General features: G+C 64.3%; 108 protein-coding genes, 1 tRNA gene and 2 pseudogenes (1 of these 111 cut by a window edge). 47 read left to right on the plus strand and 64 right to left on the minus strand.

The annotated features are described in order from the left end of the window. Positions 1 to 416: 416 nt before the first annotated feature. The 4 genes from QCE48_RS09205 (at position 417) to QCE48_RS09220 (ending at position 4091) form a co-directional block, all read left to right on the plus strand. A complete protein-coding gene (locus QCE48_RS09205) occupies positions 417 to 1631 on the plus strand; it encodes a DUF2863 family protein (protein ID WP_309788122.1) in 1215 nt (404 codons plus the stop codon). Positions 1632 to 1842: 211 nt separating this feature from the next. Continuing rightward, the gene (locus tag QCE48_RS09210; protein ID WP_309788121.1) at positions 1843 to 2655 is read left to right on the plus strand and encodes a response regulator transcription factor; all 813 of its coding nucleotides are present in this window, start codon (positions 1843 to 1845) and stop codon (positions 2653 to 2655) included. Positions 2656 to 2733: 78 nt separating this feature from the next. Beyond that, the gene (locus tag QCE48_RS09215; protein ID WP_309788365.1) at positions 2734 to 3408 is read left to right on the plus strand and encodes an energy-coupling factor ABC transporter permease; all 675 of its coding nucleotides are present in this window, start codon (positions 2734 to 2736) and stop codon (positions 3406 to 3408) included. A gap of 125 nt (positions 3409 to 3533) precedes the next feature. Then, positions 3534 to 4091 carry a BspC domain-containing protein gene (locus tag QCE48_RS09220; protein WP_309788120.1) on the plus strand — a complete coding sequence of 186 codons (558 nt, stop codon included), beginning with the start codon at positions 3534 to 3536 and terminating at the stop codon, positions 4089 to 4091. A 91-nt stretch (positions 4092 to 4182) separates the two neighbouring features. Here QCE48_RS09220 and QCE48_RS09225 read toward each other — a convergent pair whose 3' ends face one another. Together QCE48_RS09225 and yaaA are read right to left on the minus strand one after the other, a co-directional pair. After that, a complete protein-coding gene (locus tag QCE48_RS09225) occupies positions 4183 to 5337 on the minus strand; it encodes a M14-type cytosolic carboxypeptidase (protein WP_309788119.1) in 1155 nt (384 codons plus the stop codon). Positions 5338 to 5401: 64 nt separating this feature from the next. Next, on the minus strand, positions 5402 to 6181 hold the full coding sequence (gene yaaA, locus QCE48_RS09230; protein WP_309788118.1) for a peroxide stress protein YaaA: 780 nt from the start codon (positions 6179 to 6181) through the stop codon (positions 5402 to 5404). 57 nt (positions 6182 to 6238) lie between these two features. Between yaaA and QCE48_RS09235 the strand changes: the two genes are divergently transcribed. Together QCE48_RS09235 and QCE48_RS09240 are read left to right on the plus strand one after the other, a co-directional pair. Further along, positions 6239 to 6745 carry a putative toxin-antitoxin system toxin component, PIN family gene (locus QCE48_RS09235; protein WP_309788117.1) on the plus strand — a complete coding sequence of 169 codons (507 nt, stop codon included), beginning with the start codon at positions 6239 to 6241 and terminating at the stop codon, positions 6743 to 6745. A 43-nt stretch (positions 6746 to 6788) separates the two neighbouring features. Continuing rightward, positions 6789 to 7970 carry a pyridoxal phosphate-dependent aminotransferase gene (locus QCE48_RS09240; RefSeq protein ID WP_309788116.1) on the plus strand — a complete coding sequence of 394 codons (1182 nt, stop codon included), beginning with the start codon at positions 6789 to 6791 and terminating at the stop codon, positions 7968 to 7970. 33 nt (positions 7971 to 8003) lie between these two features. On the opposite strand, the gene QCE48_RS09245 is transcribed toward QCE48_RS09240, so the two are convergent. Then, positions 8004 to 8651, minus strand: coding sequence for a glutathione S-transferase (locus tag QCE48_RS09245; RefSeq protein WP_309788115.1), 648 nt, complete (start codon positions 8649 to 8651; stop codon positions 8004 to 8006). A gap of 108 nt (positions 8652 to 8759) precedes the next feature. Here QCE48_RS09245 and QCE48_RS09250 point away from each other — a divergent pair, with 108 nt between their 5' ends. The 6 genes from QCE48_RS09250 (at position 8760) to QCE48_RS09275 (ending at position 15047) form a co-directional block, all read left to right on the plus strand. Continuing rightward, complete coding sequence (locus QCE48_RS09250; RefSeq protein WP_309788114.1) at positions 8760 to 10295, plus strand: 3-hydroxyacyl-CoA dehydrogenase; 1536 nt, start codon at positions 8760 to 8762, stop codon at positions 10293 to 10295. 3 nt (positions 10296 to 10298) lie between these two features. After that, positions 10299 to 11087, plus strand: a complete 789-nt coding sequence (locus QCE48_RS09255; RefSeq protein ID WP_309788113.1) for an oxepin-CoA hydrolase, alternative type — start codon at positions 10299 to 10301, stop codon at positions 11085 to 11087. Beyond that, on the plus strand, positions 11084 to 11809 hold the full coding sequence (locus QCE48_RS09260) for a histidine phosphatase family protein (protein ID WP_309788112.1): 726 nt from the start codon (positions 11084 to 11086) through the stop codon (positions 11807 to 11809). The genes QCE48_RS09255 and QCE48_RS09260 overlap by 4 nt, the downstream gene beginning before the upstream one ends. 70 nt (positions 11810 to 11879) lie before the next feature. Continuing rightward, on the plus strand, positions 11880 to 12986 hold the full coding sequence (locus QCE48_RS09265; protein ID WP_309788111.1) for a phosphotransferase: 1107 nt from the start codon (positions 11880 to 11882) through the stop codon (positions 12984 to 12986). 24 nt (positions 12987 to 13010) lie between these two features. Beyond that, on the plus strand, positions 13011 to 14237 hold the full coding sequence (locus QCE48_RS09270; RefSeq protein ID WP_309788110.1) for an acyl-CoA dehydrogenase family protein: 1227 nt from the start codon (positions 13011 to 13013) through the stop codon (positions 14235 to 14237). 120 nt (positions 14238 to 14357) lie between these two features. Beyond that, positions 14358 to 15047 carry a glutathione binding-like protein gene (locus QCE48_RS09275; protein WP_309788109.1) on the plus strand — a complete coding sequence of 230 codons (690 nt, stop codon included), beginning with the start codon at positions 14358 to 14360 and terminating at the stop codon, positions 15045 to 15047. Positions 15048 to 15074: 27 nt separating this feature from the next. Here the strand turns inward: QCE48_RS09275 and QCE48_RS09280 are convergent, their stop codons facing one another. From QCE48_RS09280 to QCE48_RS09415, 28 genes are all read right to left on the minus strand, one after another. Then, positions 15075 to 15536, minus strand: coding sequence for a MaoC family dehydratase (locus QCE48_RS09280; protein WP_309788108.1), 462 nt, complete (start codon positions 15534 to 15536; stop codon positions 15075 to 15077). Further along, a complete protein-coding gene (locus QCE48_RS09285) occupies positions 15533 to 15991 on the minus strand; it encodes a MaoC family dehydratase (protein ID WP_309788107.1) in 459 nt (152 codons plus the stop codon). Before QCE48_RS09285 ends, QCE48_RS09280 begins: the two co-directional genes overlap by 4 nt. A 25-nt stretch (positions 15992 to 16016) precedes the next feature. Then, positions 16017 to 17147 (minus strand): acyl-CoA dehydrogenase, encoded by a 1131-nt coding sequence (locus QCE48_RS09290; protein ID WP_309788106.1) that lies wholly within the window; start codon positions 17145 to 17147, stop codon positions 16017 to 16019. A 10-nt stretch (positions 17148 to 17157) separates the two neighbouring features. Further along, positions 17158 to 18354 (minus strand): acyl-CoA dehydrogenase family protein, encoded by a 1197-nt coding sequence (locus QCE48_RS09295; RefSeq protein ID WP_309788105.1) that lies wholly within the window; start codon positions 18352 to 18354, stop codon positions 17158 to 17160. Positions 18355 to 18408: 54 nt separating this feature from the next. Next, entirely contained in the window at positions 18409 to 18861 is a 453-nt protein-coding gene (locus tag QCE48_RS09300) for a DUF1178 family protein (RefSeq protein ID WP_309788104.1), read from the minus strand. Between the two features lie 212 nt (positions 18862 to 19073). Next, positions 19074 to 19673: an NUDIX hydrolase gene (locus QCE48_RS09305; protein ID WP_309788103.1), complete on the minus strand. Its 600-nt coding sequence runs from the start codon at positions 19671 to 19673 to the stop codon at positions 19074 to 19076. Between the two features lie 39 nt (positions 19674 to 19712). After that, positions 19713 to 20051, minus strand: coding sequence for a DUF2818 family protein (locus tag QCE48_RS09310; protein ID WP_309788102.1), 339 nt, complete (start codon positions 20049 to 20051; stop codon positions 19713 to 19715). Continuing rightward, positions 20051 to 21523: an NADH-quinone oxidoreductase subunit NuoN gene (gene nuoN, locus QCE48_RS09315; RefSeq protein WP_309788101.1), complete on the minus strand. Its 1473-nt coding sequence runs from the start codon at positions 21521 to 21523 to the stop codon at positions 20051 to 20053. Before nuoN ends, QCE48_RS09310 begins: the two co-directional genes overlap by 1 nt. A gap of 25 nt (positions 21524 to 21548) precedes the next feature. After that, a complete protein-coding gene (locus QCE48_RS09320; protein WP_116567486.1) occupies positions 21549 to 23039 on the minus strand; it encodes an NADH-quinone oxidoreductase subunit M in 1491 nt (496 codons plus the stop codon). 13 nt (positions 23040 to 23052) lie between these two features. Beyond that, on the minus strand, positions 23053 to 25125 hold the full coding sequence (gene nuoL, locus QCE48_RS09325) for an NADH-quinone oxidoreductase subunit L (RefSeq protein ID WP_309788100.1): 2073 nt from the start codon (positions 25123 to 25125) through the stop codon (positions 23053 to 23055). A 17-nt stretch (positions 25126 to 25142) separates the two neighbouring features. Then, on the minus strand, positions 25143 to 25448 hold the full coding sequence (gene nuoK / locus QCE48_RS09330; protein ID WP_007588140.1) for an NADH-quinone oxidoreductase subunit NuoK: 306 nt from the start codon (positions 25446 to 25448) through the stop codon (positions 25143 to 25145). Between the two features lie 20 nt (positions 25449 to 25468). Further along, positions 25469 to 26158 carry an NADH-quinone oxidoreductase subunit J gene (locus tag QCE48_RS09335; RefSeq protein WP_309788099.1) on the minus strand — a complete coding sequence of 230 codons (690 nt, stop codon included), beginning with the start codon at positions 26156 to 26158 and terminating at the stop codon, positions 25469 to 25471. Positions 26159 to 26336: 178 nt separating this feature from the next. Further along, positions 26337 to 26825: an NADH-quinone oxidoreductase subunit NuoI gene (gene nuoI, locus QCE48_RS09340; RefSeq protein ID WP_062637266.1), complete on the minus strand. Its 489-nt coding sequence runs from the start codon at positions 26823 to 26825 to the stop codon at positions 26337 to 26339. An 18-nt stretch (positions 26826 to 26843) separates the two neighbouring features. After that, positions 26844 to 27908 (minus strand): NADH-quinone oxidoreductase subunit NuoH, encoded by a 1065-nt coding sequence (gene nuoH / locus QCE48_RS09345; protein ID WP_309788098.1) that lies wholly within the window; start codon positions 27906 to 27908, stop codon positions 26844 to 26846. Continuing rightward, on the minus strand, positions 27909 to 30245 hold the full coding sequence (gene nuoG, locus QCE48_RS09350) for an NADH-quinone oxidoreductase subunit NuoG (protein WP_309788097.1): 2337 nt from the start codon (positions 30243 to 30245) through the stop codon (positions 27909 to 27911). It abuts the gene before it with no gap. Between the two features lie 33 nt (positions 30246 to 30278). Continuing rightward, positions 30279 to 31601, minus strand: coding sequence for an NADH-quinone oxidoreductase subunit NuoF (nuoF, locus tag QCE48_RS09355; protein ID WP_309788096.1), 1323 nt, complete (start codon positions 31599 to 31601; stop codon positions 30279 to 30281). Then, the gene (gene nuoE, locus QCE48_RS09360; RefSeq protein ID WP_062637273.1) at positions 31598 to 32083 is read right to left on the minus strand and encodes an NADH-quinone oxidoreductase subunit NuoE; all 486 of its coding nucleotides are present in this window, start codon (positions 32081 to 32083) and stop codon (positions 31598 to 31600) included. Before nuoE ends, nuoF begins: the two co-directional genes overlap by 4 nt. Before the next feature lie 148 nt (positions 32084 to 32231). Then, positions 32232 to 33485 carry an NADH-quinone oxidoreductase subunit D gene (locus QCE48_RS09365; protein WP_309788095.1) on the minus strand — a complete coding sequence of 418 codons (1254 nt, stop codon included), beginning with the start codon at positions 33483 to 33485 and terminating at the stop codon, positions 32232 to 32234. A gap of 9 nt (positions 33486 to 33494) precedes the next feature. Next, entirely contained in the window at positions 33495 to 34097 is a 603-nt protein-coding gene (locus tag QCE48_RS09370) for an NADH-quinone oxidoreductase subunit C (protein WP_309788094.1), read from the minus strand. Positions 34098 to 34116: 19 nt separating this feature from the next. Continuing rightward, positions 34117 to 34596 (minus strand): NADH-quinone oxidoreductase subunit B family protein, encoded by a 480-nt coding sequence (locus tag QCE48_RS09375; RefSeq protein WP_006052903.1) that lies wholly within the window; start codon positions 34594 to 34596, stop codon positions 34117 to 34119. Between the two features lie 61 nt (positions 34597 to 34657). Next, positions 34658 to 35017: an NADH-quinone oxidoreductase subunit A gene (locus QCE48_RS09380; RefSeq protein WP_062637281.1), complete on the minus strand. Its 360-nt coding sequence runs from the start codon at positions 35015 to 35017 to the stop codon at positions 34658 to 34660. A gap of 173 nt (positions 35018 to 35190) precedes the next feature. Continuing rightward, positions 35191 to 35275: transfer RNA gene (locus QCE48_RS09385), tRNA-Leu, on the minus strand. 126 nt (positions 35276 to 35401) lie between these two features. Beyond that, positions 35402 to 35767, minus strand: a complete 366-nt coding sequence (gene secG / locus QCE48_RS09390) for a preprotein translocase subunit SecG (RefSeq protein WP_309788093.1) — start codon at positions 35765 to 35767, stop codon at positions 35402 to 35404. 83 nt (positions 35768 to 35850) lie between these two features. After that, entirely contained in the window at positions 35851 to 36624 is a 774-nt protein-coding gene (gene tpiA, locus QCE48_RS09395; RefSeq protein ID WP_309788092.1) for a triose-phosphate isomerase, read from the minus strand. Between the two features lie 163 nt (positions 36625 to 36787). Next, on the minus strand, positions 36788 to 37813 hold the full coding sequence (locus QCE48_RS09400) for an NAD(P)H-quinone oxidoreductase (protein WP_309788091.1): 1026 nt from the start codon (positions 37811 to 37813) through the stop codon (positions 36788 to 36790). Between the two features lie 159 nt (positions 37814 to 37972). After that, positions 37973 to 40111 carry a polyribonucleotide nucleotidyltransferase gene (gene pnp, locus QCE48_RS09405; protein ID WP_309788090.1) on the minus strand — a complete coding sequence of 713 codons (2139 nt, stop codon included), beginning with the start codon at positions 40109 to 40111 and terminating at the stop codon, positions 37973 to 37975. Between the two features lie 322 nt (positions 40112 to 40433). After that, complete coding sequence (gene rpsO / locus QCE48_RS09410; protein ID WP_309788089.1) at positions 40434 to 40703, minus strand: 30S ribosomal protein S15; 270 nt, start codon at positions 40701 to 40703, stop codon at positions 40434 to 40436. Between the two features lie 196 nt (positions 40704 to 40899). After that, positions 40900 to 42120 (minus strand): branched-chain amino acid ABC transporter substrate-binding protein, encoded by a 1221-nt coding sequence (locus QCE48_RS09415; RefSeq protein WP_309788364.1) that lies wholly within the window; start codon positions 42118 to 42120, stop codon positions 40900 to 40902. 335 nt (positions 42121 to 42455) lie between these two features. Here QCE48_RS09415 and QCE48_RS09420 point away from each other — a divergent pair, with 335 nt between their 5' ends. Next, positions 42456 to 42977 (plus strand): hypothetical protein, encoded by a 522-nt coding sequence (locus QCE48_RS09420; protein ID WP_309788088.1) that lies wholly within the window; start codon positions 42456 to 42458, stop codon positions 42975 to 42977. A gap of 272 nt (positions 42978 to 43249) precedes the next feature. On the opposite strand, the gene QCE48_RS09425 is transcribed toward QCE48_RS09420, so the two are convergent. The 6 genes from QCE48_RS09425 to QCE48_RS09450 all read right to left on the minus strand — a co-directional run bounded on the left by QCE48_RS09425 (position 43250) and on the right by QCE48_RS09450 (position 50238). Further along, positions 43250 to 44791 (minus strand): 2-isopropylmalate synthase, encoded by a 1542-nt coding sequence (locus QCE48_RS09425; RefSeq protein WP_309788087.1) that lies wholly within the window; start codon positions 44789 to 44791, stop codon positions 43250 to 43252. Between the two features lie 338 nt (positions 44792 to 45129). Beyond that, positions 45130 to 45996 carry a CDP-diacylglycerol--serine O-phosphatidyltransferase gene (gene pssA / locus QCE48_RS09430; RefSeq protein ID WP_309788086.1) on the minus strand — a complete coding sequence of 289 codons (867 nt, stop codon included), beginning with the start codon at positions 45994 to 45996 and terminating at the stop codon, positions 45130 to 45132. Positions 45997 to 46041: 45 nt separating this feature from the next. Next, positions 46042 to 46686 (minus strand): phosphatidylserine decarboxylase, encoded by a 645-nt coding sequence (locus QCE48_RS09435; RefSeq protein ID WP_087630542.1) that lies wholly within the window; start codon positions 46684 to 46686, stop codon positions 46042 to 46044. 104 nt (positions 46687 to 46790) lie between these two features. After that, complete coding sequence (gene ilvC / locus QCE48_RS09440; RefSeq protein WP_116567521.1) at positions 46791 to 47807, minus strand: ketol-acid reductoisomerase; 1017 nt, start codon at positions 47805 to 47807, stop codon at positions 46791 to 46793. Positions 47808 to 47868: 61 nt separating this feature from the next. Further along, on the minus strand, positions 47869 to 48360 hold the full coding sequence (gene ilvN, locus QCE48_RS09445; protein ID WP_309788085.1) for an acetolactate synthase small subunit: 492 nt from the start codon (positions 48358 to 48360) through the stop codon (positions 47869 to 47871). A gap of 114 nt (positions 48361 to 48474) precedes the next feature. Beyond that, positions 48475 to 50238 carry an acetolactate synthase 3 catalytic subunit gene (locus QCE48_RS09450; protein WP_309788084.1) on the minus strand — a complete coding sequence of 588 codons (1764 nt, stop codon included), beginning with the start codon at positions 50236 to 50238 and terminating at the stop codon, positions 48475 to 48477. Between the two features lie 386 nt (positions 50239 to 50624). Here QCE48_RS09450 and QCE48_RS09455 point away from each other — a divergent pair, with 386 nt between their 5' ends. From QCE48_RS09455 to QCE48_RS31850, 11 genes and pseudogenes are all read left to right on the plus strand, one after another. Then, on the plus strand, positions 50625 to 51188 hold the full coding sequence (locus QCE48_RS09455) for an RNA polymerase sigma factor (RefSeq protein WP_309788083.1): 564 nt from the start codon (positions 50625 to 50627) through the stop codon (positions 51186 to 51188). Next, on the plus strand, positions 51185 to 51625 hold the full coding sequence (locus tag QCE48_RS09460; RefSeq protein WP_309788082.1) for a DUF3619 family protein: 441 nt from the start codon (positions 51185 to 51187) through the stop codon (positions 51623 to 51625). Before QCE48_RS09455 ends, QCE48_RS09460 begins: the two co-directional genes overlap by 4 nt. A gap of 18 nt (positions 51626 to 51643) precedes the next feature. Further along, positions 51644 to 52408 carry a DUF3106 domain-containing protein gene (locus QCE48_RS09465; protein ID WP_309788081.1) on the plus strand — a complete coding sequence of 255 codons (765 nt, stop codon included), beginning with the start codon at positions 51644 to 51646 and terminating at the stop codon, positions 52406 to 52408. A gap of 5 nt (positions 52409 to 52413) precedes the next feature. Next, entirely contained in the window at positions 52414 to 52929 is a 516-nt protein-coding gene (locus tag QCE48_RS09470; protein ID WP_309788080.1) for an RDD family protein, read from the plus strand. A 102-nt stretch (positions 52930 to 53031) separates the two neighbouring features. Then, positions 53032 to 53988, plus strand: a complete 957-nt coding sequence (locus tag QCE48_RS09475) for a UDP-2,3-diacylglucosamine diphosphatase (protein WP_309788079.1) — start codon at positions 53032 to 53034, stop codon at positions 53986 to 53988. A 60-nt stretch (positions 53989 to 54048) separates the two neighbouring features. Then, positions 54049 to 55080: a glycosyltransferase family 1 protein gene (locus tag QCE48_RS09480; RefSeq protein WP_309788078.1), complete on the plus strand. Its 1032-nt coding sequence runs from the start codon at positions 54049 to 54051 to the stop codon at positions 55078 to 55080. Then, on the plus strand, positions 55077 to 55739 hold the full coding sequence (locus tag QCE48_RS09485; protein ID WP_309788077.1) for a diacylglycerol kinase: 663 nt from the start codon (positions 55077 to 55079) through the stop codon (positions 55737 to 55739). The genes QCE48_RS09480 and QCE48_RS09485 overlap by 4 nt, the downstream gene beginning before the upstream one ends. 145 nt (positions 55740 to 55884) lie before the next feature. Then, positions 55885 to 56616, plus strand: coding sequence for a TetR/AcrR family transcriptional regulator (locus QCE48_RS09490; RefSeq protein ID WP_309788076.1), 732 nt, complete (start codon positions 55885 to 55887; stop codon positions 56614 to 56616). Then, a complete protein-coding gene (locus QCE48_RS09495) occupies positions 56616 to 57200 on the plus strand; it encodes a TIGR00730 family Rossman fold protein (RefSeq protein WP_309788363.1) in 585 nt (194 codons plus the stop codon). Before QCE48_RS09490 ends, QCE48_RS09495 begins: the two co-directional genes overlap by 1 nt. Before the next feature lie 226 nt (positions 57201 to 57426). After that, positions 57427 to 57546: pseudogene (locus tag QCE48_RS31845) on the plus strand (IS5/IS1182 family transposase); the annotation flags it as partial. Beyond that, positions 57539 to 57695: pseudogene (locus QCE48_RS31850) on the plus strand (IS5/IS1182 family transposase); the annotation flags it as partial. The pseudogenes QCE48_RS31845 and QCE48_RS31850, both read left to right, overlap by 8 nt. Before the next feature lie 97 nt (positions 57696 to 57792). On the opposite strand, the gene QCE48_RS09505 reads toward QCE48_RS31850, so the two are convergent. Next, positions 57793 to 59265 (minus strand): HDOD domain-containing protein, encoded by a 1473-nt coding sequence (locus tag QCE48_RS09505; RefSeq protein ID WP_309788075.1) that lies wholly within the window; start codon positions 59263 to 59265, stop codon positions 57793 to 57795. Between the two features lie 195 nt (positions 59266 to 59460). Further along, complete coding sequence (locus QCE48_RS09510) at positions 59461 to 61389, minus strand: GGDEF domain-containing protein (protein WP_309788074.1); 1929 nt, start codon at positions 61387 to 61389, stop codon at positions 59461 to 59463. A gap of 463 nt (positions 61390 to 61852) precedes the next feature. Here QCE48_RS09510 and QCE48_RS09515 point away from each other — a divergent pair, with 463 nt between their 5' ends. From QCE48_RS09515 to QCE48_RS09525, 3 genes are all read left to right on the plus strand, one after another. Then, positions 61853 to 63133 (plus strand): EAL domain-containing protein, encoded by a 1281-nt coding sequence (locus tag QCE48_RS09515; RefSeq protein WP_309788073.1) that lies wholly within the window; start codon positions 61853 to 61855, stop codon positions 63131 to 63133. 71 nt (positions 63134 to 63204) lie between these two features. Beyond that, positions 63205 to 63768, plus strand: coding sequence for a peroxiredoxin (locus QCE48_RS09520; protein ID WP_309788072.1), 564 nt, complete (start codon positions 63205 to 63207; stop codon positions 63766 to 63768). 38 nt (positions 63769 to 63806) lie between these two features. Further along, positions 63807 to 64289 carry a hypothetical protein gene (locus QCE48_RS09525; RefSeq protein ID WP_309788071.1) on the plus strand — a complete coding sequence of 161 codons (483 nt, stop codon included), beginning with the start codon at positions 63807 to 63809 and terminating at the stop codon, positions 64287 to 64289. 24 nt (positions 64290 to 64313) lie between these two features. On the opposite strand, the gene cydB is transcribed toward QCE48_RS09525, so the two are convergent. Continuing rightward, on the minus strand, positions 64314 to 65318 hold the full coding sequence (gene cydB / locus QCE48_RS09530) for a cytochrome d ubiquinol oxidase subunit II (protein ID WP_309788070.1): 1005 nt from the start codon (positions 65316 to 65318) through the stop codon (positions 64314 to 64316). A gap of 31 nt (positions 65319 to 65349) precedes the next feature. After that, positions 65350 to 66792, minus strand: coding sequence for a cytochrome ubiquinol oxidase subunit I (locus QCE48_RS09535; protein WP_309788069.1), 1443 nt, complete (start codon positions 66790 to 66792; stop codon positions 65350 to 65352). A gap of 391 nt (positions 66793 to 67183) precedes the next feature. Between QCE48_RS09535 and sugE the strand changes: the two genes are divergently transcribed. The 6 genes from sugE to QCE48_RS09565 all read left to right on the plus strand — a co-directional run bounded on the left by sugE (position 67184) and on the right by QCE48_RS09565 (position 72813). Further along, positions 67184 to 67504 carry a quaternary ammonium compound efflux SMR transporter SugE gene (gene sugE / locus QCE48_RS09540; RefSeq protein ID WP_309788068.1) on the plus strand — a complete coding sequence of 107 codons (321 nt, stop codon included), beginning with the start codon at positions 67184 to 67186 and terminating at the stop codon, positions 67502 to 67504. Positions 67505 to 67747: 243 nt separating this feature from the next. Beyond that, positions 67748 to 68383, plus strand: a complete 636-nt coding sequence (locus QCE48_RS09545) for a DUF4126 domain-containing protein (RefSeq protein ID WP_087630556.1) — start codon at positions 67748 to 67750, stop codon at positions 68381 to 68383. Between the two features lie 71 nt (positions 68384 to 68454). After that, on the plus strand, positions 68455 to 70950 hold the full coding sequence (locus QCE48_RS09550; protein ID WP_309788067.1) for an FtsX-like permease family protein: 2496 nt from the start codon (positions 68455 to 68457) through the stop codon (positions 70948 to 70950). 22 nt (positions 70951 to 70972) lie between these two features. Next, a complete protein-coding gene (locus tag QCE48_RS09555; protein WP_309788066.1) occupies positions 70973 to 71392 on the plus strand; it encodes a group II truncated hemoglobin in 420 nt (139 codons plus the stop codon). Positions 71393 to 71473: 81 nt separating this feature from the next. Further along, on the plus strand, positions 71474 to 72205 hold the full coding sequence (locus QCE48_RS09560) for an alanyl-tRNA editing protein (protein ID WP_309788065.1): 732 nt from the start codon (positions 71474 to 71476) through the stop codon (positions 72203 to 72205). 14 nt (positions 72206 to 72219) lie between these two features. Continuing rightward, complete coding sequence (locus tag QCE48_RS09565) at positions 72220 to 72813, plus strand: DUF924 family protein (protein ID WP_309788362.1); 594 nt, start codon at positions 72220 to 72222, stop codon at positions 72811 to 72813. 9 nt (positions 72814 to 72822) lie between these two features. Here the strand turns inward: QCE48_RS09565 and QCE48_RS09570 are convergent, their stop codons facing one another. Beyond that, positions 72823 to 73569, minus strand: a complete 747-nt coding sequence (locus tag QCE48_RS09570; RefSeq protein ID WP_309788064.1) for an SDR family oxidoreductase — start codon at positions 73567 to 73569, stop codon at positions 72823 to 72825. A 455-nt stretch (positions 73570 to 74024) separates the two neighbouring features. Then, positions 74025 to 75686 carry a methyl-accepting chemotaxis protein gene (locus QCE48_RS09575; RefSeq protein WP_309788063.1) on the minus strand — a complete coding sequence of 554 codons (1662 nt, stop codon included), beginning with the start codon at positions 75684 to 75686 and terminating at the stop codon, positions 74025 to 74027. A gap of 363 nt (positions 75687 to 76049) precedes the next feature. Between QCE48_RS09575 and QCE48_RS09580 the strand changes: the two genes are divergently transcribed. Then, a complete protein-coding gene (locus QCE48_RS09580; protein WP_309788062.1) occupies positions 76050 to 77291 on the plus strand; it encodes an MFS transporter in 1242 nt (413 codons plus the stop codon). 83 nt (positions 77292 to 77374) lie between these two features. On the opposite strand, the gene QCE48_RS09585 is transcribed toward QCE48_RS09580, so the two are convergent. From QCE48_RS09585 to QCE48_RS09605, 5 genes are all read right to left on the minus strand, one after another. Then, positions 77375 to 79273: a propionate--CoA ligase gene (locus tag QCE48_RS09585; protein ID WP_309788061.1), complete on the minus strand. Its 1899-nt coding sequence runs from the start codon at positions 79271 to 79273 to the stop codon at positions 77375 to 77377. Between the two features lie 62 nt (positions 79274 to 79335). After that, positions 79336 to 79836 carry a hypothetical protein gene (locus tag QCE48_RS09590; RefSeq protein WP_309788060.1) on the minus strand — a complete coding sequence of 167 codons (501 nt, stop codon included), beginning with the start codon at positions 79834 to 79836 and terminating at the stop codon, positions 79336 to 79338. After that, entirely contained in the window at positions 79833 to 80084 is a 252-nt protein-coding gene (locus QCE48_RS09595) for a hypothetical protein (RefSeq protein ID WP_309788059.1), read from the minus strand. The genes QCE48_RS09590 and QCE48_RS09595 overlap by 4 nt, the downstream gene beginning before the upstream one ends. A gap of 88 nt (positions 80085 to 80172) precedes the next feature. Further along, a complete protein-coding gene (locus QCE48_RS09600; protein ID WP_309788058.1) occupies positions 80173 to 80937 on the minus strand; it encodes a 5'-methylthioadenosine/adenosylhomocysteine nucleosidase in 765 nt (254 codons plus the stop codon). After that, positions 80934 to 83303, minus strand: coding sequence for a UvrD-helicase domain-containing protein (locus QCE48_RS09605; RefSeq protein WP_309788057.1), 2370 nt, complete (start codon positions 83301 to 83303; stop codon positions 80934 to 80936). Before QCE48_RS09605 ends, QCE48_RS09600 begins: the two co-directional genes overlap by 4 nt. Positions 83304 to 83467: 164 nt before the next feature. On the opposite strand from QCE48_RS09605, the gene QCE48_RS09610 reads away from it, so the two are divergent. Both QCE48_RS09610 and galU read left to right on the plus strand, forming a co-directional pair. Continuing rightward, positions 83468 to 86335, plus strand: a complete 2868-nt coding sequence (locus QCE48_RS09610; RefSeq protein WP_309788056.1) for a valine--tRNA ligase — start codon at positions 83468 to 83470, stop codon at positions 86333 to 86335. Positions 86336 to 86400: 65 nt separating this feature from the next. Next, positions 86401 to 87282, plus strand: a complete 882-nt coding sequence (gene galU / locus QCE48_RS09615; RefSeq protein ID WP_116567663.1) for a UTP--glucose-1-phosphate uridylyltransferase GalU — start codon at positions 86401 to 86403, stop codon at positions 87280 to 87282. A 78-nt stretch (positions 87283 to 87360) separates the two neighbouring features. Here the strand turns inward: galU and QCE48_RS09620 are convergent, their stop codons facing one another. Genes QCE48_RS09620 through QCE48_RS09635 form a run of 4 tightly spaced genes read right to left on the minus strand, consistent with a single transcriptional unit; the run spans position 87361 to position 90531 of the window. Continuing rightward, positions 87361 to 87588, minus strand: coding sequence for a sulfurtransferase TusA family protein (locus QCE48_RS09620; protein WP_309788055.1), 228 nt, complete (start codon positions 87586 to 87588; stop codon positions 87361 to 87363). 42 nt (positions 87589 to 87630) lie between these two features. Continuing rightward, entirely contained in the window at positions 87631 to 88662 is a 1032-nt protein-coding gene (locus tag QCE48_RS09625; RefSeq protein WP_309788054.1) for a Gfo/Idh/MocA family oxidoreductase, read from the minus strand. Beyond that, a complete protein-coding gene (gene iolG, locus QCE48_RS09630; protein WP_309788053.1) occupies positions 88659 to 89663 on the minus strand; it encodes an inositol 2-dehydrogenase in 1005 nt (334 codons plus the stop codon). The genes QCE48_RS09625 and iolG overlap by 4 nt, the downstream gene beginning before the upstream one ends. Next, positions 89653 to 90531: a MurR/RpiR family transcriptional regulator gene (locus QCE48_RS09635; protein WP_309788052.1), complete on the minus strand. Its 879-nt coding sequence runs from the start codon at positions 90529 to 90531 to the stop codon at positions 89653 to 89655. The genes iolG and QCE48_RS09635 overlap by 11 nt, the downstream gene beginning before the upstream one ends. Positions 90532 to 90818: 287 nt before the next feature. Between QCE48_RS09635 and QCE48_RS09640 the strand changes: the two genes are divergently transcribed. From QCE48_RS09640 to iolB, 7 genes are all read left to right on the plus strand, one after another. After that, positions 90819 to 91796: a sugar ABC transporter substrate-binding protein gene (locus QCE48_RS09640; RefSeq protein ID WP_404983354.1), complete on the plus strand. Its 978-nt coding sequence runs from the start codon at positions 90819 to 90821 to the stop codon at positions 91794 to 91796. A gap of 160 nt (positions 91797 to 91956) precedes the next feature. Further along, complete coding sequence (locus QCE48_RS09645; RefSeq protein ID WP_309788050.1) at positions 91957 to 93120, plus strand: ABC transporter permease; 1164 nt, start codon at positions 91957 to 91959, stop codon at positions 93118 to 93120. Between the two features lie 16 nt (positions 93121 to 93136). After that, the gene (locus tag QCE48_RS09650) at positions 93137 to 93925 is read left to right on the plus strand and encodes an ATP-binding cassette domain-containing protein (RefSeq protein ID WP_087630576.1); all 789 of its coding nucleotides are present in this window, start codon (positions 93137 to 93139) and stop codon (positions 93923 to 93925) included. Positions 93926 to 93935: 10 nt separating this feature from the next. Beyond that, positions 93936 to 95915, plus strand: a complete 1980-nt coding sequence (gene iolC, locus QCE48_RS09655) for a bifunctional 5-dehydro-2-deoxygluconokinase/5-dehydro-2-deoxyphosphogluconate aldolase (RefSeq protein ID WP_309788049.1) — start codon at positions 93936 to 93938, stop codon at positions 95913 to 95915. After that, complete coding sequence (iolD, locus tag QCE48_RS09660; RefSeq protein WP_309788048.1) at positions 95912 to 97816, plus strand: 3D-(3,5/4)-trihydroxycyclohexane-1,2-dione acylhydrolase (decyclizing); 1905 nt, start codon at positions 95912 to 95914, stop codon at positions 97814 to 97816. Before iolC ends, iolD begins: the two co-directional genes overlap by 4 nt. Positions 97817 to 97826: 10 nt before the next feature. After that, a complete protein-coding gene (gene iolE, locus QCE48_RS09665) occupies positions 97827 to 98732 on the plus strand; it encodes a myo-inosose-2 dehydratase (protein ID WP_309788047.1) in 906 nt (301 codons plus the stop codon). After that, positions 98729 to 99535, plus strand: coding sequence for a 5-deoxy-glucuronate isomerase (gene iolB, locus QCE48_RS09670; protein WP_309788046.1), 807 nt, complete (start codon positions 98729 to 98731; stop codon positions 99533 to 99535). Before iolE ends, iolB begins: the two co-directional genes overlap by 4 nt. 342 nt (positions 99536 to 99877) lie before the next feature. Here the strand turns inward: iolB and QCE48_RS09675 are convergent, their stop codons facing one another. Continuing rightward, entirely contained in the window at positions 99878 to 100123 is a 246-nt protein-coding gene (locus QCE48_RS09675) for a hypothetical protein (RefSeq protein WP_309788045.1), read from the minus strand. On the opposite strand from QCE48_RS09675, the gene QCE48_RS09680 reads away from it, so the two are divergent. Then, complete coding sequence (locus QCE48_RS09680; protein WP_309788044.1) at positions 100113 to 100238, plus strand: hypothetical protein; 126 nt, start codon at positions 100113 to 100115, stop codon at positions 100236 to 100238. The two genes, QCE48_RS09675 and QCE48_RS09680, sit on opposite strands and share 11 nt — an antisense overlap. Positions 100239 to 100409: 171 nt before the next feature. Here QCE48_RS09680 and QCE48_RS09685 read toward each other — a convergent pair whose 3' ends face one another. Further along, the gene (locus tag QCE48_RS09685) at positions 100410 to 100886 is read right to left on the minus strand and encodes a hypothetical protein (RefSeq protein WP_309794122.1); all 477 of its coding nucleotides are present in this window, start codon (positions 100884 to 100886) and stop codon (positions 100410 to 100412) included. A 27-nt stretch (positions 100887 to 100913) separates the two neighbouring features. Between QCE48_RS09685 and QCE48_RS09690 the strand changes: the two genes are divergently transcribed. Both QCE48_RS09690 and QCE48_RS09695 read left to right on the plus strand, forming a co-directional pair. Then, the gene (locus tag QCE48_RS09690; RefSeq protein WP_309788042.1) at positions 100914 to 101375 is read left to right on the plus strand and encodes a hypothetical protein; all 462 of its coding nucleotides are present in this window, start codon (positions 100914 to 100916) and stop codon (positions 101373 to 101375) included. A gap of 12 nt (positions 101376 to 101387) precedes the next feature. Next, complete coding sequence (locus tag QCE48_RS09695; RefSeq protein WP_309788041.1) at positions 101388 to 101744, plus strand: hypothetical protein; 357 nt, start codon at positions 101388 to 101390, stop codon at positions 101742 to 101744. A 208-nt stretch (positions 101745 to 101952) separates the two neighbouring features. Here QCE48_RS09695 and QCE48_RS09700 read toward each other — a convergent pair whose 3' ends face one another. The 8 genes from QCE48_RS09700 to QCE48_RS09735 form a co-directional block, all read right to left on the minus strand. Continuing rightward, entirely contained in the window at positions 101953 to 102657 is a 705-nt protein-coding gene (locus QCE48_RS09700) for an ABC transporter ATP-binding protein (protein ID WP_309788040.1), read from the minus strand. After that, the gene (locus tag QCE48_RS09705; protein ID WP_309788039.1) at positions 102654 to 103403 is read right to left on the minus strand and encodes an ABC transporter ATP-binding protein; all 750 of its coding nucleotides are present in this window, start codon (positions 103401 to 103403) and stop codon (positions 102654 to 102656) included. Before QCE48_RS09705 ends, QCE48_RS09700 begins: the two co-directional genes overlap by 4 nt. Then, on the minus strand, positions 103400 to 104521 hold the full coding sequence (locus QCE48_RS09710) for a branched-chain amino acid ABC transporter permease (RefSeq protein ID WP_309788361.1): 1122 nt from the start codon (positions 104519 to 104521) through the stop codon (positions 103400 to 103402). Before QCE48_RS09710 ends, QCE48_RS09705 begins: the two co-directional genes overlap by 4 nt. Further along, the gene (locus QCE48_RS09715; RefSeq protein ID WP_404983265.1) at positions 104514 to 105464 is read right to left on the minus strand and encodes a branched-chain amino acid ABC transporter permease; all 951 of its coding nucleotides are present in this window, start codon (positions 105462 to 105464) and stop codon (positions 104514 to 104516) included. Before QCE48_RS09715 ends, QCE48_RS09710 begins: the two co-directional genes overlap by 8 nt. 2 nt (positions 105465 to 105466) lie before the next feature. Next, the gene (locus tag QCE48_RS09720) at positions 105467 to 105904 is read right to left on the minus strand and encodes a thioesterase family protein (protein ID WP_309788038.1); all 438 of its coding nucleotides are present in this window, start codon (positions 105902 to 105904) and stop codon (positions 105467 to 105469) included. A gap of 3 nt (positions 105905 to 105907) precedes the next feature. Then, a complete protein-coding gene (locus tag QCE48_RS09725) occupies positions 105908 to 107056 on the minus strand; it encodes an iron-containing alcohol dehydrogenase (RefSeq protein WP_309788037.1) in 1149 nt (382 codons plus the stop codon). 100 nt (positions 107057 to 107156) lie between these two features. Further along, positions 107157 to 108188, minus strand: coding sequence for a low specificity L-threonine aldolase (locus QCE48_RS09730; RefSeq protein WP_309788036.1), 1032 nt, complete (start codon positions 108186 to 108188; stop codon positions 107157 to 107159). A 59-nt stretch (positions 108189 to 108247) separates the two neighbouring features. Next, a complete protein-coding gene (locus QCE48_RS09735; RefSeq protein ID WP_309788035.1) occupies positions 108248 to 109177 on the minus strand; it encodes a LysR substrate-binding domain-containing protein in 930 nt (309 codons plus the stop codon). 111 nt (positions 109178 to 109288) lie between these two features. Here QCE48_RS09735 and QCE48_RS09740 point away from each other — a divergent pair, with 111 nt between their 5' ends. Next, positions 109289 to 110455 carry a YbfB/YjiJ family MFS transporter gene (locus QCE48_RS09740; RefSeq protein ID WP_309788034.1) on the plus strand — a complete coding sequence of 389 codons (1167 nt, stop codon included), beginning with the start codon at positions 109289 to 109291 and terminating at the stop codon, positions 110453 to 110455. A 17-nt stretch (positions 110456 to 110472) separates the two neighbouring features. On the opposite strand, the gene QCE48_RS09745 is transcribed toward QCE48_RS09740, so the two are convergent. Beyond that, entirely contained in the window at positions 110473 to 110667 is a 195-nt protein-coding gene (locus QCE48_RS09745; protein ID WP_087630722.1) for a hypothetical protein, read from the minus strand. A gap of 196 nt (positions 110668 to 110863) precedes the next feature. After that, positions 110864 to 112299 carry the 3' portion of an alanine--tRNA ligase gene (gene alaS / locus QCE48_RS09750; protein WP_309788033.1) on the minus strand. It continues 1189 nt past the right edge of the window, so only the last 1436 of its 2625 coding nucleotides appear in the window; the start codon falls outside the window, past its right edge; the stop codon is at positions 110864 to 110866.

Consider the following 112299-nt stretch of genomic DNA (forward strand, 5'->3'; position numbering starts at 1 on the left):
ACCCTCAGTCGCCTTTGAAGTTCAGCCGCTTAACTACCGCCGCCACCCCTTCCGTTCTGCGTCGCTGCATCAGCAGCAGAGAAACGAGATTATGAAGAACGTTTCGCTTTTCGTCAACAGATTTTTTTAACTACCGAATCCGCCAACCTCGCCGCATCGCCCGTCCCACAAGGCTTTGCGGCTCGCGCACCGCACTCACTTCCCGCTTCCTCGCCACTCATCGAGCAGCGAAGGAACGGAATTCTAGTGCCCACCCGCGCGTTGCGCAAGCGCTTTTTTAAAGAATTTTTACTAGCGCCCTCGCCCCTATAAAACGGGCCACACAATGGCCTGCCGTGGCAGTCGTCGAAGAGCGGTAAAAGCAGCCGCATAGCGACTACAATTAAAGGTTCTCCGCCTCTGATCATTCCAAACATATGCGCTCGCGAATCGCCAAACGCCTTCCCCCGGACGCCGACAAGCTCGTCGGCCTCGCACTCGCATTGTTCGCGTCGGGCAGTCGCATCGAAGATCGTTTCTGGGAGACGCGTCTCGACGCGCTTCTCGCGAAGATCGTGCGCAACGGCAATCAGACGACGCTCGACGCCGCACTCGACCATCTCCAGCAAAATCATCCCGATGCATACGGCGCGCTGGCCGACATGGCCGAGACGCACAGCGAGTCGTTCGCGCTCGACCTCGACGGCGTGCCGCACGAGGCGCTCTTGATCGCGGCTCCGGTGCTCGCCTGGACGCGTTATGCAATTCCGTCGGGGCCGCTCAAAAGCGATGTCGCCGACGCGCTGCGCACGCAGATGCAGGCACACGTGCTCGCCGCCAGCGCACGCGTCGCAGTCGCGCCGTATCTGTACAGCATCGATCAATTGCCGCGTCATCACGTCGATACGGCGCGGCTCGCGCAGCAACTCGTGCAAACCGCGCTGGGCGGTCCCACCGCACGCCTGAATCTGTCGGATTTGCCCGAAACCTCGCCGATTCTCGCGGATCCGCGCTTCCTGCTCGCCGTCGCCGTCGTGCCGACGGGCGCGCCGCTCTTTCGCTGGCAGGAAGACGAAAACGGCGGACGCATCGAGCGCGGCCAGTGCCTGGAACAATGGACAGCGCAAGGCGGCCCGAGCTTCGCCGCCATCCTCCCCGGCTGCGAATTCGAATGCCTGCTGCCGGACGCCTATTACTCCGCCTGCCGCGATGCCGACGAGCAAGTCCGCCCGCACACCGTGCGCACGGCCGTCCGCTACCTCTTCGACACGCTCGGCGCAGCGCCTCAGGAATTGCGCGCGGTGATCGCCGGCTTCGGCGAACGGCGCGTCGACGAATATCGCGTCGGCTTTACGCGCCGCGGCAGCAATGACGTGATCTACGGCGTGGTCTGGCCGCTCTATGGCCGCGAAAACGGCGAGATCGGCATGGAAGACGAGGCGGTCGACCTGGAAGGCGCCGACGGCCCGGTCGAGGAAATCGTCGCGTTGCTGAAGAAGGCGGGCGTCTCCGACGTGCGTCGTCACGCCGGCCGCTTCGAACCGGAATATTGCGACGACTGCGGCGTGCCGCTCTACGCCGATCCCCTCGGCGAGATCGTTCACGCCGAAATGCCCGAGGACGCCGAGCCCGCGCAACCGCACTTTCATTGACCTTCGAGCACGGCCATGGCCGACTCGCTGCACGAAAAGCCCCGCCTCCGCGGGGTTTTTCTTTTGCCGCAGCGGATGTGCGTTTGGCCTATTCCTTCTGGACAGGGCGCCAAAACGGCCGCTTTTTGTCACCATTGATCCTGCGATGCACTGATCGTCGCGGAAGGCCGTCTGAGAGTAGGCCGCGAATCCATAACCATAAGGGGCGAACATGAAAGTCACATTGATCAATTCCGACGCGGAGCGACGCGCAGGGCTCAAGACCCTTCTGCGTCACATCGACCGTCAAGGGCACTTCAACGAAGCAAAGGACTGGCGACAGGCGCGGCACGCCGTGCAGCGCCTCGACCCCGATCTCATCGTGATCGACTGGCAGGAGAACATGAACCCCGCCGATCTACACGACCTGCTGCGCGCTTGCCCGGGCATTCCGGCCGCCGTCGTGGTCGACGACGTCTCGGGCAGCCACGCGCGGCGGCTCTTCATGGCGGGGGCGATCGGCGTGGTGCCGAGGAGTCTCGATCCGCATCTGCTGGTCCGCGCACTGGAGATGGTGTTGCTCGGCGGTCACTATGTCCCGGTGGGCGCGCTCGATCCAGATCTCGCCGTCGACACCGCTCCGCGGCGCTATCCCGAACCCGTGAAGCTGATGCGAAACGCCGGGCGTTGCGCCACGCTCTCGCCGCGTCAGCAGCAGATCATGCGCTGCGTTCACATGGGCAATACGAACAAGGTCATCGCGAAGACACTCGGCATCAGCGAAGGCACGGTCAAGATCCATCTGGCGAGCATCTTCCAGCAGCTCGGTGCCGTGAACCGCGCCGCCGCCGTCGCAATCTACAACGGCTGGCAGAACAATTGCCTCGAAGTCCTGCGTCCCGAACAGGAGACCCGGGTCCGGCCCGCGCTCGGCGAATCCGGCCCGGTGCCGCTGCGCACCGCGAACGCGCGGTACCCCGAGCCGGCCCAGAACGATTCGCAATTCCTGCTCGCGGCGGAGCCCGAGAAGCCCTTCGGGCGCTGACGCAGCGTATCGCGGATCCGTCGCGACGAGCCCGTCGACGGCGCACACGTTTCGCGCGCAGCGAGTAATATGCGGTTCATGGGGTTCTTCTATACACCGCTCCCGCTGTGGCTTGCATCCGGTGGCTGGATCGTCACCGCGATGCTGCTCGCGCTCGCGTTCATGCAGCGGCCCTTCCGCCGCCTGCAGGACGCCACGCTCCAGCATGTGTGGCTCGGCATCATTGTGGCCGTGACCGTGCTGTGGGCGTGCAACGCGTGGTTCGATGACGGCCCCGTCATTCATCTGCTCGGCGCCACGCTGATGGTCACGCTGTTCGACTGGCAGCTCGCGCTCATCGGCATGGCTGCGACGACTGCGCTCGCCGCGGCCGTACTCGACGCTTCCTGGCTCACCGCGCCCATCACGTATCTGTTGTTCGGCGCGTTGCCGGTCGGCATCTCGACCGTGCTGGAGCGCGCGAGCAACGCGTGGCTCCCGCGCAATCTCCTCACCTTCATCATCGGCCACGGCTTCATCGCCGCCGCGATTGCGGTGGCCGCCGCCTGCGGGGCGATGGTGCTCTTCGAGATGGGACTCGCGGGCAAGTCGATCCCGATCCCGCCCGCCTTCATCCGCGGGTCACTGTTGCTCTGCGCCGGCGAGGCCCTCTTCACCGGGCTGCTCACAATCCTGATCTCGGTGTACAAGCCCGCCTGGATCACGACCTACGATCTCCGGCGCTATCGTCTAGACCGCGGACCTCGTGTCTGAACGGCGCCGTTGCGGCCTTTGCCCACGCGCTTCGCAGGCAAGGCGCCGCGCAAATTGCGATAAGATGGAACTCCTTCCCCTCGTCAGGCATCTTATGTGCCTGTGTCTCTCTTGCGCCTAACTTGATGGAAAGTAATCACGCACCGCGCCGACTGCTTCGGCTCGTCGGCCGGTTGGCGGTATGCGCATCGATCGCATGCACCGTCACCGCCTTTGCCGACACGCTCGACGAACGCAACGAACTCGTCCACCATTTCGTCACCGATTTCCAGGCCAACCCGCTGATCGCCGACTGCGCCGCGCACGGCAGCTTTGTCGCGAGCACGTCGACGGCGTTCGACCATGTCGAGTTCCCGGCCACTTCCTTCGATGCCTCGCATTCCACGCTCGTTCCATGGAACGATTCCTTCGACAACCACAAGCAGCGCGTCAAGGTCGACAACGTGGTGACGGTCGAAGGCCTCGGCGTGAGCAAGAGCGGCGACCGCGATCCGGCCTCGCTGAAGTTCCGCTGCGGCTATGTCGGCAGCCAGATGCTCGCGTTCGGCTGGAACGATCCGGTGCCGCCGGCCAAGGCGCGCGCGGAGCCGCGCTCGTCGAAGAGCAAGCACGGCACGAAGGGCAAGTCGAAATCGAAGGCGACGGGTTCGTCGAAGAAAACCACCGCCAAGAAGAAGCACTGAAGCCGTCGCGGCGCAGAAAGCACAAGGGCGTGATCACCATCCGGCGATCACGCCCTTTTCGCTGGCACTGCGGTGCGCTGCGCCCGGAAAATCAGAACGCCTCGACGTGCCGCAGGATCGCGTGCAACATCGACGCGCCCAGCGCCGCGCTGCGCTCGCCGTTCCAGCCGACGCGCTCGTCGGGCAGATTAGCGTTGTCCTTGAACGGCATTTCGAGTGTCAGCGACAGGCATCCGTACTCGTTGCCGATGTACTTCGACGCAAGCTTCAGCGCATCCGTCTGGTACTTGCTCGACTCGTAGCCGTGCACGTCCTGGAAGTCCGGGCTCGCCTGCTTGAAGAATTCGAGGAACGCGGCCTGCTCCTTCGCCTGCCTGTCGGTAAAGCCCGGCAGCATCTCCGATCCCGCCACGAACACGTAGGGAATGGCTTCGTCGCCGTGGATGTCGAAGAAGAGATCGCAGCCGGTCGCCGCGATCGCCTCGCGCACGCACAGCACTTCCGGGCTGCGCGCGGCGTCCGGCTCCATCCATTCGCGATTCAGGTTCGCGCCTGCCGCGTTGGTGCGCAGGTTGCCGAGCACGCTGCCGTCCGGATTCATGTTCGGCACGATATGAAACACCGCCTGATCGAACAGCTTGCGCGCGACCGGGTCGCCCGCCCAGTCGCCCCAGCCCGCGAGCCGCTTGACCAGCCCTTCGACGAACCATTCCGCCATCGTCTCGCCCGGATGCTGGCGCGCGATGATCCAGATGTTCTTCTTCGGCGCCGCGGCGTCCACAGCCGGCACGCCGAGCGTGAGCAGCGACATCGGCCGGCCCTGCACGGTCTGGCCGATCTCAGTGAGCGTCGCGTGTGGCATCTGCTGGACGGCGCCGAGAAACTCCGAGTGGCGCTCCTCGCTGTACGGCTCGAAATACGCGTAGTAGATGCGATCGAAATCCGGCGTGTGATCGATCGTCATCACGCGGCCGTCGTAGGTCGTCGGCACGCGGAACCAGTTCACGCGATCGTAGCTCGCCACCGCCTCGTAGTCCCGCCAGCCCTCCGCGAACGCGCAGTCCGCGGCATTCTCGAAGGTCATCACGAGGCGCTCGCCGCGCGCCCCCGACACGCGAAAGTAGAACCATTGCGCGAATTCGGCATGGCTGTCGGGGCGCACGCGCAGACGGATGTCCGCGGGACGCTCGGCTGACACGACGACGATCGCGCCCGCGTCGAAGTTGCTCGTAATCGAAATGCTCATGACGTTTTCCTTAACCCTGGTCTCATGCAGTTTGCGGTTCGATGAACCACCCATCACTCGGCGCTCATTCGGCGATACGCCGGCGAAACACATACGTCTCATCGTTCGATGCCTTCGGGTCGAACGCGTAGCCTTCGCTGTCGAAGGCCTTCAGCGCTTCCGGCTCGTCGATGCGATTTTCCACCGCATAACGCGCCATCATCCCGCGCGCGCGTTTCGCGTGGAAGCTGATGATCTTGTAACGGCCGCCTTTCCAGTCTTCGAAGACGGGCGAAATCACGGGCGCGTCCAGCAGCTTCGGCTTCACCGACTTGAAGTATTCCTCCGACGCGCAGTTGATCAGCACGCGCGCGCCGCGCTGCTTCTTCAGCTGCGCGTTGAGCGCCGTCGTGATCCGCTCGCCCCAGAACGCGTATAGATCGCGCCCGCGCGCGTTCGCGAACTTCGTGCCCATCTCCAGCCGATACGGCTGCAGCAAATCGAGCGGCCTCAGCACGCCGTATAGCCCGGACAGCACCCGGACGTGATGCTGCGCATAATCGAGATCGCTCGCCGACAGCGTTTTCGCGGCGAACCCTTCGTACACGTCGCCGTTGAAGGCGAGCATCGCCTGCTTGGCGTTGTCCGCGGTGAAGCGCGTCGACCAGTCCGCGTAACGCTGAAAGTTCAGATGCGCGAGCGGGTCGGAAATGTGCATCATGGTGCCGATCTGCTGCGGCGAGAGCTTCCTCAAACCGTCGATGAGTTCGGCTGCATCGTCGATGAATTCGGGGAGCGTGTGCTTCCTGACATGCGGCGGGGTCTCGTAGTCGAGCGATTTGGCTGGCGAAAGAACGATTATCATGGAGGCTCGCCGGCGCGCCGCCGACGATCAAGGACACAAAACCCCAGATTGTATCGAATGGAAAATGCCTCCGCGCTGCCCGCGCTTTGCGAGACCGCGCCCGTCCCGGTCGTGCTGGATTCGAATGTGTGGATCGACATCCTCGTCTTCGACGATCCCGCCGCGCGGCCGATCCGCGCCGCGCTCGAAGCGCGCACCGTCGAAGCGCTGATCGACGCGCGCTGTCTGAAAGAACTCACGCGCGTGCTCGACTACCCGCAGTTCGTGCGCATGGGCGTCGACAAGGCGGCGGCGCTCGAAACCGTCGCGCGGCTCTCGCAGTTGATCGCGCCCGCGCCGCCCGCGGACGAACGGCCGCTGCCGAAGTGCCGCGACCGCGACGACCAGAAGTTCCTCGAACTCGCGCATGCATCGAGGGCGCAATGGCTCGTCTCGAAGGATCGCGCGGTGTTGAAGCTCGCGCGTCGTACCGCGCGCGACTTCGGGTTTCAGATCGCGCAGCCAGCGCCGTTCGTCGCGGCGCTTGGCCTTACGCCGGAAATCGAACGGGCGGCTGCTGTTTAGAATAGAACGCTGATCGCTCAAACAACGCACACGCCAAGCCACCATGAACGCCACGCACGAACTTCCGCAAACGCCCGCCGAACTGAGCTTTCCTTCGCGCCTGCCGCAGGTCGGCACGACCATCTTCACCGTGATGAGCGCGCTCGCCGCGCAAAAAGGCGCGGTCAATCTCGGCCAGGGCTTCCCCGATTTCGATTGCGATCCGCGCATCGTCGACGCCGTCGCCACCGCGATGCGCGACGGCCACAACCAGTATCCGCCGATGGCCGGCACCGCGTCCTTGCGCCAGGCTATCGCCGCGAAGATCGACCGGCTCTATGGCCGCCAGTACGACGCCGACCGCGAGATCACCGTGACCGCCGGCGCGACGCAGGCGCTGCTCACCGCGATCCTCTGCTGCGTGCATCCGGGCGACGAAGTCATCGTGATCGAGCCGATGTACGACAGCTACGTGCCGTCGATCGAACTCGCGGGCGGCAAGCCGGTGTTCGTCTCGCTGGAAGCGCCGGACTACGCGCTGCCCTTCGACAAGATCGCCGCCGCGATCACGCCGAAGACGCGCCTTCTGATGATCAACACGCCGCACAATCCGACCGGCCGCGTCTGGCGCGAAGCGGACATGCGCAAGCTCGAGGAAATCGTGAGCGGCACGAACGTGCTGATCCTCTCCGACGAAGTCTACGAACACATGGTCTACGACGGCGCGCCGCACGAGAGCGTCTCGCGCTATCCCGAACTGGCGAAGCGCAGCTTCGTCGTGTCGAGCTTCGGCAAGACGTTTCATGTGACGGGCTGGAAGATCGGTTACGTGGCCGCGCCGACGGCGCTCACCGCCGAGTTCCGCAAGGTGCACCAGTTCAACGTGTTCACCGTGAACACGCCGATGCAGGTCGGCCTCGCGCACTATCTCGAAGACCCGGCGCCCTACATGACCCTGCCCGCGTTCTATCAGCGAAAGCGCGACTTCTTCCGCGCAGGCCTGGCAAACACGCGCTTCAAGATGCTGCCCTGCGACGGCACCTACTTCCAGTGCGTCGATTATTCGGCGATCAGCGACCTGCCCGAAGCCGAATTCGCGCAATGGCTCACGAGCGAGATCGGCGTCGCGGCCATTCCGGTGTCGGCGTTCTATCACGAGCGCCATGAATCCGGCGTCGTGCGCTTTTGCTTCGCGAAGAAGGAAGAGACGCTGCAACTCGCGCTCGACCGCCTCGCGAAGCTCTGAACCGGGTCGCGGCTGATGCAGCTCCGCGCTTCGTCATCCGCGCTTTTGCGCCTCCATATACGCGAGCCGGTCCGCCGTCACCTTTTGCGCGGCCGGCCGCTCGCCGATCATCTTGCCGTGCGTCTTCCAGTCGATGCCGGCGTCGAGCACGAAATCCCTTCCATACACGGCCTTTGTCGCCAGACCGACGAGCGGCAGGCTCACGAACGCGCACACATCGGCGATACTGAAGGCCGGTCCCGCGACGTAAGGCGCGAACTTCGCGATCCGCGCGAATCCCGCGATGTGCCGCGTCAGCAGTTTCTCGACGCGCGATTTCGTGTAGTCGGTCACGGCGCCGCCGAAGAACGCCTGCTTGTACAGATCGCGCGCGACGAGTTCCAAATGCAGGTCGATGAACGTCGCAAGCTCGCGTTCCTTCGCGGCGTGGTAAGGGTCGGCGGCGAAGATGGGCTTGTCGGGATGCGCGCTCGCCAGATATTCGACGATCACCTGCGATTCGCAAAGCGGTCCCGCGTCGGTTTCGATATAGGGCACCTTGCCAAGCGGCGAGCGCGCGAGCGTCGCTTCATCCTGGTTGAAACCGGCGCGCACTTCCTCGAACGGAATGTCGTGTTCCAGCAAGACGAACTTCACCTTGTTGAAGTAATTGGACAACGGAAACCCGTACAGCTTGATCATGCGATATCTCCTTTGTTTGTCGCTCGCATTGTGCATTGCCGGACCTGAAACATCTCATAAAAATGCACGACCGTGCTAATCTAATTGCATCAGGAGTCGACCTACACCATGAGCTTTCGTGATTTTAAGGTTGAGACAATCGGCATCGTCGGCAGCGGCGCGATGGGGCGCGGCATCGCGCAGATCGCGGCACTCGGTGGGCTGACCGTGCGTCTCTTCGATACCAACCCGCAAGCCGTCGCCGCTGCCCGCGACTATCTCTCCGACACCCTGAACAAACTCGCCGCAAAAGGCAAGCTGAAGGAAGCGGACGCGCACGCCGCCCTCGCCCGCGTCCACGCCGCCGCGCAAACCAGCGACCTCGCGGACTGCGACGTCGTGATCGAGGCGATCGTCGAAAAGCTCGACATCAAGCGCGAACTCTTTCGCGAACTCGAACGCGTGGTCGGCGAGCGCTGCATTCTCGCGTCGAACACGTCCTCGCTTTCGATCACCGCGATCGCCGCGGGCTGCGCGCGTCCGGAGCGCGTCGCGGGCTTTCACTTCTTCAACCCGGTACCGCTGATGAAGGTCGTCGAGGTGATCGACGGCCTGCGCGGCGACCCGGGCGCCGGCGACGCGCTGATGGACCTCGCGCGCCGCATGGGCCACACGCCGGTGCGCGCGAAGGACATGCCCGGCTTCATCGTCAATCACGCCGGACGCGGGATGAATACCGAAGGCTTGCGCATCGCGGGCGAAGGCGTGGCGAGTTTCGTCGACGTCGACCGCATCATGCGCGAGCAAGCGGGATTCAGGCTCGGACCGTTCGAACTGCTCGACCTGACCGCGCTCGATGTCTCGCATCCGGTGATGGAGTCGATCTATCACCAGTTCTATGAAGAGCCGCGCTTCACGCCCTCGCCGATCACCGGCACGCGGCTCGCGGGCGGCCTCATCGGACGCAAGGCGGGCGAAGGCTTCTACAAGTACGTCGACGGCAACAAGCAGATGCCGGAAGAAGCGCCCGCGCCGACTGCCCTGCCGCACCGCGTCTGGATCAGCCGCGTGTCGCACGGCGCGCGCGAACAGGTGCTGAAGCTGATCGCGACATCCGATGCCGCCGTTCACATCGACACCGGCAACACACCCGCGCCGGATTCGCTGATCGTCGTGACGCCGCTCGGCTTCGATGCGACCACGGCGGCCGTCGCCGAGAATCTGGACGCGACGCGCGTCGTCGCCATCGACACACTGTTCCCGCTCGACACCGTCGCGCGCCGCACGATCATGACGACGCCCGCGACCACGCCCGCCATGCGCGATGCCGCGCACGCGCTCTTCGCCGCCGACGGCGTGCCCGTCACCGTGATCCGAGATTCGACCGGCTTCGTCGCGCAACGCGTGGTGGCGACGATCGTCAACATCGGCTGCGACATCGCGCAGCAGCGGATCGCGTCGCCGGAAGACATTGATCTCGCCGTGACGCTCGGCCTCGGTTATCCGAAAGGACCGCTCGCGCTCGGCGATGCGCTCGGCGCGAAGACGATCCTCGCGATTCTGCGCAATATCCATAGCGTGCTCGGCGATCCGCGCTACCGGCCGTCGCCCTGGCTCGCGCGCCGCGCGCAACTCGGCCTTTCTCTCACCCACAGCGAGGATTAAGCGATGAGCGCCGAACTCCTGACCGATCGTCCCGCAGGCAGCGACACCACGCTCGTTCTCAAGCTCTCGAACCCCGGCGCGAAGAACGCGCTGCATCCGGACATGTACGCCGCCGGCATCGAGGCGCTCAACACCGCCGAGCGCGACACCTCGGTGCGCGCGATCGTGCTGACGGGCGCCGACAACTTCTTCTGCGCGGGCGGCAACCTGAACCGGCTGCTGGAGAACCGCGCGAAGGACCCGTCCGTGCAGGCTGAGAGCATCGACCTGCTCGGCGAATGGATCAGCGCGATCCGCGCCTCGTCGAAGCCGGTGATCGCGGCCGTCGAGGGCGCGGCGGCGGGCGCGGGCTTTTCGCTCGCGCTCGCGTGCGACCTGATCGTGTCCGCCGACGACGCCAAGTTCGTGATGTCCTACGCGCGCGTCGGCTTGACGCCGGACGGCGGCGGCTCGTGGTTTCTCACGCGCGCGCTGCCGCGCGCGCTCGCAAGCGAGATCCTGCTGGAAGCGAAGCCGATCGGCGCGGTGCGGCTGCACGACGTCGGCGTCGTCAACCGGCTGACGCGACGCGGCACCGCGCTCGATTCGGCTGTCGCCTGGGCCGACGATCTCGGCAGCATGTCGCCGAAAGCGCTTGCGCGCATCAAGTCGCTGATCGCCGCCGCCGACGTGCAGCCGCTCGCCGCGCATCTCGACGCCGAGCGCGACAGCTTCGTCGATGCGCTGCATCACGGCGACGCGCTCGAAGGCATCAGCGCATTCCTCGAAAAACGCCAGCCGAACTACAAATGAGCGCCTACCAATTGCCGGAACGCCGCCGCATCTTTCTGATGCGTCACGGCGACGTCACCTATTTCGACGACACCGGCCGCGCGATCGATCCCGTCAGCGTGCCCTTGAACGAACGCGGCCGCGAGGAAGCGAGCGCGGCCGGCCGCGCGTTCGCGGCAGAGGGCGTGCGCTTCGATCGCGTGATCGCGAGCGGCTTGCCGCGCACGGTCGAAACCGCGCGGCGCGTGCTGGATGCAAGCGGCCAGGCCGTCGAAATCGAAATCTGGCCGGAATGGGAAGAGATTCGCGGCGGTCATCTGAAGAACCTCTCGACCGACGATATCGAGCGCGCATTTCTCTCGGTCTTCGACGGCGTCGTGCCGGAAGAGACGCAGTTTCTCGGCGGCGAGACGATCGGGCAACTGCTCGACCGCGCGTTGCCCGCGATGACGCGTCTGCGCGAAGACACGCGTTGGGACACCGTCTTGCTCGTGCTGCATGGCGGCGTGAATCGCGCGCTGCTTTCGCATGCGATCACGGCGGGCGGTCGCGCGTTCTTCGGACATCTGTCGCAGGCGACGGGTTGCATCAACGCGCTCGACGTCGGCGAGAAACCGGGCGACTTCGTCATCCACGCGATCAACCATTCGCCGCCCTCGCCGCTTCAGACCGGCGTGCGCAACACGACGATGGAACTGCTGTACGCGCAGTTCCTCAAGTTCAAGACGAATCTCATGAAGTGACATCGAAAATTCGGTCCGCTCGCAGAGCATCGTCAGAAGATGCGGAGCGGATCGTCACATGGAGGAGACAATGTCAGACAGCGCCGGCCACGAGCCGCAGGATTACTCCGCGTTCGAGGGAACGCGACCAGTCAACGAGCAAGCGGGCTTCGACCAGCATGCGCTCGCCGCGTGGCTCGCCGTGCACGTCGCAGGCTTCGAGGGACCGCTCGCGATCGAGCAATTCGCAGGCGGCCAGTCCAATCCCACGTTCAAGCTGAATACGCCCGCGCGCAGTTACGTGATGCGCTCCAAACCAGGGCCCATCGCCAGGCTGCTGCCGTCTGCGCACGCGATTGAGCGCGAATATCGCGTGATGGACGCGCTCGCGCAAACCGATGTTCCCGTCGCGAAGATGGTCGCGCTCTGCGACGACGAAAGCGTGATCGGCCGCGCGTTCTACGTGATGGAATTCGTCGAGGGCCGCGTGCTGTGGGACCAGTCGCTGCCCGGCATGACGCCTTCGCAGCGCGGCGCGATCTACGACGAGATGAATCGCGTGATCGCGGCGCTGCATTCGGTCGATCCGGCCGCAGTGGGTCTCGCCGATTACGGCAAGCCGGGAAACTACTTCGAACGTCAAATCGGGCGCTGGAGCAAACAGTACGTCGCCTCCGAAACGGAGCCGATCGAAGCGATGAACCGGCTCATCGACTGGTTGCCGAAGCACATTCCGCGCGGCTCGTCGGCGGCGAGCGAACGCGTCTCGATCGTGCACGGCGACTATCGCCTCGACAACCTCATCTTCCATCCAGCCGAGCCGCGCGTGCTCGCCGTGCTCGACTGGGAACTGTCGACGCTCGGCGATCCCCTCGCCGATTTCGCCTATCACTGCATGGCGTGGCACGTCGATCCGTCGCAGTTTCGCGGCATCGCGGGGCTCGACTGGGCCGCGCTCGGCATTCCCGACGAAAAGGCGTATGTCGCGCGATATTGCGAGCGCACCGGCTTGACGATCGAAGGCGACTGGAACTTCTATCTCGCCTACAACATGTTCCGCATCGCCGCGATCCTGCAGGGGATCATGAAGCGCGTCACCGAAGGCACCGCATCGAGCGCGCAGGCCGTGGACGCCGGCCGGCGCGCGAAGCCGATGGCCGAGCTGGCCTGGCTTTATGCGCAGAAAGTCGGCGTCTGAGTGGAATCAAAGACAAGGAATCGCATGAATTTCGACTACACACCGAAGGTTCAGGAACTCCGCGAAAAACTGCTCGAATTCTTCGATGCGCACATTTATCCGAACGAGCGCGCATTCATCGACGAGATCGCGGCCAATCGCGCGAACGGCAATGCCTGGATTCCGACGCAACTCATCGAAATGCTGAAGGAAAAGGCGCGCGAGGCCGGCTTGTGGAACCTGTTCCTGCCCGCATCCGGACGCGGCGCGGGACTGACAAACCTGGAATACGCGCCGCTGTGCGAGATCATGGGCCGCGTGCCGTGGGCGCCCGAAGTGTTCAACTGCAACGCGCCCGATACGGGCAACATGGAAACCATCGAGCGCTACGGCAGCGACGAGCAAAAGCTGCAATGGCTCGAACCGCTCCTGCGCGGCGAGATCCGCTCGGCGTTTTTGATGACGGAGCCGGACGTGGCGTCGTCGGATGCGACGAACATCCAGTGCAGCATCACGCGCGATGGCGACGGCTACGTGATCAACGGCCACAAATGGTGGTCGTCGGGCGCGGGCGATCCGCGCTGCAAGGTCTACATCGTGATGGGCAAGACCGACCCCGATGCGCCGAAACACCAGCAACAGTCGATGATCCTCGTGCCCGCCGATGCGAGCGGCATCACCGTGCATCGGCCGCTCAACGTCTTCGGCTATGACGACGCACCGCACGGCCACATGGAGATCACGCTCGACAACGTGCGCGTGCCGGCTTCGAACATGCTGCTCGGCGAGGGCCGCGGCTTCGAGATCGCACAAGGCCGGCTCGGCCCCGGCCGCATTCATCATTGCATGCGGCTGATCGGACTTGCCGAGCGCGCGCTGGAACTGATGGCGAAGCGCACGCTCGCGCGCGTCGCGTTCAGCAAGCCGATTGCGCAACACGGCGTCACGCGGGAGCGCATCGCCGAGGCGCGCATCTTGATCGAGCAGGCGCGTCTGCTCACGCTGAAGGCGGCTTACATGATGGACACCGCCGGCAACAAGGGCGCGCGCGGCGAGATCGCGATGATCAAGGTGGTCGCGCCGAACGTCGCGTGCCAGGTGATCGACTGGGCGATTCAGGCGCATGGCGCGGCCGGCGTCTGCGACGACTTTCCGCTCGCGTATGCGTATGCGTCGGCGCGCACGCTGCGTCTCGCGGACGGCCCGGACGAAGTGCATCGCAATGCCATCGCGAAGCTCGAACTCTCGCGGTACATGGAGCCGCATGGCTGAACGCGTTGACCGCCGGTTCTGCACGTCGCATCGAAACATGCTCTAATTTTTCGCGCGTGAGCGGCGGCCGCGCGTATCGGGCGGCCGCCGGAATCGTCCAACGGGATTCAAGGAGCGGAAATGATCGACGTCTATAGCTGGGCCACGCCCAACGGTCACAAGATCCACATCATGCTCGAGGAGACAGGCCTCGACTACAAGGCGCACGCCGTCGACATCGGCGCGGGCGACCAGTTCGCGCCCGACTTTCTCGCGATCAGCCCGAACAACAAGATCCCGGCGATCATCGATAACGACGGCCCCGAAGGCAAGCCGCTCGCGCTGTTCGAATCGGGCGCGATCCTCGTTTATCTCGCCGAGAAGACCGGCCAGTTCCTGCCCGCCGATCCCGTCGGCCGGTACACGACGCTGCAATGGCTGATGTTCCAGATGGGCAGCATCGGACCGATGCTCGGGCAGACGCATCACTTTCGCAATTACGCGCCGCAGCAGATCGATTACGCGGTGAACCGCTATACGAACGAGGCGAAGCGGCTGTACGGCGTGATGGACAAGCAGTTGGGCGTCACCCGCTATCTCGCGGGCAACGAATACACGATCGCCGATATCGCCACGTTTCCGTGGACGCGCTCCTGGCAGAATCAGGGCATCGTGCTCGACGAATATCCGAACGTGAAGCGCTGGTTCGATTCGATCGCGCAACGGCCGGCGGTGCAACGCGGCGTCGAAGTGCTGGCGTCCCAGCGCAAGCCGTTCACGGACAAGGAAAAGGAAGTGCTGTTCGGCGCGACGCAATACGCGAAGCATTGAACCCGGCCGGACCGCGCGCTCCCACGTTCAGAAGTAGTGGCGCGTGATGAACTCCGCCACGCAGACAGGTCGCTCCGCGCCCTGCCGCTCCACCGTTACGAGCCAGATCGCCTGCACGCCGCCTTCATCGACATCGACCGTCTTCTCGATGGCGAACGTCGCGCGCAGCATCGATCCCACCGGCACCGGCGCCATGAATCGCACGCGGTTCAGGCCGTAGTTCACGCTCATTCGCGCATCGAGCGGCACAGAGCGCTGGAGCCACATCGGCACGAGCGCAAGCGTCAAAAAACCATGCGCGATGGCGCCGCCGAATGGCGATTCGCGCGCCGCGCGTTGCGGATCGACGTGAATCCACTGGTGATCGCCGGTTGCATCGGCGAACAGGTTCACGCGCGTCTGGTCGATCTCCGTCCATTCGCTCTCGTAGCTTGCGCTGCCGGTTGCCGCGTGAAAATCTGCCGCGCTGCAAAGGCGCGCGGGACTCATCGGCTCGCCGCCGGATTGCGCAGACCGAAGAGCGCTGCCGAATCGACGGTCAGCACGAGCTCGCCGTTCTGGTTGTGCGCTTCCCAGCGCGTCGCGACGATGCCGCGATCCGGCTTGCTCGCGGAGACGCGTTTGTCGAGCACGCGCACGGTGAGCCGCACCGTGTCGCCGACGCGCACCGGCTTGAGCCAGCGAATGTTGTCGAGGCCGGGCGAACCCATCGACGTGGAATCGCGCAGCATGTCGCGCACGAGAATGCCCATCATCGCGGAACAGGTGTTCCAGCCGCTCGCGACAAGCCCGCCGAAGTGCGACGCCTTGCCCGCCTCGTCGGACACATGAAACGGCTGCGGATCGTAACGCTCGGCAAACCCGACGATTTCCTCGCGCGTGAACGCATGCGCGGAAAGCGTCACCGCCGAGCCGACTTCGAAATCTTCATAGCTGTAGGTCATTCCTGGCTCCTTTTTGTTCGATGCGTCAGATGTCAGTGTCCGCGAAAGCCGGCAGCGAGGCAAAACGCGCGAGATGGTGATCGACGTCGCCGAGCGTCGTTTCGATGATCGACAGACGCTTGAACCAGTGCGCCGCCGCGACTTCGTTCGTCACGCCCATGCCGCCATGAAGCTGCACCGCCTGCTGCCCGACAAAGCGCGCGGCCTGTCCGACGCGCGCCTTCGCCGCGGAAATCGCCTGCCGATGCACATCGGGGTCGGGGCTCGCGTAGCGCGCGGCCGCGAGATAAGTGATCGAGCGCGCCTGCTCGGCGTGGATCAACATGTCGACCATGCGATGCTGCAGCGCCTGAAAGCGCGCGATCGGCGTGCCGAACTGCTGGCGGTCCTTCGTGTAGTCGACGGTTGCCGCGTTCAGCGCATCCAGTGCGCCGAGCGCTTCCGCGCAGAGCAGATAAGTCGCGTAGTCGGCGATCTGCTCGAAGGTCGCCGCGCCCGTGTGCTCATCGCCCAGGCGCGCGGCCGGGGTATCGGCGAACTTGAGCGTCGCGGCGCGCTGGCCGTCGATCGTCCGGTATTCGGTCACGTCCGCGTTCGCGGCGTCGCGTGCGATGACGAAGAGCGCGACTTCGCCGTCGAGCCGCGCCGGCACGATCCAGAAGTCGGCCTGCGCGCCGTGCTGCACGATCGATTTTTCGCCCGTCAGCACGAAGGCGTCGCCCGCGGGACGCGCCGTCGCACGGATATCGAACAGGTCGTAGCGGGCGCGCGATTCGTGGAACGCCACGGCCAGCTTGATTTCGCCTTGCGCCGCGCGTTCGAGCAGCGTGTTCCCGTGCGGCACATTCTCGCGCGCCACAAGCCGCAATGCCTCGATGCCCACGGCCGTCGCCCAATAAGGCCCGACGACGAGCGAACGCCCCAGTTCCTGCATGACGACGAGCATGTCGAAGGCGCCGCCGTCGAAACCGCCCTGCGCCTCGGGCACCGGCAGCGCGGTCAAGCCTAGCTCGGCGAACGCGCGCCAGTGCCGCTCATCGACGCCCGCCTCGGAGGCGACGATCTTCTGGCGCGCATCAAAGCCGTATTCGTTATCGAGATAGCGACGCAGCGCATCGCGAAGCTGCTGCTGTTCGTCCGTGAAATTGAAGTCCATGCGCCGCTCCTCACAGTCCCAGCATCATCTGCGCGATGATGTTCTTTTGGATTTCGTTCGAGCCGCCGTAGATCGACGTCTTGCGGAAGTTGAAGTAATACGCGGCGAGCGGCGCGGCGGCGTCGTCGCCGGCTGCGCTGTGCTCGCGCTCGCCTTCGAGATACGCCGGATCGAATGCGGCGGCCTGCGGCCCGACCGCTTCGACCATCAGTTCGGTCAGCGCCTGCTGGACTTCGGTGCCCTTGATCTTGAGCATCGACGCTTCCGGTCCCGGTCCGCGCCCTTCAGCCTCGCTCGCGACGACGCGTTGCACCGTCACTTCCAGCGCCATCAGTTCGATCTCCAGCGCGGCGATCTTCGCGGCAAACAGGGGATCGTGCAGCAGGGGCTTGCCGTTTTTCGTCTGATCGAGCGCGACGCTTTTGAGAAACACGAGTTCGCGCTTTGACTGCCCGACGCGCGCGATGCCCGTGCGCTCGTGGCCGAGCAGATATTTTGCGTAGGTCCAGCCGCGGTTCTCATCGCCGACCCGGTTTTCGACCGGCACCTTCACGTCTTCGAAGAAGACTTCGTTGACTTCGTGGTCCTCGTCGAGCGTGATAATCGGGCGCACGGTGATGCCCGGCGTCTTCATGTCGATCAGCAGGAACGAGATGCCTTCCTGCTTTTTCGCGGACGAATCGGTGCGCACGAGGCAGAACATCATGTCGGCGTGCTGGCCGAGCGTCGTCCAGGTCTTTTGGCCGTTGACGATGTAGTGATCGCCCGCGCGCTCGGCCCGCGTTCTCAGCGAGGCAAGATCGGAGCCGGAACCGGGCTCCGAGTAACCCTGACACCACCAGTCGGAGCCGTCGAGGATGCGCGGCAGATAGCGGGCCTTTTGCGCATCGGTGCCATATTTCATCAGGACCGGCGCGACCATCGACACCCCGAACGGCAATACGCCCGGCGCGCCGGCGCGGGCGCATTCCTCGTCCCAGATGTGGCGCCGCGTCGCGTCCCAGCCGGGTCCGCCGTATTTGACCGGCCACGCGATGACCGACCACCCGCGCACGCCGAGCAGTTTATGCCAGCTCGCGTAGTCGTCGCGATTGAGTCGTTTGTGATGGAGTACCTTGTCGCGCAGCTCGCGCGACAGGTTGGCTTCGAGCCAGGTGCGGATCTCGGCGCGAAAGGCGTCGTCCGCGGGGGAGTAGTTCAGGTCCATGCGCGTCTCCTGTCATGGCCGGTTCCGGCCGACCGAGAGACACCGCGACGAACGCTACTGCAGCGGTTCTTTCAATGCAGCCGGAATAGGCAGCGGCATCACGTCGATGCCTTCTTCGAGCAACGCGTGCGCGTCTTCGGGCGTGGCGACACCCCGAATATTGCGCGCCGGCGCTTCGTTGTAATGCATGCGCCGCGCTTCCTCGGCGAAACGCTCACCGACGTTCTCAGACTTTTCAAGGACCTCGCGCAAAAACCGCAGCGCACGCGCCTGGATGACGTTTGCATCGGGCTCGGCGCCCTTCGCTTGCGGCTGCGAAGGCGCGCTGTCATTCCGGCTCGACGACAAATTCAGGCGCGGCGCCGACGGCATGCGGCTTACCTCGACTGTCGAGCAGACCGGACACGCGACCAGTCCACGCGACAACTGCGATTCGAACGCTTCGGTTGAAGCAAACCAGCCTTCAAAACGATGTTCGTGGGAGCACTTTAAATCGAGGACCTTCATGCTGATCGGGAGCTTTGCTCGAGTTTATCGTAAAAACGCGTTTTGTGAACGATCGTTCGTAAAACGCGGATCGAAGACGCTGCCCGTCATAACCGGCAGGTTGGAGGGTCGATTTTAGCCCTTTGGCCTTCTCCCTGCCGGGGCGCGGCCGAAAGACAAAAAAAACGGCCAGGAAAATCGCCTGGCCGCTTCTCGTCATGCGCTCAACGGATTCATTCGCCGATCGGATCGCCCAGTTGCCACTCGCCCGACAGGACCTTCTCCACCCAGAACGCGCCGATGATCGTCTTCACGTCGCTGATACGGCCGCTCTTCACCCACTCCGCGAGTTGCGTCTGGTCGGCGATGAAGGTTTCGAGGAACTCGCCGTCGTCGAGCTTGCGCTCGCCCTCGATCAGGCCGCGCGCGAGGTAGAGATCGATGAATTCGGTCGAATACGAAATGACCGGATGGATGCGCGTCAGAAAAAACCATTCACGCGCGTCGTATCCGGTCTCTTCCCGCAGTTCGCGCTTGGCGCAAGCCAGCTCGTCCTCGTGCGGATCGATCTTGCCCGCCGGAAATTCGACCAGCACCTTGCCGATCGGATAGCGGAACTGGCGTTCGAGCAGCACGCGACCGTCGTCGAAGAGCGGGAGGATCATCACGGCGCCCGGATGCTCGACGAATTCGCGCGTCGCGTGCTTGCCGTCGGGAAGTTCGACCGTATCGCACTTCACGGTGAGGAATTTGCCTTCGTGCAGCGTGACGCTTCCGACCGTCTTTTCGATCAAGCCGTCGTCGCTGTCGGGAAAGGAGGAGTGATCAGCCATCGTGCGCCCTATGCGTAAGAGCCGCGACAGCGTGCGCTGTCAGCGGCGTTTGACGAGGTATTGAAACGTGAAGCCGGGAAACGCGAGCACGACGAACAGACTGAAGGTGATGGCGTAAAACTGCCAGCCCTGTTCGAAGCGATTGCCCGCGCGCGCTTCAAGCATAAAGCCGAGCGCGCCCACGACAAAATAGAGGACGATCAACTCGGCGATGCGGATCCAGGCGTTCTTCTTCGCCGCTCTTCGCCGTGTCGTGCCGACAGACTGATTCGCGATCCGATGCGGAATCGGCACGACGGCGAACAGACGCTGGTTCAGGAACGGAAGGTTGGCGCCCACGAGCGCCAACAACACGATAAACCAGCCCGCTGCCGACATCAGAACGAGAGCGTGTGCGTGATGGCCGTCAGACACGCCGACATCAGCGGACCCGGGACCAGGCCGAGCACGAGCACGGCGAGGCCGTTGAACGCGAGGAGGCCGCGATTCAATCCGCCGGCGACGATCGGCGATGCGTCCTGCGGTGCGTCGAAATACATCAGCTTGACGATGCGCAGGTAGTAGAACGCGCCGACCAGCGACGTCATCACGGCCAGCACGGCGAGCCATGTGAGGCCGGCGTTCATCGTCGCTTCGAGCACGGCGAGCTTCGCGTAGAAACCGACCGTCGGCGGAATGCCCGCGAGCGAGAACATCATGACCATCATCACGAATGCGAACACCGGGCTGCGCTGATTGAGGCCCTTGAAGTCGTCGAGCGTTTCCGCTTCGAAATCGCGGCGTGCCAGCAGCATCACCACGCCGAACGTGCCGAGCGTCGTCACGAGATAGATGATGCTGTAGAACATCGCCGAGCTGTACGCACCGGCCGCGCCCGTCAGCTTGCCGTCGACGACGCCCGCGAGCAGGCCAAGCAGCACGAAGCCCATGTTCGAGATCGCCGAATAGGCCAGCATCCGCTTGATGTTCTTCTGCACGATACCCGTGACGTTACCGACGATCAGCGACAGCGCCGCAAGGATCACCAGCATCTCCTGCCAGTCGACGGCGAGCGGCAACAGGCCCATCACCAGGAAGCGCAGGCCCCACGCGAACGCCGCGACCTTCGGGCCGCCGCCGGTGAGCAGGGTCATCGCGGTCGGCGCGCCCTGATAGACGTCCGGCACCCACATGTGGAACGGCACCGCGCCCATCTTGAACGCCACGCCGGCGACGACGAAGATCACGCCGAAGAGCAGCACTGCATCGTTGATATGGCCCGACGCGATCGCCTTCAGCACTTCGTTCAGTTCGAGCGAACCGGTCGCGCCGTACAGCATCGAGATGCCGTAGAGCAGGAAGCCCGATGCGAGCGCGCCGAGCACGTAATACTTCATCGCCGATTCGTTCGACTGCGGCGCATCCTTGCGCAGCGCGATCACCGCATACAGCGACAGCGACATCAGTTCGAGGCCGAGATACAGCATCAGGAAGTTGTTGCCCGAAATCATCACGCACTGGCCGAGCAGCGAAAAGAGGCCAAGCAGGAAGAAATCGCCGCGAAATAGATCGCGGTCTTCCAGATACTTCTTCGAATAGATGATCGACACCGCGTAGCCCAGGCACACCACCGCCTTCATCGCGCTCGCGAACGAATCCACGACGTACATGCGCGAGAAGAAGTAATGCGGCACCGGATCGAGGGCGACGAACGCGAACCACACGCCGACGACGAGCGTCGACACCACGGAAATCAGGTAGGTGACGCGACGGCTCGGCACGCCGAAGATCGTGTCGTTCAACCAGGCCACGACGATCGCCAGCATCAGGATCGTGTCGGGCAACAAGGCACTCATAGGGGCGTTTTGCATGATCTTTTAATTCCTCCGCACGACGTTACTGGGTGAGCGGCAGCTTCGACTGCGCGACGTGGGAGAGCAGGTTTGCCACGGATTCGTGCATCACATCGGTGAAGGGCTTCGGATACAGGCCCATGTACAGCGTAAAGATGGCGAGCACGGCAAGCATCAGGATTTCACGCTTGTTGATGTCCGTCAGCTTGGCGACGTGATCGTTCGCGATCGCGCCGAAGTGCACGCGCTTGTACATCCACAGCGTGTACGCCGCGCCGAGGATCAGCGTGAAGGTCGCGAGGAAACCGATCCAGAAGTTGTACTTCACCGCAGCCAGGATGACCATGAACTCGCCGACGAAACCAGAAGTGCCAGGCAAGCCGCAGTTCGCCATCGCGAAGAGCATCGAGAACGCGGCGAACTTCGGCATCGTGTTCACGACGCCGCCGTAATCCGCGATCTGGCGCGAGTGGACGCGGTCGTACAGCACGCCGATCGCAAGGAACATCGCGCCCGACACGAAGCCGTGCGAGATCATCTGGATGATCGCGCCTTCGACGCCGAGCTGGCTGAAGATGAAGAAACCGAGCGTGACGAAGCCCATGTGCGCGATCGACGAATACGCGACGAGCTTCTTCATGTCCGTCTGCACCAACGCGACGAGGCCGATGTAAATCACCGCGATCAGCGACAGCGTGATGACGACAGGCGAAAGGAAATGGCTCGCATCCGGCGCGATTGGCAGCGAGAAGCGCAGGAAACCATAGGCGCCCAACTTCAGCATGATCGCGGCCAGCACGACGGAGCCGCCGGTCGGCGCTTCGACGTGGGCGTCCGGCAACCACGTGTGAACCGGCCACATCGGCACCTTCACGGCGAACGCCAGGAAGAACGCGATGAACAGCAGCACCTGCGGCGTGAAACCGATCTTCGCGGCCTGCCAGGTGGCGAGGTCGAACGTGTGCGTCTGCATGTAGAGATACAGCAGCGCGATCAGCATCAGGAGCGAGCCCATCAGCGTGTACAGGAAGAACTTGAACGCCGCGTACACGCGGTTCGGTCCGCCCCACACGCCGATGATGATGTACATCGGAATCAGCGTCGCTTCGAAGAACACGTAGAACAGCATGCCATCGGCCGTGGAGAACACGCCGATCATGATGCCCGAGAGGATCAGGAACGCGGCGAAGTACTGCCCGACGCGCTCGGTGATCACTTCCCACCCGGCGATCACGACGATCACCGTGATGAGCGCGGTCAGCACGACGAACCACATCGAGATGCCGTCCACGCCGAGGTGGTACGTGATGTTGAAGCGTTCGATCCAGTTCGCCTGTTCGACGAACTGGAGGGCGGCCGTCGACGAATCGAAGCCGGTGATGAGCGGAATCGTGACGAGCAGCCCGAGGATCGAGCCGATCAGCGCGATCCAGCGCGCGGGCGCCGGGTTTTTATCGGAGCCAACCGCCAGGACCAGGAGGCCGAATACGATCGGCAACCAGATCGCGACACTGAGAATCGGAAAAGAGTGCATAGGGTCCCTCGCCTTATTTGCCGCCGAGCGTTACAAACAGGGTCAAGAGCCCCAACATGCCGATAATCATGGCGAACGCGTAGTGATAGATGTAACCGGATTGAAGGAAGCGGATCACGCCGGCAAACCAGCCGACGAACCGCGCACTGCCGTTGACGATGCCGTCGATGACGGCGACGTCGCCCTCCTTCCAGAGGCCGCGGCCGATCACGACCGCGCCCTTCGCGAAGACGACTTCGTTGATCTTGTCGAAGTAGTACTTGTTGTCGAGCAGCGTGTAGATGCCCGGGAAACGCGCGCGGATCTTGCCCGGCAGGTCCGTGCGCTTCAGATACAGGAACCAGGCGACGACCACACCCGCGAGTGCGAGCCAGACCGGCAGACCCGACACCGAGTGAACGCCCATCGCGGCCCAGCCGTGGAACTCCTCGGCCATTTCGTGCAATGCGGGGTGGTTCTCGGCGATGTAGATCACCTTGTCGAAGACCACGCCGTGCTGGAAGAAATCGCCGAACAGCATCGGACCAACCGCGATCGCGCCGATCACCACCGACGGAATCGCCAGCAGCACGAGCGGCAGCCAGACCACCCAAGGCGTTTCGTGTGGCTCGTGTGCGTGGTCGTCGTGACCGTGACCGTGAGCGTCATGCCCGTGGCCGTGGTCGTCGTGGCCGTGCGCCGCGGCTTCCGCGCCCATCGGCGATTCAGGATGCTTCGGATTACGGAAGCGCTCTTCGCCGTGGAAGACCATGAAATACATGCGGAACGAATACAGCGCCGTGACGAACACGCTCGCCACCACCGCGAAGTACGCGAAGCCCGAACCCGGCAGATGCGAGAGCTTCACCGCATCGATGATCGAGTCCTTCGAATAGAAGCCGGAGAAGAACGGCGTGCCGATCAGCGCGAGCGACCCGATCAGCGACGTGATCCACGTAATCGGCATGTACTTGCGCAGACCGCCCATGTTGCGCATGTCCTGGTCGTGGTGCATGCCCATAATGACCGAACCCGCGCCGAGGAACAGCAGCGCCTTGAAGAACGCGTGCGTCGCGAGGTGGAACACCGCCACCGGATACGCCGACACGCCGAGCGCCACCGTCATGTAGCCGAGCTGCGAGAGCGTCGAGTAAGCCACCACGCGCTTGATGTCGTTTTGCACGACGCCGAGGAAACCCATGAACAACGCCGTGATCGCGCCGATGACCGTGACGAACGAGAGCGCCGAATCCGAAAATTCGAAGAGCGGCGACATACGCGTGACCATGAAGATACCGGCCGTCACCATGGTCGCCGCGTGGATCAGCGCGGAGATCGGCGTCGGGCCTTCCATCGAATCCGGCAGCCAGACGTGCAGCGGGAATTGCGCGGACTTACCCATCGCGCCGATGAAAAGGCAGATACACGCGACAGTCAGAAGGCCCCAGTCCGTGCCCGGGAAGCTCATGCCCGCGAGCTTCGTGCCTTGCGCGAACACATCGCCGTAGTTCAGCGACCCGCCGAACGCCAGCAACAAGCCGATACCGAGCAGGAATCCGAAGTCGCCGACGCGGTTCACGATGAACGCCTTCATGTTCGCGTAGATCGCGCTTTCGCGGGTGTAGTAGAAGCCGATCAGCAGGTACGACACGAGACCCACCGCTTCCCAGCCGAAGAAGAGCTGCAGGAAGTTGTTGCTCATCACGAGCATCAGCATCGAGAACGTGAAGAGCGAGATGTACGAGAAGAAACGCTCGTAACCGTCGTCCTCGGCCATGTAGCCGATCGTGTAGATGTGCACCATCAGCGAGACGAAGGTCACGATGACCATCATCATCGCCGTCAGCGAGTCGACGAGAAAGCCGACTTCCATCTTCAGCGAGCCGACGTTCATCCATTCGTAGATGGTGGCGTTGAAGCTCGCGCCTTGCATCACCTGCAAGAAGACCATCGCGGAGAGCACGAAGGAAATCGCGACGCCGAGAATGGTGACGCGGTGCGAGCCCTTGCGCCCTACCGCTTTCCCGGCGAGCCCGGCGATCAGCGAACCGACTAGCGGTGCCAGCGGAATCGCGAGCAGCAGGTTTTCATTGAGTGTCGTGGACATAACAGCCTAGCCTGAATTTAACCTTTGAGCTGATCGAGATCCTCGACGTTGATCGTGTCGAGGCTGCGGAACAGGGTCACCAGAATCGCGAGACCGATCGCCGCTTCGGCGGCGGCCACGGTCAGGACGAAGAACACGAAGATCTGGCCGTGCACGTCGCCGAGATAGTGCGAGAAGGCGACGAAATTGGTGTTCACCGCGAGCAGCATCAGCTCGATCGCCATCAGGATGATGATCACGTTGCGGCGGTTCAGGAAAATCCCGACGATGCTGATCGCGAACAGGATCGCGCCGAGCACGAGGTAATGGGCAAGACTCAACATTTTCTTTCTCTCCTTCTCGCTCAGCCCTTGTTGTCGACCGTGCCCGCACCGACGTTGCCGGTGACGGGAGGATTGGTCGTCGCGTCGGGCGCTTCCGTTTCCGACTTCATCTTGACGATACGAACGCGATCCGACGCGCGCACCTTGACCTGCTCGCTCACCGTCTGACGCTTGTTGTCCTTCTTCTCGCGGATGGTCAGCGCAACGGCCGCGATGATCGCCACCAGCAGGATCAGACCCGCGATTTCGAACGCGAAGATGTAGTCCGTATAGATGACCTTGCCGATCAGTCCGGTGTTCGACATCACCGCGCCGCCGCCGACACCGGCGCCCGCCGTGACATCGTGCACGGGCGCAACCGTCGCGCCGTAGCCGTGCCAGAGAATCAGCGCGGTCTCGATGATGATGATCGCCCCGACGATGCTCGCGATCGGCACGAACTTCCTGAAGTCGCGATGCAGTTCGTCGAGATTGATGTCGAGCATCATGACTACGAACAGGAACAGCACCATCACGGCGCCGACGTAGACCAGAACCAGCAGGATCGCGAGGAATTCGGCCTGGAGCAGCATCCAGATCGCGGCCGCGTTGAAGAACGCGAGCACGAGAAACAGCGCGGATGCCACCGGGTTGCGCGAAGTGATCACCTTCAGCGCCGACACGGTCAAGAGCAGCGCGAAGATATAGAACAGTACGGTCGTGAATTCCATGATTACCGGTTCATCGTTAGGCCATCATCAGGCATTGTGTTTGGACACGGGCGCTTCGCTTCTTTCTTGCTTCGTCGCGATGCTTCGAACGTGCAGGTGCGGACTCGGCGCGCGTGCCGGAACAGCAGGTATTCGATTCGAGCGGGGACTCGTTTTGATTCTTCCCCGCTCCGCATCATCAACGGTAAGGCGCGTCCGCCGCCTTCGATGCCGCGATTTCCGTTTCGTAACGGTCGCCGACAGCCAGCAGCATGTCCTTCGTGAAATACAGGTCGCCGCGCTTCTCGCCGTGGTACTCGAGAATGTGCGTTTCGACGATCGAATCGACCGGGCAGCTTTCCTCGCAGAAGCCGCAGAAGATGCACTTGGTCAGATCGATGTCATAGCGCGTCGTGCGGCGCGTGTTGTCGGCGCGCGTTTCGGATTCGATCGTGATCGCGAGCGCCGGGCACACGGCTTCGCACAGCTTGCACGCGATACAACGCTCTTCGCCGTTCTCGTAGCGGCGCAGTGCGTGCAAGCCGCGAAAGCGCGGGGAGATCGGCGTCTTCTCTTCCGGGAACTGCACGGTGATCTTGCGCTGGAACGTATAGCGTCCCGTCAGCGCGAGGCCCTTGAGCAGTTCGGTCAGAAAGAAGGTCTTAAAAAAATTCTGAATTGCGGTCATGGTTATTTCATCCGCCCTTTATTTCCAGATGTTCAGCGGCGACATGATCCAGAAGCCGACCACCACCACCCACACCACCGACACCGGCAGGAACACCTTCCAGCCGAGACGCATGATCTGGTCGTAGCGGTAGCGCGGGAACGTCGCACGCGCCCAGATGAACACCGACAGCAGGAAGAAAATCTTCAGCACGAACCAGAACACGCCCGGGATGAAGGACAGGAAGCCGAACGGCGCGTCCCAGCCGCCGAGGAACAGCGTCGTCGCGATCGCCGAGATCACGATCATGTTGATGTACTCGGCGAGGAAGAAGAGCGCGAACGCCATGCCCGAGTAATCGATCATGTGGCCGGCGACGATTTCCGATTCGCCTTCCACCACGTCGAACGGATGGCGGTTCGTTTCGGCGATGCCCGAGATGAAGTACACGACGAACATCGGCAGGAGCGGCAGCCAGTTCCACGACAGGAAGTTGACGCCGAAGCCCGCGAAGATGCCGCGCTGCTGCGAAGTCACGATGTCCGACAGATTCAGCGAGCCTGCGACCATCAGCACGACGACGAGCGCGAAGCCCATCGAGATTTCATACGACACCATCTGCGCCGCCGCGCGCATCGCCCCGAGGAACGCGTACTTCGAGTTCGACGCCCAGCCGGCAAGAATCACGCCGTACACGCCGATCGACGAGATCGCCATCACGTAGAGCAGGCCCGCGTTGATGTTGCCGAGCACCGCTTCCGCCTGGAACGGAATCACCGCCCACACGGCAAACGCAGGGACCACCGTCATGATCGGCGCGATCAGGTAGATCCATTTGCTCGCCTGGATCGGCTGAATCACTTCTTTCAGCAGCAGCTTCAGCACGTCGGCGATCGGCTGCAGCAGGCCCATCGGACCGACGCGATTCGGCCCGAGGCGCACGTGCATCCAGCCGATGAGCTTGCGTTCCCACAGGATCAGGTACGCCACGCACAGCAGGATGACGACGGAGACCACCAGGATGCGGACCAGCGCCCACACCGTCGGCCATGCGACGCCGAGAATCTGCGTGCCGCCCGCGTTGATCGTATCGAACAAGCCCATTTACGCCTTCTCCACTACCAGTTCACCGAACAAGCCGCCGAGCGCGGCGCCAGCCGTCGTACCCGCCGACACGCGGACCACCGTTTCCGCCAGATTCGCATCGCGAACCGCCGGCATGACCACCGACAGACCGCCCTGGGAGACGCGCACGGCATCGCCGTTCTTCAGGCCGAGCTGGTCGAAAAGCGACGTCGGCAAGCCGGCGACGTTCGCATCGCGAGCCGCCGCCGTCAGATGCAGCGATTCGGCGCGGCGCGCGAGCGCGTCCGCGTGATAAATCGGCACATCGGCGAGACGCTCGAACTTGCCTTGCGCTGCCGACACCGCCGTCTTGCGCTGCGGCGCGACGCCCGTCTTGTTCGACAGACGCGCGCTCAAATCGCCCGTACCGAGCGCGGCGTTGCGCACTTCTTCGGCGGTATCGAAGTCGAAACCCGGCAGGCCGAGAATGCTGCCGAGCACGCGCAACACCTTCCAGCCCGGACGCGTCTCGCCGAGCGGACGCACGACGCCGTTGAACGACTGCGCGGTGCCTTCGGCATTGACGAACGTGCCGGACGTTTCCGTGAACGGCGCGATCGGCAGGAGCACGTCGGCGTATTCGGTGCCGTGCTTGAACGCCGACAGCGCGACGACCATTTCCGCCTGCTTGAGCGCGGCAAGCGCCTGAGCGGGGTTCGCCGTATCGAATTCGGGTTCGACGTTGAAGAGCACATAGCCCTTGCGCGGCTGTTCGAACACTTCGCGCGCATTGAGACCGCCCTCGCCCGGCAATGCATCGACGAGATGCGCGCCGACCGTGTTGGCCGCTTCCGTCAGGAAGCCGAGCGTGGCGCCCGTGCTGTCCGCGATCCACTGGGCGACCGCCTGAATCTGTGCGAAGTCGGGATGCTGCACGGCGCTGTTGCCGAGCAGGACGACGCGCTTCTCGCCCGCCGACAGCGATGCCGCCACGTCCTTCGCAGCCGCCGACACTTCGCGGCCCGCGAACGCTTCCGGCAACGCGACGCCGCGCGCTTCCGCGACCGCCGCCGCGATACCCGCGAGCTGGTCGAGCCATGCCGACGGCGCCGCGACCACGCGATGCGCGGCCGGAATCAGCGAGTCGTCGTTGCTGGCGTGCAGGAACGTGAGCTTTGCGCCGCTCTTCGCGGCCTGACGCAGGCGCGCTGCAAAGAGCGGATGATCGCGACGCAGGAACGAACCGACGATGAACGCGGTATCGATCATCGACAGATCGGCGATCTTCACGCCGAGCCACGGTGCACCGACGCCTACCGGCGCCGAAAAGTCGCTTTGGCGCAGACGGAAATCGACGTTGGGCGAGCCGACGCCTTCAGCGAACTGTTTCAGCAGATACAACTCTTCGATCGAGCTATGCGGTGTCGCCAGCGCGGCGATCGCGTTCGCGCCATGATCGGCCTTGATGCCCTTGATGCCCTTCGCGACGTATTCGAGCGCGGTCTGCCAGTCGGTTTCGATCCACTGGCCGCCCTGCTTCAGCATCGGCGCGGTCAAGCGTTCGGCGCTGTTGAGCGCTTCGTATGAGAAACGGTCCTTGTCGGAGATCCAGCATTCGTTGATGGCTTCGTTTTCCATCGGCAGAACGCGCATCACGCGGTTGTTCTTCACCTGGACGACGAGATTCGCGCCAACGGAATCGTGCGGGCTCACCGACTTGCGGCGCGACAGTTCCCACGTCCGCGCCGAGTAGCGGAACGGCTTGCTCGTCAACGCGCCGACCGGGCACAGGTCGATCATGTTGCCCGACAGTTCCGAATCCACCGTCTTGCCGACGAACGACGTGATCTCCGAATGCTCGCCGCGGCCCAGCATGCCGAGTTCCATCACGCCGGCGACTTCCTGGCCGAAGCGAACGCAACGCGTGCAGTGGATGCAGCGCGTCATTTCTTCCATCGAGATGAGCGGGCCGACGTTCTTGTGGAACACGACGCGCTTTTCTTCGTTGTAGCGCGACTGCGACTTGCCGTAGCCGACGGCCAGATCCTGCAACTGGCATTCGCCACCCTGATCGCAGATCGGACAGTCGAGCGGGTGATTGATCAGCAGGAATTCCATCACGGACTGCTGCGCCTTCACGGCTTTGTCGGACGTCGTGCGCACGATCATGCCGGCAGAAACCGGCGTCGCACAGGCGGGCACGGCCTTCGGCATTTTTTCGACTTCGACGAGGCACATCCGGCAGTTCGCCGCGATCGACAGCTTCTTGTGATAGCAGAAGTGAGGAATGTACGTATCGACCTTGTGCGCAGCCTGGATCACCATGCTGCCTTCAGGCACCTCTACCGTCTTGCCGTCAATTTCTAGTTCAACCATGATGGGGAATGGTCCTTAACCTTTATCGCGCCTTCACGCTGTAACCGCTTCGGACGCCGCATGATGCGCGTGTCCGCCGACGAGACAATGCTTGTGCTCGACGTGATATTCGAATTCGTTCCAGAAGTGCTTCAGCATGCCGCGCACCGGCATGGCCGCCGCGTCGCCGAGCGCGCAAATCGTGCGGCCCATGATGTTTTCGGCCACCGAGTTCAGCAGATCCAGATCTTCCTTGCGGCCGAGACCGTGTTCGATACGATGCACGACGCGATACAGCCAGCCCGTGCCCTCGCGACACGGCGTGCATTGACCGCACGACTCTTCGTAATAGAAGTACGACAGACGCAAGAGCGAACGCACCATGCAGCGCGTTTCGTTCATCACGATCACCGCGCCCGAACCCAGCATCGAGCCGGCTTTCGCGATCGAATCGTAGTCCATGTCGGTCGCGAGCATCATGTCGCCCGGCACGACCGGCGCCGACGATCCGCCCGGAATCACCGCCTTGATCGACTGGCCGCGCACGCCGCCCGCAAGTTCCATCAGCGTCGAGAACGGCGTGCCGAGCGGAATTTCGTAGTTGCCCGGACGATTCACGTCGCCGGAAATCGAGAAGATCTTGGTGCCGCCATTGTTCGGCTTGCCCATTTCCAGATAATTCTGCGGCCCCACTTCGAGCAGGAACGGAACGGCTGCGAACGTCTCGGTGTTGTTGATCGTGGTCGGCTTGCCGTACACGCCGAAGCTCGCCGGGAAAGGCGGCTTGAAGCGCGGCTGGCCCTTCTTGCCTTCGAGCGATTCGAGCAGCGCGGTTTCTTCGCCGCAGATATAGGCGCCGTAGCCGTGGTGCGCGTAAAGCTCGAACGAGAAACCCGAGCCCAGGATGTTCGCGCCGAGGTAGCCGGCCGCGCGCGCTTCTTCGAGCGCCGCTTCGAACACCTTGTAAACTTCCCAGATTTCGCCGTGGATGTAGTTGTAGCCGACGGAGATGCCCATCGCATACGCGCCGATCGCCATGCCTTCGATCAGCGAATGGGGGTTCCAGCGCAGGATGTCGCGGTCCTTGAACGTGCCCGGCTCGCCTTCGTCCGAATTGCAGACGAGATACTTCTGCCCCGGAAACTGACGCGGCATGAAGCTCCACTTGAGACCGGTCGGGAAACCCGCACCGCCGCGGCCACGCAGACCCGACGCCTTCACGTCGGCGATCACCTGCTCGGGCGGAATCTTTTCTTCGAGAATCCGGCGCAACTGCTTGTAGCCGCCGCGCGCGACGTAGTCTTCGAGATGCCAGTTCTCGCCGTTCAGGCCGGCCAGAATCAGCGGTTTGATGTGACGATCGTGAAGAGACGTCATTTCGAAAGTTCCTCGATCAACTGGTCGATCTTCTCGCGGCTCATGAAGCTGCACATGCGATGGTTGTTCACCAGCAGCACCGGCGCATCGCCGCACGAACCGAAGCACTCGCCTTCTTTCAGCGTGAACTTGCCGTCCGGCGTGGTTTCGCCGAAGTCGATGCCGAGCTTCTGCTTCAGATACTCGGCGGCGCTGTCCGATCCGCCGTCCGGACCGAGCTGGCACGGCAGGTTCGTGCAGAGCGTGATCTTGTGCTTGCCGACCGGCGAGGTCTCGTACATCGTGTAGAACGTCGCGACTTCCTGCACGGCGACCGCCGGCATGCCGAGATAGTCGGCGACGAACTGCATCAGTTCGGGCGACAGCCAGCCGTGCTCTTCCTGAGCGGTAGCCAGCGCCGACATCACCGCGGACTGCTTCTGTTCCGCGGGATACTTGGCGATCGCACGATCGATTTCTTTCAGGCCTTCAGCTGAGATCATTTTCAGACACGACTCTTTCAATTCCTACCGAACGGAAACCTGCCGCGCCCTTCTTGTTGCGGCAGACCTGGCGTCCTGCTGTTGCTTGTTCGCCTGGTACGCGCGACGTTGGTGTCAGCGCGCGTCTTGCCAGACGACCGAATGTGGATCAGCGATCGATCTCGCCGAACACGATGTCCTGCGTACCGATGATCGTCACTGCGTCGGCGATCATGTGGCCGCGCGCCATTTCGTCGAGCGAAGCAAGATGCGCGTAACCAGGGGCACGGATCTTCAGGCGATACGGCTTGTTCGCCCCATCCGACACGAGATAGATGCCGAACTCGCCCTTCGGATGCTCGACGGCCGCATACGTTTCGCCTTCGGGGACGTGAAAACCTTCCGTGAAGAGCTTGAAGTGGTGAATCAGCTCTTCCATGTTGGTCTTCATGCCGACCCGCGAAGGCGGCGCGACCTTGTGATTGTCGATCATCACGGGGCCGGGATTCTTGCGCAGCCACTCGATACACTGTTTGGCGATCCGCGTGGATTGACGCATTTCCTCCACACGCACGAGATAACGGTCATAGCAATCGCCGTTCACGCCCACGGGAATATCGAAATCCAGCTGGTCATACACTTCGTACGGCTGCTTCTTGCGCAAATCCCACTCGATACCCGAGCCGCGCAGCATCGCGCCCGTCATGCCGAGCTGCATCGCGCGCTCCGGGCTGACCACGCCGATGCCCACGAGACGCTGTTTCCAGATGCGATTGTCGGTAAGCAGCGTTTCGTACTCGTCGACGCAACCCGGGAAACGCGTAAAGAAGTCGTCGAGGAAGTCGAGAAGCGAGCCCTGACGCGTCTCGTTCATTCTTGACAGCGCCTTCGCATTGCGGATTTTCGACGCCTTGTATTGCGGCATCGCGTCAGGCAAATCGCGATATACACCGCCCGGACGATAGTACGCCGCGTGCATCCGCGCGCCGGAGACGGCTTCGTACACGTCCATCAGATCTTCGCGCTCGCGAAACGCGTACAGGAACACCGCCATCGCGCCGACGTCGAGCGCATGCGAGCCGATCCACATCAGGTGGTTCAGCACGCGCGTGACTTCGTCGAACAGCACGCGGATGTACTTCGCGCGGATCGGCACGTCGATACCGAGCAGCTTTTCGATTGCCAGCACGTAGCCGTGCTCGTTCACCATCATCGACACGTAGTCGAGACGGTCCATGTACGGCACGGACTGGATGAACGTCTTCGTTTCGGCGAGCTTTTCGGTCGCGCGATGCAGGAGGCCGATGTGCGGATCGGCGCGCTGGATCACTTCGCCGTCGAGCTCGAGCACAAGGCGCAGCACGCCGTGCGCTGCCGGGTGTTGCGGGCCAAAATTGAGCGTGTAGTTCTTAATCTCTGCCATGGCGTTCTCTTAGTGTTTCAGACCGCCATAGCGATCTTCGCGGATCACGCGCGGCGTGATTTCGCGCGGCTCGATCGTCACCGGCTGGTAGACCACGCGCTTCTCTTCCGGGTCGTAGCGCATTTCGACATAACCCGACACCGGGAAGTCTTTGCGGAACGGATGGCCGATGAAACCGTAGTCAGTGAGAATGCGGCGCAGGTCGGGGTGGCCTTCGAACACGATGCCGTAGAGGTCGAACGCCTCGCGCTCGTACCAGTTCGCCGACGACCATACGTCGACAACGGACGGCACGATCGGCACTTCGTCGTCCGGTGCGAACACGCGCACGCGCACGCGCCAGTTGTTCGAGATCGAGAGAAGATGGAGCACGGCGGCGAAACGCGGGCCTTCGTAGGCGCCTTCGCCGTAAGTCGAGTAATCGACGCCGCACAGGTCGACCATTTGTTCGAAGCCGAGCTCGCGATCGTCGCGCAACTGAAGCGCCACTTCCGCATAGTTGCTCGCCTTGACGACGATCGTCAGTTGCCCAAGCGCCTCGGTGATGCTCTGGAGGCGGTCGCCAAACGCCGCCTCGAGGTTCGCTTTAAGGGTCTCGAGTTTGCTTGCCATAATTGGGGAGGCTCAGGCCTTATTGACGGGCGATGGTGTTCGTGCGGCGAATCTTCGCTTGCAGCTGGATCACGCCGTACACCAGCGCTTCCGCCGTCGGCGGACAGCCCGGCACGTAGACGTCGACCGGAACGATCCGGTCACAACCGCGCACGACAGAATACGAATAATGATAGTAGCCGCCGCCGTTTGCGCACGATCCCATCGAGATGACCCAGCGCGGCTCGGCCATCTGGTCGTAGACCTTGCGCAGCGCGGGCGCCATCTTGTTGCACAGCGTGCCGGCCACGATCATCACATCCGACTGGCGCGGGCTCGGACGAAACACGACGCCAAAACGGTCGAGGTCGTAGCGGGCAGCGCCCGCATGCATCATCTCGACCGCGCAGCACGCGAGACCGAACGTCATCGGCCAAAGGGAGCCGGTGCGCGTCCAGTTGATCAGCTTGTCAGCCGTGGTGGTGACAAACCCTTCCTTCAAGACCCCTTCGATACTCATTTGCTTTCCACTCCAGATGAGCAGCCAGCCAAAGCCGCCCATGAATCCGGTGATTTAACTGTCATTCCCAGTCGAGACCGCCCTTTCTCCAGATGTAGGCGAAGCCGAGCAAAAATTCGAGCAGAAAAATCATCATAGCCATGAAGCCCGGCCACCCGATGTCGCGCAGAGCAACGCCCCACGGGAACAGGAAAGCGGTTTCAAGGTCGAAAATAATGAACAGAATAGCGACGAGATAGTAACGCACATCAAATTTCATACGCGCGTCTTCGAAAGCTTCGAAGCCACATTCGTACGGTGCGTTCTTTTCGGTGTCAGGCTTGTTGGGACCGAGGATCTTGCCGATGCTGACCAACGCTATGCCTAAACCAGTGCCCACCAGGAGGAACAACAAGACGGGGTAATAGGGTGCGAGGTTCAAGGCTATCCTCAAATCGGTTGGGTCAGTTGATTGATACGAATGCTTCAGCCGGGACAGACCACCCGGTCGAGAATTTCGCTTCGGATCGCTCACGAACACAATCAGATCGTAAGCGTACTCCAGAAGTGACAATGCCAGCCGAAGCGATGCATGCGGCTGGCATTGGATAACTTTGGTGCCGACGGCGAGACTCGAACTCGCACAGCTTTCGCCACTACCCCCTCAAGATAGCGTGTCTACCAATTTCACCACGTCGGCACTGTCTTGCAATCCGGCAAAACAACTTGTTATCGCTGCGAATCGCTTCAAGACTTGAATTATAACTTGGTGCTTCGGATTGTTCAACGCACAAAAAGCGAATTTCGCGAAAAATTTATTCTGGCCTTATTTCGGCACGTCCGCGCCCGACGCCGACGAAGCAACAGGCGCCGACGCCGGTGCCGAAGCCGCCGCGGAAGCAGAAGCAGGCGCTGTCGCCGCGCCGCCCAGGACGCCCGCCGACGTTTGCGGCTTGTAGCTGCCGAGGTAGGTCAGTGCCAGCGTCGAGATGAAGAACACGGCTGCGAGGACGGCCGTCGTGCGGGAAAGAAAATTCGCCGAGCCGGTTGCGCCAAACAGGCTGCCCGACGCGCCGCTACCGAACGCGGCGCCCATGTCGGCGCCCTTGCCATGCTGCAACAACACGAGGCCGATCACGCCCAACGCCGACAACAACTGGACGACGATGATCAAAGTCTTCAAATACAGCATTTCCACTCACCTGGATCTTTAATGTTGACGCGACACCGATGCGTCGCGCTTACTGCATGCCCGCGTCTTGCGCCGGCGCCTACTCAGTTGGACACATCCTGTGCCGCCTGGCAGATCGCCAGGAAATCCTTCGATTTCAACGACGCGCCGCCAATCAGCCCGCCGTCGATATCCTGCTGTGCGAACAATTCCTGAGCATTGTCCGGCTTCACGCTGCCGCCGTAGAGCAACGGAACGTCGACCGCCGATGCACTCTTCTCCGCGAGCTTCGCGCGAATGAACGCATGCACGGCCTGCGCTTCGTCGGCGCTCGCGCTCTTGCCCGTGCCGATCGCCCAGACCGGCTCGTACGCAATCACGATTTTCGCCACTTGCTCGTCGGACAACACAAGCAGCACTGCATCAAGCTGCGTGCCGACAATCTGTTCCGTCACGCCGGTTTCACGCTGCTCGAGCGTTTCGCCGACACACACGATGGGCGTCAGTCCCACTTCGAGCGCGCGCTGGGCCTTCACCGCGACGAGATCCGAGGTCTCGCGATGATACGCGCGACGCTCAGAATGCCCGACGATCGCGTACATCGCACCGAAGTCGGAAGCCATTTCAGCGGAGACTTCGCCGGTGTAGGCGCCCGTCGCGTAAGCCGACACGTCCTGCACGCCCCACGCGACCACCGATCCGCTCAACAATGCCTGCGACTGCGGCAAATACGGACACGGCACGCACACGCCGACTCGCACACCCTTCTGCAATGCCGACGCACCCGATGCCACTTCGGTCAGCAGCGCGCCATTCTGCGCAAGCCGGCCGTGCATCTTCCAGTTCCCGACAACCAGTTTCGCTCGTTGTTTCGACATAAGTCTCGCCGCTCGGCAGCGTCGCCGCTGCGTTCTTGGTATGGTTTTCAGTTTGCGCGCCAGTCCGACGAGGGACAGCACGCCGCGCTAATCGCCTGCAGAACACGCAATTTTACTGCGTCGCGGCGAACCCGGTCAAACCGGCACGATTTTCGCCGGCCGCTTACGCGCTCTGGCTCCAGTCGAGCATGATCTTGCCCACGTGCGTGCTGCCTTCCATCAACTCGTGCGCCGCCGCGGCCTGATCGGCGGGAAAAACCTGATGGATCACCGGTTTGATGCGCCCCGCCTCGATCTCCGGCCAGACGCGCTCCTTCAGTTGCGCCGCGATCTTGCCTTTGAACGCGACCGGGCGCGGACGCAGCGTCGAGCCGGTGATCACCAGGCGCCGGCGCAGCACGTCGTTCAGGTTGATTTCGGCCTTCGCGCCGCCGAGCAGCGCGATCACGCAGACGCGTCCGCCATCGGCGAGCGCCTTCAGCTCGCGCGGCAGATAGTCGCCCGCGACCATGTCGAGAATCACGTCGACACCGCGATCGTTCGTGAGCGACTTCACCACTTCGACGAAATCTTCCGTCTTGTAGTTGATCGCCCGCTCGGCGCCGAGCGCCTCGCACGCGCGGCATTTCTCGTCGGTGCCCGCCGTCACGAACACGCGATGACCGAGCGCCTTCGCGATCTGGATCGCCGTCACGCCGATCCCGCTCGATCCGCCCTGGATCAGGAGCGTCTCTTCGGCGCCGTTTTCGCCCGAGCCGAGATGCGCGCGCTCGAACACGTTGCTCCAGACGGTGAAGAACGTTTCCGGCAGCGAAGCCGCTTCGATGTCCGTAAGACCCTTCGGCGCCGGCAGGCATTGCTCGGTCGGCGCAACCGCATATTCCGCATAGCCGCCGCCCGCGAGCAACGCGCACACGCGATCGCCCTTCTTCAGGCCGAACGGATTGTGCTTCGGATCGAACGCGTCCTCGCCCGCATCGACGATTTCGCCCGCCACTTCGAGCCCCGGCAGATCCGACGCGCCCGGCGGCGGCGCATAGCCGCCCTTGCGCTGAAACACATCGGGCCGGTTCACGCCGGACGCCGCGACCTTGATCAGCACCTCGCCCGACTTCGGCGCGGGCATCGGGCGTTCGCCCAGTTTCAATACGTCGGGTGCGCCAAATTCAGTGATTTCGATCGCCTTCATCTGCTTCCCCTGAGATCGGATTCGTCGGTGGTTTCTTAACCGGATGGCACTGCGGACTCAAGCCAAGCTTAATCCACACTGCCATCGAGTCACGCAAAAAAGAGGCCAAAAAAACGGCCGGTTCGCGAAACCGCGACCGGCCGTCGAAACATTACCGCGTTAGTGCTGCGGCTGCGTCGGTTCCGCTTGCGCGGCGCCTTCGTTCAGCAGCGCCTTCGCCGACAGACGAACGCGACCCTTCTCGTCCGTCTGGATGACCTTCACGCGCACGACCTGGCCTTCCTTCAGGTAGTCGTTGATGTCCTTCACACGCTCGTTGACGATTTCCGAGATGTGCAGCAGACCGTCCTTGCCCGGTAGGATGTTCACGATCGCGCCGAAATCGAGCAGCTTCAGCACCGGACCTTCGTAAATCTGTCCGACTTCCACTTCGGCCGTGATGTTCTCGATGCGCTTCTTCGCTTCGGCCATGCCTTCGCTGCTCGTGCTCGCGATGGTCACGACACCGTCGTCCGAAATGTCGATCGTCGTGTTGGTTTCTTCCGTCAGCGCGCGGATCACCGAACCGCCCTTGCCGATCACGTCGCGGATCTTTTCCGGATTGATCTTGATCGTGATCATGCGCGGCGCGTAGTCCGACAGCACCGTGTTCGTGCCAGGAACCGCCGTGGTCATCTTGCCGAGGATGTGCATGCGGCCTTCCTTCGCCTGCGCGAGCGCGACCTGCATGATTTCCTTCGTGATGCCCTGGATCTTGATGTCCATCTGCAGCGCGGTCACGCCTTGCGCCGTGCCGGCCACCTTGAAGTCCATGTCGCCGAGGTGATCTTCGTCGCCGAGGATGTCGGTCAGAACCGCGAACTTGTTGCCTTCGAGGATCAGGCCCATCGCGATGCCCGCGACGTGCGCCTTCATCGGCACGCCCGCGTCCATCAGCGCGAGACAGCCGCCGCAAACCGACGCCATCGACGAAGAACCGTTCGATTCCGTGATTTCCGACACGACGCGGATCGAGTAGCCGAATTCGTCGGCGGACGGCAGGCACGCGGCGAGCGCGCGCTTAGCCAGCCGGCCGTGGCCGATTTCACGGCGCTTCGGCGAACCGACGCGGCCCGTTTCGCCGGTCGCGAACGGCGGCATGTTGTAGTGAAGCATGAAGCGCTCGCGGTATTCGCCTTCGAGCGCGTCGATGTTCTGCTCGTCGCCCTTCGTGCCGAGCGTCGCGACGACCAGCGCCTGCGTTTCGCCGCGAGTGAAGAGCGCCGAACCGTGCGTGCGCGGCAGAACGCCCGTGCGGATTTCGATCGGGCGCACCGTGCGGGTGTCGCGGCCGTCGATACGCGGCTCGCCGTTCAGGATCTGCGAACGGACGATTTTCGCTTCGATGTCGAACAGCACGTTGCCGACCGTCGCCTTGTCGGCGGCGACCGTGCCCGATGCCGCTGCGTCCTGCTCCAGCGCGGCGGAGGTCGCGGCGTACACTTCCTTCAGCTTCGTGGAACGCGCCTGCTTGTTGCGCAGCTGGTATGCGGCGAGCAGTTCGCCCTGGGCGATTTCCGTCACGCGGGCGATCAGCGCTTCGTTCTTCGGCGCCGGCGTCCAGTCCCATTCCGGCTTGCCGCCGTCGCGCACGAGTTCGTGGATCGCATCGATGGCCGTCTGCATCTGCTCGTGGCCGAACACGACGCCGCCGAGCATCACTTCCTCGGACAGTTGCTGCGCTTCCGATTCCACCATCAGCACGGCGCGCTCGGTACCGGCGACGATCAGGTCGAGCGCCGATTCCTTCATTTGCGGACGCGTCGGGTTGAGCACGTATTCGTTGTTGATGTACGCGACGCGCGCGGCACCGACCGGGCCGTTGAACGGCAGACCCGACACGGCGAGCGCCGCCGACGCGCCGATCAGCGCGGGAATGTCGGCGGGAATGTCCGGATTCAGCGACAGAACGTGGATCACGACCTGCACTTCGTTATAGAAGCCTTCCGGGAACAGCGGACGCAGCGGGCGGTCGATCAGGCGCGAGATCAGCGTCTCGCCTTCCGACGGCCGGCCTTCGCGGCGGAAGAAGCCGCCCGGGATCTTGCCGGCGGCATAGGTCTTTTCGAGGTAATCGACGGTCAGCGGGAAGAAATCCTGTCCCGGCTTCGCCGTCTTCGCGCCGACGACGGTCGCGAGCACGACGGTATCTTCGATGTCGACGAGCACTGCGCCGCTTGCCTGGCGCGCGATCTCACCCGTTTCCAGACGGACGTTGTGTTGTCCCCACTTAAATTCTTTGACGATTTTATTGAACATTAGTCACTCCTTGTTCGTTACGCCGCGCCGTCCGATCGACACGAGCCGACCGGACGGCGCTAAGCCAGGCGACGGCCGAACCGCGCAAAAAGAGGTGTGTTATGCCATTCCAACGCAACACGACACGCGATGCGCATGACGCGCTGGAATGACACAAAGCTCTGCCGCGAGGCCCGGGCCGGATGTCGGGTCGCTCGAGGACCCGGATGACACAGATGATGCGTTTGAAACACGTGCCGGCCAGTAGCCGTTCAAAAACAAAATGCCTGTATCAGCGGACTGACACAGGCATTTCGATGGAACGCTGGCCGCTTGTTGCCAATTACTTGCGCAGGCCCAGCTTTTCGATCAGCGAGCGATAACGGTCTGCGTCTTTGCCCTTCAGGTAGTCGAGCAGCTTACGGCGACGGCTCACCATGCGCAGCAGACCGCGGCGGCTGTGGTGATCCTTCGTGTGAGCCTTGAAGTGCAGGGTCAGTTCGTTGATGCGGGTTGTCAGCAGTGCGACTTGCACTTCGGGCGAACCGGTGTCGTTGGCGGCGCGCGCGTATTCTGCGACGACGTCGGACTTCTTGCTTTGAACTGCGGACATGTGCTTTTCCTTTAAAACAGACAGGCGGTCACGGAAGAAAGGCCGTGCCGTGGGTTACTGCCACGAATTTTCGACGATGGTTTCGCTTCGGACGGTTTCCGGCGGTTCCAGTTCGTCACTTTCACGACGGACCTCCCCAAAACGAAGCGCGAATTATAGCACGGCCCGCCCGGGCGTTGAGACCCGTCCGAACGGACTAGCGCGCCGGGCGCGTCATGTCGCAGGAACTGGGCTGGGCCGTCGCGTTCGCCGGCAGCGCGAGCAGCGTGCGAAAACCGTAGCCCGAGCCCTCGTTGTCGACCTGCACGCCGGGCGCGCCCGCGCGGTCCATTTCCATCACGAAAAGGGGCTGGATCAGCTGGTGATCCTGCGCGCGCATCGTCGATGGGTGAAACCCGTTGTCGAACTTCATTCCCTCGAGCGCGCGCGCTACCGCGGTCGGATCGGCGCTGCCGGCGCGCGTCATGGCTTGCGCCAGCATCTCGATCATGAGCGGCATGCGCAGCACGAGATAATCGTCGGCGGCCGACGGATAGCGCGCGCGGAACGCTGCGTAGTAAGCGTCCGACGCCGCGCCGCCGACATTCGGATGCCAGTCCGCCACCGCGACCACGCGTTTCACGCCCGCGTCGCCGAGCGCCGCCGGGGCGCCCAGGCTGTTGCCGTAGAACGTGTAGAACTTCGTGTTCAGCCCCTGCTCGCGCGCGGCCTTGACGAGCAAGGTCAGGTCGTTGCCCCAGTTGCCCGTCACGACCGCGTCCGCGCCGCTCGCGCGGATCTTCGCGATATAGGGCGCGAAATCCTTCACGCGGCCAATCGGATGGAACTCGTCGCCGGCGATCGCGATGTCCGGACGCCGTTCCTTCAGTGCGCGCGCCGCCTCGCGACTGACGTCGTGGCCGAAGCTGTAGTCCTGATTCAGCAGATAGACCCTCTTTACCGACCGGGCGTCGCGGATCACGTCCGCGAGCGCGTCCATGCGCATGCCGGCGTGCGCGTCGAAGCGAAAATGCCAGAAGCTGCACGACGCGTTGGTGAGCGCGGGATCGTCGGCGGAATAATTCAGGAACACGACGCGCGCATCGGGCTCGCGCGCGTTCTGCTTGTCGATCGCCGCGACGAGCGCCGCCGCCACCGCCGAACTGTTGCCCTGCATGACGAAGCCGATCTTCTGGTCGATCGCCGCGCGCAGTTGCACGAGGCTCGCCTCGCTACTGCCCTTGCCGTCGAGCACGACGAGTTGCAGCGGATGCGCGCCGTCAGCGAGCTTCACGCCGCCTTGCGCGTTCACGCGCTCGACGCCGAAGCGCAGATTGCGCTCGACCACCGCGCCCGCGTTGGCGAAGGGGCCCGACATGCCCTCGATCATCGCGATGCGAATCGGCGCGCCTTGCGCCGCGACGGCCGCCGCCGCCATCGACCACGCGATGCACGCCGACGCCGCGAGCCGCAGCCAGCGGCGTCCGAGCCGCCATCCCGTCAATCCATGTTGTTTTACCGCGTCCGACATCGTCGCTCCGCCGCCAGTTCGTTTCGATGAGAGCGCGGATCATAGGCCGCGTCACGCGCGGGGCGCAAGCGCGACGCATTCACCGGGCGGCACCGCGGTGCGCCGAACCCGCGACAATGCGCGGCTTCCGGCCCGAAATCGCGTGCCCAGCAGGATGTTTTTTCCCCGCGCGTGTCAAAATCCTTGCAACACTAGGGAAACCCGGCGCCCGCGCCGGAACATAAAAGCTTCCGGAGGCCTCCATGTCGCTCAAACTCAATCGCGCCCGCGCAGCCGCCGGCGCCGCGCTCGCCGGGCTTGCGCTCCTGCTTTCGGCGTGCGCGCAGCCGTGGCAGAACTATCAGGCGGGCGCCGACGTATCCACGATCACCGCCCGCCTCGGCCCGCCGCGCGAAACCTACGACTTGCCGAACGGCGGCAAGCGCCTGATGTGGCCGACCCAGCCGCTCGGCGAAGTCACGACCGCCGCGGATATCGACGCTTCCGGGAAGATCGTCAGCGTGCGCCAGGTGCTCGACGCCAACGAGTTCTACAAGGCCGAGATCGGCACCTGGACCAAGAAGGACGTGCTCGTCAACTTCGGGCGGCCGGTGGAAACGTCGTACTTCCCGCTGATGAAGCGTGAAGTGTGGACTTATCGCTATATGGAATCGAATGTCTGGTACATGATGTACAGCTTCTATTTCGACGATCAGGGCATTCTCCGGCTGACGCAAAAGACACCCGATCCGCTGCACGACCCGGACCGGCGCAACATGTTCTGAAGCTTGCGCTCAACCTCGCCTTCATGGCGAACGTGATCGTCGACGCGATGCGTGCGAACTGATCGACAAGTTCGTGGACGACCCGCCAGCGCGCGGCATTCATGTCGACTGCTGGCAACTGGAGCGCCCGGCGCGTGAGCGGCCGTCGATGCGAGAACGGCTGCTGTTTTCGAGGCGGTCCGCAGCGGAGTGAGCAGAAAAAAGCCCTCGCTTCTGGCGAGGGCTTTTCATTGCTTGCCGGCGACACGATCCGCGTCGCGGGCAAAGTCTGATCAAAGCTGCGGGTTGAGCTTCTCGACTTTCGAATGGAGCTTGTTGAGCGCGGCGATATACGCCTTCGCCGACGCCGCGACGATGTCCGGATCGGTGCCGACGCCGTTCACGATCCTGCCGCTCTTCGAGAGCCGCACCGTCACTTCGCCCTGCGCCTGCGTGCCCGTCGTGATCGCGTTGACCGAGTACAGCACGAGTTCCGCGCCGCTTTCGACCTTCGATTCGATCGCGTGCAGCGTCGCGTCCACGGGACCATTGCCGCGCGACTCGCCGGTCACTTCGGCGCCGTCGACCGCGAACACCACGCGTGCCTGCGGCTGCTCGCCGGTCTCCGAATGCTGCGCCATCGACACGAAGCGGAAATGCTCCTTCGCCTGCGCTTCAGCCGATTCTTCCGAGACGATCGACATGATGTCTTCGTCGAAGATTTCGGACTTGCGGTCCGCGAGTTCCTTGAATCGCGCAAACGCGGAGTTCACGTCGCCTTCCGATTCCAGCGTCACGCCGAGTTCTTCAAGACGCTGCTTGAATGCGTTGCGGCCCGACAGCTTGCCGAGCACGATCTTGTTCGTGCTCCAGCCCACGTCTTCCGCGCGCATGATTTCGTAGGTGTCGCGCGCCTTCAGCACGCCGTCCTGGTGGATGCCCGACGCGTGCGCAAACGCGTTCGCGCCGACCACCGCCTTGTTCGGCTGCACGACGAAACCGGTGATTTGCGAAACGAGCTTGGAAGTCGGCACGATCTGCGTCGTGTCGATCCCGACGTCGAGCCCGAAATAATCCTTGCGCGTCTTGACCGCCATCACGATCTCTTCGAGCGACGTGTTGCCCGCGCGCTCGCCGAGACCGTTGATCGTGCATTCGACCTGCCGCGCGCCGCCGATCTGCACGCCCGCGAGCGAATTCGCGACCGCGAGGCCGAGGTCGTCGTGGCAGTGCACGGAAAAGATGGCCTTGTCGGAATTCGGAATGCGCTCGCGCAGCGTCTTGACAAGCTGGCCGTACATCTCCGGCACGCCATAGCCAACCGTATCGGTGATGTTGATCGTGCGCGCGCCCTCGTCGATCACGGCTTCGAGCACGCGGCACAGAAAATCGAGATCCGAGCGGCTGCCGTCTTCGGGCGAGAACTCGACGTCGTCGGTGAACTTGCGCGCGAAACGCACCGCGAGCCGCGCCTGTTCGTAGACCTGCTCCGGCGTCATGCGCAGCTTCTTCTCCATGTGCAGCGCGGAAGTCGCAATGAACGTGTGGATGCGGAACTGGTTGGCGGGCTTCAACGCATCGGCGGCGCGCTGGATGTCCTTGTCGTTTGCCCGGGCGAGCGAGCAGACCGTGCTGTCCTTGACGAGCGAGGCGATCGTCTGGATCGCGTCGAAATCGCCGTTCGAGCTCGCAGCGAAACCCGCCTCGATCACGTCGACCTTCATGCGCTCCAGCTGCTTCGCGATGCGGATTTTCTCTTCCTTGGTCATCGACGCGCCGGGCGATTGTTCGCCGTCACGCAAGGTCGTGTCGAAAATGATCAGCTTGTCTGCCATGTCGGCCTCCGATGGGAGTTTCTGGATTTTGGAAACAGTGGGGAAAAACTAAACGGAATTCGGGTGTCCGCGCCACCGCTGGCGTCGAAAACCACGAACGAGCAGACGGGAGGCGAGACGGATTAGCGCGGTAGGCGCGCTAGTAGCGATAGCGCGCATAGCGGCGCACCAGCTAGAAGAGACGAGAGGGGGAACGTGAAAAAGTTCATCCGCAGACTATAGCGAGATTTCCGAATGCGTGCAATTGGGCTTTCCGATCGGGGCGATCGGCTTTGCAGGCTTCGGATCGCGGCGCGTCCAAGAAAAAAGGCGGCTGAGAGAGCCGCCTTCGTTTCATATCAATGATCGCGCTGCGAACTGCGCGCCGGATTCGGCCGGCCGCGCAGCGCCATGTAGCCCCACCACGCGTACCCGGAGAAACCGTACAGCACGAAGAGGCCGAAGAGCATCAGCGGCGGATCGGACGAAACCAGCACGAACGCCACCACCACGAGCAGCACGCCCGCGAACGGCACGCGATAGCGCACGTCGAGCGCCTTGCCGCTGTAGAACGGCGCGTTCGACACCATCGTCACGCCCGCGTAGATCGTCAGCGCGAATGCGACCCACGGCAGCCACACGAGCTTGAGCGGCACGCGGTTGTCGGTCGCGAGCCAGACGAAGCCCGCGATCAGCGCCGCCGCGGCCGGGCTCGGCAGGCCCTGGAAATACCGCTTGTCGACCACGCCGACGTTCGTATTGAAGCGCGCGAGCCGCAGCGCGGCGCCCGAGCAGTACACGAACGCCGCGAGCCAGCCCCAGCGCCCGAGGTCCTTCAGCACCCATTCGTACATCACGAGCGCGGGCGCGACGCCGAACGACACCATGTCCGACAGACTGTCGAACTGCTCGCCGAACGCGCTTTGCGTGTGCGTCATGCGCGCGACGCGGCCGTCCATGCCGTCGAGCACCATCGCGACGAAGATCGCGATGGCCGCGATCTCGAAGCGCACGTTCATCGCCTGCACGACGGCGAAGAAGCCGCAAAAGAGCGCGGCCGTGGTGAATGCATTCGGCAACAGATAAATGCCGCGCTTTCTCAGAAACTGCTGCCGTTGCGCGCGGCGCGTCTCCACGACGCCGACGTCCTGCGAAGACTTGTTGCGACGGAACGCACGCGGAGGCGCTCCGTTCATCCGGGTACGGCGCGGTTTGAATGCCGCCATCGAGTTCTCCGTTATGCCGCTCGTTTGAACTGCTTATTCAACGAATTATTCGGCGAATTCGGCGAGGATCGTCGACGACGCCGACACTTTTTCACCAATCGACACGCGCGGCCGGCTTCCCACCGGCAGGTACACGTCGACGCGCGAGCCGAAACGGATGAAGCCGTAGCGCTGGCCGCGCGTGAGCGGTTCGCCGACATGCACGTAGCACAAAATGCGCCGCGCGATCAGCCCGGCGATCTGCACCGACGTCACGGTATGTCCCGCCGCGGTCTGGATGACGATCGCGTTGCGCTCGTTTTCGGTGGAGGCTTTATCGACGGCGGCGTTCAGGTACGCGCCCGGGAAGTATTCGACCTTGCTAATCGCGCCGTCGACGGGCGAACGCTGCGAGTGCACGTTGAACACATTCATGAACACGCTGATCTTGAGCGCTTCGCGGCCCGCGTACGGATCGTGCGCGGTTTCCACGGCGACGATGCGTCCGTCGGCGGGACACAGCACGGCGTTCGCCTGCGTCGGGATCGGGCGTTGCGGATCGCGGAAAAACTGCACGACGAAGATCACGATCAGCCAGAAGAGCCAGGCGAAACCGAAGCCGCCGAGCGCCTGGACCAGCAGCGCGACGACGACCGCAATGGCGATGAACGGCCAGCCTTCGCGGGCAATGATCGGATGTGGATAGTTCATGGATATGTTCTGAGTTTTTGTAAAGCCATAGGATAGCAAAAGCCGTCCGGTGTCAGCGACGCCCGGACGGCTCTTCGGTACAGCGACTGCTTAAAGCGGCAAGCTTAGTTCTTCGACTGATCGACCAGCTTGTTCTTCGCGATCCACGGCATCATCGCGCGGAGCTTCTCGCCGACCACTTCGATCTGATGCTCGCTCGTCAGACGGCGGCGCGATTGCAGCGTCGGCGCGCCGGCGCGGTTCTCGATGATGAAGCTCTTCGCGTACTCGCCCGTCTGGATGTCCTTCAGCACGGCCTTCATCGCCTTCTTGGTTTCTTCCGTCACGATGCGCGGACCCGTCACGTACTCGCCGTATTCGGCGTTGTTCGAGATCGAGTAGTTCATGTTCGCGATGCCGCCTTCGTAGATCAGGTCGACGATCAGCTTCAGTTCGTGCAGGCACTCGAAGTACGCCATTTCCGGCGCGTAGCCCGCTTCCACCAGCGTTTCGAAGCCGGCCTTGATGAGGTCGACCGTACCGCCGCACAGCACGGCCTGCTCGCCGAAGAGGTCGGTTTCAGTTTCTTCTCGGAAGTTCGTTTCGATGATGCCGGCACGGCCGCCGCCGTTCGCCGCCGCATACGACAGCGCGACGTCGCGTGCCGAGCCCGACTTGTCCTGCGCGACCGCGATCAGGTGCGGCACGCCGCCGCCTTGCGTGTACGTGCCGCGAACGGTGTGGCCCGGCGCCTTCGGCGCGATCATGATCACGTCGAGGTCAGCGCGCGGGATCACCTGGCCGTAGTGCACGTTGAAGCCGTGCGCGAAGGCGAGCGCCGCGCCTTCCTTGGCGTTCGCGTGCACTTCGTTCTTGTACACCTCGGCGATCTGCTCGTCCGGCAGCAGCATCATCACGACGTCGGCGCCCTTCACCGCTTCCGCCACTTCCTTGACGGTCAGGCCGGCGTTCTCGGCCTTGCTCCACGATGCGCCGCCTTTACGCAGGCCAACCGTCACCTTCACGCCGCTTTCCTTCAGGTTCAGCGCGTGCGCATGGCCTTGCGAGCCATAGCCGATGATCGTGACTTGCTTGCCCTTGATGAGGGAGAGGTCGGCGTCCTTGTCGTAGAAAACTTTCATGGTGGTTCCTTGAGTCGTTGAATTGGGTGTGTCTTGATGTGCGTGGAACTGCTGGCGGCGCCTAAACCTTCAGGATGCGCTCGCCCCGGCCGATGCCGGAACTGCCCGTGCGAACCGTTTCGAGGATCGCCGTGCCGTCGAGGCCCTGAATGAACGCATCGAGTTTGTCGCTCGCGCCCGTCAGTTCCATCGTGTAGGTCTTCTCGGTCACGTCGATGATGCGGCCGCGGAAAATGTCCGCCATCCGCTTCATTTCCTCGCGTTCCTTGCCGACCGCGCGAACCTTGATCAGCATCAGCTCTCGCTCGATGTGGGCGCCCTCTGTCAGGTCGACCACTTTCACCACCTCGATCAGGCGGTTCAGGTGCTTCGTGATCTGTTCGATCACGTCGTCCGAGCCGATGGAAACGATGGTGAGCCGCGACAACGAACTGTCTTCGGTCGGCGCCACCGTCAAGGTTTCGATGTTGTAGCCGCGCGCGGAAAAGAGCCCGACGACGCGCGATAACGCGCCCGGTTCGTTTTCGAGCAGCACGGAGATGATGTGTTTCATGATGTCAGCGTTCCCGATTTATCCAGTGAATGAGCGTGGCCGGGTCCGGCTTGCGCGCCGCGAGCGTCCTTCGTGAAGACGTGCGCGCGCGAGCCTTTCAGCGGCCAGCCACCTTTACAGATCTTCCGATCCGAGCAGCATTTCCGTGATGCCCTTGCCTGCCTGGACCATCGGAAATACGTTTTCGGTGGGATCGGTCTGGAAGTCGAGAAATACCGTGCGATCCTTCAGACGCAGCGCTTCCTTCAGCGCCGGCTCGACGTCGGCCGTCTTCTCGACGCGGATGCCGACGTGGCCGTACGCTTCGGCGAGCTTCACGAAATCGGGCAGCGCATCCATGTACGAGCTGGAATAGCGCTTCTTGTATTCGATCTGCTGCCACTGGCGCACCATGCCGAGGTAGCGGTTGTTGAGCGAAATGATCTTGACGGGCGTGTTGTACTGCTTGCACGTCGAGAGTTCCTGGATGCACATCTGGATCGAGCCTTCGCCCGTGATGCAGAGCACCTCTTCATCCGGATGCGCCATCTTCACGCCCATCGCCGCCGGCAGGCCGAAGCCCATCGTGCCGAGGCCGCCCGAGTTGATCCAGCGGCGCGGCTTGTTGAAGCGATAGAACTGCGCCGCCCACATCTGGTGCTGACCAACGTCCGAGCAGACGAACGCGTTGCCGTCCGTCAGTTCCCACGCCTTTTCCACCACGTACTGCGGCTTGATGATTTCGCTCGTGCGGTCGTAGGCGAGGCAATCCTTCGAGCGCCACGCTTCGATGTCCTTCCACCAGTCGGCGAGCGCCTTCGTGTCGGGGCCGTGGTCGGCGGTCTGGAGCTGCTCGAGCAGTTCCTTCAGCACTTCCCTCACGTCGCCGACGATCGGAATATCGACCTTCACGCGCTTGGAAATGGACGACGGATCGACGTCGATATGGATGATCTTGCGCGGCGACGACGCGAAATGCTTCGGGTCGCCGATCACGCGGTCGTCGAAGCGCGCGCCGATGGCGATCAGCACGTCGCAGTTCTGCATCGCCATGTTGGCTTCATACGTGCCGTGCATGCCGAGCATGCCGAGAAACTTCTTGTCGCTCGCGCGATAGCCGCCGAGACCCATCAGCGTGTTCGTGACCGGATAGCCGAGCAGGTCGACGAACTGGTTCAGTTCGCGCGATGCGTCCGCGAGGATGATGCCGCCGCCGGTGTAGATGTACGGGCGCTTCGCCGACAGGAGCAGTTGCACCGCCTTGCGAATCTGGCCCGAATGGCCTTTCGTGACCGGGTTGTACGAGCGCAGCGAGACCGACTTCAGCGGTTCGTACTTGCACGGCGCCTTCGACACGTCCTTCGGAATGTCGATCAGCACGGGGCCGGGACGGCCGGTGCGGGCAATGTAGAACGCTTTCTTGACGGTGGCGGCGAGATCGCGCACGTCCTTCACGAGGAAGTTGTGCTTCACGCACGGACGCGTGATGCCGACCGTATCGCACTCCTGGAACGCATCCAGACCGATCGCGGCAGTCGGCACCTGACCGCTGATCACGACCATCGGGATCGAATCCATATAGGCGGTGGCGATGCCCGTCACCGCATTGGTGACGCCCGGGCCGGAAGTCACGAGGCACACGCCGACGTTGCCGGTCGAGCGCGCGTAGGCGTCGGCGGCGTGAACCGCGGCCTGCTCGTGGCGCACGAGGATGTGCTGGATCTGGTCCTGCTTGTACAGCTCGTCGTAGATATAGAGTACCGAGCCGCCGGGATAGCCCCAGATGAACTCGACGTTCTCGTCCGCCAGCGCGCGCATGAGCACGGTGCCGCCGATGGATTCAGAGTCGTGCGAGGGGGTCGTATCCGACGTGGAGAATTCCGCGCTGGGCATATTCATTAATCACCTTTCGAATTTTCGGCAAAAAATTGATCGGGTGCTCTCTGCCGGGCTTGTGGCTCGGGTTCAAGCGGCGCGTCTTGGTTTGACAGGCGTGCTTCTTGGGCTCGCCTCAAATTAGACATTCACTTTATGATGCGAGTCGGAAACGATAGCCCGGCGCGTCGCCGGGGTCAAGCGAAAAGTGACCGATCACACGGCGTACGGGCCTGCTGCCGCGTCGTTTCGCAGAACATCGCACTGGCGCAGACCGTTACGCACGACCGGTCTTTCTGGAGAATGCGGCCATGCGTTTCTATCGGGGCGAGCAAAAGTTTGCTAGCATCCGCAGGTTTCTCAAAATCTCCTAACCTTTACGACGCACACTCGCTGCGCCGGCCCCGCGGATGGCATCAGACAAGGAACTCGCCGATTTTCTGGCGGGCGTCGAAAGACGCGCGTTCAAGCAGACCGTCTACACCGTGCGCGACGACGACGCGGCGCTCGACATCGTTCAGGAAGCGATGATCAAGCTCGCCGAAAAATACGGCGACCGTCCTCCGGCGGAGCTTCCGCTTTTGTTTCAGCGTATCCTCCAGAATGCGACGCACGACCACTTTCGCCGCCAGAAGGTGCGCAATACGTGGGTGAGTCTTTTCTCGTCCTTCGGCAACGCCGACGACGACGAATTCGACCCGCTCGAAACCTTCGAATCCCAGGAAGGCTCGGTCGGCGCGGAAAGCAGCGAAAACAAGCTCGAGCGTGAACAGGTGCTCAACCTGATCGACGCGGAAATCCAGAAATTACCGGCTCGTCAACGGGAAGCCTTTCTCATGCGTTACTGGGAAGATATGGATGTCGCCGAAACCGCCGCTGCAATGGGCTGCTCCGAGGGCAGCGTAAAAACGCATTGCTCGCGGGCCACGCACGCGCTGGCTCACGCACTGAAGGCGAAAGGGATCACGCTATGAGCTCCGCTCTTGAATCGAAGGAAAACGAATTCGCGCGCAAGGTCGTCCGGGCGCTCGACGAAACCGCGTCGGGCCTGCCCGCCGCTGCCGTCGACCGCCTCGCGGCCGCTCGTCGCGCTGCCATCGCACGCAAGAAGCCCGAGAAAGTCGCCGTCTCGGCACCCGTATTCGCGCCGACGCTCGCGGGCGCCGCGGGCGGGCAGTTCGGCGCGCCCGAAGCCGGCGAGCCGCGCGGCCGGTTCGCGCGCTTTGGCCGCTTCGGCCTGGCCTGGCCGCTTCTCGCGCTGGTCATCGGCCTTGCCGGCATTGCTTACTGGGAAGACCAGGAGCGCACCGCCGAACTCGCCGACATCGACGCCGCCATGCTGAGCGACAACCTGCCGCTCGACGCCTATCTCGATCACGGTTTCAACGCGTACCTGACGCGCAATCACTAAGACAGCAGGAGTTCCCGGGTGAGTTACAAGCGCGGTCTCGCGATTGTTTTCGGATGCGCGATTGCGGGCGTGGTCGCGTTCGCCGCGACGTATCCGCGCTTCTACTCGCCCACGCTCTCCCCGAACGCCAGCGCCGCCGCGCCGAACGCAGCGAGCGCCGGTTCGTCCGCCGGCCTGCTGCCGCTGTCGGCGTTGTCGTCGTCGAGTCCGCTCGCGTGGGACCGGCTGACCGAGGCGCAGCACGCGGCGCTCGCGCCCTTCGCCGAGCAATGGGACCAGTTCAGCGACGAGCGCAAGCAGAAGTGGCTGAAGATCGCATCGCGTTATCACAAGATGTCGCCTGAAGCGCAAAAGCGCCTGCATCAGCGCATGGCCGAATGGGTGCGCATGACGCCCGATCAGCGCAAGGTCGCGCGCGAGAACTATCAGGTTTCCAAGTCGGTGCCGCTCGAAAAGCGCGAAAGCGCGTGGGATGCGTACCAGAAACTCTCCGAAGAGCAGAAGAAAAAACTCGCCGCCACCGAACGCGCGCGCCGGCCGAACATCGTCAGCGCGCCGCCGTCCGGCAAGACCGAACTCAAGGACATCAACCGCATCGTGACGGCGCGCGAACAGGGCCATCTCGCCCAGCTCGAGCAACACGCGTCCGGCGCGGCGGGCGCCGCCGGACAGCCGGCGCTCCAGCCGCTCACCCCGCCGGTTCCGGGCACCGGCAGCTTCGTGCCGGCGACGCCGATCCCCGTGTCGCCGCAGCAGGCGCCGTCGGTCTTCAACGGTTCGTGAGCCGCATGCGCGCACCGGATGCCCCCGCCGTCCCGACGATGCGCGCCCCCGCCCTGCGCCGCCGCCTCGCGACGATGATCTACGAAGGCGTGATCCTGTTCGGCATCGTGTTCATCGCCGGATATCTGTTCAGCACGCTCACTCAGCAACGCAACGGCCTCACCCATCACAATGTACTGATGTCGTGGATCGGCATCGTGCTCGCGGTGTATTTCGTCTGGTTCTGGACCCACGGCGGACAGACCCTGCCGATGAAAACCTGGCGGCTCAAAGTAGTCGATGCGCGCGGCGAACCCGTGCGTCCAATGCGCGCCTTCGCGCGCTACGTGCTCGCGTGGCTCTGGTTCCTGCCGCCGCTCGCGCTTCATCCCTTGCTCGGACTTGCGGTTCCGCAGACGCTCGTCGTCTTCGGCGTCTGGGTCGCGCTCTGGGCCGCGGCCGTCTGGCTTGATCCGGCGCGGCAGTTCTTGCACGACCGCCTCGCCGGCACGCGGATCGTCGCGGTGACGGCGGCACGCTGAACGCGCCGCCGCTCGCGCGGTAATAAGAACTTCTCATGACTGTCATGCCGGAGTCACGCCTTTCTGGCGCAATGCGCGTACCGCAACCCGACGCGCGAGCGCATGACATTCAAACCGGCCTCCCCATCGTCCGCGACGTTCCGGCTGCGCCAGCCGGACCTGAGCGCTCCGCTCGCGTTTCTTCCGAACGCGAATCCGCCCGCCGACCCGATTTCGCCTGAGCCCGAGCGCCTCGACGGCCACCTCGCCGAAAGCGCGCACGAATCCAAGTCCGCCGACACCCCACAACGCTATCGCACGATCTGGCTCTCCGACATCCATCTCGGCTCGGGCGGCTGCCAGGCGCCTTATCTGCTCGATTTCCTGCGGCATCACGAGTCCGAATACCTGTATCTCGTCGGCGACATCATCGACGGCTGGCAGCTTCGTAAAGGCTGGTTCTGGCCGCAGGCGCACAACGACGTCGTGCAGAAGATCCTACGCAAGGCGAGAAAAGGCACGCAGGTCGTCTATATCCCCGGCAATCACGACGAAGCCGCGCGCCAGTTCTGCGATCTCGCGTTCGGCGACATCCACGTGCGCGGCGAAGCCTTTCACACGACGCTCGCGGGCAAGCGGCTGTGGATCGTGCACGGCGATCTCTTCGACGGCGTCATCCAGCATGCGAAGTGGCTCGCCTATCTCGGCGACACGCTCTACACGCTGATCCTGCTGCTCAACCGCTGGTTCAACCGCGCGCGCACGCGGCTCGGCCTGAACTACTGGTCGCTCTCGCAGTACCTCAAGCACCAGGTCAAGAACGCAGTCAACTTCATCTCGCAGTTCGAACGCGTGATGACCGACGAAGCGCGCCGGCGCGGCTGCGACGGCGTCGTCTGCGGACACATCCACAAGGCGGAGATCCGCGACATCGACGGCGTTCTCTACTGTAACGACGGCGACTGGGTCGAAAGCCTCTCGGCGCTCGTCGAGACGCTCGACGGCGAACTGAAGATCGTCTACTGGACCGTCGTGCGATCGCCGGAAGAACGCCCGGTGAAAGCGCGCGCGACTGCCTGAAACGCGCGTGGAAACGCGCCGCGCAACACCACCGAAGCCTCACCACCTGGGCCGAATACGATGAAGATCATGATCGTCACCGATGCATGGGAACCGCAGGTCAACGGCGTCGTCCGCACGCTGAAGAACACGACGCGCGAACTGACCGCGCTCGGGCATCGCGTGGAATTGCTGACGCCGCTCGAATTCAAGACCCTGCCCTGCCCGACCTATCCGGAGATCCGCCTTTCGCTGATGCCGGGCCGCCGGGTCGCGCGACGCATCGTGGAATTCGCGCCCGATGCGCTCCACATCGCCACGGAAGGTCCGCTCGGCATGGCCGCGCGCGCGTATGCGATCCGCCACCGGCTGCCGTTCACGACCGCTTATCACACGCGCTTTCCCGAGTACGTGAACGCGCGCTTCGGCATTCCGCTCACGATGACCTACCGCTTCCTGCACTGGTTCCACAAGCGCTCGCAGGCGGTGATGGCGCCGACGCCCGTCGTCAAGAGCGATCTCGAAGCGCACGGCTTTACCAACGTCGTGCTATGGACACGCGGCGTCGATCTCGACATCTTCCGGCCGATGGACTCGAAGGTGCTGAACACCGCGCGGCCGATCTTCCTGTACGTGGGGCGCGTGGCGGTCGAGAAGAACGTCGAGGCGTTCCTTAAACTCGATCTGCCCGGCTCGAAGTGGGTCGCGGGCGAAGGCCCGGCACTCGCCGAACTGAAGTCGCGCTATGCGAACGTCAACTATCTCGGCGTGCTGTCGCAGCCGGAACTGGCGAAGGTCTACGCCGCCGCCGACGTCTTCGTGTTCCCGAGCCGCACCGACACGTTCGGCCTCGTGCTGCTCGAAGCAATGGCATGCGGCACGCCGGTCGCGGCCTATCCGGTGACGGGACCGATCGACGTGCTCGGCACCCACGGCCCCGGCGCCCTCGACGACGACCTGCGCGAGGCATGCCTGCAGGCGCTGAGGATCGAACGCGCCGATGCGCGCGCCTGGGCGGAGCGCTTTTCGTGGCGCGCGGCATCGGCGCAGTTCGCGTCGCACCTGAAGCCGCTCGGTCCGCGCGAGGCGAGCACCCATCGGGCGACCGCATGACGCGGCGCGCGTCGGCGGCGTCGGCGGCGTCAGCGAAGGAAGCGCGCGGGCGCGGCGAGACGCACGGCGGCGAGTCGAGCGCGGTGGCGCCGGTTCACCGATCGCGCGGCATCGACAGAGCGAAAGCCGCCAACCGCGCTACCATCGGCGCCATGCGCGAACCCTTCGATCAGGACGAACCCGAGCGCGACACGCCGGACGGCGAGCGCGCCGAGCCGCTCTCCCCCGACGATCCGCTCGCCCCGCTGCCCTTCAATCCGTACAAGGGCAATCGCGGACTCACGCGCGCGTGGCATGCGCTCAAGCATTCGATCGTCGGCATCCGCGTGGCGATCCGCGAGGAAAGCGCGTTTCGCCAGGAGCTCACGCTCGCTGCGATCCTCGTGCCGTGCGGCATCGTCGTTCCAGTCGCGCCGGTCGAGCGCGCCGCGCTCCTCGCCTCCGTGCTCCTCGTGCTGATCGTCGAGTTGCTGAATTCGAGCGTCGAAGCCGCCATCGACCGCATCTCGCTCGAACGCCACGAACTCTCGAAACGCGCGAAGGACTTCGGCAGCGCGGCCGTCCTGCTCGCGCTCGCCGTGTGCGTGTTGACCTGGGCGCTGATCGTCGGGCCCGTGGTCTCGCCGTTCGTCTGGCATTGGCTCACGCGCATCTCATAAATGTGCTTCGCACGAATCGCGCGCAGCATCCGTCGTGCCGAACGACCGGTTTATAATCGTCCGATATTCTCAAAAATAGGAACCGACCCGGGTCCGCGACGCTTTTCACGAGGCCGGAGCGCCCCGGCAACAAGGTACGGACGATATGGAAGCCAAACCTCCCCGCCGCACCCGCGAACGGATACTCGAGTTGTCGCTCAAGCTGTTCAACGATCTCGGCGAGCCCAACGTCACGACGACGACGATTGCCGAAGAGATGGAGATCAGTCCCGGAAACCTGTACTACCATTTCCGCAACAAAGACGACATCATCAACAGCATCTTCGCGCAGTTCGAGCAGCAGATCGAAAAGCGGCTGCGCTTCCCCGACGACCATCGTCCGACCATCGACGAGATGTGGTCGTATCTGCAGTACATGGCCGATTTTCTCTGGACCTACCGGTTCCTCTATCGCGACCTGAACGACCTGCTCGCGCGCAACCGCACGCTGGAAACGCACTTCAAGCAGATCATCACGCACAAGGTGCACTTCGCGCGCCAGTTGTGCGAGGCGCTCGTCGCCGATCAGGAGATGGTCGCGACGCCCGAGGAGATCAAGGTGATCGCGACGAACATCGGCGTGATCGCGACTTACTGGCTGTCGTATCAGTACGTGATGAATCCGCGCAAGTACAACGATCAGGAAGCGATCCGCGCGGAACTGCATCAGGCGAGCCTGCATATCATTTCGGTGATGGCGCCGTATCTGCGCGGCCGCTCGCGACAGCTCTTCGACGACCTGGCTTCGGGCAAGATGCCGATGCGCCAGTACGCCGACTTCCTGCCGCCGCGCGAGGACGCCGCAGCGAAACCCGACACTCCCAAGGATTCCCGATGATGAAGTCGGTTTGTGTGTATTGCGGCTCCGCATCCGGAGCCAGGCCGGTCTATGCCGAAGCGGCGAAGGCGTTCGGCCGCGCGCTCGTCGAGGCGAACATGTCGCTCGTGTACGGCGGCGGCCGCGTGGGGCTGATGGGCCTCATCGCCGACGAAGTGCTCGCGTGTGGCGGACGCGCGGTCGGCGTGATTCCCGAGTTGCTGCTGAGCAAGGAAGTGGGTCATACGGATCTGACCGAACTGCACGTCGTGCCGGACATGCACGAGCGCAAGAAGAAGATGGCCGATCTGTCGGACGCGTTCGTCGCGATGCCGGGCGGCGTCGGCACCTTCGAAGAGCTGTTCGAGGTCTACACGTGGGCGCAGCTCGGCTATCACCAGAAGCCGGTGGCGCTGCTCGATGTCGACGGGTATTACGATCCGCTGCTTTCGATGCTGCGGCATACCGTCGAGGAAGGGTTCATGCGCGAGGCTTATCTGGACATGCTGCTGGTCGCGCGGGAGCCTGCGCAGATGATCGCGAAGCTCGCGCGCTACGTGCCGCCCATGCTCGACAAGTGGGCCGAGAAACGCGATTCGGTCTGAAGGGTTTGCTGGCGCTTGGGTGGGGTGGAAGTGGGTTGGTTTGAACACCGTCGGACGTCTCTGCGTCTCTATGGAGCTTGCTTTCTTCTTGGTCTATTAGCACTGCCCCTGTCCGGGGCGGGACTGTAGTGGTCTAGCAGGCCGTTGAAATACGCTCTGCACGCGTCATCCAAGCGGGAGAGGCAAATGTTGATTCAAAGAATCGAACGGCATTGAGGGCGAAAGGATGCGCGGCGCGGATGGCTACACCGAATCGATGTTCGCGATGTCCAGGCGGGATGACTTCGTTCCAGCCAATTACCCGCCGCGACTGATTCGGCTGTGGTTGAACGAAGCGCTCACGCGAGCACTTCAGCGTCGACGGCACGCTCGTTCAGGCTTGGGCGGGACACAAGAGCTTTGTACCCAAGACAAAGTCGGATGACGACTCGCCGCCCGACGGCGGGCGCCGGCTCTCGGGAGAACTGGCGCGGCGAGAAGCGTAGCAACGACACGCAAGGAAGGTCGCCGTCAATTTATTCGGAACATCGCAGCACGCCGGCTCTTCCAAATGAGCGAGCACGCGTTCTCGAAGGAATATTTCAACAGCCTGCTAGAGCAATTCAACTTCCTTCCAATCCGCATTGGAAAAGAACCGACTAAGCTCCCGCGTGAGCTCATTGAGTGCGCCCATCTCCGGCGGCGTGATCTTGCGCACTTGCGGCGAAAGCGTCCAGTCGCCATAAACGAGCGCGACTGTCGAGTCGTTGGCCTTCACGGGCAGCAGCACGAAAGCCTTGGCATCGGCGAATGCGTGCTTGAACCAGCGCGGCAAACGCGCGTCGATCCGCGGATCGTGCGCATTCTCGATGAAGATCCCCACCGGATTCGAGATCGCAAGGTGAAATACATCCGGCTGGAAAGCCGCCGCGAACTGCAGCGTCGGCAGCATCCGCTCGACGTTCGGACCGAGCCCGAGCCGCGCATGGAATTCGTCGTTGGCCTGGCGCACGAAGACCACCGTCCGTGAAAAGCCCAGGCCCGCCAGCACCGCCTCGGAAGCCAGCGCGAGCACCGGCCCGAGCGCATTCTTCGAAGGCAATGCGCGCAAATCGTCCAGTCCCGCGCCGATCCGCGCTTCCGCCGATACCCCCGCGCGCGCGATCGCATCGGCGTTCGCACGCAATTCGACGATCTCGCGCATCACGCCGTCGCCGCTCTCTTCGTTCGCGAGCGCAATGCTCATCGCGGCAAGCGTCTCGGCGTCAGTGTTTAGCGCGCCGCTGTAACGGTTCGCGATATCGACCAACAGCGACTCGCGATTTTCGCCCGCCATGTGCTGCGCCGTCAGCGCATCGGCGACTTCGGTCGAGTAATTCGTCACGGCCTGCAGCCACGCGACATGGCGCGGCACGGTCTGGTCGGGCGCCTGCGGGTCGCTCGCGCGCATGCCCGCGCGGATCGTCTCCGGCAGCCGCCAGCGGTCCGCCGCCTCGATGCCGATCTCCTCGAACGAGACGCCGAGCAGCGCCGCGCACGCGCTGCTGTCGCTGATGTTCTCGGCGGCGGCCTTGCGGCGCAACTGGTCCCACTCGCTCTCCAGATAGAACGCGACCAGCAGCTTGCCGATCTGCCGCATCAGCGTGCACACCACCGCTTCCTCGGCCGAACGCAGGTCGGTGTGCTCGGTGATCTGGCGCGCGACCGCGCCCGAGAGCAGCGTGCGGTTCAGTTCGAGCTTGGCGTCGATGCGGCGCGGCACGCTCGCATGAAAGTGATCGACGAGCTTCAGCCCGACGACGAGATGCCCGACCGCGTCCATGCCGAGCACCATCAGCGCGCGCGTCACGGTCGTGATGTTGCCGCCGAAGGCCATGTACATCGCCGAATTGGCGAGACGCAGCACCTTCTGCGTGAGGCCGAAATCCGACAGCACGACTTGCACGAGAGCAGTGAAGTCGAGGTCGTCGTCGCTCATCGCGGACACGGTCGTGCGCAACGCCTGCGAGAGCATCGGGAAGTCCCCGCGCTCGCTCATGCGCTGCCACAACTTGTCCAGTAATTCGGCCTTGACGGTGCTTGCCATGCGTAGTGTGAGAAAGCCCTGCTGTGCCGCGGCCAACGGGCCGGCGCGGCGTCAATCTTCGGCCCGTTCCCCGCCGTACGAAAAGCGGAGAAACGGGCCGGAACGATACACGGTGCTGCAGTGGTACGGCGATACGACGATGTGAAGGCGTTCTGCGCGGCACGCTCCCGGATTAAAACACGAACGTGCCCTATCTCATAATGCCTCGTGAAGGAAGAGCGAGTTCGACTGGAACGACCGTGCGAGCTCTTCCGACGGCAGCGCGTGGCTGATGAGCCAGCCCTGGATGTGATCGCAGCCCATCTCGGTCAGAAGCTCGCGCTGCGCTTCGGTTTCGACGCCTTCCGCGACCAGTTCCAGCCCGAGCGACTGGGCAAGCCCGACCACCGCGCTCACGATCGCGCGGTTGTTGCGGGAGGTAAGCAGGTTTTCGACAAAACTGCGGTCGATCTTGAGCTTCGAGAGCGGAAAGCGCTGCAAATAGGCGAGGCTGGAATAGCCGGTGCCGAAGTCGTCGACGGCGAAGCGGATGCCGAACGCGCGCAGCTTCTGCAGGAGCCGCGTCGCTTCTTCGGGATCGTGCATCAGAAGGCTCTCGGTGATCTCGAACACGAGCCGCCGCGGATCGAGCCCCGTCAGCGTGAGCGCTTCCTGCACCGCGAAGGTGAAACGCTTGTCGCGGAACTGCTGCGGCGACACGTTCACCGACACGTAGTCGAGCCGGATACCGATCGCGTCCCATTGCACGAGCTGCATGCAAGCAGCCTTCAACACCCAGTTGCCGAGGTAGTTGATGAGACCGATCGACTCGGCGAGCGGAATGAACGTCGTCGGCGGCACGAGCCCGTGCGCCGGATGCTGCCAGCGCATCAGCGCCTCCACGCCCACCACGCCGCCCGAATGGCTGCTCGTGATCGGCTGGAAGTGCAGCGAAAACTCGCCGTTGCGCACGGCTTCGTAGAGATCGGCTTCGAGCTTGAGACGCTCGGCGTCGGTCGGATCGTCGTCGACCGCGTGGAAGACGAGCGTGTTGCCGCCCGACGACTTCGCCTCCGCGAGCGCGTGATCGGCCATGCGCAGCAGATGCGCGCCCGCCGTGCTGCCGGGGCCGCCGGCCGCGTCGGCGCCCGTTGCCGGATCGGCGTGATCGGGATAGAGCGCGACGCCGACGCTCGCGGAAAGATGCGTGTGCTGTCCGCGATAGCGATACGGCTGCGCGATCGCCGTCAGCACGCGCCGGCCGAGACTTTCGGCGGCTTCGGCGCTCGTTCCCGCCGGCAGCAGGACGGCGAACTCGTCGCTCGCGACGCGCGCCACGCGCTCGCCGTGCCCCGCCGCGTGCTGGATGCGCCGCGCCGTTTCGCGCAGCATGTCGTCGCCGGCGTCGTAGCCGAGCGCGCGGTTGATGCGCTGATAGTCGTCGATATCGACGAGCACGAGCGCCGCCTGCGTGCGCGTGTGCTCGGCTTCGGCCTGCACGGCGTTGACCGCGGCGATCAGCGCGGTGAGGTTTTCGAGGCCCGTCAGCGGGTCGTGGTGCAGCGCATGCGTGAGCCGCGCCTCGTTGTCGCGCCAGTGCGAGACGTCGAATGCGGCGAGCGCGAAGCCCGGCACGCCCGCTGCCGCGGTCGAAAGGAGGCGCAGTTCGACCGGAATCGGGTAAGTCAGCGACTTGACGAGCGACAGCGTCGCGGCTTCGAGCTTGCCGCTTGCGTGCGCGCGTGCCACGAGCGCGTTCAGTTCGTCGGCTTCGTTCGACGCCACGAGGTCGTGAAGCGTCAGCATGCCGAGATAGTCGCGGTGATAGCCGATGAAGCTGATGCTCGCATCCGACACGTAGACGAAGCGCAATGAGTCGTCGAGCTGGGCAAGGAAGTCGACCGTGCCGAGCGTCGCTTCGAGGTGCGCCGGCAACGAACGCGCGGCGGGTGCCGCCGGCATCGATTCGAGCGCTTTCGCGCATGCGGGGCCGGGAAGGTCCGGTTCCGGTGCCGCGCTGCTGGCGTTCGCGCCGCCAGCCGCCGGCGCGTGCGCATGCCGCTTCGACGCGCCGATCAGACCGAGCGCGTTGTCGAGTGCGGCGCGCCAGAGGCGGCGGGGGACGGTGTTCCGGTTCGCTTGCATGTTCTTGTAATGGCCTTCTGGTTGCGTGACCTGTCGGTGGACGCGTGGCGGCACGTCCGCTTGGGAGACTACCCGCGCGGATTTCACGCGCGCGTTTTCGCGCCTTTTCGCGCAACAGGTACACGCCCTATCAGGCAGGTTATCGGCTATGTCACGAATTACTTTAGTGAACGCGCCCGCTTCGCGCGGGGCCGTCGGCGCCGATGTTCCTGGCCGTCGGGATCGCTGTGAGCGCCTTGGTTTTCGGTTAAAGTGTCGCCGCGATTGCGGAACTTCCTACCGGATATTCATCGCAAACACCTTGCGCCAGAGCAACTTTGCGTTTCTTTTACCGATTCCAATCCGCCTCCTCGACTTGCCCGCCCATGTGTGATACGAGTTCGGTTCGGCCTTCGCTGGCCGGCACGCCGGCGCAACACATGCGGCGCGTCAGGCGTGCGGGTCGAGCACATACTGTTGAGTCATGGACGATTCGTTGCAGCCGACCGAGCCGGACGACGCGCGCGAACCGGAAAGCGTCTTTCTCGGACGCCAGCCGATTCTCGATCGCTCCGGCGCGCTTCACGCCTATGAGCTGTTGTTCCGCGACAGCCCGGACAATCGCGCGCCCGTCCACGACGACGTCCAGGCGACCGCGCATGTCGTGGCGCGCACGGTCGGCGAGATCGGCGTGTCGGCGGTACTCGGCGACTATCGCGGCTACGTGAACATGAACCGGGCGCTGCTCTTCGACGACATCGTTCACATCATGCCGCCCGAGCGTTTCGTGCTCGAAGTGCTCGAAACGGTCTCCTTCGACGCCGCGCTCTTCCGGCGCTGCGCGCAGTTGCGCGACGCGGGCTTTCAGCTCGCCCTCGACGACGTCGTGCAGCTCGACGACACGCTGCTCGCGGCGCTTCCTTACGTCGACACTGTGAAGATCGATTTCCTCGCCACCGATCAAAAGACGCTGCCCGCGCTCGCGGCCGAGGTCAAGCGTCACGGCCGGGCGCTGCTTGCCGAAAAGATCGAGACGCACGAGCATTTCCAGCGCGCCCGCGATCTCGGCTTCGATTACTTCCAGGGCTACTTCTTCGCGCGTCCGCAGGTGCTCGCGACGCGGCGTCCCAGCGCATCGCGCGTCGCGCTGATGCGGCTTCTGTCGCTGCTCGCCGACGACCCCGCCATCCACAGCCTCGAAGCGGAGTTGAAGCGCAATCCCGAAGTGGTCGTGCAACTGCTGCGCGTCGCCAATTCGAGCGCGTTCGGATTGAGCCGGCATGTTTCGTCGCTGCGCGAAGCCATCGCGGCGATCGGCACGCGGCAGATCACACGCTGGACGCAACTCCTGCTCTATGCCGACGGGCGCGGCCTGTCGTGGCGCTCGGACCCGCTCGTGCAGCTGGTCGGCACGCGGGCGCGTTTCATGGAACTTGCGGCGCGGGTCTTGCGTCCGTGGGATGATTCGTTCGCCGATTCCGCGTTCATGACCGGCATTTTCTCGCTGGTGCACGTCGTGCTCGACATGTCGGCCGCCGAGGCGCTGACGCGCCTGAGTCTTTCCGAGGCGATCCGCGCGGCGATCGTCGACGGACGCGGACCGCTTGGCGTCTTGCTGCGGATTTCGCAGGCGGCCGACCGGGGCGATATCCCCGAAGTCGACGCGAGCCTCGCCGACGCCGCGTTCGCCCGGCTCACCCCGGCGGTGCTGGCAAAGCTTCAGGTCGAGGCGGCGACGTGGTTTGCCGCGCATCGGCTGGAATGAGACGTGCGCTTTCTTTTCCGGACGCTGCACGGCGCCCGTTACCCGCAGGCTGACGAGACACGAGGAGACACATGAAACGCAACTTCGCAGGCAGGATGCGGGCGGCCGCGCTGGGCGCCGCACTCGCGGCGTACACGCTCGTCGCGTTCGCGACGCTCAAGCCGGGCGAGCGCGCGCCGTCGTTCGTCGCGCAGGCATCGCTCGGCGGCAACGTATACAACTACTCGCTCGCCGACGAGCTGAAGAAGGGTCCGGTCGTGCTGTACTTTTATCCGGCGGCGTTCACCAAGGGCTGCACGATCGAGGCGCACGAATTCGCCGAAGCGGTCGACCAGTACAAGGCCGAGGGCGCGACGGTGATCGGCGTGTCGCACGACGACATCGACACGCTCAAGCGCTTTTCCGTGAGCGAATGCCGCAGCAAGTTCCCCGTAGCGGCGGACGCGGGCTCGCAGATCATCAAGTCCTACGACGCGTCGATGCCGATGAAGGCGTCGATGGCGAATCGCGTGTCGTACGTGATCGCGCCCGACGGCACCGTCATCTACGAGTACACGAGCCTCTCGCCGGAGAAGCACGTCGCGAACACGCTGCAGGCGCTGCGAGAGTGGAACGCGAAGCACCACGCGCAATGACGCTCGTCCTTTTCACCCACGCCCGCTGAGTCGCGCGGATGCCGATCGTCGTCGCGCTCGCCGTCCTCGTCGCGCTGATCTACGGCGCGGTGTGGTCGTTTCGCGCGCTGTCGGCGCATTTCGGGCTCGGCGTCGCGACGGGCGCGGCGGTGGTGGCCGCGGCGCTCTTCGTCGCGGGGATTTTGTATCTGCTCTATCGCATCCGCGAAGTCGCGCCCAACATCGCGCGCGGGCAAGACGGCGACTGGACCCACGAACTGAGGCGCGAGTGGGGCGGCGTGCGCCTCGCGGCAGGCAAGCGGCTGTGCGATCTGCGCGTCGGCGAGGAACGCGGCGGCTATATTTTCGCGGACCTGCGCGGCGTGCGGATGGAGCCGGTCGCGAGCGCGGACGGCGCGTGGCAGATCCTGCTCGACGTCAAGGACGCGAAGCGCGGCGAATGGCGCCTGCCGATGCGCGACAGGCGCGAGGCGCTCAAGTGGACGCGCATCCTGACGCGGGCGGTGGAGCAGAAGTTGTAGCGCGGCTCAGCCGTGATACCCCCCTCAGCCGTGATATCCCATATCGCCCCGCACTTTCCCGCGAAACACCCAGTACGACCAGATCACGTACAGCACGATGATCGGCAGCAAAAACATCGTCCCGATCAGCAGGAACTGCTGTGACAGCGGCGCCGCCGATGCGTCCCACAATGTCACCGAAGGCGGCGCGATGAACGGCCACAGGCTGATCACCAGCCCCGTGAACGCCAGGAAGAACAGTCCGATCGAGCAGAGAAACGGCACGACGTCGCGGTCCTTGTCGAGGCTCGACCAGAGCGTCCACGTCAAAAGCGCCGTGAGCACGGGCACGGGCGCGAACAGGAAGCTCACCGGGAAATCGAACCAGCGCGTGGCGATGCGCGCGTCCTTGAGCGGCGTCCAGATGCTGATCAGCAAAATGAACGCGATCACGCCGATGAGCGCGAAGCGCGCCATCCGGCGTCCCCACGCCTGCAGGTCGCCCTCGGTCTTGAGCACGAGCCACGTCGTGCCCTGCAACGCATAGCCGAACACGAGGCCCGCGCCTGTCAGGAGCGGAAACGGCGCGACCCAGTCCCAGCTCGTCCCGGAAAACACGCGCCCTTCGATCGGGAAACCCTGGATAAACATGCCGAGCACGATTCCTTGCGAGAACGTCGCGACGAGCGAGCCGTAGCCGAACGCGCCGTCCCAGAGCCACTTGCGCGCGCCGACCACTTCGCGGAACTCGAACGCGACGCCGCGAAAGATCAGCCCGAGCAGCATGAAGAGAATCGGGAAATAGACGGCCGGCACGATGATCGCGAACGCGAGCGGAAACACCGCGAGCAGCCCGCCGCCGCCGAGGATCAGCCAGGTTTCGTTGAAGTCCCAGACGGGCGCGACCGAGTTGATCATCATGTCGCGATCGTGCGGGTCGCGCCGCAGCAGAAACACCATGCCGACGCCGAGGTCGAAGCCGTCGAGCAGCACGTACATGAACACCGCCAGCGCGAGAATGGCGGCCCAGAGTGGTACGAGGTCGAGCATCGCGGAGTCTCCGGTCCCAAGCAAGTTGCCGTTACGCGCGCGGCGGCGGTTCGGTGCCCTTCGCGGCCGACGCCGCCACGGCCTTGTTCGACAGTGCCGAAAGCGGCCGCGCGGCACGCTTCTCCGGTTCGAGCTGATCGCCTTCGTGGGCCTGCGTCGTCTCCGACGGCCCGACGCGCACGAGCCGGCGCAGCAGCGTGAACCCCGCGCCGAAAATCACGAGATAGGCGAGCACGTAGAGCAGCCACGAGAGCCCGACATTCGCCGCGGTGAGCGACGGCGTCACCGAGTCCTTCGTGCGCAGCAGGCCGTAGATGGTCCAGGGCTGGCGGCCGGCTTCGGTCGTCGTCCAGCCGGCGATCACCGCGATGAACCCGAGCGGCATGCCGAGCGTCGCGCAGCGCAGCCACGCGCGGCTTTGTTCGAGCCGCCCGCGCGCGAACAGCACGATGCCGGACAGCACGAGCGCGAACATCAAAAGCGCGATGCCGACCATGATCCGGAACGCGAAGAACACGACCGCCACCGGCGGCCGGTCCTCGCGGGGAAACGCCTTGAGGCCCTGCACCGTGCCGTTCGGATCGTGCGTCAGATAGATGCTGCCGAGCACCGGGATCGCGATTTCGAAGTGGTTCATCTCGGCGTCCTGATCGGGGATCGCGAAGAGATTGGCGGGCACGCGCGAACCGGTTTCCCACAGGCCTTCCATCGCGGCGATCTTGGCGGGCTGATGCTTGAGCGTATTGAGACCGTGCATGTCGCCGATCACCATCTGCACCGGCACCATGATGACGAGAAAGATCAGCGACATCTTGAGCATCACGCGGCTTTCCTCCAGCGCGCGCCGCTGGAGCACGTACATCGCGCCGACGCCGAGGATCACGAACGCAGCCGTCACGAGGAACGCGCTCACCGTGTGCCCAAGCCGGTACGGAAACGACGGCGTGAAGATCACGTCGAAGAAGCTGACGACTTCGAAGCGGCCGTCCGGCAGGATCCGGTGGCCTTGCGGCGTCTGCATCCAGCTGTTGACGGCGAGAATCCAGAACGACGAGATCACGGTTCCCGCCGCCACGAAGATCGCCGACATCACGTGCGCCCATTGCGGCACGAGCTTGCGCCCGAAGAGCAGCACGCCGAGGAAGGCGGCTTCGAGGAAGAACGCGGTGATGACCTCGTAGCCCATCAGCGGGCCGATGACGTTGGCGGCGATGTCGGAGAAACGGCTCCAGTTGGTGCCGAACTGGAATGGCATCACGATGCCCGAGACGACGCCCATGCCGAACGACACCGCGAAAATCTTCAGCCAGAACGCGGACAGCCGCCGGTACACATCGCGTTTGGTGATCCACCAGTTGAATTCGAGCGTGGCAATGAAGCACGACAGACCGACCGTGAAGGCCGGCAACAGAATATGAAAAGCGACGACCCAGGCGAACTGGAAGCGGGATAGCAGGACGGCATCGAACTCCATGAGCACTCCGCGTCGAGAATGTCGGATCGAACGGCCTCTGGCGGCGTCTTGGGCGATAAAGAAAACGTCGCCACGGCGACCGCGAATAATCGCAAACGTGCCATTCAGCTTAATACACGTTTCTCGCACGACGCGCTCTTTATTCGATATTTCCGCGCTGATCCGCTTTTGTCCGCCGAAATGGCGGCGCGTTGTCGAATAGTTCTAGCGCAGTTGCGCGCACGCGTATGCGACAGGTGAACGAATCGTCGCCGCGGATAAACGCTTCGCCAGACGCCCGAGCCGGATTTTGCACCGTTTTGGTACAATTACAGTTCACCTACAGCCGCGTGGACGACCGCGCGCGCTTTCGAATGTCAGGGGACGGCCCCAAGTTTCCAATGGAGTCCCCATGTCCTGGATTCTGCTTTTTATCGCCGGTCTGCTGGAAGTCGCCTGGGCGGCCGGGCTCAAATCGTCCGATGGCTTTACGCGGCTCTGGCCGTCCGTGTTCACGCTCGTGACCGCGACGGGCAGCTTCGTGCTGCTCGCCATCGCGATGCGGCAATTGCCGCTCGGCACCGCCTACGCCGTCTGGACCGGCATCGGCGCGGTCGGCGCGTTTATCTTCGGCATCGTGATGATGGGCGAGGCGCTCACGGTGGCGCGGGTCGCGAGCGCGGCGCTGATCGTGATCGGACTCGTCGGACTGAAGCTGTCTTCCGGGCATTGACCGGTGAGCGGTCAGCTGGAACGTCAACTGCTCAACCTTGGCGTGCAAGGCCTGACGCAGCATGGCTATAATGGTCTGAAGTCATCTCGAATTCGTCGTATCGAGCCGCGTTCGTTTCTTTTTTGCCCGCATCGTCGTTGAGGCGGGTGGCTTCTCCCGGCACCTCCGGCGGAAGCAATCGACGCCGGCGCTCGCCTGGATTAGAAACCGGGCGCGGCGCGTGCTGCACGCAAGGAGGCGGCAATGCTGGAAGCACTTTCGCTCGCAGCGGGCCTTTCGTGGGCCAGCGGACTGCGCCTGTACCTGACGATCTTCGTGGCAGGCGTCTTCGAGCGCATGGGCCTCGTGCATCTGCCGGACACGCTCGCGGTGCTGTCGTCGCCGTGGGTGATCGGCGTGGCCGCGTTTCTCGCGGTCGTCGAATTTCTCGCCGACAAGATCCCCGCCTTCGATTCGCTCTGGGACGCCGTCCACACGCTGATCCGCATTCCGGCGGGCGCGGTGCTCGCCGCCGCTTCGCTCGGCCACGCCGACCCGACGCTCGTCACCATCGCCGCGCTCGCCGGCGGCACGCTCGCGGGCGCGTCGCATTTCGCGAAGGCCGGCACGCGCGCGCTCATCAATCTCTCGCCGGAGCCGGTGTCGAACTGGGCGGCTTCCGCGACCGAAGACGTCGGCGCGCTCGGCGGCCTCACGCTTGCGTTCTTCGTGCCGCTCCTGTTCCTCGTGCTCGTGATCGCGTTTCTCGTGTTCGCCGGCTGGGCGCTGCCGCGGCTCGTGCGCGGCGTGCACGGCGGCGTGAGCCGCATGGCGAAGCACATGGTGCCGAGCGTCGACCGGTTCAGGCACCTCGATCGCCTGCGGAGCAAGCACGATTGAGCGCCGGTTCTCCGACAGCGACGACAGCGCGTCCTCCCGGATTGTCTCAACTTGCGCGTCAGTCCTTGAGAATGACCGCGCGCGACTGGCGCGCGGGCGAACTCACGATGCTGCTCTTCGCGCTCGTGCTGGCCGTGGCGGCGCTCGCGAGCGTCGGCTTTCTCGCCGACCGCATGCGCCAGGGTCTGGAGCGCGACGGCCGCCAGATGATCGCCGCCGACTTCGTCGTGCGCGCCGATCATCCGGTCGATCCCGCGTTCGCGCAGGAAGCGGCGTCGCTCAAACTCGCGACCGCGACCACCACCATCTTCCCCAGCATGATCAGCGCGACCGCCGCCAGCAGCAGTCCCGCGTCGCGACTCGCGGCGATCAAGGGCGTGTCGCCGGACTATCCGCTGCGCGGCGCGGTGCGCGTAGCACCCGCGCCCGGTGCCGCCGATGCGCCCGCCACCGCGATTCCCGCGCCCGGCACCGTCTGGCTCGATCCGCCGTTGCTCGATGCGCTGAAGACGCGCGTCGGCGGCACGGTGAAGGTCGGCACGCGCGTGTTCACGGTCGCGGCGGTCATCACGCGCGAACTGGACCGCGGTTTCGGCTTCGTCAACTTCTCGCCGCGCCTGATGATGCGCGCGGACGAACTCGCCAGCACCGGCCTCATCGGCTATGGCAGCCGCGTGACGTACCGGCTGCTGGTCGCCGGTCCGGATGCCCAGGTCGATCGGTTCGCCAAGTGGGCGCGTTCGCGCGTCGAAGGCGGCAAGCTGCGCGGCGTGAATCTCGAATCGCTGCAGGACGGCCAGCCGCAAGTGCGCCAGACGATCGACCGTGCGAGCCACTTTCTCACGCTCGTCTCGCTTTTGACGGCGCTTCTCGCGGCGGTCGCGATCGCGATGGCGGCGCACCGTTTCGCGCGCCGGCATCTCGACGGCTGCGCGGCGATGCGCTGCCTCGGCGTGAGCCAGTGGACGCTGCGCACGCTTTTCATCGGCGAGTTCCTGACGGTCGGCGTGCTCGGCAGCATCGCGGGCGTCGTGCTGGGCTTCGGCGGCCATCTCGTGCTCTTGAACTGGCTCGGCTCGCTGGTCGATGTCGAACTGCCGAACGCGAGCCCCTGGCCCGCGCTGCAAGGCATCGCGATGGGGCTCGTGCTGCTGCTCGGCTTCGCCGTGCCGCCGCTTCTGCCGCTCACGCGCGTGCCGCCGGTGCACGTGATCCGCCGCGAACTCGGCGACGAAGCGCGCGTCGCGTATGCCGCGTATGGCGCGGGCGTGTTGCTGTTCGCGCTCCTGCTCGTGGTCGCGGCGGGCGAGTGGAAGCTCGGCGGGATCGTCGCGGGCGGCTTCGCGCTCGGGCTTTTGGTGTTCGGCGGCATCGCGCGCGCGGCGCTCTGGGCGGCGGCGCGTTTCGTCAGACGCGAGCGCGGCGGCGCGGGCGTCGGCTGGCGGTATGCGCTGGCGTCGCTGGAGCGGCGCAGCGGCGCGAGCGCGCTGCAAATCACGGCGCTCGGCATCGGACTCATGTGTCTCCTGCTGATCGCGATGACGCGCAACGACCTGATCGCCGGCTGGCGCAACGCGACGCCGCCCGACGCGCCGAACCAGTTCCTCATCGACATCCAGCCCGACCAGCGCGCGGGCGTCGCGACGTATCTGACGCAGCACGGTCAGCCCGACGCCGCGCTCTCGCCGATGGTGCGCGGACGGCTCGTCGCGGTGAACGGCAAGCCGGTGAATCCGGACAACTACGAGAAGGCGGACGCGAAGCGGCTCGTCGACCGCGAATTCAACCTGTCGTACACGACCGAGTTGCCGGGCGACAACCGCGTCGAAGCGGGTAACTGGTTCGGGCCGAGCGACAAGCCGCAGGTGTCGATCGAACAGGGGCTCGCGAAGCTGATCGGCGTGAAGCTCGGCGACACGCTGCGCTTCGACGTCGCGGGCTTGCAGGTGGAAGGGCCCGTCACGAGCATGCGCAAGCTCGACTGGAATTCGTTCAAGGTCAATTTCTTCGTGCTGATGCCGCCCGCGGCGCTCGCCGATTTCCCGGCCACCTTCATCACGAGCTTTCATCTGCCGCCGACGCAGCAGACGCTGATCGACGGGCTCGTCGGCCAGTATCCGAACGTCACCGCCATCGACATCGCGCCGATCCTCGCGCAGATCCAGCGCACCTTGCAGCAGGTGATCGGTGCGGTGCAGTTCCTGTTCCTTTTCACGCTGGCAGCGGGCGTGCTCGTGCTGTACGCGGCGCTCGCCGGCACGCGCGACGAGCGCATGCGCGAGTCGGCGTTGTTGCGCGCGCTCGGCGCGTCGCATCGGCAGGTGCGCTCGGTTCAGGTGGCGGAATTCGTCGCGGTCGGCGCGCTGTCGGGCCTGATGGCGGCGCTCGGCGCGCAGGCGATCGGCTATGTGCTGGCGTCGCGCGTGTTCGAATTCCATATCGATTTCAATCCGTGGCTCGTGCCCGTGGGCATCGTCGCGGGTGTGGCGTGCGCCGGGATCGGCGGCTGGCTGAGCTTGCGTCGCGTGCTGTCGCGCCCGGCGCTGCAATCGCTGCGCGACGCATAGACTTTCATCGACAAACAAACGTATGAGCGAAGCGAACACCCAAGCACACACTGAAGCGCCGCAGCCGACGGCGTTCGAACTGGTCGGCGGCGAGGCGCGCGTGCGCGCGCTCGTCGACCGTTTCTACGACCTGATGGACCTCGAAGCCGAATTCGCGGGTATCCGCGCGCTGCATCCGCCGACACTCGACGGCTCGCGCGACAAGTTCTTCTGGTTCCTGTGCGGCTGGATGGGCGGCCCGGACCACTACATCAGCCGCTTCGGGCATCCGCGGCTGCGCGCGCGGCATCTGCCGTTCGCGATTGCGTCCGACGAGCGCGACCAGTGGTTGCGTTGCATGGCGTGGGCAATGGAAGACGTCGGCCTCGACGACAAACTGCGCGAACGCCTGCTTACCTCGTTCTTCGATACCGCCGACTGGATGCGCAATCGTCCGGGCTGAACTTCGTCAAGAATCGTTGACAATAGGACGGGCGAACGCTCGGCATAATGGCCGTTCCCCATCCGCCGGACATCACACCCCATGAGCACACGCGCACTCTTTCGCGAAGACGCCTACCTGACGCGCTGCGAAGCGACAATCACCGCCATCGACGAGCAGGGCATCCATCTCGACCAGACCGTGTTCTATCCGCTCGGTGGCGGCCAGGCGGGTGACGCCGGCACGCTGACGCTCGCGGATGGCACGCGCGTCGACATCGCGGATACGCGCAAGGCGAAGTTCGAGGGCGCGACCCCCGACGACGCCGTGCACGTCCCGTCGCCGGGACAGGAAGACGCGCTCGCGCGGCTCGCGGCGGGCGAGCGCGTGACGGCCGAGATCGACTGGGAAAGACGTTACCGGCACATGCGGCTCCATACGGCGAGCCATCTGATGTGCGCGGTGTTGCCGTATCCCGTCGACGGTTGCAGCATCACCACCGATTACGCGCGGCTCGACTTCGCGACGGTCGAGCCGATCGAGCGCGAGTTCGTCGAGGCGCGGCTCGCGGAACTCGTCGGCGGATCCCATGCGGTGCAAACCGAATGGATCACCGACGACGAGATGGCCGAGCGCCCCGAACTCGTGCGCACGATGAGTGTGAAGCCGCCGATCGGCCTCGGGCGCGTGCGCCTGCTGCGCATCGACAACGTCGATCTTCAGCCATGTGGCGGCACCCACGTGCGCAACACGGGCGAGATCGGGCGGCTGCGGGTCGCGAAGCTCGAAAAGAAAAGCGCGCGCACGCGGCGGCTCGTGCTCGAATTCGTGTGAGCGCGCGGCGCGACATGAACGGCGAGCCGCTCGATCCGCGCGCGCAAGAGGTGCTCGACGCCTGGTTCGGCGCGCCGGGTTCGCCCGACTTCGGACAGGAGAAGAAGGCGTGGTTCACCAAGAACCGCGCCTTCGATGCCGAGCTTTCCGCGCGTTTTGGCGCGCTGCTCGAAGAGGCGCACGCAGGCCGGCTCGCGCGCTGGGCCGACACGCCGCTCGGCGCGCTGGCGCTGATCGTGGTGCTCGACCAGTTTTCCCGCAACTGTTATCGAGGCACGCCGCGCGCGTTCGCCGGGGACGCGATGGCGCTCGCTCTGGCGAAGGCGCTGGTTGCCGCGGGCGACGATGTCCGCCTGCCGAGCGCGCAGCATCGCAACTTCGCCTACATGCCGTTCGAGCATGACGAAACGCCCGAAAGCCAGCGCGAGGCGGTGCGTCTTTTTACCGCGTTACGCGACGAAACCGGCGACGTGGGTTTTCTGGAATACGCGCGGGAACACGCCGAAGTCATCGAGCGTTTCGGGCGCTTTCCGCATCGCAATCGCATTCTCGGGCGCACGATGCGCGCGGACGAAGAAGCGTGGCTCGCGAAGCACGGCGGGTTCTAGCGCGCGGTTCTAACGGCCGCCCGTCACGTCGATGATCGCGCCCGTCACATACGACGACGCGTCCGAAAGCAGCCATACGATCGCTTCTCCGACTTCGTCGGCGCTGCCCGGGCGTCCGAGCGGCGTCTGCACGCCGAGTACCGCCGCGCGATCCGGCTTGCCGCCGCTCGCGTGGATTTCGGTGTCGATGAGTCCCGGGCGGATGGCGTTCACGCGCACGCCTTGCGGTCCGAGTTCCTTCGAGAGGCCGATGGTGAGCGTGTCGATTGCGCCTTTCGAGCCGGCGTAGTCGACGTATTCGTTCGGTGCGCCGAGCCGCGCCGCCGCCGACGACAGGTTCACGATCGAGCCGCCCTTGCCGCCGCGCGTCACCGACATGCGCCGCGCCGCTTCGCGTGCACCGAGGTAGGCGCCGAGCACGTTGGTGTCGAAGACGCGCTTCAGGCGCGCGAGATCCATGTCCGCGAGGGCCGCACCCGGGGCGACGATGCCCGCGTTGTTCACGAAACCGTCGATCGGGCCGAAGGCGGCCTGCGTCGCGTCGAACATCGCGATGACGGCGGATTCGTCGGTGACATCGGCCTGGATCGCGATGGCTTTGCCGCCCGCGGATTCGATCCTGGCGACCGTATCGTGGGCGGCGGAGGCGTTGGTCGCGTAGTTCACCGCGACGGACCAGCCGCGCATTCCCGCCTGGATGGCCGCTGCGCGGCCGATGCCGCGGCTGCCGCCGGTGATCAGGATGACTTTCGACATGGGTTGGCGTCTCCGAGGGGTGTTGTTGTTTGACACTATCTGATGTTTCTGCGCTTCTATGGTCCACCAAGGGTTTCAGACCGGCTTGAGTTCGTATCCGTCCATAACGTTTTTTTGCAGATCGTAGCTGCATTTCGCAAAAGCGGGGAGAGATCGGGGAGCGAACCGGGCGCGGCGGCAACCTTGATAACGGACCTGCACGACATGACTGAAGCCCCGTTTTCGCAACGTGAACTCGAGTCCTACAGGAACCCCGGCGCGACCCTCGTCAAACGCGCGGTAGCATCCGACTTGCGCCTGTACGACGCCCGATCAGAGCCAGTTCGACCATCGCTGCCCCGACCTGCGGATCCACGCGGTTCTTCGGCAACGGACGCAGAGCTAATAGACCACGAAGAAAACACGTTCCCCGGAAGCGCAGATCCATCAAGCGGTGTTGAACAACCACCGCCCCCTCAGTGCAACTGAAACTTCCCGACCAATCCCTTGAGCGCCCGCGCCTGATCATCGAGTGACTGCGCGGCGGCCGCCGCCTGCTCCACGAGTGCGGCATTCTGCTGCGTCCCGGCGTCCATCTGCGTGACAGCGCGGCCGATCTCCTCGATGCCGCTCTTCTGCTCCGCCGACGCCGCCGAAATCTCGCCCATGATGTCGGTCACGCGCCTGACCGCCTTCACCACTTCGTCCATCGTGGCGCCGGCCTCGTGCGCATAGGTCGAGCCGTCCGTCACGCGCGACACCGACGCGTGAATCAAGCCCTTGATTTCCTTGGCCGCCGCCGACGAACGCTGCGCGAGCGATCGCACTTCGCCCGCCACCACCGCGAAACCGCGTCCCTCCTCGCCCGCGCGCGCCGCTTCGACCGCCGCGTTCAGCGCGAGAATGTTCGTCTGGAACGCGATACCCTCGATCACGCCGATGATGTCGCCGATACTCTTCGCGCTCGCGTTGATCTGCTCCATCGTCGCGACCACGCGTCCGACCACCTCGCCGCCCTTCTCGGCGATCTCCGACGCGTTATGCGCCAGCATGCTCGCCTGCTGCGCGTTGTCGGCGTTCTGACGCACCGTCGACGTCAGCTGCTCCATGCTCGTCGCCGTCTTTTCTAGCGCGACCGCCTGCTCCTCCGTGCGATGCGAGAGGTCGACGTTGCCCGTCGAAATCTCGCTCGACGCCGAAGCGATCGCCTCGGCGCTCGCCGCAATCTCGCCGACCGTCGACGACAGCCCCGACTGCATGTCCGAGAGCGCGCGCAGCATGCTCGCGTTGTCGCGCGTCGAGAGGTCGATGCGGTTCGAGAGGTCGCCCGCCGCGATGCGGCTCGCAATCTCCTTCGCATAGCCCGGCTCGCCGCCGAGCTGTCCCGCGAGGCGCCGCACGACCCATTCGCTCACGACGATCGCAAGGACGAAGAGCGCCACCGTCAGCGCCGACACCATCACGAACGACGACTGATAGATGAACGCGGCGGCATCGATGGTCGCCTTGGCGGCGGCGCCCCGGCGCGCGACGAGTTCGTCGACCATCTTTTCGAGCTTGCCCGTTTCGACCAGCAGCGACACGTCCTGGATGCCCACCTGCCAGTTCATCTGCGACAAATCGAGCGGCTGCTCCTTCACGAGCTTGACGAACGTGCGCAGGTTCTCGCTCCATTTCGTGACGCCTGCCGCGAAACGCTTCTGCTGCGCGAGCGCATCCTGATCGGAAGCGTCGATGTGCTGCTGCAACTGCGCCTGTTCCTTGCCGATCTCCGTCAGCGCCTCTTCGATCTGCGCGCCGAGTTCGTCGCGTTCCTTGGCCGTGGTCGCGGTGAGCAACATCTTTTGCGAGCGGCTCGCGCGCAAGAGATAGCCGCGCGTTTCCTCGGCGGCCCGGCTCGCGACGTAGCCTTGCTCGTAAATCGACCCGGTCGAGCCGTTCAGACGGCTGATCTGCGTGAGCGCGATCGCGCCGATCGCGAGCGTTCCCGCCAGCACGAGCGCGAAGGCGAGCCTGAGCGACGCCTTCACCGACAATCCGCCACGGCCGGCCGCCGTGCGGCGCGTTCTGGATGCACCCTTTGAAGCTTGCGAGACTGAGCCCGCGCCGGCATGGCCGCGCAGCGAAAACGGTTTCATCGATTCATTCCCCGAATGATTCTGGTTGCAGGCCGCGTGTCGGAAAACGCATGCCTTTGTCACTGGTCTACGGCAGTCGCGTCGCAAGTCTTGAGTAGGGTGTTTCCCGCGCCCGGATTCGATGAAGCCGCGCGCCGCCTGCGTTCTTGCCGCCGTCGACGCGTTATAACCGGCCAAAAAAAACGTGCGTGCGCAAATCTCGCCGACGCCGCGCGTGGCATGTCCATTTCGCGACAAAGGTTGGCAGGACAACGCGTACCGGACACACTAAACTACGTCCTATTCGACCTGCTCATGAATCGCCTAATACAGCGAGCGGCTGAAAAAAGTTCCAAGAGACCACCTTCCGGCAGACTTTTCACCATGCAAACGAGCATCGACAAAGCCGCGCTCAGCGCGGCGCCTTCCGTTTCCGCGCCGCCGGCCGCCGCCCAACGCACGGTCTATTCGGTTCTGGGTGCGATCAGCTTCTCGCATCTGCTGAACGACATGATCCAGTCGCTGATCCTCGCGATCTATCCGATGTTCAAGAGCCAATTCGCGCTCTCGTTCGCGCAGATCGGCCTGATCACGCTGACCTACCAGATCACGGCGTCGCTGCTGCAGCCGCTCGTCGGCCTCTACACCGACAAGCATCCGAAACCGTGGTCGCTGCCCGTCGGCATGGGCTTCACGCTGTGCGGGCTGCTCCTGATGTCGGTCGCGGGCAACTTCCCGACACTGCTCGTCGCGGCGGCGCTCGTCGGCTGCGGGTCGTCGGTGTTTCACCCGGAATCGTCGCGGGTGGCGCGCATGGCCTCGGGCGGCAAGCACGGCCTCGCGCAGTCGCTCTTCCAGGTGGGCGGCAACGCCGGTTCGTCGCTCGGGCCGCTCCTTGCCGCACTGATCGTGATCCCGCACGGACAGAAGAGCATCGCGTGGTTCTCGGCGGCGGCGCTCGTCGCGATCGTCGTGCTGGCGAACATCGGGCGCTGGTACAAGCGCCATCCCGCGACCAAGAAAGGCCGTGCGCAGGTCGCGCATGCCACCCTGCCGCGCAACAAGGTGATGCTCGCGATGAGCGTGCTCGTGCTGCTCGTGTTCTCCAAGTACTTCTACATGGCGAGCATCATGAGCTACTTCACGTTCTATCTGATCAGCAAGTTCGGGCTGTCGGTGCAAAGCGCGCAGGTGCATCTGTTCGTGTTCCTCGCGGCGGTCGCGGCGGGCACGATCATCGGCGGCCCGGTCGGCGACCGGATCGGGCGCAAGGTCGTGATCTGGGTGTCGATTCTCGGCGTCGCGCCGTTCACGCTGCTGCTTCCCTACGCGAACCTGTTCTGGACCGGCGTGCTCTCGGTGATCATCGGGCTCGTGCTGGCGTCGGCATTCTCGGCGATCCTCGTCTACGCGCAGGAACTGATTCCGGGCAAGGTCGGGATGGTGGCGGGGCTCTTCTTCGGTTTCGCGTTCGGCATGGGCGGCGTGGGCGCCGCGGTGCTCGGCCATCTCGCCGATTCGACCAGCATCGACTACGTGTACAAGCTCTGTTCGTTCCTGCCGCTGATCGGCATGCTGGCCGTGCTGCTGCCGCGCACGTCGGAGCCGAAGCCGAAAACGGCCTGACGACGTTCCTCACGCTTGCTTGCGAAAACGCCCGCTTCGACGCTGTCGAAGCGGGCGTTTTTTCGATGCGCGTGACGCGTGTTTCAACCTCGCGCGCCGAGCGCCGCCTTCACCTGCTGCAACGCGCCGATATCCTCGATGGTCGGCAGGTCGCCCGGTTCGCGCCCTTCCGCGAGCGCGGCGATCGCGCGACGCAGGAGCTTGCCCGAGCGCGTCTTCGGCAGCATCGAGACGAAATGCACGCGCGCCGGACGGGCGATCGCGCCCAGTTGCGTATCGACGGTATGCGCAAGCTCCGCTTCCAGCCCTTCGCGCACGCCCGGCGCGTTCAGGCGATCCGCGTCGCGCAGCACGACGAAGGCGAGTGCCGCCTGCCCCTTCACCGGATCCGCGACGCCGACGACCGCGACTTCCGCCACCGCCGGATGGCTGGAGAGCGCTTCCTCGATCTCACGCGTACCCAGCCGATGCCCCGCCACGTTGATGACGTCGTCGGTGCGTCCGAGGATCGAGACATAACCGTCGCCGTCCTGCACGCCCCAGTCGAAGGTGGAATAGATCTGCTGGTTCGGCACGCTTTTCCAGTACGTATCGACGAAACGCCGGTCGTCGCCCCACACGGTCTGCATGCAGCCGGGCGGCAGCGGATAGCCGAGCGCGATCACGCCCTTCTCGCCCGGCGCGCACAGGGCGCCCGTCTGCTCGTCGCGCAGCGTGAGGTTGAAACCCATCGACGGCACGCCGGGCGAGCCGAGCTTCGGCGGCAGGTCTTCGATGCCGTGCGGGATCGCGATCATCGGCCAGCCGGTTTCGGTCTGCCAGTAATTGTCGACGACGGGTTTTCTGAGCGCGCCCTGGATCCATTGCGCGGTCGGTTCGTCGAGCGGCTCGCCCGCGAGGAAGAGCGTGCGCAGGCTCGACAGATCCGCCTGCTGCATCAGTTGCGGGTCCTGCTTTTTCAGCACGCGGATCGCCGTCGGCGCGGTGAACATCAGGTTGATCTTGTACTGCTCGACGAGCCGCCACCAGACGCCGCCGTCCGGGCGCACCGGCGTGCCTTCGTACATGACGGTCGTGAGCCCCGCGATGAGCGGCGCATAGATGATGTAGCTGTGGCCGACCACCCAGCCGATATCCGACGCGGTGAACATCACGTCGCCCGCCGCGCCCTGGAAGATGTGCTCCATCGACGCCGCGAGCGCGACCGCATAGCCGCCGACATCGCGCTGCACGCCCTTCGGCCGCCCGGTCGTGCCGGACGTGTAGAGCACATACGACGGCTCGTTCGATTCGAGCCATTCGCACGGCACGCAGGCATCGAAGAACTGTTCGCGCAGCGGCTCGTAGGCGATGAGATACGGCGCCTGCAGGCGCTCCGGGGCGAGCTGGCGGTCGATCAGGAGCACCTGCGGCACCTTGTAGTCGGCGCGCGAGAGCGCTTCGTCGACGAGCGGCGTGTAGTCGATCACCTTGCCCGCGCGCGCGCCGGCATCGGCGGTGACGATGAGCGCGGGCTTCGCATCGTCGATGCGGGCCGCGAGATTCGGCGCCGCGAAGCCGCCGAACACGACCGAATGAATCGCGCCGAGCCGCGCGCAGGCGAGCATCGCGAAGAGCGCTTCGGCAATCATCGGCAGATAGATCAGCACGCGATCGCCCTTCTTCACGTGCAGCGAGCGCATCACGGCCGCCATGCGGTTCACTTCGGCATGCAGTTGCGCATACGTGTAGCGGCGCTCGATGCCCGTCTCGGTGGAGACGTAGATCAGCGCATCCTGCTGTGCGCGCGACGCGAGATGACGGTCGACCGCGTTGTAGCAGAGATTCGTGCGCCCGCCGACGAACCAGCGCGCGAACGGCGGGCGGCTGTCGTCGAGCACCTTCTCGAACGGGGTTTCCCAATGGATGCGGCGTGCCTGTTCGCCCCAGAATGCCTCGGGCGCTTCGATCGAACGGCGAAACTCCTCACGATAAGTCGTCATTCGCTCCCTCTGATAGCAGTATGCAGTCTGCTTCAGAGCATAGAGCAGCCCGACAGGGCGTGCTAGAGAGGGACCGCCCTATGCGCGCGGCGGCGAACGGGCGCCGCATCCGCGCGCGGTTCGGCCGCCGAGTGCTTGAGCAGCACGGGCGCGAGATCGACGGCCACCCGCATGCTCGACACCACGACTGTGCGCACGCCGCTGTCCCCTGTGACGATGCGCCACGCTTCGCGCGTCGTCGCGCGTGCTTCGATGCGCGGCTCGATCACGATGAAGCCGCGGCAGTAAGCCGCGAGCGTCGCCGACTGCGCGCGCAGCCACGCGGTGCGCAGTCGCGTGTCGTCGAGGGTTTCGTCCGCGCTGTGCTCCGACACGATGACGAACGGCGTCCTCAGCGCGAGCAGGCGCTGCATTTCGACGCGCCACGCGAACGCATAACCCGGTTTTACCGCTCGGCGGCGCAGCCGCACGAGCGGGAAACGGCTGGCGTCGTGCATCGGCTGATCGGGAGGCTGGATGGCCGCGGCCGTCGCGGAGGTCGGAGTGAGGTCGGAAGCGATCACAGCGGTTTCGGGCTCCAGTAGTTCAAGGCGGCGACGAGGTTGCCCCACTGCGACTGGCGCGGCTTCACCCGTTTTTTCGACGACGCCTTCGGCGCGGCGCGCTCGCTTTGCGCTGGCGCGCAGGCCGCGCTCGTCTCCCACGCGCGACGCGTGGTGTCGAGCACCTTCGCCGCGTTCACGGAGATCGCGGTGGCGGCCGTGTCGAGAGGTGTTGCGGATAAATTCGGTTCGGTTGACGCGCGTGGCATGTCGGGCCTCTGGTCTCGTGCGAACCCCATTGTCTTGAGAATCATTCTCAACTACACGCGGGCTTTGCCGAGGGAAGCGCGACGCGATTCAGGAGCGGGAGCGCAGAAAGCGCGACAGGATGCCGGACGAATACGCGCCGGCGATCGCCATGAGGAATTCGGCGAAGGAAGCGGGCGCGGCGGCGTCGGCGGTATCGGAGATCGTACGCACGACCGCGCACGGCACGCCGTACTCGTAGCACACCTGCGCGAGCGCGGCGCCTTCCATCTCGACGGCGAGCGCGTCCGGCAAGACTTCGCGCAACGCGAGCACGGCGTCGTGGCTCGCGATGAAGCGATCGCCGCTCACGATCAGACCGCGATGCACGCGCGGGCGGGACACCGTGAAGCGCTCCCGCAGCGCATCGCCGGCCTGTTCGAGAAACGCCTCCGACGCCGCGACGAGCAGCGCGCTCAATTCGGCGGAGGTTTCGAAGCGCGCTTTGTCGAGGAGCGGCACCTCGAAGCGCGGAAAGAGCGGCGACGCGTCGAGGTCGTGCTGCATGAGCGCATCCGCTACGACGATATCGCCGACCTGCACATCCGCGTGCACGCCGCCCGCGACGCCGGTGAACACGATCGCATCCGCGCCGAATTCGTGGATGAGCGCGGTGGCCGTCGTCGCGGCGGCCACCTTGCCGATGCGCGCGAGCGTCGCGACACAACGCACGCCATGCGCCTCGCCGACGTGATATTCACGCTGGCCGAGCGTGGTCGTTTTGACGTCGCCGGCGGCGCGCATAGCCGCGATCAGGTCGCCGAGTTCCTGCGGCAGCGCCGCCATGATGCCGAGCATCTCGACTCGATCCGTCATTCCACGGCTTGTAGCTTCGCGACCGCGAGCGCCAGCCATTTTTCGCCGTGCCGCTTGAAGCGAACCTGCGCGCGGGCGTCGGCGCCCGAGCCTTCGAGCGCCGTGACCGTGCCTTCGCCGAACTTGTTGTGAAACACCGCCTGGCCGACCTTGAAGCCGGTTTCCGCGGCGCGCTGCTGGTTGGCGAACGCGGGCACGGGCGCGCCGGCATCGGGATTCACATAATCCGACGACGACGACCGTTCGCGTCCCGGCCGCGCGAACCAGTCGCGGCCCCAGCCGGCGTTGTCCGCGCGCCCGCCCCAGCGCGCGCCCGCTTCCACCTTCGGCGTGAGCCACTTGAGCGAGCCTTCGGGCAACTCGTCGAAGAAGCGCGAGCGGATGTTGTAGCGCGTCTGGCCGTGCAGCATCCGACTTTGCGCGAAAGAGAGATAGAGCCGCTCCTTCGCCCGCGTGATCGCCACGTAGGCGAGCCGGCGCTCTTCCTCGAGTCCGTCGGTTTCCTGCGCGCTGTTCTCGTGCGGAAAGAGGCCCTCTTCCAGCCCGGTGATGAACACCGCCGTGAATTCCAGCCCCTTCGCCGCGTGGACCGTCATTAGTTGCACGGCGTCCTGGCCGGCCTGCGCCTGGTTGTCGCCGGCTTCGAGCGACGCGTGCGAGAGAAAGCCCGCGAGCGGCGTCATCGTGTCGGGGTTTTGCGCGGGATCGGCGGGACTCGCGGCATCGAGCACGTCGACCGACGGATCGTCCGTCGCAAGCGCGATTTCCGGCGCGGCCGTCGCGCCCGGGCGCAGCGGAATCGACCGCGCGGGCGTGTCGAGCCCGTAGCCCTCTTCGCTCACGAACGCCGCCGCCGCGTTGACCAGTTCCTGCAAATTCTCCAGCCGGTCCTGCCCTTCGCGCTCGGTTTCGTAGTGCGCGGCGAGACCGCTCGCGCGAACCACGTACTCGACCGTCTCCGGCAGGCTCATCTGCTGCGTCTCGGCGCGCATTTTCGCGACGAGCGTCGCGAACGCGCCAAGGCTCGAACCCGCCTTGCCCGCCACATAGGGCACGGCGGCCGCCATCGAACAGTTGTAGAGACGCGCCGCGTCGGCGAGTTGCTCGATCGAGCGCGCGCCGATGCCGCGCGTCGGGAAGTTCACGACGCGCGCGAACGCGGTATCGTCGTTCGGGTTGTCGATCAGGCGCAGATACGCGAGCGCATGCTTCACTTCCTGCCGCTCGAAAAAGCGCAGCCCGCCGTACACGCGATAGGGAATGCCCGCGTTCACGAGCGTGTGCTCGATCGTGCGCGACTGCGCGTTGCTCCGGTACAGCACCGCGATCTCGCCGCGCGAGAGGCCCGTGTTGATCAGCGCCTTGATTTCCTCGACGATCCAGCCCGCTTCCTGCGAATCCGTCGCCGCCTCGTAGACGCGCACCGGCTCGCCGTGTCCGGCGTCCGTGCGCAGGTTCTTGCCGAGCCGCCGCGAGTTGTTCGCGATCAGGAAGTTGGCCGTGTCGAGGATATGGCCGTGCGAGCGGTAGTTCTGCTCCAGCTTGATCAGATTGCGCACGCGGAATTCGCGCTCGAAGTCATGCATGTTGCCGACGTTCGCGCCGCGAAACGCATAGATCGACTGGTCGTCGTCGCCGACGGCGAAGATCGCGTTGTGTTCGCCCGCGAGCATCTTCAGCCACGCGTACTGGAGCTTGTTGGTGTCCTGGAATTCGTCGACGAGAATCTGCCGGAAGCGCGCCTGATAGTGCGCGCGAAGCGGCGGATTGTGCGCGAGCAGTTCATAGCAGCGCAGCAGCAGCTCCGGAAAATCGACGACGCCCTCGCGCTGGCATTGTTGATCGTAGGCTTCGTACAGTTCGACGAACTTGCGATTGAACGCATCGGTCGCATCTACGTCCTTCGGACGCAGGCCCTGCTCCTTCGCGTTGTTGATGAAATACTGAAGGTTTTTCGCCGGGTACTTCTCGTCGTCGATGTTCAGGCCCTTCATCAGACGCTTGATCGCGGAAAGCTGGTCGGCGGTGTCGAGGATCTGGAACGTCTGCGGCAGGCCGGCGTCGCGGTAATGCGCGCGCAGCATGCGGTTGCACAGGCCGTGGAACGTGCCGATCCACATGCCGCGCGTGTCGATCGGCAAAAGCGCGGAGAGACGCGACATCATCTCGCGTGCGGCCTTGTTCGTGAACGTGACGGCGAGAATGGTCGGCGGCGACGCATAGCCCTGCTGGATCAGCCACGCGATGCGCGTGATCAGCACGCGCGTCTTGCCGCTGCCGGCGCCCGCGAGGATCATCGCCGGCTCGTTCGGCAGCGTCACGGCGGCGAGTTGTTCGGGATTCAGGTTGGCAAGCAGATCGGGCATGAGGGATGTCTTCCGGTGGGTCGAACATTATAAGACCGCTCCTACCAGTGCGTACGCGCATGCCGGGCCGCCGCGCCGGGCGCTTTCGTCCGACCGTCGGCGCGAAACCTTATAATTCGCTGTCCACCCGCATTTTTTCACGCATTTTTCGGCAGATTCCACACATGAGCGACAGCACGCTTGCGAAGAGCTTCGAGCCCCACGACATCGAGTCCCAATGGGGCCCGGAATGGGAAAAACGCGGTTATGCCGCTCCTGATTTCAAGCCGGGCGCGAAGAATTTCTCGATCCAGCTGCCGCCGCCCAACGTCACCGGCACGCTGCACATGGGCCACGCGTTCAACCAGACCATCATGGACGGCCTCACGCGCTATCACCGCATGCTCGGCGACAACACGCTGTGGGTGCCGGGCACGGACCACGCGGGCATCGCGACGCAGATCGTCGTCGAGCGCCAGCTCGATGCGAAAGGCGTCTCGCGCCACGACCTCGGCCGCGAGGAATTTTTGAAGCGCGTCTGGGCGTGGAAGCAGGAATCCGGCTCGACCATCACGAACCAGGTGCGGCGCCTCGGCGCGTCGATCGACTGGTCGCGCGAATACTTCACGATGGACGACAAAATGTCGGCTGCCGTGCGCGACGTGTTCGTCACGCTTTACAAACAGGGCCTGATCTATCGCGGCAAGCGCCTCGTGAACTGGGACCCGGTGCTCGGCACTGCGGTGTCCGACCTCGAAGTGGTCAGCGAAGAGGAAAACGGCAGCCTCTGGCACATCAACTATCCGCTGCCGGACGGCTCGGGCCATCTGACAGTCGCGACCACGCGCCCCGAAACCATGCTTGGCGACGTCGCCGTGATGGTGCATCCGGAAGACGAGCGCTATGCGCACCTGATCGGCAAGACGGTCGTGCTGCCGCTCTGCGACCGCGAAATTCCGGTCATCGCCGACGATTACGTCGACCGCGAATTCGGCACCGGCGTCGTGAAAGTCACGCCCGCGCACGATTTCAACGACTATCAGGTCGGCCAGCGCCACAAGCTGCCGCAAATCGAAATCCTCACGCTCGACGCGAAGATCAACGACAACGCGCCCGCGAAATATCGCGGCATGGATCGCTTCGAGGCGCGCAAGCAAGTGGTCGCCGACCTCGAAGCGCTCGGCCTGCTCGATTCGGTCAAGCCGCACAAGCTGATGGTGCCGCGCGGCGACCGCACGGGCGTCGCGATCGAGCCGATGCTGACCGACCAGTGGTTCGTCGCGATGAGCAAGCCCGCGCCCGAAGGCACCTTCAATCCGGGCAAGTCGATCGCGGAAACGGCGCTCGATGTCGTGCGCGGCGGCGAGATCAAGTTCGTGCCGGAAAACTGGACGACCACCTATTACCAGTGGCTCGAAAACATCCAGGACTGGTGCATCTCGCGTCAACTATGGTGGGGCCATCAGATTCCCGCGTGGTACGGCGAGAACGGCGAGATCTTCGTCGCGAAGACGGAAGACGAAGCCCGCGCCGAAGCGCAGTCGCAAGGCTACACGGGCGCGCTCAAACGCGACGACGATGTCCTCGACACCTGGTTCTCGTCCGCGCTCGTGCCCTTCTCCTCGCTCGGCTGGCCGAACGAGACGAAGGAGTTGCAGGCGTTCTTGCCTTCATCGGTGCTCGTGACGGGCTTCGACATCATCTTCTTCTGGGTCGCCCGGATGGTGATGATGACCACGCATTTCACCGGCAAGGTGCCGTTCGACACCGTCTACGTGCACGGACTCGTGCGCGACGCGGAAGGCCAGAAGATGTCGAAGAGCAAGGGCAATACGCTCGACCCGATCGATATCGTCGACGGCATCGGGCTCGATGCGCTCGTCGCCAAGCGCACGACCGGCCTCATGAACCCGAAGCAGGCCGCGCAGATCGAAAAGAAGACGCGCAAGGAATTCCCCGATGGCATTCCCGCGTTCGGCACCGACGCACTGCGCTTCACGATGGCGTCGATGGCAACGCTCGGTCGCAATGTGAATTTTGATTTGGCACGCTGTGAGGGCTACCGCAATTTCTGCAACAAGCTCTGGAACGCGACGCGCTTCGTGCTGATGAACACAGAAGGGCACGATTGCGGCTTCGGAAAGCCCGGCGCATGTGAGCCGGGCGACTGCGGTCCGGGCGGATACACGCATTTCTCGCAGGCCGACTTCTGGATCGTGTCGCTGCTTCAGCGCGTGGAGATGGAAGTCGAAAAGGGTTTCGCCGAGTATCGCTTCGACAACGTCGCAAGCGCCATTTACAAGTTCGTGTGGGACGAGTACTGCGACTGGTATCTCGAACTCGCGAAGGTGCAGATCCAGACCGGCACGCCGGAACAGCAGCGCGCCACGCGCCGGACGCTCTTGCGCGTGCTGGAAACGGTGCTGCGGCTCGCGCATCCGGTGATTCCGTTCATCACCGAGGCGCTGTGGCAAAAGGTGGCGCCGCTCACCGATGCTTACCCGAAAGGCGCCAAGGAGGGCGAAGCATCGATCATGGTGCAGCGTTTCCCGCAGGCGCAGCCGGAAAAAATCGATGAATCCGCCGAACAGTGGTCCGCCGAACTGAAAGCGATCATCGATGCATGCCGTAATCTGCGCGGGGAGATGAATTTGTCGCCGGCGGTGAAGGTGCCGATGCTCGCCACCGGCGACGCCGCGCGTCTCGCCACGTTCGCGCCTTACGTCCAGGCCCTCGCGCGCTTGTCGGACGTGCAGATCATCGCCGACGAGGCGACGCTCGACAGCCAGGCGCACGGCGCACCGGTTGCGATCGTCGGGGCGAACAAGCTGGTGCTCAAGGTCGAGATCGACGTCGCGGCGGAACGCGAGCGCCTGTCGAAGGAAGTCGACCGTCTCACCCAGGAAGTGTCCAAGTGCGGTGCCAAGCTTGGAAACGAGAGTTTTGTCGCAAAGGCGCCGGCCGCCGTCGTTGAACAGGAGCGAAAAAGGCTGGCAGAATACGAAACCACTATCGCAAAGCTTCAGGCGCAATTATTGCGTCTTCCCGCTTGATCGAGCGCCAGAAGTACTGACATCGCTCGATGTTTCAATACGATTACGAGGATCAGGGTCATCACATGCTAAAAGTTACTAAGGCGGTTTTTCCCGTTGCAGGTCTCGGCACCCGATTCCTCCCGGCGACCAAGGCAAGCCCGAAGGAAATGCTGCCCGTCGTCGACAAGCCGCTGATTCAGTACGCGGTGGAAGAAGCGATGGCGGCCGGCATCACCGAAATGATCTTCGTCACGGGCCGCAGCAAGCGCGCGATCGAAGACCATTTCGACAAGTCCTATGAGATCGAGGCCGAGCTCGAAGCGCGCGGCAAGGACAAGCTGCTCGAACTCGTGCGCAGCATCAAGCCGAGCCATGTCGACTGTTTTTACGTGCGTCAGGCCGAAGCGCTCGGTCTCGGCCACGCGGTGCTGTGCGCGGAGAAGCTCGTCGGCGACAACCCGTTCGCCGTGATCCTCGCGGACGACTTGCTGTACGGCAAGCCGCCCGTGATGACGCAGATGATCGAAGTGTTCGATCACTATCACAGCTCGGTGATCGGCGTCGAAGAGATTCCGGCGCAGGATTCGAAGTCCTACGGCGTGATCGACGGCAAGGAATGGGAAAGCAACATCTTCAAGCTCGCGGGCATCGTCGAGAAGCCGGAGCCGGCCGTGGCGCCGTCGAATCTGGGCGTGGTCGGCCGTTATGTGCTGAAGCCGCGCATCTTCGACCACATCCGGGCACTCAAACCCGGCGCGGGCGGCGAACTGCAACTGACGGATGCAATCCAGTCGCTCCTCGCCGACGAGCAAGTGCTCGCCTACAAGTATCACGGCACGCGTTTCGACTGCGGCAGCAAGCTCGGCTACCTGAAGGCGACCGTGGAATTCGCGTTGCGCCATCCGGAAGTCGCGGCGGACTTCGAAGAGTATCTGAGGACGCGTTCGCCGGTTCTCGAAGGCTGAGCGCTTTTGACAAGCCGGACGTAAAAATGCCCGCGGTTCATCCCGCGGGCATTTTTTTTTGGCGCGTCGATAACGCCTTCAGCGGCGGCGCATCAGGAACACGAAGGTCTTGTCCTCTGCCTTCGATTCGACGATTTCATTGCCGGTCTGCTTCGCGAACGCCGCGAAATCGCGTTGCGAGCCGGGATCGGTGGCGAGCACCTTCAGGATCTGGCCGCTCTCCATGTCCGCCAGCGCCTTCTTGGCCCGCAAAATGGGCAGCGGGCAGTTGAGCCCGCGCGCATCGACTTCCTTGTGAATTTGCATCGGGTCGCGCCTTCGCTATGCCTCTTTCAGAAGGTTTCGATTCTACCGCAGCGTGTGCAAATCCACCGGCTGGCCGCTCTGGAACGCCTCGCGCAACGCGATGCCGATGCGCGTCGCCTCGCGCGCGTCGGCGAGCGTGAGGCCGGTCGGCGCCCCGCCCTGCAACGCCTCGACGAACGCACGCGCTTCGTGCAGGAACGCCTCTTCGAAGCGCTCGAAGAAGGTCGGCGTGCATTCGTTGCGCACGCCGGACGCATCCGCGATCTCCACGCGATTCGCCCGCGGATTGTGCCCAATTGAAAGCGTCCCGCCCGTGCCGATCACGTCGGTCTGCGTGTCGTGGCCGTGCGCCATCGTGCGCGACGCGTAGAACACCGCGAGCCGTCCGTCCTCGAATTCGCAGATGCCGACGCCATTGTCGATGTCGCCGCATTCGCGCAGGCCTTCGTGGATCGCGATCGTCCCGCTCGCGAACACGCGCTTCGCCTGCGGATTGCCGAGCAGCCATCGCGCGAGGTCGATGTCGTGGACGCTGCAATCGAGAAAGAGGCCGCCCGAAGTCGGCGCGAAACGCACGAAGAAACCATCGGGATCGTTCTTGTCGCAGGTTTGCGAGCGCACCATGAACGGCCGGCCGATCGCGCCCTTTGCGACTTTGTCGAAGGCGTCGCGATAGCTCGGATCGAAGCGCCGCACGAAGCCGATCATCACCTGCTGCTCCGGTCTGAGCGCGCTCTCTTCGATCACCCGGTCACATTCGGCCAGATCGAGCGACAGCGGTTTCTCGCAGAACACGTGCCTGCCGGCGCGCAACGCGGCGATGATCTGCGCCGGATGCAGCGACGTGGGCGTGACGAGCCAGACGGCGTCGATCGACTCGTCGGCGAGGAGCGCGCCGTAGTCGTCGTAAAGCGTGAGTTCGGGCAGGCTCGCGCGCGCCCAGTTGCGCTCTTCCGCGACCGGACTGCACGCGGCCGCGAGCACGGCGCCCGGCACGCGCCACGCGAGATTCTCCGCATGCCTGCGCCCGAGCCGCCCCAGCCCGACGATGCCAACGCGAACCGGCGCGCTCATGCGACGTTCTCCCCGAGCTTGACGGCGCGTCCTTCGCGCCACGAACGCGTCGCGGCTTCGGCGAGTTCGAGCGCCTTGAGACCATCGGCGACCGTCGTGCGCACGGGCTTGCCGGTCGTCACGGCATCGAAGAAATGTGCGATTTCCTGTGCATACGCCGCGCGATACCGTTCGAGGAAGAACGCTTCCGGCACGTCGCTCGATACCGACGTTTTCGAATACGCGGTGACTTCGGTCGGCCGCACGTTGCCGGCCTGCAGCATGCCCCTGCTTCCGAGCAGCTCGAAGCGCTGGTCGTAGCCATACGCCGCGCGCCGCGCCGTGTTGATCTGGCACAGGCGCCCGCGCTTGGTGCGGATCGTCACGGCCGTCGAATCGATGTCGCCGGCTTCCGCGATCGCCGGATCGGAGAGACAGCTTCCGGTTGCATGCAGCGTGTCGGCTTCGTCGTCGAGCATCCAGCGGAAGATGTCGAAGTCGTGGATCAGCATGTCCTTGAAGATGCCGCCCGAATGCCTGATGTATTCGACGGGCGGCGCGCCCGGATCGCGGCTCGTCACGATCAGCATCTCCGGCTCGCCGATCTCGCCCGCATCGACGCGCGCCTTCACGGCCGAGAAGGTCGGGTCGAAGCGCCGCTGAAAACCGATCATGCAGACGACACCCGCCTTCGCAACGGCATCGGCGCAGGCGCGCGCGCGTTCGAGCGTGAGATCGACCGGCTTCTCGCAGAACACATGCTTCTTTTGCGCGGCCGATTGCAGGATCAGATCGGCGTGCGTGTCCGTGCTGGAACACACGACGGTCGCGCCAACCGACGCATCGCCCATCGCGCCGTCGATGTCAGCGACCTGCGCGCCATGTTGCGCGGCGAGCGCCGCGGCCGCCTCACGGTTCACATCGACGACGTATTTGAGCCGCACGCCCGGCTGCCGCGCGAGATTGGCCGCATGAATCTTGCCGATCCGGCCGGCGCCGAAAATAGCCACATCAATCGTCATAGCCACTTGCCTCCTTGGATTCCTCGACGTTCAATTCCAGCCGGTACGCGAGCGCGATAAAGAGCGCCTGGCACAGGCAAATGGTGCTCGTGAGCGAACGGAACGCGAACGCGCTGCCCTCCTTCACGAACAAATGCGCGCTCGCGTGACGCGCGAGCGGCGAAAGCTGGCTGTCGGTGATGACGAGCGTCTTCGCGCCGTGATGCTGCGCGGCGCGCACGCAATATTGCGTCTCCTTGCCGTATGGCGCGAAGCTGATCGCAACAACGACATCGCCCTTCCTCACGCTGCGAATCTGCTCGCGATACATCCCGCCGAAGCCCGACACGAGATGCACGCGCTTAGGCGTGTGCTGCAACGCATACACGATGTAGCTCGCGACCGCGAACGAGCGCCGCACGCCGATCACGTAGATGTTCTCCGCCTGCTGGAGCATCTTCACGGCGGCTTCGAAGTGCTCGTCGTCGAGACCGGCTTCGAGTTCGTCGAGACCCGTGCGGCTCGCCGCGATGAATTCGCGCGCCACCGACACGCCCGACACCTTCCCCGCTTTTTCGTCGATCAGCTTCCTGATGCGCTGCTGGTAGCTTTGAGGCGAGCTTTGCCCGGCGTAGGCCTGCCTGAACACCGCCTGCAAGTCCGAGAAGCCGGAAAAGCCGAAGCGCTGCGCAAACCGCACGACCGCCGACGGATGCACGCCGCACGCACTCGCGATGTCGCTCGTGCGATCCATCATCACGTTCGAGCGATGCTGCTCGATATAGGTCGCGACGCTCTTGAGCTGACGCGGCAGCGTTTCATACGCTTCCGTGATCCGCTGCATCAGTTCATCGACGTTCTGCACGTCGGCGCTGGTTTCTTCCTGCATGGCTCGCTCTTCTTTGCACGCTTCGATGGTGACGATTATAGGGAGCGGATTTACAAAATGGAATGTATTTTCCATTTGATCGTCGGTTGAAATTTCTATTGCAGAGCGATGGAACTTGTCCTAATCTTGGTCGTGAGCAGCGGCATCCTCATCCGCAATCGAGTGCAGCGCTCGCGGAAAACAACAACCGAGATAGGTGGAGACAAATGAAACTACGTACCTTGCGTAAGGGCCGGAGCGCGCTCACGGTGCTGGCGGCTGCGTTCGCCTTGTGCGGCGCAGCAGCGATGACCTCGACCGCAGCGATCGCCGCCGATGCCAAGTTCGTCCTGATCAGCCACGCGCCGGATTCGGACTCGTGGTGGAACACGATCAAGAACGCGATCAAGCAGGCGGACGAGGATTTCAACGTCGAAACGGACTACCGCAATCCGCCCAACGGCGACATCGCGGACATGGCGCGCCTGATCGAGCAGGCGGCGGCGCGCAACTACGATGGCGTCATCACCACCATCGCGGACTTCGACGTGTTGAAGAGTTCGCTGAACAAGGTGACGGCGAAGAAGATTCCGCTCGTCACGATCAACTCGGGCACCGAGGAACAGAGCGCGCAGTTGGGCGCGATCATGCACATCGGCCAGCCGGAATACGTCGCGGGCAAGGCGGCCGGCGAGAAGGCGAAGGCCGCGGGCGTGAAGTCGTTTTTGTGCGTGAACCACATCGCGACCAATACGGTTTCGTTCGACCGCTGCCGCGGCTTCGCGGACGCACTCGGCGTCGACTACAAGGCCGCGACGCTCGACTCCGGCCAGGACCCGACCGAGATTCAGTCGAAGGTCGGCGCGTATCTGCGCAATCATCCGAAGACCGACGCGATCCTGACGCTCGGACCGACGCCCGCTTCCGCGACGCTCAAAACCGTCACGCAGATGGGCCTGCAAAACAAGATCTATTTCGTGACCTTCGACTTTTCCGATGACATCGCGAAGGCGATCAAGGACGGCACGATCAAGTTCGCGATCGATCAGCAGCCGTACCTGCAAGGCTATATCCCGGTCGCGGTGCTCGCGATCGTGAAGAAGGAGCACACCACCGATCCGGCGAAGATCCGCCAAATCCTGGAAGCGAATCCGAAGTTCAAGGCGCGCCTCGAAACCTACGGATTGCAGCCGTCGTATGGGCCGAAGAACATCCGCTCGGGCCCGGGATTCATCACCAAGGAAAACCTCGACAAGGTCGTGAAGTACGCGGGCCAGTATCGCTAACGCCTCTGCGCTGACCCTCTTCGGGCGGCGGCGTTGCGTTGCGCCGCCCGCGTTCATCTCTCGGTTCACCACTGCGCTGTTGCGTTGTCCATCGACGCGGCATGCGCTCGCGCATTCGAAGCGCGTCAATTCGTGCCTCACACCGCATCAAGGAGCAATCATGGGCGTAGCCGGCAAGCACTATCCGCAACACGCAGATCCACAGGAACCCGCCGATGCGGCCGACAACGCCCGGCCCTCCGATGAACGCATGAGACGCGAATCGTGGTTCGGCCATCTGCTGAACCGCCCCGAGTTCGCCGCGATCTCGGGCACGGTGCTCGTCTTTGCCGTGTTCGGCTTCGGTGCGGGCTCGTCGGGCATGTTCAACCTCGACGGCGTGATGAACTGGTCGCAGGTCGCGGCCTACCTCGGCCTGCTGGCGGTGGGCGCGTGCCTGCTGATGATCGCCGGCGAGTTCGACCTCTCGATCGGTTCGATGATCGGCTTTGCGGGCATGATGGTCGCCCTGCCTTCCGTGTACTTCCACTGGCCGATCTGGCTCGCGATCATCTTCGCCTTCGCGACCTCGATGCTGCTCGGTGCGCTCAACGGCTATCTCGTGATGAAGACACGGCTGCCGTCGTTCATCGTGACACTCGCGTTCCTCTTCATCCTGCGCGGCCTGACGCTCGCACTCTCGATCATGTTCGCGGACCGCACGATCATCTCCGGTGTCGGCGACATCGCGCAGAACGACTGGATCACCAATACGCTCTTTCATGGCGTCGCGTTTCATGGCTTCTTCACGTGGCTGGGACACATCGGCGTCGGCAAGCTGCTCGACAGCGGCGAGCCGCTCGTGCCGGGCATTCCGAAAGTCATCCTCTGGTGGTTCGCACTCGCGGCGGTCAGCGCATTCGTCCTTGCCAAGACGCGCTACGGCAACTGGATTCTCGCGGTCGGCGGCGACGCGAATGCTGCTAAGAACGTCGGCGTGCCCGTCAAGCGTGTGAAAATTTCGCTCTTTGTTCTTACCGCGTTCTGCTCGTGCCTGTTCGCGGTGCTGCAGGTATGCGACATCGGTTCGGCGGCGGCGGATCGCGGCTTGCAGAAGGAATTCGAAGCGATCATCGCGGCGGTCATCGGCGGGACCTTGCTGACGGGCGGTTACGGCTCGGTGATCGGCGCATGCTTCGGCGCGTTGATCTTCGGCGTCGTGCAGATCGGCATCACCTATACCAACGTGAGTTCGGACTGGTTCCGCGTGTTCCTGGGCGTGATGCTCCTGATCGCCGTGCTCTTCAATCACTACGTGCGCCGTCGCGTATCACAGGCTCAGTGAGCAGAGGACGAACATCATGAACGAAGACATCATTCTCGCGCTCGAAAACGTCAGCAAGTTTTTCGGCAAGGTCATCGCACTGAACGGCGTCACGCTGCGCCTGAAGCGCGGCGAAGTGCACTGCCTGCTGGGCGACAACGGCGCAGGCAAGTCCACACTCATCAAGACACTTGCAGGCGTGCATACGCCCTCCTCGGGCGACTATCTCGTCGACGGCAAGCCGGTCCGTTTCGAGTCGCCGAAAGACGCGCTCGATCTCGGCATCGCGACCGTCTACCAGGATCTCGCGCTCGTGCCGCTTTTGTCCGTGGCGCGCAATTTCTTCATGGGACGCGAGCCGCAGAAGAAGCGCTTCGGCATCTTCAACGTGATGGACCTCGACCTTGCCGCCGACACGTCTCGGGCCAAACTCGCCGAGATGGGCATCAACGTGCGCGACCCGCACCAGCCGATCGGCACGATGTCCGGCGGCGAGAAGCAATGTCTCGCGATTGCGCGGGCAATCCACTTCGGCGCACGCGTCCTGATTCTCGACGAACCGACCGCGGCACTCGGCGTGAAGCAGAGCTTCAACGTCCTGCGGCTCATCCACACGGCGCGCGCCAAAGGCATCTCGGTGATCTTCATCACGCACAACGTGCACCACGCGTACCCGATCGGCGACTCGTTCACGCTGCTCAATCGCGGCAAGTCGATGGGCACGTACACGAAGGACACGATCAGCAAGAACGAAGTGCTCGACATGATGGCGGGCGGTGCCGAAATGCAGAAGATGATCGGCGAGCTCGAAGGCGCGACGATCTAAGGAAGAGACCATGCCAGCCAATACTCGTTTTGCTCCCGGCCGCGCGCGCGACATCGTGTGCCTCGGCCGCCTCGCAGTCGATCTCTATGCGCAACAGGTCGGCGCGCGGCTCGAAGACGTGTCGAGCTTCGCGAAGTATCTCGGCGGGTCGTCGGCGAACATCGCCTTCGGATGCGCGCGGCTCGGACTCAGGTCGTCGATGCTCTCGCGCGTCGGCAACGATCACATGGGCCGCTTTCTCACCGAGACGCTCGAACGCGAGGGCTGCGACGTGAGCCATGTGCGCATCGACCCCGACCGGCTGACCGCGCTCGTGCTGCTCGGCATCGAAGACCGCGATACGTTCCCGCTCGTCTTCTACCGGGACGACTGCGCGGACATGGCCGTCGACGAAAGCGATTTCGACGAGGCGTATATCGCTTCCTCGAAGGCGCTCCTCATTACCGGCACGCACTTCTCGACCGAGCAGGTCAACCGCACGAGCCGCCGCGCGCTGGACTACGCGCGGCGCAACGAGGTTCGCACCGTGCTCGACATCGATTACCGCCCGGTGCTCTGGGGCCTCACCGGCAAGGCCGATGGCGAAACGCGCTTCATCGCGAATGAAAGCGTGACCGCGCATCTGCAACGCATCCTGCCGCTGATCGACCTCGTGATCGGCACGGAGGAAGAATTTCGCATCGCGGGCGGCAAGGATCGACTGATCGATGCGCTCACGATGGTGCGCGCGGTGACCGGTGCGACGCTCGTCGTGAAGCGCGGGCCGCTCGGTTGCTCGATCATCGAAGGCGCGGTGCCCGCTTCGATCGACGATGCGCCGATCCACGGCGGCGTCGAAGTGGAAGTGCTGAACGTGCTCGGCGCGGGCGATGCATTCGCGTCCGGCTTTCTTTCCGGCTGGCTGCGCGACGAACCGCTCGAAGCCTGCGCGCGCACGGCGAACGCAAGCGGAGCGCTCGTCGTGTCGCGGCACGGCTGCGCTCCGGCCATGCCGACGCCCGCCGAACTCGACTACTTCCTCGATGCCGCGAAGCAGGACCCCGCCCGCATGCGCCGTCCCGATCGCGATGCAACGCTCGCGCGGCTGCATCGCGTGACGCCCAATCGTAAGCAATGGGACGAGGTGCTCGGTTTCGCCTTCGATCATCGCAACCAGTTCTTCGATCTCGCGCAGCAGACCGGCGCCGACGAAGCGCGCATAGCGAGGCTGAAGGGTCTGTTCGTCGATGCGGTCGCGCAGACGGAGCAGCAGCTTGGACTCGAAGGCCGCATCGGCGTGCTGATCGACGACCGCTACGGCCAGGACGCGCTCAATGCAGCGACCGGACGCGGCTGGTGGATCGGCCGGCCCGTCGAGTTGCCCGGTTCGCTCCCGCTCGTCTTCGATCACGGCCGCTCGATAGGCACGACGCTGATCGAATGGCCGCGCGAACACGTGGCGAAGTGCCTCGTGCAGTATCACCCCGATCATCCGCATGAACTTCGGCTCGAACAGGAGGCGCAGATTCGCGCGCTCTATGACGCGACGCAGGCAAGCGGACACGAACTGCTGCTCGAAGTGATCGTGCCGAAGAACGGCCCGGCAGTCGCCGACGACACGGTGTATCGTGCTTTGAAGCGCCTCTATAACCTCGGCATCTACCCGGAATGGTGGAAGCTCGAACCGATGTCGGCGAAGCAGTGGCACGCCATCGATGCGCTGATCGCCGAGCGTGATCCGGCGTGCCGCGGCGTCGTGCTATTGGGATTGTCGGCGGCGGTCGATCAACTGTGCGACGGCTTCAAGGCGGCGGCGGCATCGGCGACGTGTCGCGGCTTCACGGTCGGCCGCACGATCTTCCACGAGCCGAGCCACGCATGGCTCGCAGGCCAGATCGACGACACCGAACTGGTCGCGCGCGTGCGCCGCACGTTCGAAACGCTCATCGATGCGTGGCGCAAGGCGCGCACCAGGACCGCCGCTCACGCGAGACAGGAGCAGGCAGCATGAACCAGCGCGATATGACTACCCATACGCAATCGCAAGCCTCGTCGACGACGGTGCGCCTCACCACCGCGCAAGCCCTCGTCCGCTATCTCGCCGCGCAACGCACGCCCTCGGGCGAGCCGCTCTTCGGCGGCGTGTTCGCGATCTTCGGTCACGGCAACGTGGCGGGAATCGGCGAGGCGCTCTATCAACATCGCGAGGAACTGCCGACTTATCGCGCGCACAATGAGCAGGCGATGGCGCACAGCGCGATCGCGTATGCAAAGGCGAACTTCAGGCGACGCATGATGGCGGTCACGACGTCGATCGGCCCGGGCGCGACGAATCTCGTCACGGCCGCCGCGCTCGCGCATGTCAACCGGCTGCCGGTGCTGCTCCTGCCAGGCGACATCTTCATCTCGCGCGCGCCCGATCCGGTGTTGCAGCAGGTCGAGGACCTGCACGATGGCGGCCTCTCCGCCAACGATGCGTTAAAGCCCGTGTCTCGCTACTTCGATCGCATCGTGCATCCCGCGCAACTGCTGAGCGCATTGCCGCGCGCGATTCGCGTATTGACCGATGCCGCCTTGTGTGGCCCCGTCACGCTCGCGCTACCGCAGGACGTGCAGGCGATGGCCTACGATTACCCCGCTTCGTTCTTCGAGCCGCGCGTCGTCTCGTTTCACGCGCCCGCGCCGGTCGCGCACGAGATCGAACGCGCGGCCGCCGCGCTGCGCGAAGCGCGCGAGCCGCTGATCGTCTCGGGCGGCGGTGTGCTCTATGGCGAAGCGAGCGAAGCGCTGCGGACCTTCGCCGAGCGCCACGGCATTCCGGTCGCGGAGACGCAGGCCGGCAAGAGCGCGTTGCCGTGGGACCATCCGCTGAACGTCGGCGGCATCGGCGTGACCGGGTCGTCGTCGGCGAACGAACTCGCGAACGCAGCCGACTGCGTGCTCGCCGTCGGCACGCGGCTGCAGGACTTCACCACGGGCTCGAACACGCTCTTCACGCAGGCGCGTCTCATCGGCGTGAATGCAAACGCGTTCGATGCGCTCAAGCAGAACAGCATCGCGGTCGAATCGGATGCGCGGCTCGCGCTCGACGCGCTGAGCGACGCGCTCGGCGACTGGCGCGCGGCCCCACAATGGACGACGCGCGCCCATCATCTCGCCGACGACTGGCGCACCGCCGTCGCCCACGTGACGAACACGCCGCCGCACGACGGCCTGCTGCCGCGCGAAGCCGATGTGATCGGCGCGGTGCAGCGCTCGGATGCGCAGTCGGCTGCGAACGACATCGTGGTGTGCGCGGCCGGCACGCTGCCCGCCGACTTGCAGAAGCTCTGGCGCACGGGAACGCCCGGCGGCTATCACGTCGAATACGGCTACTCGTGCATGGGCTACGAGATCGCGGGCGGACTCGGCGCGAAGCTCGCGAAGCCGGAACGCGAAGTGATCGTGGTCGTCGGCGACGGCAGCTACCTGATGATGAACAGCGAGCTTGCCACGTCGGTGATGCTTGGCGCGAAGCTGATCGTCGTGCTGCTCGACAACCGCGGCTTCGGCTGCATCAATCGCTTGCAGCAGTCGTGCGGCGGTGCGCCGTTCAACAACCTCATCGACGATTGCAAACAGGGCCCGCAAGGCGCGCCCGCGATCGACTTCGCGATGCACGCGCGCTCGCTCGGCGCCACGGCCGAGCACGTCGCGAACATCGGCGAACTCGAAGCCGCGATGCAGCGCGCACGCGCCTCGGATCGCAGCTACCTGATCAGCATCGACACCGACCCGGCGCGGCCGACCGAGGAAGGCGGCTGGTGGTGGGAAGTCGCGGTGCCCGAAGTATCGGAACGCGAAGCGGTGCAGCGCGCTCGCGCGGGCTATGAAAGCGCACTCGCCGCACGCTCGAAGAGCACAATCGAATAAGGATCCCTACATGACAACTTTCGATGTCCGCATCGGCATCAACCCGCTTTCGTGGATGAACGACGACCTGCCCTCGCTCGGCGGCGAGACGCCGCTCGATCTCGCGCTGACCGAGGGCAAGCGCATCGGCTATGAAGGCTTCGAGCTCGGCAACAAGTTTCCGCGCGAACCGCAGGCGCTGAAAACGCTGCTCGCGCAATACGATCTCGCGCTCGTTTCGGGCTGGTACTCGGGACGGCTCGCTGCGCGCAGCGCGGAAGACGAGATCGCCGCGGTGGGTCCGCATCTCGATCTGCTGGCGAAGAACGGCGCGACGGTCATGGTGTACGGCGAAGTGGCGGATTCGATCCAGGGTTCGCCGCAGCCGCTTTATCAGCGTCCGCGGTTCTTCTCGGATGCACGCTGGAGCGAATATGCCGAGCGCCTGAACACGTTCGCCGAGTACACGCGCTCGCGCGGCGTGCGCGTGGCGTACCATCATCACATGGGCGCGTATGTCGAGACGCAAGCCGATGTCGATCGGCTTATGAGCCTGACGAGCGACGACGTCGGACTGCTCTTCGATGCGGGCCACATCACTTTCGCGGGCGGCGATCCGCTCGGCATGCTCGACAGGCACATCGCCCGCGTGTGTCACGTGCATTGCAAGGACGTGCGGCCGGAGATCATCCGGCTTGCGCGCAATCGCAACTGGAGCTTCCTCGATGCGGTGATCAACGGTGCGTTCACCGTGCCCGGCGACGGCACGGTCGATTTCCCTTCGATCATCGCGCGCCTCAAGCGCCACGGCTATCGTGGCTGGCTCGTCGTGGAAGCCGAACAGGACCCCGTCATCGCGCCGAGCTATGCGTATGCCGACAAGGGCTATCGCACGCTGCGCGCGCTCGTTGACGCACCCTTGAAGGAGGCAGCATGAGTCTGCTAGTGAAAGCCTCGCGCGAAGGCCAGACCATCGCGCGCGTCACGCCGGAATCGGCCGGCTGGAAGCATGTCGGATTCGCCGCGTATCGCATGGATGGCGGCGACCTCGTGCATGTCTACGAAGCCGCGCGCGAGGTGTGCATCGTCGTGCTCTCGGGCACGGTCACGATCGAAGCGGGCGACTTGCGCTATGAATCGATCGGCAAGCGCGACAGCGTCTTCGAGGACACCGCCCCGTACGCGGTTTACCTGCCGCCCAAGCTCGCGGCCATCGTGCATGCGGAGCGCGAGGCGGAGATCGGCGTGGCGAGTGCGCCCGCGACGGGCAAGTTTCCGGCGCGTCTCATCGAGCCCTCGCAGATGAAGCGCTCGACGCGCGGCAAGGGCGCGAATACGCGGTACGTCTGCGATATTCTTCCGCAGACCGAGCCCGCTGAAGGGCTGCTCGTGGTCGAGGTGAAGACGCCGGGCGGTCATGCGTCGAGCTATCCGCCGCACAAGCACGACAAGGACAACGTGCCCGTCGAGAGTTCGCTGGAAGAAACCTACTATCATCGGCTGAATCCGCCGCAGGGGTTTGCGTTCCAGCGCGTCTATACGGACGAGCGCGATCTCGACGAGACGATGGCCGTCGAAGATCACGATGTCGTGATGGTGCCGCGTGGCTATCATCCGGTCGTCGTGCCGTATGGCTACGATAACTATTATCTCAACGTGATGGCCGGCGACAAGCGCACGTGGCACTTCAAGAACGATCCTAAGCATGAATGGATCGTCGAGCGGGATAGTAAGGTTTAGGACGAGGGTTTGCTGGCGCTCGGGTCGGTGGTTGTTCAACACCGATTGATGGATCTGCGCTTCCGAGGAACTTGTGTTCGCGTCGGTCTATTAGCATTGCCCCTGTCCGGGGCGGGACTTCCTTTCTTTGCAGCAGCAAAGAAAGCAGCTTTTTCGAGCAGTAGTCTTAGTAGGTCAATGTACTCTCAATACTGAGTGGACATACCGCCTAAGTGTCGCCCTCAAAGGACTTGAGCGGCTTGATGCGATTAACCATTGTGTCATCGCGCAGCGAATACAACGGTACAGCAGTCATACATCCATCCTCGCTTCGCTCAGACGTCAGGTCCATTGGTCGCGCGGTTAATGTTCGCGGTTCTGGCTGCGGTTGCGCACCAACCGGTCGCCGCGCTTGTCGTCGTGCTGCACGACTGCACTCTCGTGTATGTGCGCGCGGCGGGCGATGTCTCGCTCGAACAGGTCGGCGGGCGTAACGGCTGGCAGCTTGCCCGAGCGACCCATGACACGCCGAGTTTGCGGGAACGCATTTCGGCTCGCCCGCGGCATCCACAGCAGCACCGACACAAGGAGAGAAGCAATGAAGGTCAAGATCGAGAATCAAGGCAACGCGAACATCCGCGTTATCACCGACCGTGACAACGTAGACGACGCCGTACTGGCGCGGGCGCGACCGAGGTATTTCAGTCGGACGAGGAAGGTGTGATCGAACTGCGCGAGTTGGAAGGCGGTGATGCCAGCGACGAAAAGCAAGACGGAGCGGCGCGTGATCCTCGATAACCATAACGCGAGGCGAAAAAGACCCTCACATCGAGTGGGTTATCGTCCTAAATCCAACGTTTAACTAACGATTCGCCAAGAACAATATAGCGCCTTCTCAGTACGCGCCGTCCCGCTTCGGATTACTGAGATGTCGGAATTCATCGAAGCGAATCTCAAAAATATGGGTGCCGGGCAATCTGCTACGTTTACGCCGTAATCCTAACGGGGCTGGCAATGGGTGGAACTGAACTGAGAACGGATTCGTTTCAACGCTGGATGATGTACAGCAAAAGACGCCTACGGAAGTGGGCGAATCTTCCTCACCACCGAGCAGAAACAGGCGGTTGAAGAAGGCAAGGAGTTTTCGCAACGCGCTTACGCCGATGTATGGGCGAAGGATGCCGCGCTCGTTCAGCGGGTCCGCTCGTTTCTCGTGACGAATTTCCATTGGCATCAGCGGTTGACAAAGAATGGCGCTGACCTTGAGATCATAGAAACCTTGCAGTCGATGATTCGCGGCGAGAGTGTTGTGCTCGTTGCCGAGCAAGCGAGGACAGGTGGCGCGGGGGGCAATCCGGTACCCAAGCCCCAAGGGCTCCCCAGTTTCCGCGAATCGTTAATGATCGACTTTGGGATGTCATACGGTGCGGCGACGGCTTACGTTGAACGCTATAACGACATGGTGGACCAAGTAAATGCGGTTGCCGCCCGCTATGCGAATGCGGCCGCTTCTTCACTGACCAACGCCGCGAGTGATCTTGCAGAAGCCGATACGTCGTTCGGGAATACCGCAGACAGCGATGGCGAGGGCGTGCTTGGCGATGCGCAGCCGTTCGAATATGGCGAGGATCTACCTGAGGGCGATGATGAAAGCCTTGCGGGTATGCCAATCAAGGGTGGCCCACCGAATACATGGGTTTTGAATCCATCGGGCAGCGGACAATTGCGCCTGTACGACGCCAACGGAAACGCCGCAACCGACATTGACTTCGATCACGATCATGGTTTCGGTGCGCCGCATTCCCACAACTGGGATGGACAAGATCGCGACCTCGGCAACCCAGTATCAATCCTTCCTTAGCGACATCAAAACATGGACAAGTTAAAAGCTTTTAATCATTTTCACGATTGGTATATGGACACGATCCATGTATCGAAGGAACGCGAAACGCTCACGCTGGGCTTGTACCTGCAAGATCAGCGCGCATCCGTTTCATTCGTCGGAATGAATCGATGCGTATTTGAGAATCTCGGGCTTCAGAACATCGTCTACGGGATCGAGGTGTTAGAACCGGGGACGACGCGCTACGAGAAAGCGCAGCGTATACTCGCCAATGCGGAACGATGGACCGATAACAAGCCCGACAAAGTTGCACAGATCTTCGCAACATGTGGCGCGGAACTTATTATCGAGTTCGACTCTCTAGCGATCGAGTCGTCCACCGCCTGACTTTCGCAAACAAAATGACCACGATGATTGATACGCAGGAACAGAACAGGCATCTTGGGGCGAAAACCCCTGTGCATAAGCGTTTGCGCGCGGCAACTTGCGATGCAGCGGCAAAGAAAGTAAGTCCCGCCCCGGAGAGGGGCAAAGCTAATAGACCACTAAGAAACCAAGTTCCATAGAAGCGCAGACCCTCAAAGCGCCAGCAAAATCACCCCCCGACCGAGAGCCATTCTCTGGTCACGCGCTCATCGCAACTGAGCGCCCCGAGGCTGCCATCGAACACAATCCGTCCATGCCCCATCACCGCGACGCGATCGCCGAGCGCGCGTGCGATGGTCATTCGCTGTTCGATCAGCAGCATCGCGACGCCGCGTTGCTTGAGCGTCGCGAGACAGTCCCCGACCTGCCTCACCACGGCGGGCGCGAGACCTTCGGCGGGCTCGTCGACGATCACGAGTTCCGGGTCGCCGACAAGCGTTCTCGCTAGCGCCAGCATCTGTTGCTCGCCGCCGGACAACACGCCTGCCTTCACCGACATCCGCTCCCGCAGGACAGGAAAGATGCGATACGCATCGTCGATGGTGAAGCGCCGTGCGTGTTCGTTCATCCCAAGAACGAGATTCTCGCGCACGGTCAGCGAGGCAAAGATGTCGCGCTGCTCGGGCACATAGCCGATACCGCGACGCGCGATGCGAAACGGCCGCAGTCCCGCAATCGATGTGCCCCGAAAACGCACATCGCCCTTTGTCTGCACGAGCCCCATGATCGCCTTCGCGAGCGTCGAGCGGCCCGAACCGTTGCGTCCGGCGAGCGCGAGCACTTCGCCCTCGCCGATCGAAAGATCGACGCCGTCGAGCACATGGCTCGCGCCGTACCACGCATGCAATCCGGCTAGTTCGAGCAGCGCGCTCATCGCCATGCCTCGTCGTCGCCGAGATACGCTGCGCGCACTGTCTCGTTCACGCGAATCTCTGCGGGCGTGCCCGTCGCGATCACTTCGCCGCGCACGAGCACCGAGATGCGATCCGCGAGCGCGAACACGGCCTGCATATCGTGCTCGACGATCAACAAGGTGCGGCCTTGAGTCGTCGAGCGGATCAGATCGAGCGCACGCGCGCTTTCCGCACGATTCATCCCGGCGGTCGGCTCGTCGAGCAGGAGGAGCGGCGCGTCGGTCGCAAGCGCGATGCCGAGGTCGAGCGCGCGTTGCTCGGCATAGCTCAGCGACGCCGCTCGCTCGTCGCGCCGCTTCGTGAGGCCGATCGATTCGAGAATCGCTTCGGCCTTGCGGTCGATCGCACGCGAACGGAACCAGCGGTCGACCGCGCGCGACGACGGCGCGCCGAGCAACGCGCAACGCACGTTATCGAAGACGCAGAGGCCGCCGAACACGCTCGTCGTCTGGAAGCTGCGCGCAAGCCCGTGCCGCGCCACGCGATGCGCCGGCATGCCCGATACGTCGATCCCGCCCACGACGATACGTCCGCCACTCGCGCGCGCGCGGCCCGATACGAGATCGAAGAGCGTCGACTTGCCCGCGCCGTTCGGGCCGATCAACGCGCGACGCTCGCCGCGCACGATCGCGAGATCGACGCCGCGCAGGATCTCGGTGGCGCCGAAGCGTTTCGTCACGCGATGCAGTTCGAGCGCGGCGGTCATCGTTTCGCCCAGCGCGTGAGGAGCGCGGCCAGCACGGCGCAGGCGAGCGCGATGAGCCAGGGCATCGGCGTTCGTCCGTCGAGCGTGAAGCCGGCGAGCTGCGCGAGGCCGTCGCCACTGGTATCGAACTGCATTGCGTAGGCGGTTTCGCTCGCAACGACGATCGCCAGCATCCACGCCGACGCGGCCGGCACGATACGCAAGCTCACACGGCGCGCCGCCAGTGCGCACAGTCCATTGGGCAAAGCCACCACGACCCAGAAAAAAAAGAGCCCGAGATACAGCAGCCATGCGGGCGACACGCTCGCCACCGCCACGCTGAAAAACGTCAGCAGCGCGGCGCCCGCGATCGGTCCGAAGAACGACGACGTCCCGCCGATGACGGTCGCGATCAGCACGCTGCCCGAGCGTGCGAGCCCGACGCCTTCAGCCGAAGCCAGTTCGACATTGATCAGCGCCATCGCGCCCGCCACACCCGCGAAGAACGCCGACACGACCGACATCGTGAAGCGCACCCGCCGCGGATCGAAGCCGATCGACGCCACGCGCGCGGCGTTGTCGCGCACGGCGTTGGCGAGGCGCGTGGTCGGCGTGCGCGAGAACGCGTACATCGCGATGCACGCCAGCACGCACCACGCCGCAATCAGCGCATACGCCTCGCGCGCGGGGCCGAAGGTCCACGTGAAGAATGGCGGGCCGCTCGCGCGGTCGACAGGCACGCCGCCCTCGCCGCCGAACCAGCCCGGCACGAGCCACACGCAGGCCGCGACGAGTTCGCCGATGCCGAGCGTGATCATCGCGTAGGGCGTGCCGGCGCGGCGCGTCGAGATGAAGCCGAACAGCACGCCCGCACCCGCGCCGGCCGCGCCGCCGATCAACGGCACGAGCGGCAGCGCCACGCCGTATCGGTTGAAGACATGCGCGGCGGCGAACGCGCCGAGGCCCGCATACGCGGCGTGGCCGAACGAAAGCAGACCCGTCTCGCCGAGCAGGAGGTTGTACGAGAGCGCGAAGACGATCATCGTCGCGGTCTGCGCGAGGTAGGCAAGCAGCCAGCTTTGCGGTGCGAAGGCCAACGGCAGAAAGAGCGCGGCGATCAGCGCGAGCCACTTAAGCATCGTCGCCACGCTCGCCGAAGAGTCCGCGCGGCCGCACGCTCAGCATCACGACGAGCAGCAGATACGGCAGCACCGGCGCGATCTGCGCGATCGTGAGCGACGCCCACGCCGGCGGCACCGACGCCCCGAGCATCGCCGCGATGCTGCCAAGCGACGCGGCGCTCGCGACGGCGAACGTCTGCACGCAGCCGATCAGGATGGATGCCACGAGCGCGCCGCCGAGCGACCCCAACCCGCCGATCACGACGACGACGAACACGATCGGCCCCATCGCATCGGCCATCGCGGGTTCGATCACGGCAAGCGGCGCACCGATCACGCCGGCGAGCGCGGCGAGCGCGGTGCCCACGGCGAAGACCGTCGTGAAGACGCGCGGCACGTCGTGGCCGAGCGTCTCGACCATCGCCGGATGCGTGAGCGCCGCGCGCACGACGAGCCCCGTCTTCGAGACGCGCAACACCGCGTACAGCACGACGAGCATCGCGACCGAGAGCAGCATCATGAACGCGCGATAACGCGGGAAGGCGGCGCCGTAGAGCGTGAAGAGCGGGCCGTCGAGCGAAGAAGGAACCGGTGCTGCAAGCGGCGCGAGCCCCCAGACGAGCTTTACCGCTTCGGCGATTAGATACGCCGCGCCGAAGGTCAGCAGCAGTTCCGCGAGTGCGCCCCGCGCATGCACGCGGCGCAGCAGGAAGCGCTCGAAGAGCGCACCCAGCGCGCCGACGATCACGGGCGCCGCGAAGAGCGCGAACCAGAAACCGCCATGCGCAGCGAGCGCGTAGCCGACGTAGGCGCCGAGCATGTAGAAACTCGCGTGCGCGAAGTTGAGCACGCCGAGCATGCTGAAGATGAGCGTGAGTCCCGCCGACAGCATGAAGAGGAGCAGTCCCACGCTCACGCCATTGACGAGGCTCGCTGCGAACCAAGGAACGAACGACTGCACGCCTATCCGATGAGGAGCGGTTCGAGCGCCGCGACGAACGCTGTCGGCAGCTTCACGGGCCGACGCGTCTCGCGGTCCACGTAGACGTGCACGAAATGCCCTTGCGCCGCCGCCTGGTTTCCGCCTTCGCTGAAGATCGCCACTTCGTAGCGCACGCTCGTCGTGCCGAGTTTCGCTACCCGCAAGCCGGCGTCGATGCGCTCCGGAAACACGATCGACGCGAAGTAGTTGCACCGCGTCTCGACGACGAGGCCGATGGTCGCGCCATGTTCGAAGTCGAGCACGCCCGCGCGCATCAAATACTCGTTCACCACCGTGTCGAAGTAGCTGTAGTAGACGACGTTGTTCACATGACCATAGACGTCGTTATCGGACCAGCGCGTCGGGATCGTCAGGAAGTGCGGGTAGTCCGCGCGAGTCGCAGGAGACGGCTTGCTCATCGTTCAGAGCGACTCCGCGAGCATGCGCCGGTAGTCGTCCGCGCTCGCCTCGCGCGGATTCGTCTTGTGGCAGTGATCCGCAAGCGCGCCGGCAACGACCTTGTCGAACATGCTCGCATCAACGCCCATCTGCGAGAGATGCGTCGGCAAGGCGAGACGCGCGGTCATGTCGTGCAGCGCCTGCGCGAGGTCCGCGTCCGCCGGCAGGTTCATCACGCGGCGCATGCGCGCGTAGCGGTTCTCGGCGATGACCGTCGGCGCCGATTCGTTGAAGCGCAGCACGGCGGGCAGCACGACCGCGTTCAGCGTGCCGTGATGCAGCGACGTGCGTCCGTCCACAGCCAGCCCGCCCAGCGGATGCGACAGCGAATGCACGCAGCCGAGGCCCTTCTGGAACGCCATCGCGCCCTGCATCGACGCGCTCATCATCGCGAGGCGCGCGTCGCGGTCCTGGCCGTCCTTCGTCGCGCGCTCGATGTGCGCCCAGGCGCGCTCGAGCCCGTCGAGCGCGATGCCGTCGGCGGGCGGATTGAACGCGGGCGCGAGGAAGGTTTCGATGCAGTGCGCGATCGCGTCCATGCCGGTCGCGGCCGTCAGTCCCGAAGGCAGCCCGAGCGTGAGCGACGGATCGCAGATCGCCGATTTCGGCAGCAGATGCCACGAGTGAAAGCCGAGCTTGCGGCCGTCGTTCAGGATGATGATCGCGCCGCGCGCCACTTCGCTGCCGGTGCCCGAGGTCGTCGGAATGGCGATCAGCGGCGCGGCCGCCTCCGTGATCTTGCCGCTGCCGCCTTCGATGGTCGCGTATTCGGTGAGCGTGCCCGGATGCGTCGCCGCAATCGCGACGCCCTTCGCGAGGTCGATCGACGAACCGCCGCCAACCGCGACGAGGCCGTCGCAATCTTCGCGGCGATACATGGCGGCGGCCTTCAGCACCATCGCTTCGGTCGGGTTCGACGGCGTTTCGTCGAACACCGGCAGTTCGCCGAGCTTCGCACTGTCGACCGCGCGCGCGGCGAGACCGGCTGCGGCGACGCCCTTGTCGGTGATGACGAGCGGCCGTTTCATGCCGACGCGCGCGCATTCGCTTTCGAGCATGGCGAGCGCGTCGTAGCCGAGGTGGATGTGGGTCAGATAGAAGATGAAGGCCATGACGTGTCCTGCTCGATGAGTGGGCGTGCGGCGATGGTAGGAGCCGCGCTCGACGCGTGTCAATCGGCGCTAGCGCGTAGCTTCGTGCCGCCTCGGCCGGTTACGCCGCGCACAGCGCGCGGATTTCGTCGGTGAACTGCTCGACCGTCTCGCGCTTCGTGTCCCACGCGCACATTAGCCGGCAGCCGCCCGAGCCGATGAACTGATAGAACTTCCAGCCCTTATTGCGCAGCGCGAGCGCGACGCGCGAAGGCAGTTCGGCGAACACCGCGTTCGATTGCGGCTCGAACATCACCTTCACTTCGGGGATGCCGCGAAGACGCTCGGCCATCAGCTTCGCCATCGCGTTCGCATGGCGCGCGTTGCGCAGCCACACGTCGTTGTCGAGAAGACCGAGCCACGGCGCCGAAATGAAGCGCATCTTCGAGGCGAGCTGCCCCGCCTGCTTCAGCCGGTAGGCGAAGTCGGCCGCGAGCGCCTTGTCGAAGAAGACGACCGCCTCGCCCACCGGCAGGCCGTTCTTCGTGCCGCCGAAACACAGCACATCGACGCCCGCGCGCCACGTGATCTCCGACGGATGCACGTCGAGCGACGCGACCGCATTCGCGAACCGCGCGCCGTCCATGTGTACCGTCAGATGCCGGCGCTTGGCAATTGCCGCGATCGCGCGCACTTCCTCGACGCTGTAGACCGTGCCGACTTCCGTCGACTGCGTGAGCGTGACGACCTTCGGCTTGGGATAGTGGATGTCGGCGCGGCGCGTGACGACCGCTTCGATCGCGTCCGGCGTGAGCTTGCCGTTCGCGCCCGTCGCGGTGAGGAGCTTCGAGCCGCCGGAGAAGAATTCGGGGCCGCCGCATTCGTCGGTTTCGACGTGCGCGAGTTCGTGACAGATCACCGAGTGATACGACTGGCACAGCGACGCGAGCGCGAGCGAATTGGCCGCCGTGCCGTTGAACACGAAGAAGACTTCGCAATCGGTCTGGAACAGCTCGCGGATGCGGTCGCAGACCTGACTCGTCCAGGAGTCGTCGCCGTAGGACGGCTCGTGGCCGCTGTTGTTGGCGTCGACCAGCGCGGCGAGCGCTTCCGGACAAATGCCGGCGTAGTTGTCGGAGGCGAAATGTTGCATGCGTTTTTTTCTTGTCGTGCGGTGGGACGCGCAGGCGCGCCGGGATCGGTGCGGCCATTTTATCCGCTACCACATTTGTGCGCGCTTGAGGCCGCGACGCGCGCCGCCGGCTCGTCCGCGCGCACGTCCGAAAGCAGCAGTTCACGCAGCGCGTTCAACGCCGCCGAGAAGTGACCGTGCCGCCAGACGAGCAGCGTATCGATCATGCCAATGTCGGGCAGCGCATGGACCGCGACGCCTTCGCTCGGCGTGCTCGTGAGCACCGCGCGCGGCGCCACGGCGACGCCCGCGCCCGCCGCCACGCACGCGACGATCGCGTGGTACGAACCGAGTTCGAGCACGCGCGCGAGCCGCACGCCGTCGCGGTCGAACCAGCGCTCGGCATACGCGCGATACTCGCAGCCGCGCTCGAACGCGACGAGCGTCGAGAGCGCAATGTCGCGCGGGCTTCGCACGGGCGGATGTCCGCTCGGCGTGAGAAGCACGAGTTCCTCGCGAAAGACCGGCACGGAGTCGAAGGTGTCGGCGGGCGTCGTCGCGGCATCGGGCGCCTTCGCGACGAGCGCGGCATCGACTTCGAAATTGCGCACGCTGTCGATCAGATCGCGCGTCACGCCGGTCACGAGTTCGAGCGTTACTTCCGGCCAGCGCCGGTGATAGTCCGCGAGCGCGCGCGGCAGGCGGCTCGCTGCGGTGCTCTCCATCGTGCCGAGCCGCAGCCGTCCGCGCGGACGGTTTTCCGCGACGGCATGACGCGCCTCGTCGGCGAGCGCGAGCAGGCGCTCGGCGTAAGGCAGCAGCGTTTCGCCGGCAGGTGTCAGGACGAGCCGACGGCCGTCGCGTGTAAAAAGCTCGGCGCCGAGCTGGTCTTCGAGTTGCCGGATGCGCGTCGTGACATTCGACTGCACGCGGTTGAGTTTCGCCGCCGCGCGCGTCACGCCGTTTTCACGCACGACCGTGCGAAATATGTGAAGCGCTGCGAGATCCATTTGAATCTCTCCGTGAGATGCATTGGTTCTCGATTATTCATTTTTCAGAATGGATCGGTCAAGCTAGGATATTTCGTATCCTTTCGTTCCTGGCCGACCATGTCCGCTTCCATGTCCCTTCCTCTTTCCGCCGGCCGCCCCGCACGCGACGCCGCGCTCGGCTGCGCGGTCGTGCTGGCCGTCGCGCTCGGTGTCGGGCGGTTCGCCTTCACGCCGCTTTTGCCGATGATGCTAGCGAGCGGCGCCATCGACATCCGCCACGGCGGCTGGCTCGCCTCCTGCAACTACGCGGGCTATTTCGTTGGCGCGCTGACCTGCGCCGCGATCGCCGTCGATCACGCGAAGATGGTCCGCGTCGGGCTCGTCGCGACGGTCGTGCTGACGTTCGCGATGGGCGTGATCGATGCGTTCTGGGTGTGGGCCGTCGTGCGCTTCGTCGCGGGCGTCGTCAGCGCGTGGACGTTCGTGTTCGCCTCGCAATGGGGACTCCGGCGGCTCGCCGAACTCGGCGCGCCCGCGTGGGGCGGCGTGATCTATACCGGACCGGGTTTCGGCATCGTCGTCACCGGGTTGATCGGCGCGGCGGCGGGGCCGCTCGGCGCGAATGCCACGTGGATCGGCTTCGCGGTGCTCTCAGCCGTGGCGGGCGCGTTCGTCTGGCGAACCTTTCGTGGCACCCCGCAAGCCGCGCCCGTCGCGAGTCGCACGGCGTCCGCGCCGACAGCGGGCGCCGAGGCCGGCTGGCTTATCGGGCTGTACGGCTTGCCGGGCTTCGGCTACATCATCACGGCGACGTTCCTGCCGGTGATCGCCCGTCACGCGCTGCCGGGGTCGATCTGGCCGGATCTGTTCTGGCCGGTGTTCGGCGCGGCGCTGATCGTCGGCGCGCTGCTCGCCGCGCGTCTGCCGTTGCACTGGGACAATCGCACGCTGCTCGCGGGTTCCTACGTGTTGCAGGCGGCCGGCATTGCGCTCGGCATCGTTTTTCCGACGACGGCCGGCTTCGCGATCGGCAGCGTGCTGATCGGATTGCCGTTCACGGCGATTACCTTGTTCGCGATGCGCGAGGCGCGCCGGCTGCGCGGCGAGCGCGCCGCCGGGCTGATGGGCTATGCGACGGCCGCCTACGGTCTCGGACAGATCGCCGGCCCGCTCGTCGCCGCGCCGATCGCCGCGCATACCGGTTCCTTTTCCATCGCGCTGTGGATTGCGGCGGGCGCGCTCGTCGCGGGGAGTCTCGGGCTGATGGGCGTCGCGGCGCGGCATCGCCTGCCATAGCGCGCCGCGCCTTTACGTTACTTCGCGGCCGGCTGACTGGCCGCGGCGTCCTTCTGCGCCTTGTCCTTCTTGCTCGCTTCGTGATGGCCGATCGCGCAGCCGCCCGCCGCGCCGACCGCTCCGTGCTTGCCGGCCACATGCCCTGCCACGCCGCCGACCGCCGCCCCTTCGATGCACCCCTTCGCCTGCACCGCACCTGCGGCGAAAAGCATCGTCGATGCAGCGAGAGCGCAAGTTGCAAGTTTGATCTTCATTCGATGTCGTCCTGTTTCGGTTGAAAGTCACATGACCGTTGCACGCGGCATACCTGACATCGCGTAATCACCGGCGCAGCAAGATGAAGGCGAAAAAAGAAGGCGAAAAAAATGCCCCGTCGAGACGGGGCATTTTTCATCGTGGCGATGCGTTTCAGAGCTGCTGCTGGACCCAGCCCGTCACGCCCGCGAGCGCCGCCGGGAGGTTCGCCGGCTCGGTGCCGCCGGCCTGCGCCATGTCGGGCCGACCGCCGCCCTTGCCGCCCACCTGCTGCGCGACGAAGTTGACAAGCTCTCCCGCCTTCACCTTCTTCGATGCATCCGCCGTCACGCCCGCGATCAGGCTGACCTTGCCGCCCTCGACGGACGCGAGCACGATCGCCGCGCTCTTCAGCTTGGCCTTCAGCTTGTCGACGGTTTCGCGCAGCGTCTTCACGTCCGCGCCTTCGAGCTGCGCGGCGAGCACGTGCACGCCCGCGACGTCGACCGCCTGCGAGACGAGTTCGTCGCCCTGGCTCGATGCTAGCTTCGACTTCAGCGCGCCGAGTTCCTTCTCCAGCGACTTCACGTGCTCCTGAACCTGCACGATGCGCTGTGTCAGTTCCGACGGTTGCGCCTTCAGCACGGCAGCCGCCGCGTTGATGCGCGAATCGAGTTCCTGCACGAAACGCACGGCGTTGTCGCCCGTGATCGCCTCGACGCGGCGAATGCCCGCCGCCACGCCGCCTTCCATCACGATCTTGAAGAAGCCGATGTCACCCGTGCGCTGAACGTGCGTGCCGCCGCAGAGTTCGCGCGAGAAACCGAGGTCGAGCACGCGCACGGTGTCGCCGTACTTCTCGCCGAAGAGCGCCATCGCGCCGCCCTTGACGGCTTCGTCGTAGGGCAGCACGCGCACGATGCCCGGCGCGTTCGCGAGCACTTCCTCGTTCACGATCTGCTCGACACGGCGGATCTGCTCGTCGGTCATCGGCGCGTTGTGCGCGAAGTCGAAGCGGGTCTTGTCCGCGTCGACGAGCGAGCCCTTTTGCTGCACATGGCCGCCGAGCACTTCGCGAAGCGCCTTGTGCATCAGGTGCGTCGCCGAGTGGTTGCGCGCGGTGCGGGCGCGGCGGATCGCGTCGATTTCGGCCTTCACGACGTCGCCGAGCTTGAGCGCGCCCTGTTCCAGCGTGCCGTGATGGCCGACGACGTCCGCCTGCACCTTCAGCGTGTCGAGCACGGTGAAGCGCACGCTCGCGTTCGCGAGCACGCCCTGGTCGCCCGCCTGACCGCCGGATTCGGCGTAGAACGGCGTGTGATCGAGCACGACGACCGCGTCCTGCCCCGCCTTCACCTCGTTCACCGACGCGCCGTCGACATACAGCGCGACGATCTTCGCGTCGTCGAAGATTTCCTTCTCGTAGCCGTGGAACGTGGTCTTCGCGCCCGAGTAGTCGAGGCCCGCCGCGATCTTGAACTTGCCGGCCGCGCGCGCCTGCTCGCGCTGACGAGCCATCGCGTCATCGAACGCGGGTTCGTCGACCGTCATGCCGCGCTCACGGCACACGTCCGCCGTGAGGTCGAGCGGGAAGCCGTAGGTGTCGTGCA

Source organism: Caballeronia sp. LZ024, assembly GCF_031451455.1.
GTDB lineage: Bacteria > Pseudomonadota > Gammaproteobacteria > Burkholderiales > Burkholderiaceae > Caballeronia > Caballeronia telluris.

Bases quoted from the DNA above. Each gene is read 5' to 3' on its own strand.
- tpiA (WP_309788092.1), bottom strand. From the start codon at position 36,624: ATGTCGAAACAACGAGCGAAACTGGTTGTCGGGAACTGGAAGATGCAC.
- QCE48_RS09290 (WP_309788106.1), bottom strand. From the start codon at position 17,147: ATGGACTTCAATTTCACGGACGAACAGCAGCAGCTTCGCGATGCGCTG.
- QCE48_RS09310 (WP_309788102.1), bottom strand. From the start codon at position 20,051: ATGTCGGCAGCGGGCTGGTTTATCGTGTTGTTGGCGCTCGTGGGCGCC.
- nuoH (WP_309788098.1), bottom strand. From the start codon at position 27,908: ATGGGCTTGTTCGATACGATCAACGCGGGCGGCACGCAGATTCTCGGC.
- QCE48_RS09550 (WP_309788067.1), top strand. From the start codon at position 68,455: ATGACCGCGCGCGACTGGCGCGCGGGCGAACTCACGATGCTGCTCTTC.
- QCE48_RS09575 (WP_309788063.1), bottom strand. From the start codon at position 75,686: ATGAAACCGTTTTCGCTGCGCGGCCATGCCGGCGCGGGCTCAGTCTCG.
- yaaA (WP_309788118.1), bottom strand. From the start codon at position 6,181: ATGATAATCGTTCTTTCGCCAGCCAAATCGCTCGACTACGAGACCCCG.
- QCE48_RS09585 (WP_309788061.1), bottom strand. From the start codon at position 79,273: ATGACGACTTATCGTGAGGAGTTTCGCCGTTCGATCGAAGCGCCCGAG.
- nuoI (WP_062637266.1), bottom strand. From the start codon at position 26,825: ATGACCGCAATTCAGAATTTTTTTAAGACCTTCTTTCTGACCGAACTG.
- QCE48_RS09560 (WP_309788065.1), top strand. From the start codon at position 71,474: ATGAGCACACGCGCACTCTTTCGCGAAGACGCCTACCTGACGCGCTGC.
- QCE48_RS09600 (WP_309788058.1), bottom strand. From the start codon at position 80,937: ATGACGGATCGAGTCGAGATGCTCGGCATCATGGCGGCGCTGCCGCAG.
- QCE48_RS09690 (WP_309788042.1), top strand. From the start codon at position 100,914: ATGATCGACTTTGGGATGTCATACGGTGCGGCGACGGCTTACGTTGAA.
- QCE48_RS09645 (WP_309788050.1), top strand. From the start codon at position 91,957: ATGGGCGTAGCCGGCAAGCACTATCCGCAACACGCAGATCCACAGGAA.
- nuoG (WP_309788097.1), bottom strand. From the start codon at position 30,245: ATGGTTGAACTAGAAATTGACGGCAAGACGGTAGAGGTGCCTGAAGGC.
- QCE48_RS09695 (WP_309788041.1), top strand. From the start codon at position 101,388: ATGGACAAGTTAAAAGCTTTTAATCATTTTCACGATTGGTATATGGAC.
- secG (WP_309788093.1), bottom strand. From the start codon at position 35,767: ATGCTGTATTTGAAGACTTTGATCATCGTCGTCCAGTTGTTGTCGGCG.
- QCE48_RS09240 (WP_309788116.1), top strand. From the start codon at position 6,789: ATGAACGCCACGCACGAACTTCCGCAAACGCCCGCCGAACTGAGCTTT.
- cydB (WP_309788070.1), bottom strand. From the start codon at position 65,318: ATGCTCGACCTCGTACCACTCTGGGCCGCCATTCTCGCGCTGGCGGTG.
- QCE48_RS09300 (WP_309788104.1), bottom strand. From the start codon at position 18,861: ATGAAGGTCCTCGATTTAAAGTGCTCCCACGAACATCGTTTTGAAGGC.
- ilvC (WP_116567521.1), bottom strand. From the start codon at position 47,807: ATGAAAGTTTTCTACGACAAGGACGCCGACCTCTCCCTCATCAAGGGC.
- QCE48_RS09505 (WP_309788075.1), bottom strand. From the start codon at position 59,265: ATGGCAAGCACCGTCAAGGCCGAATTACTGGACAAGTTGTGGCAGCGC.
- QCE48_RS09720 (WP_309788038.1), bottom strand. From the start codon at position 105,904: ATGAGCAAGCCGTCTCCTGCGACTCGCGCGGACTACCCGCACTTCCTG.
- QCE48_RS09225 (WP_309788119.1), bottom strand. From the start codon at position 5,337: ATGAGCATTTCGATTACGAGCAACTTCGACGCGGGCGCGATCGTCGTC.
- iolC (WP_309788049.1), top strand. From the start codon at position 93,936: ATGCCAGCCAATACTCGTTTTGCTCCCGGCCGCGCGCGCGACATCGTG.
- QCE48_RS09650 (WP_087630576.1), top strand. From the start codon at position 93,137: ATGAACGAAGACATCATTCTCGCGCTCGAAAACGTCAGCAAGTTTTTC.
- QCE48_RS09255 (WP_309788113.1), top strand. From the start codon at position 10,299: ATGAGCGCCGAACTCCTGACCGATCGTCCCGCAGGCAGCGACACCACG.
- nuoE (WP_062637273.1), bottom strand. From the start codon at position 32,083: ATGATCTCAGCTGAAGGCCTGAAAGAAATCGATCGTGCGATCGCCAAG.
- QCE48_RS09285 (WP_309788107.1), bottom strand. From the start codon at position 15,991: ATGACCTACAGCTATGAAGATTTCGAAGTCGGCTCGGCGGTGACGCTT.
- QCE48_RS09580 (WP_309788062.1), top strand. From the start codon at position 76,050: ATGCAAACGAGCATCGACAAAGCCGCGCTCAGCGCGGCGCCTTCCGTT.
- QCE48_RS09280 (WP_309788108.1), bottom strand. From the start codon at position 15,536: ATGAGTCCCGCGCGCCTTTGCAGCGCGGCAGATTTTCACGCGGCAACC.
- QCE48_RS09545 (WP_087630556.1), top strand. From the start codon at position 67,748: ATGCTGGAAGCACTTTCGCTCGCAGCGGGCCTTTCGTGGGCCAGCGGA.
- QCE48_RS09735 (WP_309788035.1), bottom strand. From the start codon at position 109,177: ATGGATCTCGCAGCGCTTCACATATTTCGCACGGTCGTGCGTGAAAAC.
- QCE48_RS09485 (WP_309788077.1), top strand. From the start codon at position 55,077: ATGACGCGGCGCGCGTCGGCGGCGTCGGCGGCGTCAGCGAAGGAAGCG.
- QCE48_RS09640 (WP_404983354.1), top strand. From the start codon at position 90,819: ATGACCTCGACCGCAGCGATCGCCGCCGATGCCAAGTTCGTCCTGATC.
- QCE48_RS09275 (WP_309788109.1), top strand. From the start codon at position 14,358: ATGATCGACGTCTATAGCTGGGCCACGCCCAACGGTCACAAGATCCAC.
- QCE48_RS09220 (WP_309788120.1), top strand. From the start codon at position 3,534: ATGGAAAGTAATCACGCACCGCGCCGACTGCTTCGGCTCGTCGGCCGG.
- QCE48_RS09495 (WP_309788363.1), top strand. From the start codon at position 56,616: ATGAAGTCGGTTTGTGTGTATTGCGGCTCCGCATCCGGAGCCAGGCCG.
- QCE48_RS09365 (WP_309788095.1), bottom strand. From the start codon at position 33,485: ATGGCAGAGATTAAGAACTACACGCTCAATTTTGGCCCGCAACACCCG.
- ilvN (WP_309788085.1), bottom strand. From the start codon at position 48,360: ATGAAACACATCATCTCCGTGCTGCTCGAAAACGAACCGGGCGCGTTA.
- QCE48_RS09480 (WP_309788078.1), top strand. From the start codon at position 54,049: ATGAAGATCATGATCGTCACCGATGCATGGGAACCGCAGGTCAACGGC.
- QCE48_RS09470 (WP_309788080.1), top strand. From the start codon at position 52,414: ATGCGCGCACCGGATGCCCCCGCCGTCCCGACGATGCGCGCCCCCGCC.
- QCE48_RS09745 (WP_087630722.1), bottom strand. From the start codon at position 110,667: ATGCTTTTCGCCGCAGGTGCGGTGCAGGCGAAGGGGTGCATCGAAGGG.
- QCE48_RS09475 (WP_309788079.1), top strand. From the start codon at position 53,032: ATGACATTCAAACCGGCCTCCCCATCGTCCGCGACGTTCCGGCTGCGC.
- QCE48_RS09610 (WP_309788056.1), top strand. From the start codon at position 83,468: ATGAGCGACAGCACGCTTGCGAAGAGCTTCGAGCCCCACGACATCGAG.
- QCE48_RS09740 (WP_309788034.1), top strand. From the start codon at position 109,289: ATGTCCCTTCCTCTTTCCGCCGGCCGCCCCGCACGCGACGCCGCGCTC.
- QCE48_RS09335 (WP_309788099.1), bottom strand. From the start codon at position 26,158: ATGGAATTCACGACCGTACTGTTCTATATCTTCGCGCTGCTCTTGACC.
- nuoF (WP_309788096.1), bottom strand. From the start codon at position 31,601: ATGACGTCTCTTCACGATCGTCACATCAAACCGCTGATTCTGGCCGGC.
- QCE48_RS09450 (WP_309788084.1), bottom strand. From the start codon at position 50,238: ATGAATATGCCCAGCGCGGAATTCTCCACGTCGGATACGACCCCCTCG.
- iolB (WP_309788046.1), top strand. From the start codon at position 98,729: ATGAGTCTGCTAGTGAAAGCCTCGCGCGAAGGCCAGACCATCGCGCGC.
- QCE48_RS09730 (WP_309788036.1), bottom strand. From the start codon at position 108,188: ATGCAACATTTCGCCTCCGACAACTACGCCGGCATTTGTCCGGAAGCG.
- QCE48_RS09525 (WP_309788071.1), top strand. From the start codon at position 63,807: ATGCCGATCGTCGTCGCGCTCGCCGTCCTCGTCGCGCTGATCTACGGC.
- QCE48_RS09565 (WP_309788362.1), top strand. From the start codon at position 72,220: ATGAACGGCGAGCCGCTCGATCCGCGCGCGCAAGAGGTGCTCGACGCC.
- QCE48_RS09375 (WP_006052903.1), bottom strand. From the start codon at position 34,596: ATGAGTATCGAAGGGGTCTTGAAGGAAGGGTTTGTCACCACCACGGCT.
- QCE48_RS09265 (WP_309788111.1), top strand. From the start codon at position 11,880: ATGTCAGACAGCGCCGGCCACGAGCCGCAGGATTACTCCGCGTTCGAG.
- QCE48_RS09555 (WP_309788066.1), top strand. From the start codon at position 70,973: ATGAGCGAAGCGAACACCCAAGCACACACTGAAGCGCCGCAGCCGACG.
- nuoN (WP_309788101.1), bottom strand. From the start codon at position 21,523: ATGCAAAACGCCCCTATGAGTGCCTTGTTGCCCGACACGATCCTGATG.
- QCE48_RS09510 (WP_309788074.1), bottom strand. From the start codon at position 61,389: ATGCAAGCGAACCGGAACACCGTCCCCCGCCGCCTCTGGCGCGCCGCA.
- QCE48_RS09415 (WP_309788364.1), bottom strand. From the start codon at position 42,120: ATGGCGGCGGCGGCCGTCGCGGCGCAAGGCGCGCCGATTCGCATCGCG.
- QCE48_RS09270 (WP_309788110.1), top strand. From the start codon at position 13,011: ATGAATTTCGACTACACACCGAAGGTTCAGGAACTCCGCGAAAAACTG.
- QCE48_RS09435 (WP_087630542.1), bottom strand. From the start codon at position 46,686: ATGAACTATCCACATCCGATCATTGCCCGCGAAGGCTGGCCGTTCATC.
- nuoL (WP_309788100.1), bottom strand. From the start codon at position 25,125: ATGTCCACGACACTCAATGAAAACCTGCTGCTCGCGATTCCGCTGGCA.
- QCE48_RS09710 (WP_309788361.1), bottom strand. From the start codon at position 104,521: ATGCTTAAGTGGCTCGCGCTGATCGCCGCGCTCTTTCTGCCGTTGGCC.
- QCE48_RS09605 (WP_309788057.1), bottom strand. From the start codon at position 83,303: ATGCCCGATCTGCTTGCCAACCTGAATCCCGAACAACTCGCCGCCGTG.
- QCE48_RS09320 (WP_116567486.1), bottom strand. From the start codon at position 23,039: ATGCACTCTTTTCCGATTCTCAGTGTCGCGATCTGGTTGCCGATCGTA.
- QCE48_RS09535 (WP_309788069.1), bottom strand. From the start codon at position 66,792: ATGGAGTTCGATGCCGTCCTGCTATCCCGCTTCCAGTTCGCCTGGGTC.
- QCE48_RS09570 (WP_309788064.1), bottom strand. From the start codon at position 73,569: ATGTCGAAAGTCATCCTGATCACCGGCGGCAGCCGCGGCATCGGCCGC.
- QCE48_RS09260 (WP_309788112.1), top strand. From the start codon at position 11,084: ATGAGCGCCTACCAATTGCCGGAACGCCGCCGCATCTTTCTGATGCGT.
- QCE48_RS09725 (WP_309788037.1), bottom strand. From the start codon at position 107,056: ATGGCCTTCATCTTCTATCTGACCCACATCCACCTCGGCTACGACGCG.
- QCE48_RS09595 (WP_309788059.1), bottom strand. From the start codon at position 80,084: ATGCCACGCGCGTCAACCGAACCGAATTTATCCGCAACACCTCTCGAC.
- pssA (WP_309788086.1), bottom strand. From the start codon at position 45,996: ATGGCGGCATTCAAACCGCGCCGTACCCGGATGAACGGAGCGCCTCCG.
- rpsO (WP_309788089.1), bottom strand. From the start codon at position 40,703: ATGTCCGCAGTTCAAAGCAAGAAGTCCGACGTCGTCGCAGAATACGCG.
- QCE48_RS09305 (WP_309788103.1), bottom strand. From the start codon at position 19,673: ATGGCTGATCACTCCTCCTTTCCCGACAGCGACGACGGCTTGATCGAA.
- QCE48_RS09400 (WP_309788091.1), bottom strand. From the start codon at position 37,813: ATGAAGGCGATCGAAATCACTGAATTTGGCGCACCCGACGTATTGAAA.
- QCE48_RS09680 (WP_309788044.1), top strand. From the start codon at position 100,113: ATGAAGGTCAAGATCGAGAATCAAGGCAACGCGAACATCCGCGTTATC.
- QCE48_RS09455 (WP_309788083.1), top strand. From the start codon at position 50,625: ATGGCATCAGACAAGGAACTCGCCGATTTTCTGGCGGGCGTCGAAAGA.
- QCE48_RS09490 (WP_309788076.1), top strand. From the start codon at position 55,885: ATGGAAGCCAAACCTCCCCGCCGCACCCGCGAACGGATACTCGAGTTG.
- QCE48_RS09250 (WP_309788114.1), top strand. From the start codon at position 8,760: ATGAGCTTTCGTGATTTTAAGGTTGAGACAATCGGCATCGTCGGCAGC.
- QCE48_RS09425 (WP_309788087.1), bottom strand. From the start codon at position 44,791: ATGGCAGACAAGCTGATCATTTTCGACACGACCTTGCGTGACGGCGAA.
- QCE48_RS09205 (WP_309788122.1), top strand. From the start codon at position 417: ATGCGCTCGCGAATCGCCAAACGCCTTCCCCCGGACGCCGACAAGCTC.
- QCE48_RS09705 (WP_309788039.1), bottom strand. From the start codon at position 103,403: ATGACCGCCGCGCTCGAACTGCATCGCGTGACGAAACGCTTCGGCGCC.
- QCE48_RS09625 (WP_309788054.1), bottom strand. From the start codon at position 88,662: ATGAGCGCGCCGGTTCGCGTTGGCATCGTCGGGCTGGGGCGGCTCGGG.
- QCE48_RS09520 (WP_309788072.1), top strand. From the start codon at position 63,205: ATGAAACGCAACTTCGCAGGCAGGATGCGGGCGGCCGCGCTGGGCGCC.
- pnp (WP_309788090.1), bottom strand. From the start codon at position 40,111: ATGTTCAATAAAATCGTCAAAGAATTTAAGTGGGGACAACACAACGTC.
- QCE48_RS09515 (WP_309788073.1), top strand. From the start codon at position 61,853: ATGGACGATTCGTTGCAGCCGACCGAGCCGGACGACGCGCGCGAACCG.
- QCE48_RS09370 (WP_309788094.1), bottom strand. From the start codon at position 34,097: ATGGCAAGCAAACTCGAGACCCTTAAAGCGAACCTCGAGGCGGCGTTT.
- iolG (WP_309788053.1), bottom strand. From the start codon at position 89,663: ATGACGATTGATGTGGCTATTTTCGGCGCCGGCCGGATCGGCAAGATT.
- QCE48_RS09210 (WP_309788121.1), top strand. From the start codon at position 1,843: ATGAAAGTCACATTGATCAATTCCGACGCGGAGCGACGCGCAGGGCTC.
- QCE48_RS09620 (WP_309788055.1), bottom strand. From the start codon at position 87,588: ATGCAAATTCACAAGGAAGTCGATGCGCGCGGGCTCAACTGCCCGCTG.
- QCE48_RS09635 (WP_309788052.1), bottom strand. From the start codon at position 90,531: ATGCAGGAAGAAACCAGCGCCGACGTGCAGAACGTCGATGAACTGATG.
- QCE48_RS09215 (WP_309788365.1), top strand. From the start codon at position 2,734: ATGGGGTTCTTCTATACACCGCTCCCGCTGTGGCTTGCATCCGGTGGC.
- sugE (WP_309788068.1), top strand. From the start codon at position 67,184: ATGTCCTGGATTCTGCTTTTTATCGCCGGTCTGCTGGAAGTCGCCTGG.
- QCE48_RS09700 (WP_309788040.1), bottom strand. From the start codon at position 102,657: ATGAGCGCGCTGCTCGAACTAGCCGGATTGCATGCGTGGTACGGCGCG.
- QCE48_RS09245 (WP_309788115.1), bottom strand. From the start codon at position 8,651: ATGATCAAGCTGTACGGGTTTCCGTTGTCCAATTACTTCAACAAGGTG.
- iolD (WP_309788048.1), top strand. From the start codon at position 95,912: ATGAACCAGCGCGATATGACTACCCATACGCAATCGCAAGCCTCGTCG.
- galU (WP_116567663.1), top strand. From the start codon at position 86,401: ATGCTAAAAGTTACTAAGGCGGTTTTTCCCGTTGCAGGTCTCGGCACC.
- QCE48_RS09460 (WP_309788082.1), top strand. From the start codon at position 51,185: ATGAGCTCCGCTCTTGAATCGAAGGAAAACGAATTCGCGCGCAAGGTC.
- iolE (WP_309788047.1), top strand. From the start codon at position 97,827: ATGACAACTTTCGATGTCCGCATCGGCATCAACCCGCTTTCGTGGATG.
- QCE48_RS09235 (WP_309788117.1), top strand. From the start codon at position 6,239: ATGGAAAATGCCTCCGCGCTGCCCGCGCTTTGCGAGACCGCGCCCGTC.
- QCE48_RS09420 (WP_309788088.1), top strand. From the start codon at position 42,456: ATGTCGCTCAAACTCAATCGCGCCCGCGCAGCCGCCGGCGCCGCGCTC.
- QCE48_RS09295 (WP_309788105.1), bottom strand. From the start codon at position 18,354: ATGGACCTGAACTACTCCCCCGCGGACGACGCCTTTCGCGCCGAGATC.
- nuoK (WP_007588140.1), bottom strand. From the start codon at position 25,448: ATGTTGAGTCTTGCCCATTACCTCGTGCTCGGCGCGATCCTGTTCGCG.